Genomic DNA, 95451 nt, shown 5'->3' with positions numbered 1-95451 from the left:
TCACCGCCCGCCGAACCAGCCCTGACCACCGCCCCACCACCACCTGCCAGCACGGCAGCGCCGGGTAGCCCTGCGCCCACCACAACAGAGACCAAGGCAGGCGATGAGCAGGATTCCGGCGCGAACGAAATTTACCGGCTGGAAGCCATAGGCCACGTCCATATCTATACCCAGACCGATCAGGCCTGGGGGGACAAGGCCGTGTATGATATGGATCAGGCTGTTCTGGTCATGACCGGCAAGGCCCTGCGGCTGACCACGCCACAGGATGTGCTGACCGCGCGTGATTCCATGGAATATTATTCGCAGCAGCATATTTCCATCGGGCGGGGCAATGCGACCGTCACCACCAACGACCACCGGCAGATTCGGGCCGATGTTCTTGTGGGCTACAGCGCTCCAACAGCCCCTCCTCCGCAGGCCGGCACGCCTGCCACAGCCAAAGCGGACAACACAGCAGACGATCCCTTGACCTCGGGGGGGAACAAGCTGGAAAAGGTCAATGCTTTTGGCCATGTCTGGGTTCGCACCCAGACGGAAATTGTAACAGGCGAACGCGGGGTGTATGTGCCTGATACAGGAATCGCCCGCATTGTTGGCAATGTGCACATCACACGTGGGCCAAACCAGATTCAGGGGGCTGCGGCCATTATCAACATGCACACAGGTATTGCCACCATGACCGAGCGTCCGGGCAACAGGGTCAGTGGGCTGGTGGTACCCAGCAATGGCGATACATCGGACAGGAAGTAACAATGAACCGGGAAGTAAACTGGACGTCCGAGGAAATCGTGCAAGAAGAGGTCATTGGTCTTGGCCCCGAACCCGTTGACCTGAGCGCCCCACACCAGCCGGGCCATGGCCTGATCGCCCATAATATTGGCAAAAGCTATAAAAAGCGTCAGGTCGTCAAGGATGTCTCGATCGAGGTGCACCGGGGCGAGGCCGTGGGGCTTCTCGGACCCAATGGCGCAGGCAAGACCACCAGCTTTTACATGATTGTCGGGCTGGTCCAGCCTGATACCGGGACCATTACGCTTGATGGCGCGGACATTACACAACTCCCCATGTACCGGCGCGCACGCCTTGGCATTGGCTACCTGCCGCAGGAAGCCAGCATTTTTCGGGGCCTGAACGTGGAGCAGAACATTATGGCAGCGCTGGAGGTGGTCGAACCCGACCCCGACCAGCGTCAGGTCATGCTGGATGGGCTGCTGAACGAGTTTGGCATTACCCGCCTGCGCCACTCGCCCTCGCTCGCCCTGTCCGGCGGGGAACGCAGACGACTGGAAATTGCACGCGCACTGGCCAGCCAGCCACACTACGTCCTGCTTGATGAGCCTTTGGCCGGGATTGACCCCATTGCGGTGGGTGAAATCCGCGACCTTGTTTCCCACCTCAAGGACCGTGGGATCGGGGTGCTGATTACCGACCACAATGTGCGCGAAACGCTTGAAGTGATTGACCGCGCCTACATCATGCACAGTGGGCAGGTGCTGATGCAGGGTGTACCTGAGGAAATTGTGGCGCATGAGGACGTACGCCGCGTTTATCTGGGGGACAGCTTCTCGCTCTGACCCACGTCTGACGGACGCAAGGCACGGAGAGCATCATTGAGGTAAGCAGGCCCAGTACTTCTGTCCCCTTCCAGCAGTTGCCCTCCGGGCAACTCAGGCCAGTTTGCCCGGCACTTCCAGCAGGTTGGAAGCCCCTTCTTCCAGCACACTCACCCGGTCGCCCACGCTAATCAGCCCGGCTTTTTCCACAACCGCGTTCTGCGCAAACATCACCCCACCCTGCGCGCGCCGAAAACTGGCCAGCGTGGCCAGAGGCTCCTTGGGGAAAGGCACCTGCGCGCTCTCCTGATCAATGGATGTGACCACGCAGCGCGAACACGGCGCGAGCACACGCACAATAGCGCCACCCCCATTGGCTCCATCGCCAATAGCCAGACGCCGCCACTCGTCCTCCGCCCAAGGGATATGCCCTCCCAGCACAATATTGGCCCGGAACCGGCTCATGGGAACAGACTGCCCCGCAGGCAGGCGGGCGTTCAGATCATCCAGAGAGGCCGTGTTGGCCAGAAGCAGCGGGTATCCATCTGCAAAAGAGACGGGGCGTTCCTGTTCTCCCAGATGGCGGATACGGGCAAACTCCGGCCGGTGCATCCACACCAGACGGCACGGCTGCCCAAGCGCCTGCTCCAGCCACGCCGCCGCCAGATCACCTGCATCCCGCGCCTGTACCTGATCCTTCCAGACCGTGGTCAGGAGCACAGGGGACTCCTGATCGGGAAAGCGAACCGGACAGGGCCGCATGCCTGCACGGGTCAGGGTCAGCCCTTCCGCCGTGGGGATGGGAGTTATCAAGGCCATGGAACGGCAGGTGCGCTGGGTTATAAACCGCCCTGTGGCATCCACCACCATCCACCGGCGGTCTCCCTCCAGCCCCCACGGGCTGACCATGGCGGTTGGGGGAGAGAGAGCATGCAACCCCTTGACCGGGTAAATATGCAGGCTGGTGACACACAGTTCGCTCACGCCATACCTCTGCGTTGTGGTTTTCAGGGCCGGTGCGCGGCATTCCCTCGCAAGACAGGAGGAGCAGGCGCAACCAGCGGGGGCGCAGGTTCCATGGCAATGGGAGGGGCCGGTGGCGCAGGTGGCTTGGGGGGCGCAACAACAGTTACGGGAATATCCACCCGTTCCATGACGGGACGTATTTTCTGGTGGGTCACATGCCACATAAAGCCGCCATACACCCCTGCAAGAACGAGCAGACACCCCAGCTTGATCTGCCAGCCCCAGCCATTGGGCATTTTAGGCATATCCTTGGGGGGTGCGGAACGTAAAAGCATGGTGGCCGGGTATCCAGATTATAACACGTAAAGGTTTATCGTCCTGTGTAGGCATAGGGCGGGTCGGGCGACAAGCCTGCCATGCGCTTTATATTTCCGCCGTCCTTATTGGCCATGCAACCTCGGGGTAAAGCCCTGCATTATATCTGTAACAAAGGCATGGACATAAACACCTCACCCATGCCCAAATACACAACGCGCGTTGCAGGCTTGCCCTGCAACGTAACAAAGGCAAACCCGTTAACCCGCAATGCCGTCCGGACAGGCACGAACGCCATTCGGGTTTGACAGGCCCGCCTGCCAGTCGCAAGGAACGCTGTCCTATGCATATTCAGGTTTCCGGTAAACAGATTGATCTTTCCGACGCCTTGAAACATCGGGTCAACACCCATCTGGGCAATCTTGCAGAACGATATTTTGACACAGGGCTACAGGCACAGGTCACCTTTGGCAAAGCCCGCTCGTTTTTCACATGCGACATCAACGTCAAGGCTGCCCGTGGCCTGATCCTGCGTGGAGAAGGCGAGGCCGCAGACGCCAACGCCGCCTTTGATGACGCCGCCGAACATATTGCCAAACGCCTGCGCCGTTACCACAAGCGCGTAACCACCCACGCCCGCTCCACCACAAGGCAGGAGCAGCCAGAACGCGCCCGTTCCTATGTTTTGCAACCCGTAGACGACCACGAACCGGGTGATGCCAGCCCCACCCTCCCCAAAAAAACGGAGGAGGAAGAAACCTTTGCAACCATTATTGCCGAGCAGCCCGCTGACATTCCCGTCCTGTCCGTGGGCGAGGCGGTAATGCGGCTGGACCTTGCAGGCCAGAATTTTCTATTATTCCGCAATACGGCCAGCCGCCACATCAGCTTGTGTACCGGCGTGATGATGGCAACATCGGATGGCTGGACACCGCCCCGCTGGATGCACCAGCCCCATAAGCAGCCCGTCCGGCACAGTCCGCAATGGCATGCCCCAACAAAAAAGGACCGGCACAAACCGGTCCTTTTTCTTTGAGCCAGCGGAACTGCCCCTACTGGAGAGAGGCAGGCACCATGTCATTTTGCACAATGGCGCCCCATGCTGTTTCCATATCATCCACCACGGCCAGCAAAGACCCATCGGCGGCGTAAATGGCGCAGCCTTCCTCCCCATCATCCATGGTGGCGGGGCGGGTGTAGGCAACCTTGCTCAGCCCAAGGGAGCGGAACTGCATATCGGAAAGTTGCCGCACATCTGCCACACGTTCGGCCTGCGGCAGACCAGCTGGCATGTAACCACCCTGCATGCTGCTTTTCATTGCGTCCTCCTTCCGGGTTTTAACGACCATCCACATCCATAACCGGATGCAGCATTCGTGGCGTGGGGCGGGGCTTGACGCCCGATGCCGGGGCAACCTGCCCCTTTTGCCCACCTTGCATGATCTCGATCTGTTTGACCCGAACCTCCGGCTGCGGGCGAAAGAGGTCTATGTGCAAAAGCCCGTTATCCAGCCAGGCTCCGCCTATCTCTATCCCTTCGGCCAGCACAAACGCTTTTTGGAACTGGCGGGAGGCGATACCACGGTGCAGGTAAACCCGCTCCTCCCCCTCTTCCACCTGACGACCACGGATGACAAGCTGGTTGTCCTCCTGCGTGATCTGGAGGTCTTCCATCCTGAAACCGGCAACGGCAAGAGTAATGCGCAGGCCGTTAGGGGCTATCTGCTCAATGTTGTAGGGTGGGTAACCATCGCCCGAACCCTTGCTGGCACGTTCCAACATCTGTTCCAGATGATCAAAACCCAAAAACATGGGCGAGCCAAAAAGCCTGCCTGACATTGTTCAAGCCTCCTCCTTCCTGAGCGAGACATAAAAACCGGACCCGCCACGGCATCCGGTCTCTTCACGATATGGGATAGAGGCAGGCACACGCAACCCTGTGTCCCGCTTCATTCTGGTCTGGGGCGTGGCTCAGTGTGGTTTGCATGCCATATTGTGGCCCTCGGGAGACAGATTTTTTGTGTCACAAACACTTTTCATGCCGTTTTCTTCTGGCATCCGCCACAGCGGAACGCTAAATCGGGCTGTATGACACACCCAGCCCTGACAGACGCCGCATTTTCCGCTGCCTCGGACACTGCCGCCCCTCTTAACATCCTGACGCCACCGCACCCCGTGCTGCGCCAGAAGGCAAGACTGGTCAAACCTGAAGACATGGCCGAAATCCAAAAGATTCTGCCCGGCATGTTTGCCGCCATGTATCAGGCCCCCGGCATTGGACTTGCCGCCCCGCAGGTTGGTCTGAGCCAGCGCTTTGTCCTGATTGATCTGGGTGAAAAAGACACGCGCGACCCCATGATCCTGATTAACCCCGAGATTGTGGCCGAAACAGAGGAAATGAGCACGCGCGAGGAAGGCTGCCTGTCCCTGCCCAGCCAGTATGCCGAGGTTGTCCGCCCCGAAAAAGTACGCGTTCGTTGGCAGAACATAAGCGGACAGGTACAGGAGCGCGATGTGGACGGCCTGCTGGCCACCTGCGTGCAGCACGAGCTTGACCACCTTGATGGCGTTTTGTTCGTGGACCACCTTTCCGCCCTGCGCCGCAACATGATCCTGCGCCGTCTGGCCAAGGACCTGAAGCGCAACTAAGTGGAAAAACATCGCCCGATGCGTCTTGTGTTCATGGGTACGCCAGATTTTGCCGTACCGGCCCTTAAGGCCCTCCATGCCGCAGGGCATGAGATTGTTGCCGTATACTCCCAGCCGCCCCGTCCAGCCGGGCGGGGCAAGGCCCTGCGTGCCTCCCCCGTGCAGCAGGCGGCACAGGAACTTGGCCTGCCGGTCCACCACCCGCTGAGCCTGCGCAACAACCCCGAGGCATGGCAGGCGTTTGCCGCGCTCAAGGCCGACGCTGCCATTGTTGCGGCTTACGGGCTGATCTTGCCGCAGGTCATGCTGGATGCACCCCGGCTGGGTTGCCTGAACATCCATGCCAGCCTGCTGCCACGCTGGCGGGGCGCATCGCCCATCCAGAGTGCCATTCTGGCAGGCGACACGCAAAGCGGGGTGACCATCATGCAGATGGAGGCCGGGCTGGACACGGGCCCCATGCTGCTGCGTGAGGCTGTACCCATTACCGCACAGACAACCGCCACCACCCTGCATGATGCCCTGAGTGCGCTAGGCGGGAGCATGGTGCTGCGTGTACTTGCCGACTTCCCGCCCCAAACGCCCGACGCGGCAGACCATCAGGCCCGCCTGAATGCCGGACGCCCCGCACGCCAGACCCAGCCAGAGGACGGCGTAACCTACGCGCCACGCCTAACGCGCGAGGATGGGCGGATCGACTGGACGCATGACGCCACCGCTATAGACCGCCAGATCCGCGCGCTGACCCCGTGGCCAGGTACGTTTACCACGCTGGCAGACGGCACGGTTATCAAGATCGGGGCGGGTGTGATTGCGGCAGATACCTCCCTTTGCCCCCCCAACACTCCCCCTGGTACGGTACTGGATGAACGTCTGAGTGTCGCGTGTGGCCAAGGGGTTATTCGCCTGACAAGCCTGCAACGCCCCGGCCGTGGCATGATGGAGGCAGACGCTTCCTGCGCGGGCAGGCCCTGCCCGCAGGCACATGCCTTGGTACCCAAGCCCCCGGCAGCAATACCCCATGACCAAGCCCGCCATTCAGCGCTGGGCCGTTCAACTCGAATACGACGGACGCGGCCTTGTCGGCTGGCAGAAGCAGGCCTCAGGCCTGTCCGTGCAGGCTTTGTTGGAAGAAGCGGCGTTTCGCCTTGCCGGTGGCAGGCCTGTATCCAGCATTACAGCGGGGCGCACGGATTCGGGCGTGCATGCTCTGGCACAGGTCGCCCATCTGGACTTCCCCGCGGATGTCCGCTTTTCCAGCTACTCCGTGCGTGAGGGACTGAGCTACCACCTTAAACCCCACGCTATCGTGGTGCTGGATGCCGCACCAGTCAGTCTGGACTGGAGTGCGCGGTTTTCCGCCACATGGCGCTCGTACCGCTACCGCATTCTCAACCGGCGCACACGGCCTGCTCTGGCCGAGGGCCATGTCTGGCACGTCAAATCTCCGCTGGACGTGCTGCGCATGCAAGAGGCGGCCACATGCCTGCTTGGACAGCATGACTTTACATCGTTCCGCGCCGTAGCCTGTCAGGCCAACAGCCCCATTCGCACGCTGGACCAGCTGGACATTACACGTGTGGGGGATGAGGTGCATGTTGTTGCCAAGGCGCGGTCTTTTCTGCACCATCAGGTCCGCAATATGGTCGGCACGCTCAAAAAAGTTGGCACCGGCGCATGGGAGCCAGAACGGGTGGCCCATGCCCTTGCTGCATGTGACCGCAGTGCCGCAGGCCCCACGGCCCCGCCTGACGGATTGTACCTGACCGGGGTCGGGTATGAACCGATCCGTTTGGCACACCCACCAGCCCGTAACAGCACCTGAGTTCAAGGCCGCCCCACATGCCATGCTCTGGCATATCGGGGCTGCTGCGCTCAGTTGCTTTTAATGTTCACCATCGGCTGAAGCAGATCCGTGATAACCATGTAATGCGGGGGCAACAGTGCGGCCAGCCCATAGAGCGTAATGGACGCAAGCAGAATGGACACGTAAAGCAGAGCCGCCCGAGCGCCGGACACACCCAACCCCACCTTGGCCACAAACCACTGCAACCATAGCTCATACGCCGCAGCACACAGGGCCAGAGCACCAATAAAAGCCTGCTGGCGGGCAATATCGGGCGTAAACACCGCAGCGATAAGCGCACAGGCCAAACAGATCAGCACCACAACCCAGCCGCACCACGTTGCTGCCGTGATATAGCGCAGCCAGAGCGCACCACGCCCCCAGCGCTGGGCGTAAAAATGGGAGACTACAGCAGGCAGAAACAGCACGCACAGGGAAAGCAGTAGCTTGGTGGCAGACATGACCTTGTCCGGCAGCAGAAAAATCTGCACGCCGCCCACCAGTATGCAGGCCATCTGCGGGGCTAGTGCTGCGCCAAAAGCATCGGGCGTGCCTTCAAAATAAGCCAGCCCCTCCCGCTTGCCACCCGCAAGCAGCAGCATACCCTGTATTATGCGCCGCACTGCGCCCAACTTGCCTGTCTGTGGAATCACACCCCTACCCCTTTAAAGAAGGCCTCATAAATCCGGGTCAGTTTTTCCATGTCAGCAACCGCTGCATGTTCATCCACCTTGTGAATACTCGCCCCGACCAGACCAAACTCCGCAACCGGGCAGTAACGGGCAATAAAGCGCGCATCCGACGTACCACCCCCCGTATCCAGTTTGGGGGTGAGCCCCGTTACATCTGTAATGGCCTGTTGCAGCACCGCCATCTCCTGACCCGGAGGAGCAAAAAACGACTCACCGCTAATCCTGCTCTCAACACACGCACGCGGCGCGTGCTGGGCGCATACAGTTTCAATCCAGCCTTGAAGGGCAGCGCCTGTATGCAGGTCGTTAAAGCGAATGTTCAGCCGCGCTTCCGCACGGGCAGGAATAAGATTGGAGGCGGTATTGCCCACATCCAGACTGGTTACCTGCAGGCTGGAAGATTCAAAATATTCCGACCCATGATCCAGTGGCGTCGCCCGCAGGGCATCAAGCACGGCAAGCAGACGATGTACCGGATTGTCCGCACGGTGCGGGTAGGCCACATGCCCCTGCGTGCCTTCAACAACAATACGGGCGTTCAGGCTGCCACGGCGGCCGACCTTGACCATCTCGCCTAGTGTCTGGGGGTTTGTTGGCTCCCCTACCAGACAGTAGTCAGGTATCTGGCCCTGTACGGCCATCCACTCCAGCACCTTCTGGGTGCCATAGGTGGCCGGGCCTTCCTCATCCCCCGTAATCAGCAGGCTGATGGAACCATGGCCCAGACCGGTGTTCACCCGGCGGGCAATGGCAGCAACACAGGCGGCTATGCCGCCTTTCATATCGCACGCACCCCGACCGTAGAGCACACCATCCACGATCTCGGCAGCAAAGGGAGGGTATGTCCAGTCGGCCTCATGACCAACCGGGACCACATCCGTATGCCCAGCGTAGCAGATATGAGGCCCCCCTGTACCCAGACGGGCAAACAGGTTTGGGGTGCGCTCCGCACCCTCGCCAAAAGGCAGGTGCGTGACCGTAAACCCCATACGCTCCAGCATGGCCCCAAGCAGAAGCTGGGACGCACCGGGGTCGGGGGTGACCGAGGGCTGACGAATAAGCAACCGGGCCACGGCCACCGGGTCTGTCAGCGCCAGATCAGCGGGGAGTGCTCCGGTGGTGCCTGTTGTCATACGTCCGCCTCGTCCTTTAACAACCGCTCGGTTCAGTCACGCAGCAGTTCGTTGATGGATGTTTTGGAGCGGGTCCGCTCATCCACGCGCTTGACGATAACCGCACAGGCCAGAGCGGGGTTGGGGCGGCCATCGGGGCCAACCGGGTTGGAGGATGGCATGGTACCCGGCACAACCACGGAATAGGCGGGTACGCGGCCCATGTAGATCTCGCCAGTTGCCCGGTCCACAATCTTGGTGGATGCACCAAGGAACACGCCCATGGACAGGACCGAGCCCCGTTCCACAATCACGCCCTCAGCCACTTCCGAGCGAGCGCCGATAAAGCAGTTGTCTTCGATAATAACCGGAGCAGCCTGCAACGGCTCCAACACACCGCCAATACCTGCGCCACCGCTAATGTGACAGTTCTTGCCAATCTGTGCACAGCTCCCAATGGTGGACCATGTGTCCACCATGGTGCCGCTATCTACACGGGCACCCACATTGACAAAGCTCGGCATCAGCACCGCACCAGGGGCAATAAAGGCCGAACGGCGCACAACAGCACCCGGCACAACCCGAAACCCGGCCTGATCAAAACGTGCCTGATCCCAGCCAGCAAACTTGAGAGGCACCTTGTCATAAGCCGGAGCGCCCGCTGCACCACCAGGAATGACAAGGCTATCGTTAAGGCGGAAAGACAGCAGTACGGCTTTTTTCAGCCATTCATGAACAACCCATCCGTCTTCCTGCGGAGCAGCCACGCGCAGACGACCAGAGTCCAGCGCTTCAAGCGCGGCCTCAATGGCGTCACGGTCTTTGCCCACGGTTGCGGAAGAAATGCGGTCGCGCTCTTCCCACAGGTTTTCAATATGAGCGCGGAGGGTTTCGTCTGTCATGGCACACCAATCAGAAACAATGAAAATTACAGACCGGACGACAGGCCCGCCCGGCAACAAAAGAGGAAAAAGACCATGCGGACAGGGGCCTATCCTGTCAACGTGGGTCAGTACCCCGCACGCGCGAGGTTATTCCGCGCGGATGAGTGTCCCCGACCCGGAGGCCGTAAACAGTTCCAGCAGGCAGGCGTGGGGCATACGGCCATCAATAATAACCGCCCCTCTGGCTCCGCCCTGCACAGCCTCAATGCAGGTTTCCACCTTGGGGATCATACCGCCGGTAATCACACCGTCCTCAATGGCCTGCCGGGCCTGCGCCGCAGTCAGTTCGGGGATGAGCTGCCCCTGCTTATCCAGCACACCGGGTACATCCGTCAGCATCAGCAGGCGGGTGGCGTGCACAGCACCGGCAACCGCACCAGCCGCTGTATCAGCGTTGATGTTATAGGTCTCACCGTCCTCACCGAGGCCCACGGGCGCTATAACCGGGATCAGCCCCGAGCCGGACAGCGCATAGATCACCCGCGGGTCAACCTTGACAGGCTCACCCACAAATCCAAGGTCCAGCACCCGTTCGATCTGGCTGTCCATGTCCCGCACGGTCCGGCGCAGCTTGCGGGCGGTGATCAGCTTGCCATCCTTGCCCGAAATACCAACGGCCAACGCCCCAGCCTCGCAGATCAGTTCCGCCACCTGCTTGTTGACCGAACCAGCCAGCACCATCTCGATCACATCGACCACATTGGCGTCTGTTACGCGCAGCCCATCAATGAAGTGGGAGGGGATGTCCAGCCGCTTGAGCATCTGGTTGATCTGCGGCCCCCCGCCATGCACCACAACAGGTTGATACCGACCTGCTTGAGCAGAGCAATATCGCGCCCGAAGGTCTTGGCCAGACCCGCATCGCCCATGGCGTGTCCACCATATTTGACCACAATGGTGTCCCCCGCGTAGCGTCGCAGGTATGGCAGGGCGTTCGCCAGCACGGCGGCCTCATGCACGGCGTCATGCGGAGCGCTGGAAGGGGGGAGTCTGGGTTCAGTCATGCTCTGAAAATCCTGCCGTCTTCTGTCCATTTTCCCCGATCACGTCAGGGCAAATTCTGCCAGTTCCGCCCGCAATGCCTCAATGCCCTGCCCGGTCTGGCTACTGGTAAGAGAGAGATGCGGAAAAGCCGCAGCGTGGCGTGCGATCTCGGCCTCCACATCGGCCTGTTTGCGTACCAGTGCCGTGGGTTTGACGTCATCACACTTGGTCAGCACGACCTGAAAGCTGACTGCCGCGCGGTCAAGCAGCTTCATGACCTCTTGGTCATGCGTTTTCATTTCCACCCGTGCATCCAGCAGCAGAACAACCCGGCGCAGGCAGGGGCGCCCGCGCAGGTAGTCGAACATCATCTCCTGCCAGTCTTCCTTTACGGATTTGGCGGCGCGGGCAAATCCGTAACCGGGCATATCCACCAGCATCAGGCGCTGGGCGAGATCAAAAAAGTTGAGCTGCTTGGTGCGCCCCGGCTCGGACGAGGCACGCGCCAGCGTCTTGCGCCCCGTCAGCGCGTTAATCAGGCTGGACTTACCCACATTGGAACGTCCCGCAAAAGCAATTTCGGGCAGCGTCTGGGGGGGGAGCTGGCCCAGCTTCTGGGCACCAAACACAAATTCGCATGAACCGGCAAAAAGCCGCCGCCCTTCCTCCAGGGCGGCGGCAATGTCTGCCTTGTCCTTCAGTTCACGGAAAGAAGGCACTTGCTCCATCATTTTTTGGCAACCAGTTGGGGCTTGGCGTCAGCAGCCTTGAGACGCCCCATAATGATAATCTGCTGAATGGCGGTCAGTACGTTACTCCAGCAATAGTAAATGACCAGACCAACAGGCTGATGCGCCATGAAGAAGGTGAACAGCAGCGGAATGAACATCATCACCTTCTGCTGTGCGGGATCAATGCTGGTGGAACTCGCACTGATCTTCTGCATGATAAACATGCTGGCACCATACAGGATGGGCCATGCCCCCAGCGTAAGCACCGGCAGAATATGCGTCGGCTCAAACGGAATAAGGCCGAACAGGTTGAAGATGTTGGTCGGGTCTTGTGCCGACAGATCCTTTACCCAGCCGACAAAAGGCGCATGCCGCATTTCAATCGTGACATACAGGTCCTTGTAGAGGCACCAGAAAACCGGGGCCTGAATGAACAGGGGCAGGAAGCCGCCAAACAGGCTGACCTTCTCTTTGCGATAGAGCATCATAATCTGCTGCTGCATGGCCACCGGATCATCCTTGTGGCGCGCACGGATCAGGTCCACCTGCGGCTTCAGGCGCGATGTCTTCCATGTCATGCGCATCTGTTTGATGGTCAGCGGCAGGAACGCAACCTTGACGATAACCGTAAAGGTCAGCAGGGCCATACCAAAGCTGCCCAAATGGCTGTTCAGCCAGTCCAGCACAAAGAACACAGGACGGGTCAGGAAGGAAAGCCACCCGAAGTCCACGGCCTTCCAGAACATGGGAATATGCAGGTCGTGCTCATACTGCTCTAACAGCCGCACTTCCTTGGCACCAGCAAACACATGGGCCTGCGTGGAGGCACTCTGCCCCACACCAACCTGCACCGGAGCGGTGGCGGTAAAGCCTACCTGATACTGCCCCTGAGCGGCCTGCCACGCATAAGTGCCCACAACACTGGCGGTCTGGTCAGGCACAATGGCCATCAGCCAGTATTTATCGGTAATGCCGGCCCAGCCACCTGTACCCTGATGGCTCCATGCCACGTTTTCAGGCGGGACCCCATCATTACGGACAGATTTGTAGGACCCTTCGTTCAGGCGGTCATCAATTACCGCAATCGGGCCTTCATGCACCAGCATGCCGCCGGTTTCTTCCGGCGTGTAACCACGGTTCACACGGTAATAGGGGTAAAGGGCCACACTCTGCCCCGTAGCGTTATGCACGCGCTGGGTCACGGTGAACATGTAGTCTTTGTCCACCCAAGTGCGACTTCAAACGTCAGACCCTGGCCGTTATCCCAGCTCAGTGTTAGCGGGTGGTCCACATCCAGCAACGTGCCGGAGGCTTTCCACAATGTACGGGCATTAGGCAGGGCCAGCGGCACATCCGAGGTTGCAGCGCGCCAGCCAAAGTCCACAAAATCAGCCCGCTTGGTGTCCACGGGGCTGAGCACCCGCACATCCGGGCTGTCAGGCTTTACGGTCTCACGGTACTGCTTGAGCACCAGATCATCCAGCCGTGCGCCGCGCAGGTTGATGCTCCCCTGCACAGAAGGGGCGTTAATGGCAATGCGGGTATCTGGCCCATCAGTGGTATCTGTTGGAGCTGCTGACGCGGAATCCCGTGGGGCGACCGCCAGCCCTGCACCTGTAGCAGAAGCCGAAGCGCTCTGGCTGGCCGCAGTCTGCGTCACCTGCTGGGAGGGCTGATGTGCCGGAGCCTGGGGAAAGAAATAATCAAACCCGATAAGAACCAGAGCTGACAGCAATGTTGCCAGTATGAGACGTTTTGAATCCATGAGCTCTGGCCTGCTGGCCCCCTGCACTTAACAAAAATGGAAAACTCAACGACCGCATAAAACGGTGGTCTTGAGCGGCACAACCGTGTTCCAGCGCAGGATCGGCAGAACTACAGAAATCAGGGCATGCCCTAATCCCGCAAACAGAGTTTCAACGCTTTCCGAAAATCGGCCACCAGTGCGTCAAAGGCGCGCTCCCGCGTGGAGCCACGTCCTATCAGCACCAGATCCAGCCCATTCAGCGGTGTATCGGCTTCCACTCTGCGCACAACCTCACGCAGTCTGCGGCGCACCCGGTTACGCACCACGGCATTACCGACTTTTTTGGTCACCGTGAAGCCAACACGCGCGGGGTCCGAATCGGGCCGCCTGAAAAGCTGAAGGACAAGACCAGACACCGGAGCCTTACGCCCCTTGGCTGCCATGAAGAGAAATTCTTTTCTCTTTTTGAGCCGCATGGACGTGCCTGCCCCTGCCGCTGGCTGCTCCTGACCTTCAGACCAGTCCATCAAAACCGGACTGCCGGACAACACTTACGCGGAAAGGCGCTTGCGGCCCTTGGAGCGACGGTTTGCCAGGATACGACGGCCGCCAACAGTAGCCGAACGGGTGCGGAACCCGTGACGACGCTTGCGGACCAGCCGGGACGGTTGATAAGTGCGCTTCATGGCTGCACTCCCTTCAGTTTGAATATGCTTCGCCAGTGGCCACGTACGAGCCACTCTCTCTTGAAGTCGCGGCTTATAAAGTTCAGATAGAAGAACGTCAATGTGCAGTGCAGAGTCGCATGACTATTCGCGCACGATCACCCACCTGATGGAAAGCCGCATGCCCTCCTCATTCTCCCGGCTTCGTACCATTCTGGCCGTCACCTGCCTGCCTGTTCTGGCCTATCTTCTGGGTATGGGCATTGGGGCATCACACCCACTTACGGCCCTGCTCATCGGCCTTGGCGCGGCATCTGCGGCATGGGTCTGTACCCATAATACCCCGCAGCCCGCAACAGTAGCCCTCCCTGCCAGCCCGACAGCGCCAGCAGCAGACAGTGACCAGAAACTGCGGCATGACATACGGGGCATTGTCTCCCCCGCCATGCTGGCCGCGGAGCAACTCTCGCTCCACAACGACCCTGCCATTGAAAAAGCCGCAGCGACAATCAATGATTCGCTCGATAGGCTGACCGCCCGCCTTAAGCAGCGTAAGGCAGGCTAGCGGGCCTTATGCCTGCTCGATCAGTTCGACCCGGTAACCATCGGGGTCTTCAACAAAGGCAATAACCGTGGTGCCAAACTTGACTGGTCCGGCCTCGCGCACAACTTTGCCGCCACCAGCGCGAATACGCTCTACAGCCGCAGCCACATCAGGCACACCAATGGCAAAATGCCCGAAGCCTGACCCCAGATCGTACCCATTATCCTGCCCCCAGTTGTAGGTCAGTTCAATTTCCGCCTGCCCGGCAGCGTTGTCCGCGAACCCGATAAAAACAAGCGTGTATTCACCAGCGGGCACATCCTTGCGACGCAACTCATGCATGCCAAGCAGGGTGTAAAACGCCAGACTGCGTTCAAGATCGCGGACACGAACCATGGTGTGCAAAAAACTGGACACGGCATATTCTCCCTCAGACCCGATAGATATGGCCTGTTTTTACGGTGTAGAGCGCAGACAGGCCTCCGGGTCTATGGCGATCAGGAACAGGCCCAGCCGCTCTGCCTCAGCCTCGCAGGCCTGCCTGTCGGTCAATAGCGTATTCCCTGCCTCGAACGCGACCCCACGCAGGCCCGCCGCATGGGCATTATGGAGGGTCTGCGGGCCAATGGTTGGCATATCCGCTCTTTTTTCCTGACCGGGTTTGAGCAGCTTGACCAGCACCCCCCCCTCGCCTGGCTGCTGGCAGGTGCCTGCACGGACAAGCATGGCATCCGTGCCTTCCATGGCCTCCACAGCCAGCACGACGCCGTTTTGCACCACGCAGCCCTGCCCTATGTCCAGCCTGCCAAGCGCCTGCACAACACGGACTCCATGTCGTATATCCGCCATTGCCTGCGCATCGGGCACAAACCGCCCGAGCACCCCGGGCTGCGCAATGGAGTGGGACAGAAATTCATGCGCGCCACGCACACAAAAGCCTTCCTCGCCCAGAATGCGGACAAGGGCGGCCAGTAGCCCGTCGTCCCCTGCAAACAAAGCCTTGCCTAGGCGCGCCAGAATACGCGCTCCCTCGGCATCGGGGCACAGACTACGCAGGGATGGGCGACGGATAGGCCCGATCAGCACCAGTTCGGTGCAGCGGTGTTCACGCAGCAGCGCCAACATGCGCCCGGCGGCACCCAAACGCACATATTCATGCGGCCACGGTGCCAGCACGTCAGGCTCGGCAAAGCCTTCAAAACCGATGATAAAAACGGGCATGCCCGCAGCATGTGCTGCTTCAGCCACTCTGGCTGGCAGGGGGCCTCCCCCTGCCAGAATACCAACTGCGGCTGGCGCGGCTCTCACGCGCCTTCTGTTTCGGCCTGATCGGCAGCACCAGCGCGGGCAGGACGTACCAGCCCCCGGTGGCTGGGCGCATCAATAAAGGTCAGAATTTCCTGAATGCGATCATTCCCGGAAAAGTCCTTGCGCACCTGCTCAAGACGGGCCTGAAAAGACACATCACCACACACCTTGGGGTAGAGGGTGAGAAAGGCTTTACGCATCCGGTGAATTTCGGCCGATTGCACACCATTGCGGCGCAACCATATCCAGTGCAGGCCAATCAACCGGGCGCGATTACCCAGCACACTGCCATAGGGAATAACATCAGCCTCAACCCCGGCCACCCCGCCCACAAGGGCAGCATGACCAATTCTGACGAACTGATGAATGGCAGCCGACCCCATAACCCGTGCATCGTTGCCGATTGTCACATGGCCACCCATGACCACATTATTAACGATGATCACCCGGTCGCCCAAAACGCAGTCATGCGCAACATGAGCATTGGCCATGATCAGCACATCCTGACCAACTTTTGTCAGGCCCGAGCCCGTGGCCGTTCCCCTGTGAATGGTCACGTGCTCGCGGACAACCGTGCGGGCACCGACCTCGCACCGGGTTGGCTCGCCTTTATATTTCAGGTCCTGTGGTGCCATACCCACCGTACAGAACGGAAAATAACGCGAATACGCCCCCAGATGCGTATGCCCATCCACAACAACGTGGGAGATCAGTTCCACCCCGTCATCAAGAACTGCATTCGGCCCCACGGTGCACCATGGGCCGATCACTACGCCACGCCCCAGCACAGCCCCCGGAGCAACCAAAGCCGTTGGGTGAACACGGGCCTGTCTGGCTTCCTCTACTGCGTGCACCACTTCAGTTCCTTATATTCCGCCTGCCTGCAACGCAGAGCATGGGCTCCTGCTTCAGCGGCATCTGCCAGAAAAAGCAAAGAGAATTGAAGCATATATTGACCCGACCTGCGCACCAAGTGCCAAAAGTCAGCCCATGATCATGGCGCTGAAGGTCGCTTCCGCCACCACAACACCATCAACACGCGCCTCTCCGCGGAATTTCCACACATTGGAGCGATGCCGTTCCTTGACAACATGGATGCGCAACTGGTCGCCCGGCTCAACCGGACGGCGGAATTTTGCGCCTTCTATGGTCATGAAATAGACAAGCTTGCCTTCAAATGCCTCACCGAGCGACAGCACACAAGCGTGGCCGCAGTCTGGGCCATGGCTTCCACAATAAGAACGCCAGGCATAACGGGCCGCCCCGGGAAATGCCCCGGGAAAAACGGTTCGTTGACCGAGACATTCTTGATACCAGTCGCCTCTTCCCCCAGGACAATATTTTCCATCCTGTCGATAAGAAGGAAAGGATACCTGTGAGGAATCGCCTGCATGATACGGTTGACATCAATACTTGCGATTGTCTGTCCGTCCTGCCGGGATTCTTGTTTTGTCTCCACGTCCCCTAAACCACCCTCTGTACCGGACCATAGCCGGAGTTCATACTTTACCTGAATCGTCCTTGGTCGACCCAGACGCTTTTTTCGCCAGTTTGCGCAGCACCGCCACGTTACGGAAAAACTCCCGGAACGGCATGGCAGGACTACCTATGACATCTGCTCCACGCTCAACATCCGACATAACACCACACTGCGCACCAATGCGCGCCTTGGCACCAATACGAATATGACCGATCAACCCGGCCTGAGCCGCAACCGTCACGTAGTCTTCCAAGACGGTTGAACCCGAAATCCCGGCCTGCGACACTACAATACAGCACCGACCCAATTGGGCATTATGCCCGATCTGCACCAGATTATCGAGCCGTGAACCCGCGCCAATAACCGTATCGTTGACCGACCCGCGATCAATGGTCGAGTTGGCACCAATCTCCACGTCATGCTCGATAATCACACGACCAAGCTGCGGTACTGTCTCAAATCCGTCCGGCCCTACGGCAAAACCGAAGCCATCCTGCCCGATACGCGCTCCGGGCAGAATAGTCACCCGATCCCCCACAAGAGCGTGAGAGAGCGTAACCATGGCGCCAATACGGCAATCTGCCCCAAGGCGCACGCCATCCGCCAGAACTGCATGAGAGCCGATAATACAACCAGCCCCCACTTCCACAGCAGCGCCAATCACAACGAATGGCCCCACTTCGGCTGTAGGATCAACCACGGCAGACGGGTCAATCACAGCAGATGGGTGGATACCAGCCTTACTACGGGACTGTGGGTGAAACAGCCGCGCAATGCGCGACCATGCCAGATACGGAGTAGCAGTCACAAGGGCTGCGGAATGAGGTGGCACTTTTTCGGCAAATGCCGGAGCCACAATCACCAATCCTGCCTCTGTATGCTCCAGCAGATGCGCATACCGGCGATTATCGAGAAAACTGACATCCCGCGCACGGGCAACCTGCAAGGGGGCTATGCCTGCATAGCCCTCCTGCGGGAAACTCCCCTGCCGGGGAGGACGCAGCTCAGCACCAGCCGCTTCGGCCAGCACTGCGGCATCAAATGGCCCGACACGCGCAAAAAAACGCGGATCAGCCGGGCCGGAAGAAGCCCTGCATTCCACCATGCTTATTTTTTCCCGGCAGAAGCCGGAGTAACCACAGGAGCAGGCCCGGAAGCAACTGCAGACTGATCACCATCAGCCGTGGTGGGCATCTTGCCGGACTTGGCAAGCTCTTCAGGGTCCACATTCGCGTCAGGGATAAAGACGCTGGGCAGAACCTTGTTCAGGTTCGTGGCCACCTCGTTGGTGATGTCCTGACCATCCACATGCAAGGCAACCTGTTCGCTATGCAGCACAAGGTTCATGCCATGCGCGGAGGCCACCTTCTGGATAACCTGCACCAGTTCACGCTCGATCTGCCCCAGAGAAACCTGCGCGGCTTCCTGAATGATGCGGTTGCGATTGCGGAAATCCCGCTGCGCCTTCATCACCTTGGCCTGCAGGCTACGCTCGCGGGTCTGAATCTGATCCGACGTCAGGGATTTGGCCTGAGCCTGCAAGGTCTGCTGCTCATCACGCCAGCCAGCCTGTTCACGCTGCAGATCCTGAGCCAGAGCATCACGGCGGCCACCAAGTACACGTTCCACCTGCATGGCAGCTGAGGTCTGACGCATAACGCCCGATACGCTGATAACCCCGATAATGGTTGTCGGCGGAGGAGCTTCCTTGGCAATTTCAGGTGCGCTGGGAATGGGGGGAAGCGGCAGAACCGGAGGAGCCTGCTCGGCTGCTTCCTGGCTATCAGCCGCAGGAGCAGGAAGTGCTACCGGAGCGGGTGCTGCATTACGTGCTGCAGGATGCGGAGCCTGTGCCGCAGGCTGGCTTTTGGGCACAAACCAACCATTCCCGCCTTCTGCCTGAGCAGCAGGAACAAGAGCCACAGAAAAAGAAAGGCAAACAGCCCCAAGAAGGGCGGCTTTGGAACAGAAACGCATCATTACCTCAGAATTGCTGGCCGAAGCCGAAGCGAAGGAGCTGTGTGCGGTCATTATAGCTGCGTCTGATCGGCACACCAAGGTCAATATTCAACAACCCAAACGGACTTTTCCACGAAAAGCCTGCGCCCGCACTCACGCGTGGGCTGATCATATCACCCGAGATTGCCGTATAGTTCGCGCCATCGGTCACAGGGTTGGTGTACAAGTGCTTGACGCGTACGCCAGCCACACTCCCCATATCCACGAATGTACGACCACCCACCCCCATATCCGTCAGGAAAGGAATGGGGAAGTTCAACTGGGCGGAGGCGTTGTACATAAACCGCCCGCCGATCAGATCTTCAGACTGATGGGTCGCATTCCCAACGCTTCGTGGACCGGCACCCCCGTCAAGGAAGCCGCGCAGGTTGGTGCCCCCCAGATAGAAGTTATCGATGACGTCATGGCGGCCATGGCTACCCCAGTCGGCCAGGTACCCGGCACCACCACGGAACGCCAGCGTCCAGTTATGGCTGTTGGTCAGGTCATCAAGGGGAATGTAATATCCACCATTGATCTTGCCGCGAACGTAGTTTTCATCCCCGCCGATACCAGCGAAATCCCCACCAACGGACACGAAGTAACCACTATGCGGCTGCATACGGTTGTCGCGCCTGTCGTACATGATCGTTGTCCCGATCTGGGACAACAGGGACTTACCGATCTGGTCCTGAATATAGGGTGAGGATTCACTCCACGCGTTACTCACCCATCGGCGGATCAGGCTGTAGTTCCACGACTGAGAGAGATAGCGGTTATACGAATACCCCATACGCAGGGTAATACCGTAACGCCCTTCCGAGTAGTTCTGGTATGTCTGGTAGTTATTTTCGATGAAGAAAATATCTGCGCCAACAACCATGTTCCGCCCGAGGAAGACCGGATCGGTTACAGAAAGATCAGCCTGCTTCTGGTAATACGAAACAGTGCCCGAGAACCCGGCGTCAATCCCCGTGCCCAACAGGTTGTGCTGCTTGAGCCCGACGTTACCGATAATACCAACGTCGGTTGAATACCCGCCACCAAGTGAGAACTCACCCGTTGGTTTTTCCACAACATTGACAGACACGTTTGCGCGGTCAGGGGAAGAACCGGGCGTATCCTTGACGTCCACCGTTTTGAAGTAGCCAGATCCTGAACCCCTTCCTTGGCGTATTTTTTGTAGCTGCTCGTGTAGGGATCGCCTTCTGCAAATGGCAGCTGGCGACGGATCACATTGTCCTGCGTAATGGTATTACCGTTGATGTCGATCCGCTCAATATAACGGCGCGGACCTTCACTGACGTCAAAGAGCAGATTGACAATGCGTTTTTCGGGGTTACGCGCGATTGTCGGGCGCACCACCGCAAACGGATGACCCTGCGACTGGAGCAGTTCCTCTATATCCGTTGCGTTATCCTGCACGGCCTTGCCATCATACCACTGGTGTGGAAACAGCTCGACGTATTTACGTAGGGATTTGGCAGGCACATGCCGCAGGCTGGAGCGGATATCCACCTTACCCAGACGGTAGCGTATGCCCTCGTCCATGGTGATGGTGATGTAAAAAGATTTGCGGTCAGGAGACAGCTCACCCTTTACATCCTTGATCTGGAAATCCACATAACCATTGTGCAGGTAAAAGCGCCGCAGCAGTTCCCCGTCATATTTTACGCGTTCGGGGTTATATTCGTCTGACGAACCGAGGAAGTGATACCAAGCCGTTTCCTTGGAGGAAACAACACCGGCAAGTTCAGCTTCACTGTAAGCCTTGTTCCCGACAAACGCGATTTTACGAATTTTTGTGTTCGGGCCTTCATTGATCTGGAAGATCACGTCCACACGGTTATGGGCCAGACGGACAATCTGGGGCGTAACCACAGCCGCAAAACGCGACTTCTGGGCATAGACCTCCAGAATGTGCTGCCGGTCATCCGCCGTTGTTTCCGCCGAGAACACCGCACGGGGGCGCAGGGAGAGCACCTTGCGCAGGTCCTCATCCTTGGCGGCGTGGTTACCCTCGAACACGATCCGGTTGACGATCGGGTTTTCCTTCAGCTTCACGAGCAGCGTATTGCCCTCGCGGCGCAAGGTCACGTCCTTGAACAACCCTGTTGCGTACAGGGTCTTAAGAGACCGGTCGAGGTCATCCTGCGTGAACGGGTCGCCCGGACGGACAACCATGTAGGACAGAACCGTATTGGTCTCGATACGGGTATTGCCTGAGACACGGATCTCATCAATCACGCCAACTGGCGCTGGCTGTGCGGGTGCAGCATCGGGCTGTGGCCCGGCACCTTCGGAATCGCCCTGAGGCGATGCAACAACAGCTGCTGGTGCCTGTGTGTCCGGGTTCTGGGCGGCCATAGCCCCCCGTCCCTCGATCAGGAAAAAAGGCAACATGCAGACAGAAACGAACAGGGCCGAACGTTTACCCGCCAAGATCTGCCTCCCTCCATCCGGGTCGGTTCAGCACGGAAGCCCATCCCCCGTTTCTGTCGCGCCCGCAAGGGACGTATCCGAATTTACCCTTGTCACGCAAGCCTTACCCTTCCAGTCCAGTTCACTATCAACCCGCGAGCGATGCAACCCACCTGAACAGCCCGAAGCTGGACAGATCGTTGAACGTCGAAAACAGAAACAGACCCGCCAGCAAGGCAAACCCGGTCTGGAAACTAACCTCTTGCACCCGCTTGGAAACTGGGCGTCCTCTTATTGCCTCTATGGCATAAAAAACCAGACGTCCACCATCAAGAAGTGGAACGGGAAAGAGATTGATAAGACCCAGATTAACAGACAGCAACGCCATGAAGGACAACAGGCTGGCAAAGCCATATTGCGCGACCTGACCAGAAAGCTGGGCGATCTTGAGTGGACCGCCCAAATCCCGCGCCGTGTGCTGGCCGCTGAAGATCTGCCACACCCCATTCAGGGTTTGCGTAACCGTCTTCCATGTGGCCTGCGCACCTGCGCCAATAGCCTGCGGCAAAGGCAATGGCTTGCCCGGTTCAACCGCAAACACCACCCCCAGAAGGCCACGGGCAGGACCACCTGCATGCGAATCCTGCGTAGTGCCAATGGTAATGGGAATATCCATCTGCTGGCCATTACGCTGCACCAGCAGTGTTGTCTGCTGCCCTGGCTCCTGCGCCACTGTGGCCTGCGCGTCCTCCACACTGGCCACATCATGTGTGCCAATCCGCAGGATCACATCGCCCTTCTGCAAGGCGGCACTCTGCGCGGCACTGCCGGGCATGACGGAGGAGACCTCGTTGCGCACATGGGGCTGGCCGGTTGTAGCAAACAGCAGCACAAACAGCGCAAAAGCCAGAATAAAATTAAAAACAGGCCCCGCCAGAATGACAATGGCCCGTGACCAGACCGACTTGTCGTGGAAGGTGCGACCCGGAATCCATGCAGCCTTCTGCTCCGGCGTTGCATCCTCGGGGTCATCAAACCCGTGCGGGCGCACGTAACCGCCCAGAGGAATCGGGCATATGCGCCACTCTGTCCCGCTTCTGTCCTGCCATTTGAACAGGGCGGGGCCGAACCCGAGCGAGAACACCTCCACATGCACGCCACGCCAGCGCGCGGCAAGGTAGTGCCCAAGTTCGTGGAAAGTGACCAGAACGCCCAGCACAAAAACGAAGGAAATCAGGGTGCGCAGATAATCATGTATCATCATCATTCCTCCGATATCGGGAGTGAAGGCCGCTTTCTCAAGCGACTGCGGCGGAAATCAGGTGCAGGGCAACCCGACGGGCCTCCGCATCCCAATGCAGGACCGCGTCCAGCGTATCAGCCGGGGGGGCTCCCAGAGTGTCCATGGTTTCTTCCACCACACGTGCGATGTCCAGAAAACCGATCCGTTCCGCAAGAAATGCCTCAACAGCAATCTCATTGGCAGCAGACAGGATAGCCGGAACCGCCTTGCCCGCCCGCAAAGCCTGCCGCGCAAGACGAAGAGCGGGAAAGCGCACCTCGTCAGGAGCAATAAACTCCAGCGTTCCAAAAGCGGCAAGGTCCAGACGGGAGGATGTGGTGGGCATGCGCTGGGGCCAGGCCAGTGCATGGGCAATGGGGATACGCATATCCGCCGAGCCCATCTGGGCGATCAGGCTGCCATCGGTGTACTGCACCATGCCGTGCACAACCGACTGGGGGTGCACCAGCACGTCAATCCGGTCTTCCGTCAGGTCAAAAATACGGGCGGCCTCAATCACTTCTAGCCCCTTGTTGAACATGGTGGCGGAATCGATGCTGATTTTGGCCCCCATGCTCCATGTCGGGTGTTTGAGCGCCTGAGCAGGTGTTGCAGCCCGCATGACATCAAGCGAAGCATTGCGGAAGGGGCCACCTGAGGCCGTAAGAATAATTTTTTCAACCTGATCAGCCTGCCGATCCGCCATAGACTGGTAAACGGCGTTGTGCTCGGAATCGACCGGGAGCAGCGTGGCCCCGGCATCGCGCACCGCACGGAGCATCACGTCCCCTGCGCAGACCAGCGCCTCCTTGTTAGCCAGCGCTATGCTGTTGCCGTTCTTAACCGCAGCAAGGGTGGGTTCCAGACCGGCTGCCCCCGTAATGGCGGCCATCGTCCAGTCCGCAGGCAGGGCGGCGGCCTCAATAACCGCCTTGCGGCCACAGGCGATCTCCACACCACTCCCGGCCAGAAGGGCCTTGAGTTCGGGGTATGCGCTCTCATCCGCCAGAACTGCCAGTTCCGCCTTCAGACTCCGCGCCTGCTCGGCCAGTTTGGCGGCATTTTTGCCCCCCACAAGCGCACGCACCCGGAACTGCTCCCGCGCCTGCTCCAGCAGATCCACGGTGGAGCAGCCAATGCTGCCGGTAGTCCCCAGAACGGTTACGGTTCTCATGCTTTGTCTTCCACACCCAAAAATAACAGATGCCCTGACAGCCTAGGCCACAGAGCCATAACGCGACTAACCCGGCATGCCAGTAACAAGGACATGGGCAAGGTCATGCAGGCCAGCGCTCCAGAATGGCGCTCCCGGCACGGCAAGGGAGATAGCGGCAGCAACAGGTGCTGCAATGACCAGACCATCAAACCGGTCAAGCAGACCACCATGCCCAGGCAGCAGCGTGCCGGAGTCCTTGACCCCCAGAGCCCGCTTCATCGCACTTTCCACCAGATCACCGGTCTGGGCGGACAGGCCCAGAAGCCCCCCCCAGACCAAGGCGGAGCCAGCCCCACCAAACCCGGACAGGAGCGCAACCGCCCCCCCCATAAGAACAGCGCCCACAAGGCCGCCAAGCGCGCCAGAGCGGGTTTTGCCGGGGGAGATGCGCGGCGCAAGCTTTGGTCCACCGATCATCCGCCCGGCCATATAGGCCGAGGTATCGCTCGCAACCACCACGGCGACAACAAACAGGACAGGCCACACACTGTCCTGCCGGAGCCAGAGCAGAGCCGTACCTGCATGATGATCACACTCATGACTGCGCAAAGCGGTGCGCCAAACACGCAGGCGCTAATGCAGAACAGGATAAAATAACCCCAATGCCCCGCCGCGGCAGACAGACCGGCACAAACCGCCCACAGCACATACAGCCCGCCACGCAGGCTTTGCACCCGCAGCCTGAAAAGATCCGCAGCTTCTGCCGCCATCCCCCCCATGGCCAGCAGAACCATGAGTGTATAGGCAATGCCACCAAGGCCAATACAGCCCCCGGCGACCACCACCATGACCAGAGCAGAAAGAACACGCGGTCGCAGGTCACGCCATGCGCTGGATTGTTCCGCCCCCGTCATGCGGATGCCGATGGCCGGGCGCCAAAACGCCGCTCGCGGCGGGCATAAAGGTCAAGCACCGTTGCAAAATGCCCTTCGTTAAAATCAGGCCAGAACACGTCAAGAAAAACAAGTTCGGCATATGCGCTCTGCCAGAGCAGAAAATTGGAAAGCCGATATTCACCACTCGTGCGCACCATCACATCGGGGTCGGGCACGGCCTGCGGTCCACAGGTGGTTGGTAAAAAGGTCTTCGTTAATCTGGTCTGGCGTCAGCCAGCCGTCGCGCACTTCCTGCGCAACACGCCGCACCGCCTGCATAATATCCCCCCGTCCACCGTAGGAAAGGGCGAGCAGAAGAACCAGCCGTTTGTTATTGCGGGTCATGGCCTCAGCCCGTGACAGTTCATCACGCAAGGCAGGCTCAAAGCGACTCAGATCACCAATAAAGCGCAGGCACACACCTTCTGTATGCAGTTCCTTCACCTTATGGCGCAGGTAGTAGCGCAGGAGGCCGGTCAGGTCCGATACCTCCTTGGGGCCACGCGACCAGTTCTCGGATGAAAACGCATACAGGGTCAGGTAGGGAACACCCCGCTGAATGGCCGCCTTGATGCACCGCCCCACAGCCTCCGCTCCGGCACGGTGCCCCGCCAGACGCGGCAAACCCCGCTCGCACGCCCAGCGGCCATTGCCATCCATGATAATGGCGACATGCGAAGGTACCGACGGCTTTTTGTCGGCTAACTGGAGAGACATAACAGGAAAAAATCCACCGTTTCAGTTCAGCGGGGCAAGGGGCAGCCCAAGCCGGGCAGGCCCTTAGACCTGTTTGATTTCCTTCTCTTTTTCAGCCAGCATGTCATCCACTTTTTTCACATACTGATCCGTCGTTTTCTGTATGGCGTCAGACCATGTCTTGACGTCATCCTGACTGATATCGCCCTTTTTTTCAAAGCCCTTGGCTTTGTCCATGCCGTCACGGCGCACACCGCGCACGGCAATTTTGGCACCTTCAGCATAACGGGCTGCGGCTTTTGCCAACTCGTTACGACGTTCTTCCGTCAACTGCGGGATCGGCACGCGGATGGTCTGCCCCTCACCCGCCGGGTTCAGCCCCAGGCCGGCATCCCGAATGGCACGTTCTACCGCACCCGCCAGAACACGGTCCCAGACCTGCACGGTAATCATCCGCGCTTCCGGCACGGCAATGGAAGCAACCTGCGTTAGCGGCACTTCACCACCATAGGCTTCCACCCGCACGGGTTCGAGCAGCGCGGGGCTGGCACGCCCCGAGCGCAGGCCCGAAAAGTCCCGGCGCAGGCTTTCCAGTGCGCCATCCATGCGGCGCTTGAGGTCATCAAGCAGGTCATTCAAGTCAGACACGGTGGTTTCTCCCGTTTTTTTCTCAGAGGCTGTACGTCAGGTTGCTTCGATAATGCGCGTAAAAGCGCCCTCGCCACGCATGACACGGCCGAACGAACCTTCCTCGCCGATATTGAACACAATGATCGGCAGCCGATTTTCCCGCGCAAGGCTGATGGCTGCAGCGTCCATGACACTCAACTGGTTGGAAAGAACTGTCATATATGTCAGTTCATCATACCGTGTAGCGCTGGGATCCTGCTTGGGGTCAGCGGAATAGACACCATCAACCTGTGTGCCTTTAAGCAGAATATCGCATTCCATTTCCGCAGCACGCAGGGCGGCCGCCGTATCCGTGGTAAAGAAGGGGTTACCTGTCCCGGCAGCAAAAATAACAACCCGCCCTTTTTCCATATGCCGCACGGCCCGGCGCCGTATGTAGGGCTCAGCTACGGATGACATATGGATAGCGGACATAACCCGCGTTGTTATAAGCTCACGCTCAAGCGCGTTCTGGAGCAGCAGCGCGTTAATCACGGTTGCCAGCATGCCCGCGTAGTCACCCTGCGCGCGGTCCATGCCCTTGGCGGCAGCCGCTACCCCACGAAAAATGTTGCCACCGCCCACAACAAGACACACTTCCGTGCCGCTACGAACAACCTCGGCAACATCCTTGGCAATACGCTCGACCGTCTTCTGCTCCACTCCAAAGGCGCCATCGCCCATCAGGGCTTCGCCTGACACCTTGAGCAAAACACGTTTACGGTTTGGCGTTTCAGCGACAGAAGCAGTCATAGGCCCTCAATCATGCAAAGTCCGACAAAAAACAGACCTGCGCCACGCAGATGTCGTGGCGTCTCAGATCGCTCTCTCTTATCCTCCAAGGCGGATGGCCACAAGCGCCAAGCCGTGCTTTATGGCACGTCATCCAACCCGATCGCACGCAGGCGGGCCCGCTCCTCGTCCCACCCGGAACGCTCCTTGACGTTCAAAAACAGGTGGCAGGGCCGTTCCAGCAGACCGGCAAGCTGCTTGCGCGCGCGCTCGCCAATCTGTTTGATCTTCTGCCCGCCATTCCCGATAAGAATGGCTTTATGCCCGGTGCGCCCGACGTAAATGGTCACTTCAATCCGCACGGACCCATCGGGACGTTCCTGAAAACTCTCCGTTTCCGCCGTGGTGCCATAGGGCACTTCCTCATGCGTCTGCATAAAAATCTGCTCACGCACCAGTTCTGCCGCCAGCAGGCGGTCAGGCAGGTCGGTCAGGTCATCCTCGGGATACAGATACGGCCCTTCGGGCAGGCTGGAGGCCAGCTTATCCAGCAGATCCTCTACCCCGCCACCTGTGCGCGCGCTGACCATAAACACATGCTCAACCGGCAGTTTTTCCGTAATTGCTGCGGTCAGGGGTAGCAGTGCGGAAGCGGGCACAAGGTCTGTCTTGTTCAGCACAAGCCATGTGGTGCGGCCAGTCTGGGCCAGACGATCGATAATCTCCTGTACCGCTTCGGTCAGGCCCGAGCGGGAGTCGACCAGCAGCAGGGTAATATCTGCATCATCCGAACCATTCCATGCTGCTGCGACCATAGCCCGGTCCAGCTTGCGCCGGGGTTTGAAAATTCCCGGCGTGTCCACCAGCAGAATCTGACTGGCCCCACGCATAAGAATACCCAGCACCCGGAACCGCGTTGTCTGCGCCTTGGGAGAAACAATGGAAAGTTTTGCACCCGCCATACGATTAAGCAGTGTGGACTTGCCAGCGTTTGGTGCACCCACCAGTGCCGCAAAGCCACAGCGTGTTGTTTGTGTCATGCCTGTTGCCTCAGCCCTGATGGCTGCCTCCAAGTTTTTCCAGCAGGGTTGCTGCGGCAGAACTTTCTGCTGCCCGCTTGCTACCTGCGCATCCTTGCGCCGAATCCCCACCCGCACTGACTTGCACCACAAACTGCGGCGCATGCGAGGGACCATCGGCTCCTATTGTTTCATAATACGGTAGCCCCTGCCCGCGTCCCAGAACCCACTCCTGCAAGGCCGTTTTGGGGTCTTTGGGGGGGAGCGCCTGCGCGTCCAATATGCGCTTCCAGCATGCGCGCACAATTTTGCGCGCCGGAGCCAGCCCACCATCCAGAAAGACTGCACCCAACACAGCCTCCAGCCCATCGGCCACCACATTGGCTGCGGTCTGCACGCCTGCGCGGGCCTCATGCTCGGCAACGGACAAGGCATCGGCCAGACCAAGCTGATCGGCAATATCGGCCAGTGTTGCACGTGAAACCAGATGGGCAAGTCTGGAGCCCAAAGCCCCTTCCTGCTCCCCGGGGAACCGCTCCAGCAGCAGTTCGGCCATAAGCAGACCCAGAACACGGTCCCCGATAAACTCCAGCCGCTCGTTGGAGCCTGCGCCCTTGGCCTTGTTCCGCCTGCGCCCACCCGCCTTCTGATGTGCCGCAGAACGGTGAGTCAGCGCCTCCTGCAACAAGGAAGGGTTGGCAAAACGGTAGCCCAGACGCTCCTGCAACGCCATGGATGCCTGATACTGGGGCGTGGAGGGGTCTGCACTCATTACATCACGCCCTTGAGCAGTCGCGCCCAGCGGATTTCCGCCGGCCAGTACCAGACCTGCCAGATGGGGTGTGCCGCCTCCACGGAGAAGAAGATGCGCTGCGCCTTGCCCACAAGGTTTTCCATGGGCACAAACCCTAAATCCTTTGGTCCATCGCCCATAAAGCGGCTATCTGCGCTGTCATCACGGTTGTCACCCATGGCAAAGAAGTAGCCCGGCGGCACCACATATTCGGGCGTATCATTCTGCGGGCCATCATTGGTCAGCTTGAGAATGTCATGCCGAACCACGCCCTTGTCATCGCGCAATGGCAGCTCTTCCGTGCAGGCCTCGCCCTCCATGGGCATGCGCGTTTCATCCTGAGCCACATACGGGTGCGGCTGCACACAGGTACCCGCGCGCCATTAAGATACAACTGCCCCCCAATGACCTGAATATGATCCCCCGGCAGACCGATCACCCGTTTGATGTAATCAATGGATGCGTCCTTGGTGAAGCGGAACACGACCACATCGCCCCGATGCGGCTGCCCCGCCCAGACACGGCCATTGAACAGATCAGGCGAGAACGGCAGCGAAAACCGTGAATAGCCGTAACTGTATTTGGAAACCCATATGTAATCCCCCACCTGCAAGGTCGGAATCATGGACCCCGAGGAATAACAAAGGATTCAAACAGGAACGTACGCACAAAAACAACGACGATCACCACCGTCAGAATTGTGCGCACATACTCCACCACAGCATGTCTGAGAGTTACAGCGTGCTGCGCTCCAGTAGGAGAAGTCTCCGGTTTACTCATGCGCTGCCCATCTGCTCCCATAATCGTGCCAGAAAAATAAAATCCGCTGGATCAAGCCGTGCGCTTGGTGTGATGTCAACCCGCGCGGACCGAGATAAACACCTGTGCAAACGCATAAGGTGGCTCATCGGTCATGCTCAGCATCAGTTCAGGCTCATAGCCCGCAGGCACCAGCTCCGCCAGTCTTTGGGCCGCAGCACCGCTAAGCACCAGCACAGGCTGGCCTGATGGCAGGTTTTCCACCCCGATCTGGCTTTGCGCAACTCCGTGGGCAAAGCCCGTACCCAGCGCCTTGGCGCAGGCCTCCTTTGCGGCCCAGCGCTTGGCGTAGGTGCCTATTCTGGCAGCACCAACCCGACGCTCTGCTTGGCACGCTCATAAGGGGTAAACACACGGTCCAGAAAACGCTCACCAAAGCGGGCGATGGTCTGCTCAATCCGCCGCATGTCGCACAGGTCCACACCCGTTGCCAGCAGGGTCATGACTTGGCCCGATCCGCCTGCATAATGCCCGAGACGGCGCGCAGGCCCGCAATAACGGAGGAGAGGTGGCGCAGATCCCGCACCTCCACATCCAGCAGGATTTCCGTAAAGTCGAGCTGGCGATGCACAATCTTGAGGTTGACCATGGCCGCATCACATTTGGAGATCGTGTTGGTAATGGACGCCAGAACCGAGCCTTCATTCCCCGCCACAATGGTAATCCGGCCAACCCGCATCTGCCCGGCACCACCTGTGCGGGCCATGGCATCGTAGTCCCAGTCCACATCCAAAAAGCGCTCGGGCGTTGCGGCAAAGCTCTCCAGCGTCTGGCAATTGCGTGTATGCACGGTCACACCCTTGCCAGTTGCCACAACCCCCACAATGCGGTCCCCCGGCAGGGGGTGGCAGCAGGCTGCGTAATGCACGGCAACGCCTGCCCCAAGCCCGACCAGCGGCACAGCCCCGCCTGACGGGCGGCGTGTTGCAGGCGCACCACGGGGGCGTGGCCCCGCCGTACCCAGAACACCCGGCAGACCGGCCAACATACGGGGCACACGCTGCACACGCCGCAGTTCCGGATAGGCTGCATGCACCACGTCACGCGCATTCAGGTTGCTGGTGCCAACAGCCACATACAGGTCTGACAAGGAACTCTGCTTGAGCGCCTTGAGTGTGGTCTCCATGATTTTTTCGGAGCCATCCACACCTTCCTGACGGAAGGCCTTGGCCAAAGCCGCACGCCCGTTATCCAACGAAACCTGACGCTGCTGCTGCGCCACATAACGGCGAATACGCGCGCGCGCCTTACCCGTGACAACAAACCGCTCCCACGAGGGGGAGGGCGCGCCGCCACGGGCGGTCATGATTTCGACCTGATCGCCGTTTTCCAACTCATGCCTGAGCGGCATAAGGCGACCATTTACCTTGGCCCCTACGCAGGTATCCCCGATCTGGCTATGCACCGCATAGGCAAAATCCACCGGCGTGGCTCCACGCGGGAGCGAGATAAGCTGCCCCTTGGGCGAAAAACAGAAAACCTGATCCTGATAAAGCTCAAGCTTGGTATTCTCCAAAAACTCATCCGGCGCGGATGACGCTTCCAGAATTTCCAGCAGATCCTGTACCCAGCGCGGACGGCGCACGCCACCGTAGCCGCCCTCCTCCGGGCTGCTGCCCCCTTCCTTGTAAACCCAGTGTGCAGCCACACCGTTTTCAGCCACGTCATGCATGGCCTGCGTGCGGATCTGCACTTCTATCTTCTGATTACGCGGGGAGCGCAGTGTCACACCCGTATGCAGGCTCTGGTAACCGTTGGCTTTGGGGGTGGAAATATAGTCCTTGAAGCGCCCCGCAATCATGGGATAGGCGGCATGCACGGCCCCAAGCGCCATGTAGCAGTCCTCGCGCGTGTCCACGATCATCCTGAACGCCATGATGTCGGACAACTGCTCGAACGCCACATTCCGGCGCTGCATTTTTTCCCATATGGAATAAGGCGATTTTTCTCGCCCCGAGACCTGAGCATCCTTCAGCCCGGCCTCATGACACAGACGCAGAAGTTCGCGCCGCACGTCCTCGATCACATCCGCCCCCTGCCCGCGCAGGTAGTTCAGGCGTGTGCGGATGGTGGTATCAGCCTCGGGCTCAAGCTGAGCAAACGACAGGTTCTGGAGCTCGGTCTTGACCCGGTCCATACCAATACGCTCAGCCAGTGGCGCGTAAATATCGAGCGTCTCACGCGCAATGCGCTGCCTGCGGTCCTGCCGCTCCACAAAATGCAGCGTACGCATGTTGTGCAGGCGGTCCGCCAGCTTGACCAGAAGAACACGAATGTCCTTGGACATGGCCAGCACAAGCTTGCGAAAATTCTCAGCCTGCTTGGTACGGTCGGACTGGAGTTCCAGTCGTGTCAGCTTGGTGACCCCGTCCACCAGATCGGCCACAACGGGGCCAAAGCCAGACTTCAGCGTGTCATACGTCACGCCGGTATCTTCAATAGTATCGTGGAGCAGAGCGGTGCAGATGGACTGCACATCCAGCCTGAAGCGCGCCAGAATCATGGCGACAGCCAGAGGGTGGGTTATGTAGGGGTCGCCATTATCGCGCATCTGGGTCTGATGGGCCTTGTAGGCCACATCAAACGCCCGACGAATGGCTTGTACATCGGCCTGCGGTGCGTAGCTGAGCACTTTGGCAACCAGCCGCTCGCAGCCAATTTCCCCCACCCGGTCCATGGTGGACACGGGGGTGCAGATACCTCAACCGGGGCACCCCCCTCTCCTTGCGAGGAGGAGGTGTGAACGGGAATATCGCCGCCCGGTTGGTCCACGCGCGCTTTACCGCCGTGCGCGACCGGTCAGGGCCGCCTCGATGGCACGCACGTCGTCCGCTGCTTCTTCTTCGGCGGAGACTTCCTGCAGACCGAAAATATTCTGTTCGGTCGGCACCAGATCCTGCACTTCCTCTTCCACGGGCTCGGGCTCGGGCTCGCGGGCCTGCGAGCGGATCAGATCGCTCCGCAGCGCAGGAAGTTGCACGGTTTCATCCGCAATTTCACGCAATGCAACGACGGGGTTCTTGTCGTTGTCGCGGTCAATGGTCAGCTCCTCGCCACGGGAGATGTTGCGGGCGCGCTGCGCGGCGTACACCACCAGTTCAAAGCGGTTTGGAACCTTTTCAACGCAGTCTTCGACGGTGACGCGGGCCATTACGAAGAGCCTCCAGACAGTTCAGCACAGAAATACAATAAATAAAGACAGAAAGGTCTTATTACCGCATCCACCCACAACAGGAAAGGTTTATTCCCCGATCACCCTGATTTCCTGCCCCTGCACGGCCCTGAGCATCTGCCCCAAGGAGTGGTGTGTCAGCGGATGAACCCAGCCTGGCCATACATCGTGCAAAGGACGCAGCACAAAAGCACGCTCATGCGCACGAGGGTGCGGCAGACACAGGCGCGGCGTATCAAGGTGAACACCCTCCATGGCAATGATGTCCAGATCAAGCGTGCGCGCTGCATTGGGTACGGAACGCACACGCCCCTGATGCGTTTCTATGGCCTGAAGCTGATCCAGCAGGGCCAGAGGAGGCAGACTCGTCACACCGCGCACAACACCATTCACGTAGACCGGCTGCCCCGAAGGGGGGACTGGCGCGCTCTCATACCAGCGGGAGACGACCTCCAGCTCCAGCCCCGGCACACAACGCAGAGCCTGCACGGCCTGCTCGCAGCTTTTCAGGGCACTGCACTCCCCCAGAGGCAGATTTGCACCTATTGCTATCAGGACTGATCTGGTATGATTTTGCTCTTCCGCCATGTGTTGCCTCACGCCTGAGTGGACTATCTTGTTTTGGACACAATTGGGGCTTCTTTTATAAGAACGCTCCGCAAACAAACAGTCAGAGGGGCCTTATATTCCGAAGCGTATGAAAAAAATTTCATTCCCAGATAATCGAAACCTAAAAGAAACAACTTTGAATTTATTTAGAGGACTAAATCCATGAACCTGAAAAAAGACGAAAAAACCTGTCTTTTTATTGACGGGTCAAGCCTGTACTCAACCTCCCGCAGTCTGGGTTTTGATGTCGACTATAAAAAACTGCTCGAATTTTTTGCTGCCAAAACCCATGTGATCCGCGCCTATTACTATGCCGCCATTCTGGATACCGAGGATTACTCCCCCCTCAAACCCCTGACCGACTGGCTGTCATATAACGGTTATTTTCTGGTCACCAAACCCGCACGCGAATTTACGGATTCGACCGGAAAGCGCCGGGTCAAAGGCAATATGGACATAGAGATTGCCGTGGACATGATGGAAATGGCCCCCCACATCGACCACGCCATCCTGTTCAGTGGTGATTCAGATTTCCGCCGCGTGGTGGAAGCCGTGCAGCGGCAGGGTACGCGCGTATCCGTTGCGTCTTCCATGCGCTCCTCCCCACCGCTGATCGGGGATGACCTGCGCAGGCAGGCCGACCAGTTCCTTGAACTGGCATCCCTTGGCGCCAACTTTACCCGCCGCCAGACCGAGCCAAGCCGCCCACGCGCTAACCCGGCCCCCATCCGCCACCCGGCAGACCAGATGAGCGAACCCGAGGATGACCCGCTAAGCTGAGCAAAGTGTGACAAAACAGAATTTTGCTCTTTTCCCACGAACGTATCTGTTCCTCACGCGTTTGGCATAGCACAATCCCCTTGCAGCCATGGGTCCAGCCTTAGCTCAAACGTCAAGGTTTTCCGGAGTTAACTGATGCCAACATGTTCCGAAGCCAGAAGCAACCTGCTTTCTCTCCTGCGCGGTGTTGAACACTTCAACACCGAAGTATTCCCCGCAAAGGAAGCCCTGTTTGCCAGTCTGGCCAAAGGGCAGGCTCCCGGTGCGCTGTTCATTGCCTGCGCCGACAGCCGCATCAACCCCAACCTGATTACCCAGACCGAACCGGGTGATCTGTTCATTCTGCGTAACATTGGCAATCTGGTTCCCGCTTATGGGGAAATGCTGGGGGGTGTTTCCTCCGCCATTGAGTACGCGGTCATGGGGCTTGGGGTTTCGTCCATTATTGTCTGCGGCCATTCCGACTGTGGCGCCATGAAGGCCCTACTCGACCCGGAAAAGGCCGGACTGGACAAAATGCCCACAGTGCGTAGCTGGCTGCGCAATGCTGAAGCCGCACGCGCAGCAACGCTGAACGCATTCCGCTCCGATGATGCAGGGCCAGCTACCGTGCGCTGTCTGGCCGAGCAGAATGTGCTGCTCCAGTTGGCCCACCTGCGCACCCACCCCGCCGTTGCCGCTGGGCTGGCGCGTAATACACTGTTCCTGCAAGGGTGGTTTTACGATATTGGCACGGGTGAAGTCTCTGTGCTGGATGAGCAGACCCGGACCAGTGTTCCAATCAACAATGTTATTGAACAGATGCAAAAGCAGACCGAGCAGGAAACTGCATAAAGCACTCCGCTTCTGCTTAACGGCGCATCACCTTGGCCTTGCAGCCATGGTGGGCGCCGTTTTTTTTGTGGCCAGCAGCCCCCCATCCAATACCTCCCCACCTGCACAGACTTTTAAAATCAGCACATGGAATATGGATTGGCTGCTCAGCACCCCGGCACAGAATGCCCCCGATGTGCCACCGGACATTCCCCACAGATCAGCCGATGACCTAAGTGCCCTAGCCACCTATGCCCAGCGCCTGCGCTCGGACCTGATCGGTTTGCAGGAGGTGGGGGACAGCGCAACATTGGGCCACCTGTTTAACCCGCAGGACTACCAGATCCTCCTCTCTAACGATGCTATTGCCCAGCATACAGCCCTTGCCGTGCGCCGAGGCCTGACCATACAGCGCAACCCAGATGTCAGCACGCTCGCACCCGACCCAACCGCCGCACACCATCCGCTGCGCAGTGGGCTGGACATCAATGTGCGCATAGGGCGCATGACCCTGCGCGTTTTAGTCGTTCATCTTAAAACTGGCTGCTGGGATAACCCGGTATCGGAAACCCGGTACGCCTGCCCAATTTTGTTCCAGCAGTTCCACGCCTTGCGCGACTGGCTGGCAGAGAGAGCAAAAAATGGGGAACCTTTTGCCATTATAGGCGACTTTAACCGCCGCATGACACGAACGGACCCTTTATTCATCAGCCTCAATCAGGTTACGCCACTGCTCCTGACCACTGCCGGGCGGGCCAGCCCATGCCTGAATGGCAGTTACTTTATTGACCATATTCTGCTTGGAGGTGCCGCCCAGAAATGGGCAGACCCAAACTCTGCGGGTAATGACCATTCCACAAAATAGCACACAGGTTCTGAGCGACCACTGCCCCGTATCCATCACATTGCGTGTGCCACAGGACGCGCCACCATAAAAAAGGGCCGCTACGTAACCGTAGCAGCCCTTTTTACCATACTCTGCCCGATCAGGCGTGTGCGCCAGACCTGTGCGAGGCCCCGGAACGCCCACCACCAGAACGGCGCGGCGGGCCACCACGGCCACCACCACCATTGCGCGGCGGACCACCACGGCCCCGACCACCACCGCCACCCAGAACAGGCGGACGCTGGGTGGAAAACTCAGCTTCTTCCGAATGCCAGGGATGATCGCGCACAACCGGGATGGATTTTCCGATTGTTTTTTCAATATCTTTCAGCCACGCACGCTGTTCCGCATCGCAGAAGGACACGGCCCAGCCATCACGCCCGGCACGGGCGGTACGGCCAATGCGGTGCACATAGCTTTCTGGCACATTCGGCAGGTCGTAGTTGAACACGTGGCTGACTTCGTCCACGTCAATGCCGCGCGCGGCAATGTCAGTCGCGACCAGAACCTTGACCGACCCTGCACGGAAGCCCTTCATCGCCCGCTCGCGCGCACCCTGAGACTTGTTGCCGTGAATGGCCTCGGCTGTCACGCTGTTCTTATTAAGGAACTCGGCCACTTTATTGGCTTCATGCTTCATCAGCGTAAACACAACGGCACGGGCCACCTTGTCGGATTCCACCATGGTCAAAAGGGCGTCGCGCTTGTCGCTGGTGCCGTTCACGAACATGATGGCCTGCTGAATACGGTCAACCGTGCTGGAGGGCGGAGCCACTTCCACCCGCGCAGGGTTGCTCAGCAGGGATGCGGCAAGGTCTTCAATGCTCTTGGGCATTGTCGCCGAGAACAGCAGGGTCTGCCGCTGCGCGGGAACATAGCTCATAATCCGGCGGATATCGCGCACGAACCCCATATCCAGCATGCGATCGGCTTCATCGAGCACCAGCACTTCCAGCCCGGACAGGTCAATATAGCCCTGACCAATCAGGTCCAGCAGTCGGCCCGGCGCTGCCACAAGCACATCCACGCCACGACGCATGGCATCCACCTGCCTGCCCTGCCCGACACCGCCGAACACAACAGCCTGCGAAAATTTCATGTATTTTGCGTAGGCTTTAAAGCTGTCGCTAATCTGGGCAACCAGCTCACGCGTGGGAGCAAGCACCAGAACGCGCGGCTGCTTGGGAGCCGTAGACTTGGGGTTGTTATGCAGGTGCTGCAAAATCGGCAGAGCAAAAGACGCGGTCTTGCCTGTTCCGGTCTGTGCCAGACCCAGCAGGTCCCGCCCTTCCAGCAGATGCGGAATAGACCCCGCCTGAATGGGAGTAGGTATTTCGTACCCTTGGTCGGCCAGTGCCTGCAACAGAGGTGCAGCGAGTTTCAGATCCGAAAAGTAGTCATTTAGGGGCAACCTCTCCATGCACCTGAAAATGAGTCACATCCACCTTATTTTCAGTCACGCACTACCAAACCTATATTGAGGACAGAGCAAAACCGTCTCTAAGCCAGACCAGACGGGCAGGTCAGCATGAATTTTATTACATTACAGACAGAATAAGATGTTTTCGGAATCATGCATTCCGCGCATACTGTCTTGGAAGAATTATATAAAAGCTGTCTGATAACCCTGCAAGGGTTCCGTACCATATTGGTCCGAAAATAAGCGGCTCGCAGAACTCATCCTGCATCTGCAAATCACAATCATCAGACAGGTGATATATACAGGTTTTTTATCATATAACTAGTATTTTTAATATATTTTTTGCACAAGGCCTGTATGCAGCACGCTCTGTCCATGCCAAACTGCGGCTTTGAAATCTAACTTATTTTTTAGGCTGCCGTTAATAATTGCCCATAAATCCGGTTGTTTGCACAACCCGCATTTATGGATCTGCCTAGCGCCTACGCAACAAAAACAGGGCTTGCTCGCCAAACAGATTGGCCAGACGAATGGAGCGCCGCCACGGTGCACGCTCGCCCTCCTCATCCACCGCCATCCATTTTTCCACGATATATCCATCCTGACGACACAGTTCGAGAAAATCCCGAATCGTACAGGGGTGAATATTGGGGGTCTCATACCACGGTGTGTGCCATACGGCTGTCATGGGCATGCGCCCCCCCAGCAGCAGGCGCAACCGAAGCTGCCAGTGCCCGAAATTGGGAAACGAGACAATGGCATACCGCCCGATGCGCAACATCTGCCGCAACACTTCCCGCGGGCGCTCAACAGCCTGCAAGGTGCGCTGGAGCACCACATAATCAAACGAATGGTCGGGGTAGTAGGCCAGATCGTGGTCCGCATCCCCATGCACCACGGGCAGGCCGTGGGCTACGGAGCGGGTCACCAGTTCCATGTTCAGTTCAATACCACGGGCATCGCACCCACGCTCACGGTATAAATGCCCGATCAGCGTGCCATCACCACTGCCGATATCCAGCACGCGGGTCCGGGGTTCGATCATGTCTGCAATCAGGTGCTGGTCAAGGCGCATCAGGATAATCCCGCATGTTCGGCAACACCGCACAAAAAGCCCCGTACGGTCCGGTCAAAATCCGGCTCGTCCAGCAAAAAGGCATCATGGCCCTTGTCTGTTTCAATCTCAACAAACGAGACATTAGCTGCTGCCCGGTTAAGTGCCCGCGCAAGTGTGCGTGCAGCAGACGTGGGAAAAAGCCAGTCAGAGGAAAAAGAAACAACGCAGAACCTGACCGCAGTACCGGCAAATGGGGGTGCCAGGTCCCCATCATGGTCGGCAGCAATATCAAACCAGTCCATGGCCCGTGTAATGCTCAGGTAGGAATTGGCATCAAACCGCCGGACAAAGCTGGACCCCTGATAGCGCAGGTAGGATTCCACCTCAAAAATATCTCCAAAGGTGGAAACAGGGCCTTCCGGCCCCTGCCCGCCCGCAGGCCCACGGCGCATCCGCCGCCCGAACTTGCGGGTCAGCGCTTCCTCCGACAAGTAGGTAATGTGCGCCATCATACGGGCTACAGCCAGCCCGCGTGCGGGTATAACCCCTTCCTCCCAGTACCGCCCGCCACGCCAGTCCGGATCGGCAATAATGGCCTGACGTCCGACCTCATTAAACGCGATATTCTGGGCAGAATGGTAGGGGGCTGTGGCAATGGGCATAACAGCCAGCATCATCTGCGGGTAGGTCACAGCCCACTCCAGCACCTGCATGCCGCCCATGGAGCCGCCAACCACGGCAAAAAGCCGCTCTATGCCAAGACTACGCACCAGTTTGTGCTGCGCGCGCACCATATCGCGGATGGTAATGGGCGGGAACGCTGTGCCCCATAGTTCCTGTGGAGCCCCCTGCCCATCGGTCCGTGGTGAACGCGGACCGGTGCTCCCCATGCACCCACCCAGCACATTGGAGCAGATCACAAAAAAACGGTTCGTATCAATCGGCTTACCCGGCCCGACCATACGCCCCCACCAGCCCGGTTTGCCTGTAAGGGGGTGCGTTTCCGCCACATACTGGTCGCCCGTAAAGGCATGGCAGATGAGAATGGCATTGTCCTTTTGGGGCGAGAGCTGCCCATAGGTACAATACGCAATATCAACCGGTGCCAAGGTTACCCCGCAGTCCAGCTCCACCCCTTCGGGGAAGCTGGCATGCGGATGTTCACCAACACCAAGGGGCGCTGTGCTGTTCATAAACCCGCTGCATTCTCCAACCCGGACAAGCCGGGCAAAAAACCGTTGAGGTCCCACTTAACACAGGAACTGCCAGACCGGGGCGCTCCGGGCCATGGTCAGGACCAAGCCGGTGTTGAAGACTAGTGTTCCATTTTGAGCGCGGCAAGGAAGGCGCTTTGTGGAATTTCCACCTTACCAAACTGGCGCATGCGCTTTTTACCTTCTTTCTGCTTTTCCAGCAGCTTGCGCTTACGCGAGATATCGCCCCCATAACATTTGGCCGTCACGTCCTTGGACAGGGCACCTATGGTCTCACGCGCAATAACGCGGCTGCCAATGGCCGCCTGAATGGCGATCTTGAACAACTGGCGCGGGATCAGATCCTTGAGCCGGGCACAAATGGAGCGCCCTCGTGTTTCAGCCGCCGAGCGATGGGCAATAAAGCACAGCGCGTCAACCGGCTCCTGATTGACCAGAATGGAAATGCGCACAAGGTCGCTCTCCTCGTACCCATCCATCTGATAATCAAAGCTGGCGTACCCACGTGTGAGCGACTTGAGCCGGTCATAGAAGTCGAACACCACCTCATTGAGTGGCAGACGGTAAACGGCCATGGCTCTGCTGCCGACATAGGTCAGATCGACCTGAATACCACGCCGCTCCGTGCACAGGGTCAGAACCGCGCCCAGATATTCATCAGGCACCATGATATTGGCCTTAATCCATGGTTCCTCGATTTTTTCAATCAGGGAGCCATCAGGCATGTCGGCTGGATTATGGAGTTCTTCCATCTCTCCATTGGTGCGGTAGATTTTGTATACAACGGAAGGCGCTGTTGCGATCAGGTCCAGATCGAACTCGCGGGAGAGGCGCTCCTGAATGATTTCAAGGTGCAGCAGCCCAAGGAAGCCACAACGGAAACCAAAGCCAAGTGCTGCCGATGTTTCCGCCTCATAATGGAAAGACGCATCATTCAGGCGCAGCTTGGCAAGGCTGTCGCGCAGTTTTTCAAAATCATCGGAGACAATGGGGTAAAGTCCGCACCACACAACCGGAATGGACGGCTTAAAGCCAGGCAGGGGTGTCGCCGCTGGGCGACGGTCATCCGTTATGGTGTCCCCCACATTACAGTCCGCAACGGTTTTGATAGCGGCGTTAATGAACCCCATCTCGCCCGGTCCAAGACTTTCCACCGGCGTCATGCGCGGAGCAAACACACCGACCTGATCCACCTGATGCACCGCACCAGAGGACATCATACGGACCTTCATCCCCCGCTTCAGGCGGCCTTCCTTGATCCGCACAAGCACGATCACGCCTAGGTACGGGTCATACCAGCTATCCACCAGCATGGCCTGCAGGGGTTTTTCCGCATCCCCAACCGGTGGGGGCAGACGGGTCACTACGGCTTCAAGCACCCCTTCAATATTCAGCCCTGTCTTGGCCGAAATCTCGACCGCATCATCTGCGGGAATGCCAATGACTTCCTCGATCTGTGCCTTAACGCGCTCCGGCTCTGCTGCGGGCAGGTCCACCTTGTTGAGCACGGGCACAATTTCGTGGTTGGCATCTATGGCCTGATACACGTTGGCAAGTGTCTGGGCTTCCACCCCCTGCGAGGCATCCACCACCAGAAGCGAGCCTTCGCACGCGGCAAGGGAGCGGCTGACCTCGTACGCGAAGTCAACATGTCCGGGCGTGTCCATCAGGTTCAGGACATAGGTCTTGCCATCCTTGGCAGGATAGGTCAGCCGAACAGTCTGCGCTTTGATGGTAATGCCACGCTCGCGCTCCAGGTCCATGTTATCCAGAACCTGATTGGTCATCTCACGCGCAGTCAGGGCGCCACACGCCTGAATCAGGCGGTCTGCCAGAGTGGACTTTCCATGATCGATATGTGCGATGATGGAAAAATTGCGGATGAGCGAAAGGGGTACATCGGTCATGCTGCCCCTTTACGGTAAATCTACAGAAAAGTCAGCCTGTTCCTCTGCTTCGGACACCACTTTCGCGCAATTTTTTCATGCACGGAAGCATTGCCTCACCAGAACCCCCTTGGCAGAGGGCAAAACAGACCCGCTTACGCTGCTGATGCATGCTGATCTGCCCATCTTTAATAATCTCAGCCAGCGGAGTGGGCCGCCCCAGAAAAAAGCCCTGTGCCTCATCACATCCGGCGGCGTTGAGCATGTTCAGCTGCTCCGGTGTCTCTATCCCCTCGGCCATGACCGGAATATCAAACGCCTTGCCCAGCGCCAGCACGGCGCGCACGACTGCCTGAGTGTGCTGGCTGCTCTGCGATGCCCCGAAAAAGGAGCGGTCGATTTTTATAAGATCAAATGGAAAACGACGTAGCGTATCGAGCGACGAATAGCCGGTACCAAAATCATCCAGCGCCAGACTGACCCCCATATCCCGGATCTGGTGCAGCACCTGCAGGGTCCGGGTCTGGTCGGCAATAACGGTCGACTCTGTCAGCTCCAGCTCAAGCCGTCTGGGGGGGAGCCCCGTTTCCTCAAGAACATTGGCCACAATCCGGGCAATGTCGGTATGGACAAACTGCATGCCCGACAGGTTGACCGCCACCTTGTAAGGCTGCTGCCACTGCACGGCCTGCATGCACACGCTGCGCAGCACCCACTCACCAATCTGGAGAATAAGGTCACTCTCCTCCGCCAGAGGAATAAACTCATCGGGCATGATGGTGCCCCGCGTGGGGTGCTGCCACCGTACGAGTGCCTCATACCCCCGGATTTCTCCCGTAGCGATGACCCGTTGCACCTGATAGCAGACACTCAGTTGCCCGGCCTTGAGCGCACCTCTTAAATCCGCGGCAAGCTTACGCCGGGTGCGCACCTTTTCATCCATTGCTGGCTCATAAAAACAGGGCCTGCGGGCCGGATCGGCCTTGGCGCGGTACATGGCCAGATCTGCATTGTTAATCAGGGTCTCCTTGTCCACCGCATGGTCGGGCCAGATGGCCACACCCAGACTGGCGCCGGGCAGCACCTCGGAGTCTTCAAAACGGATCGGCTTGAATAAAACCTCCTCCAGCCTGTGCAGGAAGGTCCGTATCTGCTCCCCCGATCCGGCACGGCACAGGGCCAGAAATTCATCCCCCCCTGTCCGGGCAATAAATTCACCACTGTTGTCCTGCAGCAGTCCACGCAGCCTGCGCCCCAGAATGCGCAGGACCTCGTCCCCCGCCCGGTGCCCGCGCAGATCATTGATTTCCTTGAACCTGTTCAGGTCAATCCCGATCAGTGCCAGCCGAGCGTTGTTCTCCCGCGCCCAGTCCAGCTCAAGGTCAAGGCGCTGATGGAAGTTCAGCCGGTTGGGCAGGCCGGTCAGTGTGTCATTCAGGGCCATACGCCGCAGTTTTTCAACCGACTCCGCGCGTGAACTGTCATCGATCATGCCACTGACCAGTCCGCCACCCAGAATAAGGAAGGACATGATGACAATAGCAACCGCCAGCACAAGCGAGTCATGTGTGCTAGCAACTACCCCAACCTGCTGCATGCCCTGCACATGGTAGGCAGCCATACCAATAAAATGCACGCACAGCACCGCCACTGCGAGCACCCCCGCCATATAGGCAACTGCGTGGCGCCCGGTACGCACGCCAGCACGCACCGCCATGACGCTGAGCACAACTGCGGCCAGCACTGACAGCGCCAGACAGGGCATGTTCCATGTCGTCTGCCCCTGCACCCGGTAAGCCAGCATACCTGTATAGTGCATGGCAACAATGGCCAGACCGACGATAACGCCGCCGGTTTCTGGCAGAAAACGTGCAAAACGGCAGGTTGCAAGCATAAACCCGATGGTACTGCCGAACACCGCAATCAACAGGGACACGCTTGTCAGTAGCGGGTCAAACCGCGCAGGGGTACCCGCAGCATATCCCAGCATGGCCACAAAATGCGTGCACCAGATTGCAACGCCGCTTGAAAGAGCGGTCAGAAAGAGCCACGCATACCATTGGTTGTTTTTAGCGCGAAGAGCATGCCGGAACAGGGATGCCGTCACCCCCGCCCCGCAAAAGCACAGCAAGGCAGCGACAAAGACCAGCCAAAGATTATGCTGGCCAAGAATGCACCTTACAACCATCATTCAATACGCACCCCATTACTCAACCGCTTGAAAAACAACCCATTTTGAAAAATCTACTTCAAAATTCCCCAACCCGGCCCAGCATGTGCCGCCTTCAGCGCCGGAGTCTGCTACATTATTCAGAACATTTAATGAGAAAATCTAGTCCTCTGTTTACCTTTTAATAACGATTTTTCTAAACAGTCATCATGACAATCCGGTGTAACCAGGCTCCGTCACCCTGCGCAGGCACCACATGCATGTCCGCCCCCCGAAAAGAGCAGATGGTCTGCCCCGCCTCACCAGCTTCAATCAGCAGGCCCATCACAGGTGTGCGCGCTGGGGCATGCAGCAGAACCCTGTCACCCTCGCGCGGGGGAAGTGCGGGCGCCACCACAATAGACCCGCCGTCCCGCACCACCGGCTCCATGGCATCGGTATCCACCCTGACCACATAGGTGCCCGGCTCACTCCACCACTGGCCGGGCGAGCTTTCCCACTCCCACACAGGGCCACACGGCAAGCCGTACTGGTCAAACACCCCCTCCTGCCCCAGCATGGAATAGGACAGAGCGCGAAGCTTACCTGCCTGCTCTGCCAGAGGAGCATGGCCGACCTCCTCCCCCGCAACATGCCGGGCAAAAACAGCCAGCGGCACCTGCAAAACATCAAGAATGCCCAAAAGGGTTGGCAAGGATGGCCAGCGCATACCGCCGCCGGGCACAACCCGGCGGGACGGGTTGAGCGCCGTTGCATCCAGCCCGGCTGCACGTGCAAGGGCGGATGGCGTAAACCCACGCTCACGCCCCAATGTGTCCAGCACCTGCCAGACCCGTTGCGGCTGCGCGATCATGATCTGGAGGGAGTGGACTGTGCGGGTGTACGTTTGAGCTTCAAGACCTCAAGCGCGTGGCGGGCCTGACCGGCATCCGTCGCGACAAAGCGCCCCTGAGGGTTACGCCCCACCAGCCCCATGCGCTCCAGCCGTTCAAGGCAGGGGTCATCCTTCAGCCCGGCCGGGCGACCACCCGGCCCAGCAAGGTAGAGCCTGTGCAAGGCGGAGCGGCAGCATGTCTGGAGGTAAGGTTCGTTCCACATTCCATGCACGATCACCGATCCCGCATGGAACTGCAAGACTTACCCACCCCACCCCACCGCACCCGTTGTCAGCGCGTGCTCGGAGGAAGGGCGTAAGCGACGATATAATCCCCCTCCCGCGTACCAAAGGAACCATGCCCGCCATCAACCGTCACCACATACTGGCGTGCATTGGCCTCGTATGTCATCGGGGTGGACTGCCCCCCTGCTGGCAGGCGATCCTCCCACAGGACCTTGCCGGTCGTTACATCATACGCGCGGATATAATAATCTGACGTGGAGGTCAGAAACGCCACCCCACCTGCGGTAATGATAGGACCACCAAGGGACGGCACCCCGACCTTGAAGCCAAAGGGCAGAGGGGAACTATCCCGCGTTGTGCCGTTGCGGTGCTGCCAGGCAATGGTGTTGGTCTTCAGGTCCACCCCGGCCACAAAACCCCACCCCGGCTGTTTGCATGGAATCCCGAAGGGGGAAAGGAACGGATGCAGGTCCACCCCAAAAGGCGTGCCATACTGGGGTTGCAGGCCGTTCTCCCCACCAGAGGCCGCTGCGTCATGCATCGTGGGGGGCACCACCTGATTCTCCGTTGGCCGTGGCACAAGGCGGGACACAAAGGGAATGCCTATGGGATTGGCAAACGCGACCTGCCGCACTGGGTCCACGGCCAGCCCACCCCACTCGAACATGCCCAGATTGCCGGGGAAAACCAGCGTGCCCTGCACTGATGGCGGGGTAAACGGCCCTTCGTAACGCAATTGCTTGAACATGACCCGGCAGACCAGCTGGTCCAGCATGGTCGCCCCCCACATATCCTTATCCGTCAGTTTGTTTTTGGGGCGGAAGGTCAGTTGCGAGAACGGCTGGGTGGCCGAGACATGGTCCCCCATAGCTGCACCCTGCGGCACCGCCTGCTCGGGGGCAGGTACCAGCAGTTGTCCATTCCTGCGGTCGAGCACAAAAATATTGCCGGTCTTGGCGGGCGCATACAACGCAGGCACCACCGTGCCATCGGGCTGCGTAAAGTCGATCAGGCTGGGCTGGGCAGGCACGTCCATATCCCACAAATCGTGGTGGACGGTCTGGTAAAACCAGACCTTGTGGCCTGTATTGGCATCCAGCGCCAGAATGCCCGATGCGTAGCGCTCCTGCACATCCGTGCGCTTGCCTCCCCATATGTCAGGCGTAGCAACCCCTGTGGGAATATAGATCAGGCCCAACTTCGCATCATAGGCGGAGACAATCCATGAATTGGGAGAATTGGGGGTGTACTGGTGTGTGCTGGAAGGTAACATATTGGGGTCCGGGTTGCCCGGATCAAACGCCCACACCAGTTGCCCACTGTACAGGTCGTATGCCCGCATGACCCCTGATGGCTCATGCGTGGAATAGTTATCTGTCACAGCGCCAGAAATAATGACCAGCCTGTCCGTCACAACGGGAGGGGAGGTCGGCTCATAAAAGCCAAGAACACGCATGGGCATGCCCTCGGTCAGGTCCACGGTGCCCTTATTGCCAAATGCTGGACACAACTGACCTGTCCGGGCGTCCAGCGCCATCAGTCGTCCGTCGTTGGTGGGTAAAAAAATACGTTCCGCACAGGGCTGCGGCACAGCCGGGCCAGCCTGCCCACCAGCTTCTGCTGAGGAAGACAGCGCAGGCGTGGCTGCGTAGGATACACCACGGCAGGTCAGATGCTGAAAAGACGGATTTACCAGCAACTGGGGGTCAAACCGCCACACCTGCCTGCCTGTTGCCGCATCTAGCGCAAACACGATCTGATGGGGCGAGCATAGGTACAGCGTATTGCCAACTTTGATCGGCGTTGCCTCATCCGTAATTTCCACCGGATCATCCGGCCCACGCATGTCATGGGTTCTGAACGTCCATGCGACCTTAAGGTGGTTCACATTCCCCGCAGTAATCTGGTTTAGGGGGGAGTAACGGTCCCCCGCCTGTGTGCGGCCATATGCGGGCCAGTCCTGCGCAGGCACGGCGGCTGCATCTCCGGGGAGTTGCATGCTGCTATAGGCTGTTTGTGCACGCGGGAGCACCCCGGCCGTATCCTGCGGGTCTTGCGTAAGGGCATAACCGTACACGCCAAGCCCGGCCAGAATGACCGCCAGTAGGGGAATGCGGTTCCACGGGGAGGCCGGGTGCAGCCCCCGGGCCACAAAAGGCAGCAGCAGCCATACCCCCAGAGGCAGCACCACATCCCCCCGAGGGGCCAGCGCCCAGAAGTCAAACCCTGCCTCGGCCACGGACCAGAAGAGCGTACCCGCGGCCACAACCGCGTAAAGCCACAATGCCTCGCGCCGCTGCCGCCAGAGCAGAAGGCCGGTCCCCACGATTCCCAGACCGCAGAGCACATAAAAACCGGAACCACCCAGTATGGCCAGCCAGCCACCGCCCCCTACCAGACCAGCACCCAGTATGATGCAGATCAATGCTGTGATTTTTGACAGAATATGGGAACGGCCGCCTTGCATGACCGGCATTCTCCTTACGTTACAAAAAGCATTTCCTTGGAACGGAAATGCTCATTCAGGGTTCATCAATATTATTTTCGTACAAATGTATCACATTATACTTAAAAACCGAATAAGTTTTGCAGCGCTCACGTTTTGCACAAAAAAAACGCGGCCCCACAAGGGGCCGCGCCTTTATAATCCGCCGTAACAGCCCCGAAGGGCTGCATCATCAGACGGAGTAGTACATTTCGAACTCAACCGGGTGAGGTGTGTGTTCGAAGCGATACACATCATTCCACTTCAGGGTGATGTAGCTGTCGATCTGGTCCTTGGTAAACACACCGCCGGCAAGCAGGAACTCATGGTCAGCAGCCAGAGATTCCAGCGCTTCACGCAGGGAGCCAGCAACCGTGGGGATCTGCTTCAGTTCTTCGGGCGGCAGGTCATACAGATCCTTGTCCATGGCATCGCCCGGATGGATCTTGTTCTTGATGCCGTCCAGACCAGCCATCAGCATTGCAGCGAATGCCAGATAGGGATTTGCCGTCGGATCGGGGAAGCGAACTTCAACGCGCTTGGCTTTGGGGCTGGTCGCATACGGAATACGGCAAGACGCAGAGCGGTTGCGGGCAGAGTAAGCCAGCAGCACCGGAGCTTCAAAGCCCGGAATCAGACGCTTGTAGGAGTTGGTGGACGGGTTGGTAAAGGCGTTCAGGGCCTTGGCATGCTTGATGATACCGCCGATGTAATACAGAGCCGTATCGGACAGGTCAGCATAACCATTGCCAGCAAAGGTGGACTTGCCGTCTTTCCAGATGGACTGGTGGACATGCATACCCGAGCCGTTATCGCCAAAGATCGGCTTCGGCATGAACGTGGCGGTCTTGCCATAGGAGTGCGCCACGTTGTGCACACAGTACTTGTAAATCTGCATGAAGTCAGCGGAGCGGACCAGCGTTTCAAACTTGGTGCCAAGTTCGTGCTGGGACTGCGCAACCTCATGATGGTGCTTTTCAATAGCCAGGCCCATTTCGCCCATTGTTGCCAGCATTTCAGCGCGCAGGTCGCTTTCGCTGTCAACTGGAGCAACAGGGAAGTAGCCACCCTTCACACCCGGACGATGGCCCATGTTGCCTTCGGGGTAGTCCTTGAGGGACGCATCGGGGCCTTCAATGCTGTCAAGCTGGTAGGTGCCGTAATTCGGGCCCGTGCCAAACTGGACGTTATCGAAAATGAAGAACTCGGCTTCGGGGCCAAAAAAGACCGTGTCACCCAGACCGGAGGACTTGAGATACTGCTCGGCCAGCTTGGCGGTGGAGCGCGGGTCGCGGTTATAGGGCTGCCCGGTGGACGGCTCGATAATATCGCAGAACAGGATCAGCTGCGGACGGGCAGAGAACGGGTCCATAACAGCGGACGTGGCGTCGGGCAGCAGAACCATGTCGCTTTCGTTAATGGCTTTCCACCCTGCGATGGAAGACCCGTCGAACATAAAGCCGTCGGTAAAGCTGTCTTCCTCAATGGTGCTGACGTGCTGGCACGTGTGCTGCCATTTGCCGTGCGTATCCGTAAAACGCAGGTCAACCAGTTCGACCGAATGTTCCTGAATCAGGTCAAAAACCTTGGCAATTGCAGCAGCCTTGCTGTCGCCCGCCGAAGCTGTTTTCTTCACCATGCTCTCTTCACCTAAAAGCCTGTTGTGTTCCGCACACTGCGGAAACATGCCGTGGAATTATGGAACGCGCCTGCCAGAACCTGCCGCCACGCGGCAGGTCGTCAGATCGCGTCTTCCCCTCGTTCACCCGTGCGGATTCGCACTACATCATCCACTGGGATCACGAAAATTTTGCCATCACCGATCCGTCCGGTGCGCGCTGCCGTGGAAATGGCTTCCACAGCGCGTTCCACCATGGAAGCGGGACAGACAACCTCGATTTTCATCTTTGGGAGAAAGTCAACAATGTATTCAGCGCCGCGATAAAGCTCCGTATGACCTTTCTGGCGGCCGAAACCCTTGGCTTCGATCACGGTAATACCCTGCAACCCGAGCTCATGAAGGGCTTCCTTCACCTCATCGAGCTTGAAGGGCTTTATAATAGCCTCGATCTTTTTCATCACGCGTCGTCAACACACCGTTGCTGGACCCTCATGGGGCCTGTACTCTCTTGCCCTCCTGCCCGAGCTGTTACAAACCTCGGGCACCAGACCGGAACACACTTGCACGGCTTGCCCCGTCGGGCAATCGGTAGATGTGAATTTGTATCGGTAAAGCATTAAACAGAACTCTCATCACCGGGCGTTCAGGTGAACGTCTTCCTCATTTTTTCCTACGGATCTGCCGGGCAAGGGAATTTGCAATGACAAAAGCATTTAACAGCCAGCTTGCCGACCTGCCTGTTACTATTTTTACGGTTATGTCCGCGCTGGCCCGCCAGCATGACGCTGTAAACCTTGGGCAGGGTTTTCCCGATCAGGAAGGCCCGCAGGACATGATTCGCCTTGCAGCCGATGCTCTGCTTGACGGGCAGAACCAGTATGCGCCGCTCACAGGACTGCCCGAACTGCGGACAGCCGTGGCACAGGCCAACCTGCGTTTTCAGGGCATTTCGGTCGATGCCGATTCGGAAATTATCGTCACCTCCGGCGCAACAGAAGCGCTGGCCGCATCCCTTATGGCGCTGATTGAGCCGGGGGATGAGGTGGTGCTGATGGAACCGCTATACGACACCTACCTGCCTGTTATACGCCAGTTAGGCGGCATTGCGCGCATTGTGCGGCTACAGGCACCAGACTGGGCGCTGCCACGGCAGGCGCTGGCCGATGCGTTCTCCCCCCGCACCAAAGCAATCCTTGTCAATTCTCCCATGAACCCGACCGGCAAGGTGTTCACGGCGGAGGAACTGGCCTTTATTGCCGCCCTTGTGCAAAAGCACGACACCTTCGCCATCTGCGACGAGGTTTATGAGCACCTTGTCTTCAACACGCCCCACATCTCGCTCATGTCCCTGCCGGGCATGCGTGAGCGCTGCGTGCGGATCGGGAGTGCAGGCAAGAGCTTTTCCCTGACCGGGTGGAAAGTCGGGTACGTCACCGCCCCTGCCCCGCTGGCCGCAGTTATTGCCAAGGCCCACCAGAACCTTGTGTTTGCCACCCCGCCCAACCTGCAACGCGCCGTAGCCTTTGGCCTGAACAAAGATACGGATTACTTTGCCACTCTGGCGCAGGACATGGCCACGCAGGGTACCCTCCTTGCCTCCGGGTTGCAGCGGCTGGGCTTTGGCGTGCTACCATATCAGGGCAGCTACTTTGTCATGGCCGACATTACCCCTCTGGCCAACGGTTTGGACGATGTGGCCTTTACCCGCCTGCTCAGCGAGCAGGCTCGCGTAACAGCCATCCCCGCCTCTGCGTTCTATCACGCCGACCCGCCACGCAACCTGATCCGCTTTGCCTTTTGCAAACGCCCCGAAGTGTTGAGAGAAGCACTGAACCGGCTTGAGGCATGGAAAAACCGGTAAAACGGTTTTTTCCGCCCAACACGCAATTATCCAATTGACGGACCACACTCTTTTCTCTAAACGTCCGCTTGCTGTGCGGCGGACGTAGCTCAGCTGGTAGAGCGCCGGTTTGTGGTACCGGTGGTCGCGGGTTCAAGTCCCGTCGTTCGCCCCAGCCTCACATCTCCTTATAAAAATCATAGCGTGTGCATTTCTCTCAGCTTCGGCTGGCAGGACTATGCCTGTGTGCTTTGCTCTCGGTTCAGACTGAGAATGCACCCATACATGGCCGATTGCAGGGTAAACTGCAGATAACCACAGCGTTCAGGCCAGAATCCCTCTATGGTGTATTCTCCAACCCTGTCGTCATGGCATAAAAACATACCATGCAACGCATTCTCCCCTTCCCATGCCTGCTCGCCCTGTTAGCACTCCCCGCCTGCTCTGCCGCCACGGCACCGCCCAACACACCGCTGGCGGAATCCGCTTTGTATCGGGCCAAACAGAACTGTGTGGACACCTACCAGACACGCCCCGGTCAGGTGGCACAGGGAAATATGGAAAAGCTGATGAGCTGCCTGGCCAAAGCCACACAAAAATATGGGCGGCAGGCTTACGGACCATATGCCCCCATTTACATGGAAGGCGCATCTGAAGGAGTGGAAGCGGCACGACACTTAAAGGAGGGGCTCTACACCCCCGACCAGTTCGGCAGCGAGATCGGGCTGATTGAAGAGCAGGAAAACTCGGCCATCTTGCAAAAAAAAGCGCAGATGAACGCTCCACTTGACCCCATTTTACAGCCCGTTCCTGCTACATCACACTAACGCTCAAGCACTCCACAGGCAGAGGCCTATGGCACGCAGGGCACGGCCGCATCTGCCTGACCGGAATGTGATAACACGAACACATCGGCGCAAAACCGGCCATTTTAGCAAGAGCCTGCCTAAAAACCGACTATTTCTGTCCCGAATGTGAAGTGCCGGGTGCTTTACGGTCGGGGTAAGCTGTTCAATCCATAAGATGCATGACGCTCATACATATTGCGTAGCATTCGTGAGAACAAACAAGAAAACCATGTCGGAAATGGATTGGTAATCATGGCTAAAATCAAGGTCAAAAACCCGGTTGTGGAAATGGACGGGGATGAAATGACCCGTATTATCTGGCACTTCATCCGCGAACGGCTGATCCTGCCTTATCTGGATATTGACCTCAAATACTACGATCTGGGCATTGAACACCGCGACGCCACGAACGATCAGGTCACTGTGGATGCTGCCGAGGCCACCAAGCGTACGGGGTTGCGGTCAAATGCGCCACCATCACCCCTGACGAAGCGCGCGTGGCGGAATTCGGCCTGAAAAAAATGTACCGTTCCCCCAATGGCACCATCCGTAACATTCTGGATGGCACCATTTTTCGTGAGCCCATCATCTGCTCCAACGTCCCCCGTCTGGTACCCCACTGGACCAAGCCGATCGTTATTGGCCGCCACGCTTATGGAGACATCTATCGCGCGGCGGAAACCAGAATTCCCGGCCCCGGCAAAGTCACCCTGAATTATGTGCCAGACGATGGGGGCGAGCCAATTACGCTGGATGTGCACAACTTCACAGGCCCGGGTGTTACACTGGGCATGCACAACACACGCGCATCCATCGAAGGCTTTGCCCGTGCATCACTCTCCTACGGGCGGGACCGCAAGCTGCCAGTTTACCTGTCCACCAAGAACACCATTCTCAAAGCCTATGACGGCATGTTCAAGGATGTCTTCGCCGAAGTCTATGAAGCGGAGTTCAAGGCCGAATTTGAAAAACTGGGCCTGACCTACGAACACCGCCTGATTGATGACATGGTAGCCTGTGCGCTCAAATGGCCCGGTGGCTACGTCTGGGCATGCAAAAACTACGATGGCGACGTGGAGAGCGACATTGTCGCTCAGGGCTTTGGCAGTCTGGGCCTGATGACATCCGTCCTGCTCAGCCCCTCTGGCGATGTGGTGGAGGCCGAGGCCGCCCACGGCACGGTAACCCGCCACTACCGCGAACACCAGAAAGGCAAACCTACCAGCACCAACCCCATTGCCTCCATTTTTGCATGGACTCGGGGGCTGGCCTACCGCGGACGCTTTGATAACACCCCCGATGTGGTGCATTTTGCCAACACACTGGAAAAAGTGTGCATTGATACGGTTGAAGGCGGTCAGATGACCAAAGACCTTGCCCTGCTCGTTGGCAAGGACGCCCGCTGGCTGGATACACAACCCTTTTTGGACGTGCTGGACGAGCGCCTTAAAAAGGAACTGGCAAAAGCCTGACTTTACCGTGCAGGCCCGTATACTGCGGGCCTGCACACATCTTTATCCCCACATGCCCTACTCCTTGCCAAATATGCGCAAAACCCTGCCATTTGCCATTGCGTCCAAACCGGCGCTGACGCAAAACAGGGCCTTAAATATGAGCATAACCTTAAGAGCAGGACCCTGCGCATGTCAGACTCCCCCGCAGAAACAGACGTTGCCATTATAGGGGCAGGCCCGGCCGGGCTGTTTGCCGCTTTCCAATGCGCCATGCTGCGCCTGCGTTGTGTGCTGATAGACGTGCTGCCCGAAGTGGGCGGCCAGTGCGCGGCTCTCTACCCCGAAAAACCGATTTACGACATTCCCGCCTGCCCCGCCGTGGAAGGGGCCGAACTGATTGCCAATCTGGAACGCCAGATTGCCCCATTCAACATCCCCCGCCTGCTCAAACACCGGGTGGAAGGGCTGAGCGGACAGCGTGGTGACTTTACGCTGACCACCGATCAGGGGAGCAACCTGCACGCCAAAGCGGTAATTATTGCCGCAGGGGCTGGCGCCTTTGGCCCCAACCGCCCCCCGCTGGACGGACTTGGCGCATATGAAGATAGCGGCGCAGTGCAATACTATGTCCGCCGCAAGGCTGATTTCCAGAACAAGCGCATCGTTATTGCCGGTGGCGGAGATTCAGCGCTGGACTGGGCGCTCTCGCTCAAGGATGCAGCTGCCAAACTCTATCTGGTCCACCGCCGTGACCGCTTCCGTGGCGCGCCAGAAAGCCTGCGCCAGCTTGATGAGGCTGTCGCCGCCGGGCAGATTGAAAAAGTCGTCCCCTACCAGCTCCATGGCCTGCGCGGAGCAGACGGTGCTTTAAGCGGTGTGGATGTGATTGACATGGATGGTGCCACCCGCACTCTGGATGCTGATGTGCTGCTGCCATTTTTTGGTCTTGCAACAGACCTTGGCCCTGTTGCCCGCTGGGGCATGGATACCCAGCGTTCCACCATTCCCGTCTCCCCTTCCAATTGCGAAACAAGCCTTGCAGGCGTTTTTGCCATTGGTGACGTGGCAACCTATCCGGGCAAGCTCAAGCTGATTCTGCAAGGCTTTAGCGAGGCGGCAATGGCCGCACATGCCATTCACCCCATTATTTACCCCGAACAGGCCCTGCACTTCGAATATTCGACCAGCAAGGGCGTGCCTGCGGCGTAGTCTCTCCCTTTTGGCCTGCGGGGCCGACTGCCATAATACCACCTCCTTTAAAGGATAGGCGTGTCAGGGCAGGGAGCCTGCAGGCCCCGCTTCCATACTGCGGGAGAGAGTTCTCCCATCCCTTTACTAAGGATGAAGCCGTGAAAATCATTATCCTTGGCGCAGGTGTTGTGGGCGTTACGTCTGCTTGGTATCTGAACGCTGCGGGGCATGACGTTACGGTCATTGACCGCCAGCCCTCCCCTGCACAGGAGACATCCTTTGCCAATGCAGGGCAGGTCTCGCCCGGTTATTCCACACCGTGGGCCGCACCGGGCCTGCCTTGGCAGGCCATGAAATGGATGGCACACCCCCGCCACAGCCCGCTGGTCATACGCAAACGGCTGGACATGGCCATGCTGCGCTGGATCGGGCAACTGCTCAAAAACTGCAACGCGCAGTCCTATGCACTCAACAAGGCCCGCATGCTGCGTGTGGCCGAATACAGCCGCGACTGCCTGGATGCCCTGCGTGAGGAAACGGGCATAACCTATGATGACCGCCAGCAAGGACTGATCCAGCTTTTCCGCACCGATGGGCAGATCAACAAAATCCAGCGTGACATGCGCCTGCTGGATGAGAGCGGCATTCCCCACCAGTTATTGAATGTTGATGACATTCTGGAGCACGAACCGGGGCTGCGCCATGCGGCCCATCTGCTCAAGGGCGGGCTGTTCCTGCCCCATGACCAGTCGGGGGATGCGCATATTTTCACCCAGAGGCTGGCCCGTATGGCAGAAGCCAAGGGAGTGCGCTTTCTTTACAACACCACCATAAAAGGACTTGATGCAACGGGGGATAGCGTTATCTCCGTCCGCACCAGTGCAGGACACCTGAGTGCGGACAGCTATATTATGGCACTGGGGAGCTACAGCGCCCGCCTGCTGCGCCCGCTGGGACTGCACCTGCCCGTCTACCCCGTTAAAGGGTACTCCCTGACCATGCCTCTGACGGATGAGAGCCACGCACCCACCGCCACGGTGAACGATGCAACCTACAAGGTTTCCATCACACGGCTGGGCAACAGGATAAGGGTTGGCGGCACGGCGGAGCTGACAGGTTACAACCTTAAACTCAGCCCGGACAGGCGCGAGACACTGGAACTCTCTTTTTCCGAACTGTATGGTGGTGCGGACATGAGCGCCGCCACATACTGGACCGGCCTGCGCCCCTGCACACCCGATGGCACACCGGTTATTGGCCCGGCAGCCCCCTTTGGCAATCTCTGGCTCAATACCGGCCATGGCACCCTTGGCTGGACCATGGCGTGCGGGTCTGGCCGCCTGATTGCCGACATGATCCTTGGCCGCAAGACCGACATACCCGCCCTTGATCTGGCTTTGAGCCGATACGGCTGAACTGGTAGAGCACCGCATATAACAAAAGGGCCAGAGAGTTTACCTCCCTGGCCCTTTTGTTTAAGGCACTCATGCCTCCGTCACTCAAGGTGGTGGGTTTAAACCCACCGCCCCAACAGTGCGGAAGATTTACTGAGCGGATTCAGCAGCCGGAGCAGCTTCGCTCTTGGCAGCTTTTTTGCCGTGGTGCTTGCCACCATGTTTTGCATGCTTTGCGTGCTTTTCGGCTTTTTTGCCTTCTTCAGCAGCAGGAGCGGCAGGAGCAGCGGCTTCAGAAGCGGCGGGGGCAGCAGCAGGCGCGGCAGGAGCAGCAGCTTCCTGAGCGAAAGAAGGAACAGCAGCGCCCATCAGGCAACGGTGGAAAGAGCTGCGAGCAGACGACGAGAAATCATTTCTTAAATCTCCAATACAACCGACCAGAATTACCAAGACTCCACTTCGGTCAGACCTGCTGCGGAACCTTTAGCCGGTTTCTGATTTCAGTCATATCACGGCATAAACAGACCGTCTGCGTTTAAAATTTGCGCAATAATTACACATATTATGGCTTTAACGCACTCGCGCCGCATTTTTGCCTTATTTACCGAGGTGAAAACGAAAAAACCGCCCAAAAATGGCGGTTTTCCTTGGTGTAGAGGCTTCAGGCAAAGTTTTCAAACCTGTAATGCACGCTAAAAAAGTGCATCGTGCCACATATTGGCCCACCCCATTGACCAAAAAACAAGGGCCACGCTTAAGCGTGGCCCTGCTTTTAATCAGCCTTCGCGGCTTTTGGAGCGCTTTTTGCGTTCATTCGGGTCAAGGTAGCGCTTACGCAGACGAATGGCCGACGGGGTCACTTCCACCAGTTCATCATCTTCAATGTAAGCAATAGCCTGTTCCAAAGACATACGGCGCGGGGGGGTCAGCATCAGAGCTTCGTCCTTGCCCGATGCGCGCATGTTGGTCAGCTTCTTTTCACGAACCGGATTCACTTCCAGATCGTTTTCACGCGAATGCTCACCAATAATCATGCCGACGTAGACTTTTTCGCCCGCATCCACAAACAGCGTCCCACGATCCTGCAGGGAGAACAGGGAGTAGGTTGTGGTGTTACCGTCTTCAGCCGAGATCAGCGACCCGTTGCGACGCCCTTCAATGGTGCCAGCATAAGGCTGATACCCGAAGAACAGGCGGTTCATAATGCCCGTGCCGCGCGTGTCGGTCAGGAACTCGCCATGATAGCCGATCAGCCCGCGTGAGGGGATGATGAAGGTCAGACGCACCTTGTCGCCACCGGAGGGGCGCATATCCTGCATCTGCCCCTTACGCAGAGACATCTTCTCCACGACCACGCCGGAGTAGGGTTCGTCCACGTCAATGGTGACTTCTTCGTACGGTTCTTCACGCTCACCGGTTTCTTCGTTCGTGCGGAACAGCACGCGCGGACGACCGATGGTCAGTTCAAAACCTTCACGGCGCATGGTTTCAATCAGCACGCCAAGCTGAAGTTCACCACGGCCAGCCACTTCAAACGCTTCGCTTTCGGGGCTGTCGGTCACGCGAATAGCAATATTGCTTTCGGTTTCCTTGAACAGACGGTCACGAATCTGGCGCGATGTGACCTTCTTGCCTTCACGACCCCCCAGAGGGCCGTCATTGAGGCGGAAGGTCATGGACAGGGTCGGCGGGTCAACCGGAATGGCGTGCAGGGGCTCGCTCACTTCGGGGGCTGCGATCGTGTCGGGAATGGTCGCTTCGGACAGACCGGCAACGGCCACAATATCCCCGGCTTCGACTTCCTCAACCGCCACGCGCTCAAGGCCACGGAAGGAGAGCAGCTTGGTCAGGCGGCCCGTTTCTACCACGGAGCCATCGGCGCGCAGCACCTTGACCGGCATGTTCACACGGGCACGCCCCTGCTCAACACGCCCGGTCAGCACGCGACCAAGGAAGTTGTCGTTTTCCAGGATTGTGGCCGTCATGGCGAACGGCTTGTCCTTGTCCAGCACGGGAGCTGGGACATGCTTGAGGATCAGGTCAAACATGGGGCTGAGGTCCTTACGGGCCCCTTCCAGCTCCAGATCGGCCCAGCCCTGACGGCCAGAGGCGTACAGCATGGGAAAGTCGAGCTGTTCGTCATTCGCACCAAGAGCTGCGAACAGGTCGAACACTTCGTTATGCACTTCATCGGGCCGGGCGTCGCCACGGTCGATCTTGTTCACGACCACGATCGGCTTGAGCCCACGGGCCAGAGCCTTGCCCACCACGAATTTGGTCTGGGGCAGAGCGCCTTCAGCAGAGTCGACAAGCACAACCGCGCCGTCCACCATGCTCAGGATACGTTCCACTTCCCCGCCAAAGTCGGCGTGTCCGGGGGTGTCGATAATGTTGATGCGGGTGTCTTTCCACACAACAGACGTGCATTTCGCCAGAATGGTAATACCACGCTCACGTTCCAGATCATTGCTGTCCATGGCGCGTTCAGCAACGTGCTGATGCTCATGGAAGGAGCCAGACTGTTTCAGCAGTTCGTCAACGAGAGTGGTCTTGCCATGATCGACGTGTGCAATGATGGCGATATTGCGGATATCCATGAAGTCGGCCTGATTGCTCCTGCGCGCCTTACCGCCTCCTCCATGCTTGGAAGGGCGGTCAGCGATCGCTGTGGTGTTTGCGTGGCCGCACAAATAGCCCTCCCGGCACCAGAATGCACGTAAAATTCTTATGTCCACTGCTCATAGGGATTGACCTGAGCCGTGCGAACGTCAGAACCAGAGCACCACACAACGCGCGTAAGCCCTTTCCACCGAAGCAAAAGACCACCGCGACTCCGCATAATCCTGATGTCTGGCAGGCCCGTAACCAGCCCCTTTGTTCACGCCCACCACAAAGCGCATAACGCCAACCCGCCGGAAAGACCGTATGCCAGGCCCCGCAACGCCTCCCCCACCCCCTATTCAGATGCGCCCCACACTGAGCCTGACCTGCCTTGGCCTTGTTTTTGGTCTGGTCATGGGGTTGGGGGCTCCCCTTTTTACGCTTGATCTGACCGAAAAGGGCTACGGCACGGGCATGGTGGCAGCCAACAGCATGATGCATGCCGTAGGAGCACTGGCCATTGCCCCGTTCATGCCGCGGCTGGCCGTGCGGCTGGGGCCACAGCGCGCCATTTTTCTGGCCCTTATAGGCGGCGGGGTCACGCTCCTGCTGTTTCCGTTCAGCCCTTCCATCTGGCCCTGGTTCCCGCTGCGTACCCTGCTCGGTGCGTTTTGTGAGGTTATTCTGGTTCTGTCCGAAAGCTGGCTGAACCAGATTACGGATAACCATGCGCGTGGCCGCGTTATGGGGCTGTACAGCACTCTGCTTTCCGTTGGCATTGCAATAGGTCCGGCCCTGCTCAGCCTAACGGGCAGGCAGGGCAAGCTGCCCTTTATTGGCACGGCCGCCATTCTGCTGCTGGCAGCGATCCTTATACGCGCACCGTGGATGGTCTCCCCTCCCCCGGCACCGCCGACACAGCACCGACTCCGCCGCTACCTGTGGCTGGCCCCCATAGCCATTACCGCCACATTGCTGATTGCCATGCTGGACGGGGCCGCCACATCCTTTTTGGCCCTTTACGCCATGCACTCCGGCTGGAGCGAGCGCGCAGCCACCCTGCTGCTCAGCGTCATGCTGCTGGGCGCAACAGTCATGCAGGTGCCCATTGGCTGGGTGAGTGACCGCACAAACCGCCGCGTTGTTATGATTGTACTCTCCATGCTGACCTGTGGCGGTGCGCTGCTATGGCCTATGGCTTTACACCAACCCGCTCTTGCCTACCCGCTGCTGTTTGTGTGGGATGGTGCTTTTGCCAGCATGTATTCCGTTGCCATGGCCGCAGCAGGCAACCGCTACCGCGATGGCGACCTGATTGCCATTTACGCCCTGTGTTCACTGGCGTGGGGAATAGGCAGCTTTACTGGCCCTGCCATAAGTGCCGCCGCCATGCAGGCAAGCCCCCACGGGCTGGCTCTGTTTGCTGCAACGCTGTGCGGCCTGTTCACGCTGCTGCCCCTGTTTTTGAAAAAGAGCGTCTGAACATCCCCTCCACCTTGCCCCTTACGGGCAGGGTGAAAGACGTCATGCGGCATAGATTAAGGTCAGGCAGGGCCTGCTCCTTGCGTGTTGACCTGTAAACGGTAAAGCGATTCTCCAGCACACATGAACAACCAGTCCCGCTTGGGGCCACCAAAGGTCAGGTTGGACACGCCATGTGGCAGGCGGATACGCCCGATCAGATGTCCTTCGGGGTTGAAAACAAACACGCCGCACAGGCCCAGTGGCCCACCCACGCCACACCAGAGATTACCGTAAATATCCGCCTTGAGCCCATCCGGGATCATCTGCACGCCTTCAAAACGCATGTTTGTCAGCAGACGGGGGTTGGAGAGCGGGAGTTCCTGCTTGTGCAGATCAAACGCATGCACGGACAAATCCCCATCATGCCCGCCTGCCCCACTCTGCCGCCCGGAAGAGATAACATACAACCGCGAAAAATCGGGCGAAAAGCATAACCCGTTGGGGTTGGGCAGTTGCTCCTGCGTTAACACAACATCAATCCGCCCCGATGGATCTACACGGAACGTGTGGTCAGGCTGTTTGTGCATCCCCCCCACGGCCCCGATCAGCTCTTCGCCTACCCGCCAGCGGATGCGGCCATCGGGGTTTGCTTCCCCGCCTGCGGCATCGGCATGGCCTTCAGCAACGCTGTCTCCATATCCGGGGTCCGTAAACCAGATGCTGCCGTCGGGGTGGGCAATCACATCGTTGGGAGAACTCAGGGGTTTGTTTTCAAAATGATCGGCCACCACATGCACGGAGCCATCATGCTCCCAGCGCACCACGCGGCGTAAAAAATGCTCGCAGGATATCTGGCGGCCCAGATAGTCGAACGTACTGCCATTGGTATGATAGGATTCCGGGCGAAAGAGCGTAACCTCCCCCGTCTCCCACAAATAGCGGTACTGCCGGCTTGTCACCGTATCGCTGAACAGAAGGTAACGCCCCTCGGCCGACCACGCGGGGCCTTCTATCCATGCCCCCTGATCCCACACACGGTGGATGGTGGCATTCCCACTCACCAGATCACGGAAGGAGCGGTCAATCACCACCACATCAGGGTCGGGGGCGTAGGAGGGCGGCGCATTGGGTCCCCATTGCCGTGGCGGCTGGGTGGTCACATCGGGAGGAGGCGTCATGCTGGCCGCCTCACGCTCTGCCGCCCGTGCCTGCTCCCCCGTGCGGGCCAGCAGCAGACCGGCGGACAGGCCAGACAGCCCTTTGAGCACACTGCGCCTGACCAACCTGTTCCGTAATGAGGTTACCATTTGAGCCCCTTGCGCTTGGCAGGTCAGCAGACCGACCATACGGCCCCTGCCCGGTTGCGCCCCACGCACATACCTTGCCGGAAAAAGCCTGTCACCACCACCAGCACCCTGAACTGCGCATAGCGCTCAGGGTACTGCGGCAACCCTGAGCAGGTTGGTGGAGCCACTCACTCCAAATGGCACGCCAGCCGCAATCACCACCGAATCCCCGGTAGCACCAACCTGCGCGCGGCGCACAACGTCCAGCGCATCGCTCACCATCTGCTCAACCGTGGTAGAGGCTGTATGGGGCAGGCTGACAAATGCCCGCACACCCCACACAAGGGCCAGCCGCCGTGCAGCCTGCGCCGTGGGGGTTACACCCAGCACCGGGCATGTCGGGCGTTCACGCGCAATACGCAGGGCCGTAGCCCCCCTGTGTGTGTACGCCACAATGGCAGGGGCATGGAGTGTGGCGGCAACCTGCTGGGCGGCACTGGCTATGGCATCCGCCACATAGTCCTCGGGGGCCTGACGGGCGGCGGCCATATGGGCCTGCCAGCCTGCGTCCTGCTCCACCCGCCACAAAATACGGTTCATAATCCGCACCGCCTCACGCGGGTATTGCCCTGCCGCCGATTCTGCCGAGAGCATGACAGCATCCGCACCATCAAACACCGCTGTTGCCACGTCCGATGCCTCAGCCCGTGTGGGCGTGGGTGCGGCAATCATGCTTTCAAGCATCTGGGTCGCAACGACCACCGGCTTACCCAGCCTGCGCGCCTCGCGGATAATGCGTTTTTGAATGAGTGGCACGCTCTCTGGCGGCAGTTCCACGCCCAGGTCGCCACGGGCAACCATAACTGCGTCACTCAGTTCCAGAATGGCTGCCAGATTTTCCACCGCCTGCGGTTTTTCCAGCTTGGCCAACAGGGCCGCGCGTTCACCCACAAGAGCGCGTGCCTGCAACAGATCCTCCGGCCTTTGCACAAAGGAGAGAGCAATATACTCCACCCCCAGCTCCAGAGCATAAGCCAGATCAAGCCTGTCTTTTTCTGTCAGGGCGGGAATGGGGAGTGCCACATCGGGAACGTTGACGCCTTTATGGTCACTCAGCGGGCCACCTGTCTGTACCCGTGTTTGCAGCCAGTCAGGGCCAACCTGCTCCACCACCACAGCCAGTTTGCCATCATCCATCAACAAACGGCTGCCCGGCTTGGCCACACTTATAATCTCGGGATGGGGGAGTTGCACCCGCGTGGCATCTCCCAGCGTGTCCGACAGGTCAAACCGGAACGTCGCCCCCGCTTCGAGCACCACCTTGCCACCAGCAAACTGCCCGACACGCAGCTTTGGGCCCTGCATATCGGCCAGAATACCAATCGGGCGGTCAAGCTCACGCTCCACCTGCCTTACAAAGGCATGGCGGCTGGCATGGTCGGCATGGGTTCCGTGAGAAAAATTAAGGCGGAACACATCCGCCCCTGCCAGAGCAAGGTCGCGGATGGTTGCATAATCGGAGGAGGCTGGGCCAAGGGTTGCAACAATTTTTGTGCGACAGAGCGCCATCTCTGCTGTGTTATGATCCGGCGTTACGACAAGAGACATCTGCACCACTTCTCCCTGACTATCCGCCGGAAAAACTCAGGACGGGCTGATCGCCTCCTCCGCGTCCACACCCCAGATGGCCCGGCGGGGCACCCATCCGTTATACTGCTTGACCGAGACCTTGCACCAGGCCGAGCCTGCCGCACACTCCTTGATCGAGCCAACCGTTCCCGGCCGCAGCACAGCCACAAGGGCTGCGTCATCACTGGCGCTGGCGCGCATCAACACCACATCAGGCATTTTTGCCGCATCTTCCGCCTTGCCAACACTGCCCAGAACGCGGGCATCCATATGGCCGGAGGGCAAGGCTTTTTCCCCATCCTTACCGGACTGGGCGGGAATGGGGCTCTCATCCCCCGGTGGCTCACCGGGGACCAGAAAATCACGCCCGCCTGCAAGTGTAGCCTGCTGCATCCAGCCTTTTTGTCCGGTCTGATCTTCCACCAGACGCCAGACATCAAACTCCCGCTCAACCCGCACCGGCATACCCCGGCGGTGATACACCCACAAAATGGGGAAGCGCTGGCCGGGGCCTGCACGCATGTTCACTTCATCCGAGCGCAGGGCAGCGTAGCGGGGCAGAGGCAGCCCGGTTACGCTCCCTTTTGCAGGGTCACCCTGCACCCCGGCATCTGGAGCTGCCATATCTGGCGTGGGGGTGGGGGTAGCGGCTCCGGCAGCGGTAGCTGCTGCTCCCGCGACAGCAGCACCCGCAGCCACTGCGGCTACGTGGTGGTGTGCAGGCGCATGATGCGCGGGGCTGGTTGGTGCCGTGGCGTGGCCATGAGCATGCTTTTTATGATGCGCAGCTTTTTTAGCGCTCTGTGCTGCCGTGGAAGCGGGTTTGGCCTTGCTCTTGGTACCGCTGGCCTTGTGTGCTGCTGCCTGCGGTGCAACCAGAACATGCTTGTGGTGCTTGTGCAGTGGCGGTGCCACGTTATCGGCCGCAAACCCGGCAGACGCCGTAACGCCAGAAAAAACTGCCATGCCGCCGACCACACAGGCCAGCAGACGAAACCGGAAAGAAGAGCAAGTGCACATCATGGCTGCATCCCTGCCAAGAGAGCGGCCCCGGAGCAAGGGGTCGCACGCACTTCGCCCCTGAGTTTGCGCGCCACGTCCGAGCAGACATGCCCTTCAACCCTTCTCAAACCTGCCTCCATCCTGAACACTTGCCACTAGAACACCAGTTGCCGGGCGTTGCCTGCCCGGTCAAAAAAACTGGGCAGCCCCACGACCTGAACCTGCTCCAGCAGGTCCACCGCGCCAACACCCAGTGTTTTTACACCGGAGTCGCACACCATGAGCACTCCCCCCATCTCCACCACGGCATCGCGCAGCACATCCAGCCCGGCAACGCCTGCACGCTCACGCGTGGATGCACCGGCTCCGTCCTCCAGCCCTGCCCATTCCCGGCAGAAGGCGCAAACCCCTGCCCCCATGCCCAAAAAGCAGCACAGTGCGCCCCATGGCCGCAGCACTTGCCGCCAACATGTAGGCCGCATGAATACGCTCATACCGCGCCTCCACAATGAGCAACGCCAGATCACATTCCGGCTGTGCAGGCACGGTGGATGCAGGCTCAATCATGCGCATGTTCCCCACCACAGATCGGGCAGGCCGGGTCGGCACTCAGGGTCATGGTTGTAAACTTCATGCGCAGGGCGTCCCACATCAGCAACTGGCCAATTCCTGACTGGCCAATCCCCAGTATTTGCTTGAGCGCCTGCGTTGCCTGCAAGGTTCCCATAACGCCTGTCACCACGCCCAGTACGCCTGCATCCCCGCAGCTCAGGCCGGATGCCTGTCCATCTGTTTCGGGGTACAGGCAATTATAGCACCCCCCCCCTGTGTGGGGCTGAATGTGGCCAGTTGTCCTTCAAACCGCTGGGCCGCGGCAGAGACCAGCACCTTGCCTGCACGTACGCAGGCCGCATTAACCGCATAACGCGTGGCAAAGTTGTCGCATCCGTCACACACAAGGTCATAGCGGGACACAAGGTCATGCGCGCTCTGCGCATCCAGCCGCATATCCCATGTTTCCACCACAATTTCGGGGTTAAGGGCCGTCAGCCGTTCGCGCGCGGACTCCACCTTCTTCTGCCCCACCGCATGTGTGACGTGCAGCACCTGCCGCTGAAGGTTGGAGAGTTCAAGCACATCGTCATCCACCAGACCGATTCGGCCGACCCCTGCGGCGGCAAGGTACAGCGCCACTGGCGCACCAAGCCCACCAGCCCCGACCACAAGCACGGATGCGTTCTTCAACGCGACCTGACCAGTTCCGCCGACCTCGGGCAACAGAATGTGGCGAGAATAGCGCTGAATTTCATTTTCGCTGAGATCAAGCTTCATTGGTCTGCACTTACCCGCTCTTTGGTACCTACTGGCCCACATGGCCCGCAAACACGTTATGGGCGACCTAACACCGTGTAACAAAGGTCATATTTTTATAATATCACATGCAACCGCATACATTATTATCTGGTTAGATGATGGTATCTGTTCTATAAGAAATGCATTCAATGCATATGAGGAATGTGTAGCATGACAACCTCCACCCAGTCCGGACCCGCCGTCCGGCCAGCCAGTCTGCCCCGCCGCCAGACCGCGCGCCGGGTGTGTGTTGCCGCAGCCGCAACCTCGTTCGGCCTGTATCTGGCCTCCCCTTTTGTCACGCTGTGGTCTGCCGCATCCGACCTGCAGCAGCACAATGCTCTTGCGCTGGGGCAGATGATCAACTGGGGAGCGCTTGATGCGTCCCTCAAGCGGCAGACACTGGCTGGCCTGCACCTCAACATTCAGCCCGCAGCGGACGAACTGCCTGAGTTCGGCACGTCCTTTGCATCCACCGCCGTTTCCAACGCGGTTGATATGACGGTAACACAGGCTAACTTGGGCGCGCTGATGGACGAGGCCATGCCTGCCACAACCTCCACCGCACAGCCTGCGGCACCGTCCTTTGCGGCTCTTGCCTCCCGCGCATCTGTCCACTTCAACCGGCTGGACCAGTTTGTCATGGAACTGCCCCTACCCGGCCATGAGCGTGAAACCCCTCTGCGGGTTGAACTGCGGATTGAAGGCTGGGGCTGGAAGATTACCAACGTGGAATTTCCCATGCGGCGTGAGCCGATCATGCAGGCGTCGGCTACCCCGTCCAACGCCTGAACCACACACAGCATGCCATACAATAAAGGCCAGCCTCCGTTATGGAGGCTGGCCTTTATTCATGCCCGCATGACGCTCAGGCGCGGGGCAGGTCTTCTTCCAAAACCACCATGTTCACGGCGTAGCTGACATCTCCATCTTCATCATCACGATGGATGGTGCCGATCACTTCACCCTTTACGGCCAGTTCAACCGACATGCCCGCACGCGGAGCCGGGTTTACGGTCAGTTCGGGTGAGCCCAGCAGGCGGCGCAGCGCGCTCTGGAGGCGGGTGATCTCTGAAGCAGAAAGAGAAGCGCTCATGTCATTCATTCCTTAGTCGAGCCAAATCATGCATGCAGGAAAAACGGAGCACAGGGCATGCCCGGCCACCCAGCAGGCGGCAAGCGGCCAGAACCCGGCGCATGCGCCTTCCCATCTGTTCCGCACCCTATAGGCCATCCCGCTCAGGCGGGGCAACCTTTCGCACCCGTGCCACGCCCTTGCCATGCCCGCGCCATTTTCCACCGTGCAACTGTCCCTCTCACTACAGGAGAGACCCACACCGTGCGACCACTGCGCCCCCTTCTGTCTGCCCTGCTTGTCTGCCTGTCTGCCGGGTTGTGCATCATGGCAACGCAGAACGGGCCACTCCCCCCCACCATACAGGGCAGCAGAACAGAGCATGTGCTGCACATGACCACGCATGACAGCGCAGCCCAGACCGCCACGACCCTATCCCGCCCCCACGGGTGGGATGAGGTGATGCACGCGCTCGCACAGGGTAAGCCAGAAGCCGCTCACATTGTGGCCAGTGTTCTGCCCAAAGCAGATACCCGCACGACCAGAACACTGGTGCATACCATGCGGACCCTCCTACCCCGCCAGCCAGCAACGGTGCTGAGTGCAAGCGAGGTCAACAGGCAGGCGGCAGGGAGTGCGGCAAACATCTGCTCCCCTGTCGGCATGTCCGCCGCATGGCGCAGACAGGCCACGCAGGCGGTCACCACCGTGCATGACATTAAACTGGCAACCCGCACACAAACCTGCCTGCGCACGCTCCAGAACACGGCGCATGGGGCCTGAGTTGTATTTTTTCTAACAAATATTTGAAAAAATACCGAAAAATACACAGAATTTTCTGATTTTTTTATCGAAATAGCGCGTTGTCTTCTTTATAAGGGATGCAACACACGCAAATGCGATATGACATAATCGCATTTATAGCAATAATAGTAATATAAGACATTCATTAAATGAATGAATTGTCGGTCCTATAAAAATAACAAGAAGTGACCTCGGCCCATGACCGTAATCACCGAATATATCTCAACCAGACAAACCTTCACCCGCACACACCTGCTGCCCCACCCCACTGCCACCATGCCCATGCGTGCATGCATGCTGGCCTCCGGCTCTGCCCTGTTCTGCCTCTGGGCGGCTCCGGCTCTGGCCGAAACCGCACCCAATGCGGCTTATCTGCACCTGCCACATACCCAACCCGCCACACAGCAGAGCGTACCGGCAACAGCCTCCACCACCACGCCGGTTGCGGGCACGCGCATAACCATAACACCTGCCTCGGCCACACAGCCGCCCCAAAGCGGTTTTTGGGACAACTCGCGCCTGCTGCCCCCGCTGACCAGCCGCCCGGAAGCCTACGGCCAGCCCCAATCGCTCGAACTCAAACCCCTGCCAACATCTCTCCTGCACCAAGGTCCGTGGGGGGTGTTCAATGCCAATACGGGAGCCGCTGCGGGCTTTGGCACCGTGGGGTATTACGCCGTCTCACGCTGGGCGGAGGACTGGTCCAGCCTGCGCGACAAGCGCAACCGGCTGGATATCATGGACTCACTCAAATACATTCCTTTCAATACGAATGGGGATATTTACCTGACGTTAAGCGGCAACTTCCGCCAGCATAACTTTTATGACCAGCGGGCAGGTTTTGGCGCGACCAAAAAAGACCCCGCCTACCGCAACAACTACCGCTGGAATGTGGGGGCAGACCTCCATCTGGGCGAGCACGTCCGCCTGTATGGGGAACTGATGAGTGGGCAGGCCGCAGGCGTAAACTATTATGGTTATGCCGGGGGCCGCTGGCGCAGCAGGCTGGACGCGCAACAGGCCTTTGTGGAAGTGCGTGGCCGGGTGCTCAATGCAACGGTTGGCGGCATGGCTGGCCGCATGACGTTTCTGGACGCACCGCCGTACTTTACCGCTGGCAGCGTGTATCCCTCCATTCCCTATTCATGGAATGGTCTGCGTGGCTATGCCTTCTGGAAAAACTTCCGGATCGACGGGTTCTACCTGACCCTGACCAACAACGCCCCCTCCGCCATGTTCCATGACCAGGTCGGCTGGAACTCACGCCTGTTCGGGGCCTATACGTCCTATGCTGTGCCCAGCTTCAAATTCATGGGGCGGAACAGCCAGATTTTTGTGGATACGTTCTATCTGGGTACCATTCTTTCCAACAGCCCTCTGCCTAGTCTGGGGGGTGGGTCCATTGCAGGCTCCACACACCGCGACACACCGGGAACACGCATCTGGGGCAACGCGGGACCGCTTGAGTTTTCAGTCGGGGCCATGTGGCAGGGGGGAGAATTCCGTGCGGCCAAAAGCGGGCCAACACGCCCTGTTTCCGCCTATGCCATTGACGCAACACTCTCCTGGCGGTTTGCAAAATGGCCGGGCCACCCCGCCATTGGCATACAGGTGGATGACGTGTCTGGCGGGAATATGCACAAGGGGCAGACCAGCTCGTGGGGGAGCTTTCTCTCCCCCTTCGTGCCCAGCGCCTACTATCTGGACATGAGCACCTACATCGGCCAGTCGAACATTATTGACGTAGGCCCCATTGCTACAATTGCGCCAACTCCTAACACCACCTTACTGCTCAAGGTGCCAGCCGTATGGCGCAACAGCCGTGAGGACGCCATTTACGCCAGCGGCACCGCCTTTTATGCCTACCGCCCGCACGGCGCCTATACCGCGACCATGCCACAGGCCAGCTTTACCTGGCGGGCCACACGCCACATTACACTCAGCCTTGATGGAGAATATATTTTTGCCTCCCACAGCATGATCGAGGCCGGTGCTTCTTCTGGTGCATTTGTGCAAAGTAACCTTGAACTGACCTTCTAACCCGCTTTGGTGCAGACAAATACCGGCGCGCGTCGTATGTGCAAAAAGGAGCGGAGGGGTACGGCCAGCCTGCCCCCCTCCGCTCCCGAGCATCCACACGGTTACGCCAGAGCCCCCCCATGACTGGCGGCGTAACCTCCATGACCATCGGAGAGAACAAGACGCATGGCCAGCCCGAACCCCCAGCGGGAACTGACACTACGTGGCCTTGTGCTGGGTGCACTGATTACGGTCGTTTTTACCGCCTCCAATGTTTATCTGGGGCTACGGATCGGGCTGACTTTTGCCTCCTCCATTCCGGCTGCGGTTATTTCCATGGCCGTCCTACGCCTTATGGGCGGGGGCACACTGCTTGAAAACAACATGGTGCAAAGTCAGGCCTCCGCCGCTGGCACCCTGTCCTGTGTGTTTGCAACCTTTCCCGGTCTCATTATCGCGGGGTTCTGGACGCATTTTCCATTCTGGCAGACGGCTGGCCTGTCTTTTGCCGGGGGGGTACTGGGGGTGCTGTTCACCATTCCGCTCAGGCGGGCTCTGGTTACGCACAGTAGCCTGCCCTACCCCGAGGGCGTTGCCGCAGCCGAAATTTTGCGCGCAGGAGCAGACAAGGGCAACCAGCGGGGCCTGCAAGCCCTGATAAGTGGTAGCATCATGGCCTCCATTTTCTCCTTTTGCAGTGGCGGCCTACGCCTGCTGGCAGATGGGCTGAGCCTGACAGCCACCGCAGGCAGTGCGGTTTTTCAGCTCAGTGCTGCATTCTCCCCCGCCCTGATCGGGGCAGGTATCTGGTCGGGCTGAGTGGTGGCATGGCCATGCTTGTAGGCTGCCTGCTGGCATGGGCGCTCGGTGTACCGTGGCTGAGTGCCATACTGCCCAACCCGGCACATCTGCCCCCGGCCCAGTTTGCGCAGGACATATGGCTCCACAAAGTTCGCTTTGTGGGGGCCGGAGCCATTGCCGTTGCCTCTCTGTGGACCCTTATTGAACTCATGCCCCCTGTGCTGCGTGGCTTACGCAGCATGCTGCGCAGCACCCCGGAGCTAAGTGCCACAACCGAGCGGGATCTCTCCTCCTCCACCATGGGGTGGCTGCTTGGCGGGGCCGTGCTGTTACTGGCTGGTTTTTTTGCCGCCTTCCTTGCTCCCGTGGCCCACGGGTTCTGGCCTCTGGTCGGGGTGGCTGTGCTGTTCTGCGTTGTGTTCGGCTTTATCATGGCAGCAGCATGCGGATATATGGCGGGTATTGTTGGCTCCTCCTCCTCCCCCATTTCCGGCATTATCATTATTGGGGCCGTCCTGTGCGCCCTGATGATTCTGGGGCTGGAAGCTCTGGGGCTGACACCCGCCAGCATGATGGCAGATGGGCAGAAACTGGCCACGGCGTTTACCATCCTGCTCCTGTCCGCCATCACAGCGACCATCGCCATTTCCAACGATAACCTGCAGGACCTCAAAACCGGCCAGCTTGTAGGCGCAAGCCCATGGAAGCAGGAAGTCGCCCTGATTGCAGGGTGTCTGGTGGGTGCGGCGGTTATTCCACCCGTGCTCAACCTCCTTTATCAGGCCTATGGCTTTACTGGCGCCATGCCCCGCGCGGGCATGGACCCAAGCCATGCTCTGGCTGCCCCGCAACCTGCCCTGATTACACTGATTGCCAAGGGTATTTTTACCCATTCTCTTGACTGGAGCATGCTCCGCACTGGTATGGCGCTTGGTGTGGGGCTGGTCATATTGGACCTTGCCTTACGCCGCCATGCCCGCGCGCTGCCCCCTCTGGGCGTGGCGGTGGGGTTGTACCTACCAGCCTCTGTCAGCCTGACGCTGGCCGCAGGTGCCATACTGGGGTGGATACTCCAGCGGGCCAACCGTAGCCGCCGCCGGCAGACCAGTGCGGAAAATGGCTCCATTGGCACCATGCTGGCATCGGGGTTTATTGTGGGCGAAAGCCTGAGTGGCGTGCTGCTGGCGGTTCTGTCCGGTGCCACGGGGCGGGATAACGCTTTTTCCCTTGCCGCCTTTATGCCTCCGGGCTGGGCTACTGTGCTGGGAACGCTCATATTTGGAGCTCTTTGCTGGGCCTTTGCGCGCAAAACACTCCAGACACCTTAAAAAACTATGGGGGTAATACCCCCATCAATGCTGCAACAGCACCGGTACACGGGTATTGGCCAGAATATAGTCGGTAACACTCCCGACAAGACGGCTGTAAATCATGTTGTGCTGGTAGCCACCAATCACCAGCATGTCGGCCTGAAAATGACCGGCCATATCCAGCAGGGTCTGCCCGGCATTGCGCGTGTCCTGCACTACCGGCTGCTGCGTAAGTGCTACACCGGGCAAAATGTCCAACGGCAGCGGGTCTGCGGCAGACACGGCCACACCCACCGCTTTTGCCGCCCCCACAAGCGAGCGGGCCGCAAAAAACGCACGGCGGCAGGAGGGAGTATCCTTCCATGCCATAAAAATCCGGTCGCCGCTGGGCCTGTCCCAGAAGGGTGGCACAAACAGAACCGGTCGCCCGGATTCAAAAATGGCGGCACGGGTTGCCACGTGCTTTTGCGCACTGTCACGCGGGTCGGGTACCCCCATGACCAGCAGATCCGCATCCTTGCCGTAACCTGCAATAATCCGGTCCACCGTAATTTCGGGGTCCAGCCAGTTGACCTCTACCTTGCCAAGCCGGTCCGCGGGTGCGCCATATTCCTGCACAAGCCAGCTCTGGAAGCGTGTATGCAGGGCATCTGCCCATTCTCGCTGACTTGCCCGCAAGGCCTGCGCCTGCGTATCGGAAAAACCCATGCGGCCAAGGAGTTGCTCCGGCGGCTCCCGCGCTGCCAGCACATCAATCCGCTGCATCCCCCGAATACGGGAGAGAGCCTGCGCCGCCATGTCCAGCAGAACCTCTGCCTGATCCAACTGGCTGAGAATAACAAGGCACCGTTGCATGCACTCACGCTCCCTCTGTCCTTATGGCGTGGCAAACTGTGGCACACATGCCCTCTCTCTGGAAGGTGAAGAAAAAACACGCCCAGCCCTCTCGCATTCATACGCAAAGCTGGGCAAAACTCCCGCAGGCGCGCCCCATGCCCGCCACAGCAGAGGAAAGAGCATACAGTGTTGCTAAACGTGAGCGAGCGCGGCCCCGAACACCCAACGCCAGCAGGTGCCCTGCCCGTTGTGCTGCTGCACGGCCTGTTTGGCCGGGCGCGCAATCTGGGTTTTGTGCAGCGCAGGCTGGCAGCAACCCGGCGCACGCTGGCCATGGACCTGCGCAACCACGGCAGCAGCCCCCATGGCCCCATGAGCTACCCCGACATGGCGCAGGACGTGCTGGACACAATGGTCCACAATGCCGCATGCCCGGCCATTGTGCTCGGTCATTCCATGGGGGGCAAAACAGCCATGATGCTGGCCCTGAGCCAGCCCACCGCCGTGCGCGCACTAATTGTGGTGGACATTGCCCCCGCACAGGGCGGGTTTGACCGGCTGGACCTGCCGGACAATCTGGACAGGCTGGCCTTCCCCCCCCATCTGGACCTGCATGGCACCAACGACCTGCTCCGCCCCTATATTGCCAATGATGCCGTGCGCCAGCTTATGGCGCAGAACATACGGCAGGGCGACAACCCCGGCTGGGCCATTGGCCTGAAGGATATTCTGGCCGCCATGCCCGACCTTATGAGCTGGCCGCAACTGCCCCCCGGTTTACACTATGATGGGCCAACCCTGTTTATCCGGGGGGAGGACTCAGCCTATATCAGCCCCGCAAACTACCCTGTTATGAAGGCACTGTTCCCCAACCACCGGCTGGAAAGCATAAGTGGAGCTGGCCACTGGGTCCATGCTGACGCCCCCCGCCGCTTTACCGAACTGGTAGAGGACTTTCTGGCGCATATCCCCTGACCTGCCACCCGCCAGAGGACCGAAGGCCTTACCCCACAGCAGAGGGCAGGCCCGCCATCTCCCGCGCCACTGCCTCTGCCATGCGAATACCATCCATGGCGGCAGACAGAATACCCCCGGCATACCCGGCCCCTTCCCCCGCCGGGTACAGGCCGGGGGTGTTGAGCGACTGCCCATCCTCCCCCCGAGGGACCCGAATGGGGGAGGAGGTGCGGGTTTCCACCCCGGTCATGACGGCATCATCCATGGTAAAGCCACGCAGCTTGCGCTCAAAGCGTGGCAGGGCCTCACGCAGAGCTTCCACCACAAAATCCGGCAGGCAGGTGGACAGGTCCGCCGGGGTCACACCTGGTTTGTAGGACGGCACAACATCACCCAGCGCGGTAGATGGGCGACCCGCCAGAAAATCCCCCACCCGCTGGGCCGGAGCGCGGTATTCCCCACCACCGGCCAAAAATGCCTGCCGCTCCCAATGGCGCTGGTAGGCTATGCCGGCAAGCGGGTCATCGGGGTAGTCCTCACCGGGGCGCAGTTCAACAACAATGCCCGAATTAGCGTTACGCTCGGCGCGGGAATACTGGCTCATGCCATTGGTAACCACCTGCCCTTCCTCCGAGGTCGCGGCCACGACCGTACCGCCGGGGCACATGCAGAAGGAATAGACCCCGCGCCCGTTGGCTGCGTGGTGCACCAGCCGGTATTCGGCCGCACCCAGATGCTCGTTGCCCGCACTGGGGCCAAACTGGGCCAGATCAATAACAGACTGTGGGTGCTCGATGCGCACCCCCATGGAAAACGGTTTGGCCTGCATGCTTACGCCCTGCTTTTGCAGCATGGCAAAGGTGTCGCGCGCACTGTGGCCCACAGCCAGCACCACATGGTCCGCCTCGATCACCGCACCATCGGCAAGCCGCACCCCTTCCACCCTGCGGGTTGCGGGGTTGAGCAACAACTCATCCACACGTGCGCCAAAGCGGTATTCGCCACCCGCCTGCTCCACCTCCTTGCGGATATGCTCCACCATGGAAACGAGCCGGAACGTGCCAATATGCGGGTGCGCCAGATACAGAATATCCTCCGGCGCTCCAGCCTTTACAAACTCCTCCAGCACCTTGCGGCCCAAAAAGCGCGGGTCGCGCACCTGACTGTACAACTTGCCGTCCGAAAAAGTGCCAGCCCCGCCCTCTCCAAACTGCACATTGCTTTCCGGGGTCAGGACCGAGCGCCGCCACAGGGCAAAGGTATCCACCGTACGTTCACGCACAACCTTGCCACGTTCCAGCAGAAGCGGACGCAGGCCCATGCGTGCAAGCATAAGGGCTGCCATAAACCCGCACGGCCCCGCCCCTATAACAACCGGACGTTTGTAGCCCTCAGCCGCGGCCAGCGCTGCCCCATTGGTAATAGGCGCATGCCATGCCATATCCGGTGCGGGCTGTACGTGGGTATTGCCGGGGTGCGCGCTGCGGTAGCCGGCCAGAACGCCCTCCTCATCCTGCACGGTGCAGTCCAGCGTGTACACAAGCCATATGGCAGAGCGGCGGCGGGCATCATGCCCACGTTTGAATACCGTAAAATCTTCCAGCGCCTGAGCCGCAATACCTAACCGCTCACAGATCGCCTGCCGAAGCGCTTCGGGCGGGTGGTCAAGTGGTAGCCGCAGTTCTGTCAGACGGAGCATGGGGCGTGTTCATCCAGTGTGATTACAAAAAAACAGAGCAAAAGGGGCAAAGTAGCCCTCTGGCTCCTTCCCTATTCTGGAACGCACCGCCGGTGCAATGTCTGCCGCCTGCCGTGCATGCGAATATTCCACTTCTATTCCGCCATCACCCACCTTACATAAGGGGCAGACCCCCGGAATGGGGCACCGTGCCCATATGGTTTTTGTTTACGAAAGCAGGCCTGCTCCATGTCCACCCCCAACACGCATACCCACGACCACGCCGAGCACTCCGGCTGCGCCAACGCCCCCCCAAAGACCGCCTGCGCGCATGAGCATGAGCATGAGCATGAGCATGAGCATGACGGTGCCTCCTGCGGGCACAAGCACGGATTTGGCCACCACCATGTGCATACCCCAGCCTCCTTTGGCACGGCCTTTGCTATTGGGATTGCGGTCAACACGCTCTACTTATGTGCCGAAGCGATCTGGGGTGTTTACGCCCATTCGCTCTCGCTCATAGCCGATGCGGGGCACAACCTGTCCGACGTGCTGGCGCTGGCCGCCGCGTGGCTGGCCGAACACCTCTCACGCAAAAGCCCGACCGCGCGCTTTACCTACGGGTTGCGCCGCTCCTCCATTCTGGCAGCTCTTGCCAATGCCATCATCCTCATGCTGGTCACGGGGGGTGTTGCGTGGGAGGCTATCAACCGCCTGATGGAACCAACACCTGTTGCGGGTAAAACCATGATGGTGGTTGCAGGGATTGGTATTGTGGTCAACGGGGCCTCCGCCATGCTGTTTGCTGCGGGGCAGAAGGGTGACCTGAACATTCGTGGTGCATTCCTGCACCTCATGGCCGATGCCCTGACATCCCTTGCCGTCGTGGTGGCTGGCGGGCTGGTGCTGCTGACCCATGTTGCCTGGATAGACCCTGCAATCAGCCTTGCCATTTCCGTTGTTGTAGTGCTGAGCACATGGTCCTTGCTGCGGGATTCACTGGATATGGCGCTTGATGCCGTCCCGCGTGAGGTGGACCCCGGTGCCGTGGAAAGCTTTTTGCGCGGCACACCCGGTGTTGCCGATCTGCATGACCTGCACATCTGGCCCATCAGCACGACCGAAACAGCACTAACCGTCCATCTGGTCCGCAGTGCAGACCCCGCAGACGGGCAGAGTGACTCAAGACTGCTGGACACACTGGTCAGTACCCTGCGCAAACGCTTTGGCATTGCCCACCCCACCGTACAGATGGAAACGGCGGATTACGGCCCTACCTGCCACCTGTCCGACCCACACACCGTCTGACAAACCCGTATAAACACCCCACAGACCACAAGAGCCCATGCCCGAACTCCCGCTCCCCCAAAGCAACAGGGGCATTGCCGTTGTCAGCCTGTTCGTCAGCCTTGTTGCACTCGGGCTCAAATATGCAGCCTTTGCCGTAAGCGGCAGCGTTGCCCTGCATGCAGACGCCATAGAGACCATCATAAACGTAGTGGCTGCGGCTGGCGGGTTATGGGCGCTGAGCGTGGCCGAACGCCCTGCCGACCACAACCATACCTACGGCCATTACAAGGCAGAGTATCTGTCCGCCGTGGCAGAGGGTACGCTGGTGGTCATTACTGCCTTTTTGATTGCCCGCGAGGCGGTGGAAGGCTGGCTGCACCCCCACCCCGCACTGGCCCCGTGGAATGGCCTGCTCCTGAATGCCGCAGCAACCTGCGTAAACCTTGGCTGGGGGCTGGTCATGCTCCGTGCAGGGCAGGCCCGCCACTCCCCCGCACTGGTAGCCGGTGGGCAGCATGTGCTGTCCGATGTGTGGACAGGTGTTGCCCTTGTGGCAGGTGTGGCGCTGATTCCTCTACTTGGCTGGCCACAGCTTGATGCGGTTCTGGCAGGGCTGGTTGCCATAAACGTGCTGCGCGTAGGCTGGGAAGTCATGCGGGACTCCATTGCCGGTCTGATGGACGAGGCCCCCGATACACAGACCCGGAGCGAAATCCGCCAGATCATCAGCGCCAACGGATACGGGGCCATTCAGGCGCATGACATCCGCACCCGCATTGTGGGAGCCATGACATTCCTTGAGTTCCATCTGGTTGTGCCCGGCAGCATGAGCGTAAAGGCCGCGCATGACATATGCGACCGTATTGAACACGCCGTGCGCGCGCACATGGGCAGCACACTTGTGCACATTCACGTGGAGCCAGAAACCTGCGTCAAACAGGACGCCACAGTTGTCGCCATCCCTGCCGCACCTGCCGCACCTGCCGCACCTGCCGCACCTGCCGCACCTGCCGCACCTGCCGCACCTGCCGCACCTGCGGTTCAGGCCAGTTCTGGCTCCTGAACAAGCAAATAAGTAGAAATTATTCTATAAAAATCCGGTAATAGCTTTCTTCTGCGGCCCGAAATGTTAAACTGCGGCGCATCCTGCTGACTTTTTGATCAAGAGATGCCCCATGCCCGCGAGCGTGATCCCCAATGCGGAGTCCCTGCGCCATTTGCGTGAACACGCCAAGGCGGGAACGGTAAGCTGGCGCCGCAAGCTGATGTACTGGTCTGGCGCGGCCATGGTGGGCTGGTGGCTGTGGCCTTTGCCAGACTGGCAGACACCGCAGCCCATGCCCGTACGGCCCTTTTGCACATCAACCCATGGCTTATGCTGCTGGTCACACCTCTGGGGCTTGCCCTGTCCACCTGGCTGACCCGCACATGGTTCCGCGGGGCACAGGGGAGCGGCATTCCACAGGCGATCGCCTGCATGCACCTGCATGACATGGCCATTGTGGACAAAGTTCTGGCGCTGCGCATTGCGCTGGCAAAAATATGCCTGACCTGCCTTGGCCTGCTCTCTGGCGCATCCATCGGGCGTGAAGGCCCGACCGTACAGGTTGGCGCCTCCATCATGCACACGGTCGGCCGGCTTGCGGGCCTGACCGACGTGACCAAACAGCGCGCCCTGATAAAGGCCGGGGGTGCCGCAGGGGTTGCCGCCGCCTTTAACACCCCCCTTGCGGGTATTGTGTTTGGTATTGAGGAACTGGCCCATTCGTTTGAGCAGCGCACCAGCGGGACCATGCTGACCTGCGTTGTCATTTCCGGTGTGACCGCCATCGCCCTTGTGGGCAATTACACCTACTTTGGTCACACCTATTCTGCTGTACCGGTCGGGGCAAGCTGGCTGGCTGTTGTGGTCTGCGGAGTGCTGGGCGGGGTCAGCGGCGGCACGTTCTCCGCTCTGCTGGTGCGCATCTCACGCGGGATTCCGGGGGCGTTCGGGCGGTTTGTCAGCCTGCGGCCCATCCTGTTCGCGGCCCTATGCGGGCTGACACTGGCCATTCTGGGCCTGCTCTCGGGTGGGATGACATATGGCACGGGCTACACACAGGCGCGCGACATTATCATGGGGTCGGACCAGTACCCCGTCTCGTTCTTTCTGTTCAAGCTGCTGGCTACCCTTGTCTCCTACTGTTCGGGCATTCCGGGCGGGCTGTTTGCGCCATCACTCTCCGTTGGGGCAGGCATGGGGGGGTGGATCGCGCATTTTCTGCCCCACACCACGCCGGGGGCCGTGGTACTGCTGGGCACCGTGCCTATTTTGCCGCAGTCACCCAGTCCCCCCTGACCGCCACCGTTATTGTGATGGAAATGTGCGATAACCAGCAGATTACCCTAGCACTGCTGGCCAGTGCGTTCCTTGCCTTTGGTGTCTCCCGCGCATTATGCAGCCATGCGCTATATGGCGCGCTGGCGGTGCGGTTCCTGCGTTCGGCTGCCCCCAAACAGAAGCCCCAAAAGCTGACGACCGCCACCGACACACATAAAAACTGAGCTTTTTGCAGCATTTATCCCCCATGCAAGTGGGGGCATGGTGCGACGTCTCTCTGGTTTCTCACAATCTGGCGTCCTATATGAGAAGCACGATTGTTGAATTGGAGACCGACCTTATGTCTGACGCATCCCTCGCGCCGGAAAATGCCGCCACAGGCGCGCCCGACACCCGTGTGCCCGTTACGGTGCTGACCGGCTTTTTGGGCGCGGGCAAAACCACCCTGCTCAACCACATCCTCACAGCCGAACACGGACGCAAATACGCTGTCGTCATTAACGAATTTGGCGAACTGGGCGTGGACAACGATCTGGTTGTGGATGCGGATGAAGAAGTGTTCGAAATGAACAACGGCTGCATCTGCTGCACTGTGCGTGGCGACCTGATCCGTATTCTGAACGGGTTGATGAAGCGCCGTGGCAAGTTTGATGGGATTATTGTGGAAACCACAGGCCTTGCCGCCCCAGCCCCCGTGGCCCAGACTTTTTTTGCCGACGAGGAAGTGCGGGCAAAAGCCAAGCTGGACGCGGTGATCACGGTTGTGGACGCCTTCAACTTTCTCACCACTCTGGCGGAAAGCCCCGAAGCGCGTGAGCAGGTGGCCTTTGCCGATGTCATTATCCTCAACAAGACCGATCTGGTAGATGCAGACCAGACGCCCGGATTGAGGAGGGTATTCGCAAGATCAACGCCGCAGCCCCCATCCACCACGCCAAAAAAGGCAATGTGCGCCTGACCGACGTGCTGGACCGTGGCGGGTTTGATCTGGCCCGCGTGCTTGAGAGCACACCGGATTTTCTTGAACACCCTGAACATCACCACGAGGCGGATATTGCCAGCGTATCACTCAGTGTCAAACAGCCACTGGATGCGGGTCGTTTTCAGGCATGGATCAGCGCTCTGTTGCAGGAAAAAGGAGCAGACATGCTCCGCACAAAGGGCATTCTGGACTTTGCAGGCCAGCCCGAACGCTTTGCTTTTCAGGCCGTGCACATGATGGCCGATGGCAACGGCATTGGCCCGTGGAAAGAGGGCGAACCGCACGAGAGCAGACTGGTCTTTATTGGCCGTAACCTGAACAGGCCGCAGCTCCGCCGTGGGCTTGAAAGCTGCATTGCAGCATGAGCGCGACACAGCAGCCCCTCCTGCGCGGACTGATTGAAAAGCGCGGGGCACACAAACAGGTCGAGGGAGAAATTACCGCCTGCGTTGCATCGCGCGATTCCAGCCGCTTTGCCTTTACAACGGGCGAAGGCGATGTGGTGATTGCCCACCGGCATGACCTGAGCGTACCGGACGCATGGGCTACCTATGCCGTACATGACGGGCCGGTGCTGGCCCTGTCCCCCGATACGCTGGCCGACAGCTTTTTGACCGGCGGGGATGACGGGCGCCTGTGCCGCCTTGACCCGGCGGGGGAAATTGAGGAACTGGCAAAAACCCGGCGCTGGGTGGAGCATATTACCACCTTTGTAAGCGACAAGAATGCCCTGATCGCCGCCAGCGCGGGCAAAAACGTGGAACTGCGTGATGCCACGGGACGCAACGTCATACGCACGTTTGAGCACCCCACCACCGTTGGCGGCATTGCGTTTGACCCCAAGGGCAAACGGCTTGCCGCATCGCACTACAATGGCGTGTCCATGTGGTTCACCCAGTCCAAGGATGGCAGCCCGCGCCTGCTGGAATGGAAGGGCAGCCACCTTGGCGTTGCCATGCACCCGAAGGGAGAAGCGATTGTGACCGCCATGCAGGAGAACGACCTGCACGGCTGGCGACTGGCAGACGGGCACAACATCCGCATGAGCGGCTACCCGACCAAAGTGCACTCCATGGCTTTTTCCTCTACTGGCAAATGGCTGGCAACCAGCGGTGCGGATGTGGTGGTCATGTGGCCGTTCTTTGATGGTGGTCCCATGGGCAAACCGCCCACGGAGCTGCCCGGTGCAGGGGGGGCGCTGTGCACCCGCGTTGCCTTCCACCCCTCGCAGGAAGTTGTGGCCGCAGGCTTTGCCAATGGCACTGTTGTGATGATGGAGCCCGCGACCCAGCGCGTTCTTCCTGTATCATTGGGGCAGGCTGGCGCGGTCACGGCTCTGGCTTACAGCCCGGATGGCTGCACGCTGGGTTTTGGCACCGAAGACGGCGTGATCGGGCTGCTGGATCTGGCGAGCGCCACCTAAGCGCCCGCAAAGCCCCTACACCCCGTCATGGCCACTTTGCACCGTGGCGGGGCCTTTTACGCAGACAGTAAAACAGTGCTCCCCCTTGGGCCAAAAGGCGGGAGACAAAGGACAGGAATGATATGACGAACAGGTTCCGGCTCGTGATTATTGGTGGAGGTGTTGCCGGTCTGGCCCTGGCAACCCGTCTGGGCAACACACTCGGCCGCTCGGGCAAGCTGGAAATCACGCTTGTGGACAAAGGGTTCAGCCATGTGTGGAAACCCATGCTCCACTGCTTTGCCGCAGGAACCGCCCGGAACGAAAACGACCGGATTACGTTTGTCTCCCACGCCGCTGCCCATGGTTTTCGCTTCTGTTATGGTGAGATAGCACAACTGGACCGGGCAAACCGGCGCATTACTCTTGCCCCTCTCATGGAAGAGAACGACCAGCTCCTGCTGGAAGAACGTCATCTGGATTATGACGCAGTCGTCTTTGCCATTGGCAGCCGCGCCAACGACTTTGGCACCCCCGGCGTTGTGGAACACTGCATGTTCCTCGACAACGTGGTGGAAGCCAATAATTTTAACGAACGCTTCCGCCACGCTATTATTCAGGCCTATGGGCGCGGCACACCCGTGGATATTGCCATTGTGGGCGGGGGCGCAACTGGTGTGCAGTTGGCAGCAGAACTGCACAAGGCGCTCGATATTGGCTCGCTGTACAACTTCACCCCTGTTACCCCGGAAATGCGCGTCACCCTGCTTGAAGCAGGACCGCGCATTCTACCCGCCTTCCCTCAAGCCGTCTCTGACGCGGCGCAGAAACAGCTTGAAGCTCTGAAGATTGATGTCCGCACCAACACCATGGTCAGCGGTGCAGACCAGACGGGCTTTATTCTCAAAGATGGCAGCCGCGTGAACGCGCAGTTCCGTGTCTGGGCAGCAGGTGTTAAAGCGCCCGATGTCACGCGGGACATGGACGGACTGGAATACCAGCGCGGCGGGCAGCTTACCGTGCAGGCCAACCTGCAAAGCACGGTGGATGAACATATTTTTGCGCTGGGGGACTGCTCCTTTGTCAAGGATGCTCCCGTTGCACCCACAGCGCAGGTTGCACGCCAGCAGGCCCACCATCTGGCCCGCTACCTGCCGGGCTACATCTTTAATAACAAACCCGTGCCTGACTTCCGCTTCCGTAACCGAGGGGCCATTGTTGCCCTTGGTGATTATAACGGCTGGGGGGCATTTGCAGATGGCAAAACCTTTGGGGGTGGTTTTTTAAACGGGCTGAGCGCCCGCCTTGGCCACATGGCCCTTTACCGCCAGCACCAGTTTGAACTGTATGGCCCCTTCCGTGGCGCCATTGCCTGCTTTACCGACTGGCTGGACGGGTTTGTGCGCCCCCCCGTGCGCATGGACTGATCCACTCCCTACCCACCTTGTGCAAAACGGCCGGGTTCTTGATGACAACCGGGCAAGACTCCTGCTCAGGCGTGGTCACACGCCTGCAAAAATGCCCTGACCATGGCATTGACCTCACCCGCGCGCTCAATGTGAGGCAGATGGCCTGTGCGGGGCAAAACATGGCAGGGTAGCTGCTCAGGTAGCCCCTGTGCCTGTGTGACCGGCAGAACCCGGTCATCCGCCCCCCAGATCATCTGGATCGGGCATGGCAGGTTTTGCAATAGCGGACGCAGGTCATTGGCCTGCTCCGCGTTGGGAAAACAGGTCCCCGCAATGGCCCGCAAGGCCTCCCGCGCACCGGGGACCGCACGGGACTGCACCAGAAACTCCGCCACCTTGCGCCCGATCAGCCGTGGGTCATAGACCGCCATGCCCATGGCCGCTGCCATGTCCGCCACGGTGTGTGCTTCCACAAAGCCGGTAATGAACGCCTTATTTACATACCGCCCCAGCCCTGCTGGCGCCAGCAGGGACAGGCTGGCAACCCGTGCCGGATTTAAGCCACATAGGGACAGGGCAATACCACCGCCCAGAGAATGCCCCAGCACATGAGCCTGTTGCACCCCCATGCACGCCAGCACATGCTCTGTTACCTGCGTCAGACGCGCCAGTGTGGGAGCCTCCTCCAACGCAGAGGACTGGCCATGGCCGGGCAGATCAAAGGCTATAACCCTCCGGTTGGTGGCCTGTGCCTGCTGGGTCAGTTGCCAGTTACTCACACTGCCACCAAAACCGTGCACCAGCAGCAGGGGTAAGCCCGCCCCGCCCCCTATCTGGCGGACATGCACAGCCTGCCCTGCCGAGCGCAGCATAAAGGTCTGGGGCTGTAGGTTGTGTTCCGTCATAGGCACATCATGCCCTGTTTGCACCACAGGAGCCAGATTGGGGCTTACAAACCACGCCTGCGCTTAAAAATGGCAGGCAATACGGCCACCAATAAAGCGCGGCTCCCCGGGGATGTAAAAATAGGTTGTGGTGGCCATGCCCCCGCTCTCGGCATAACGCCGGTCCAGAATATTGCGGGCATAAGCCGTAATATCCCACAGCTGAGAGGGAGAATGCAGGGTAACATGCGCACCAAGCAGAAAATACGGTGGAAGGCGGTAAAAACCCGTGCCCCCCACAGTAATGGCCTGACTGCCCCTGTACTGCCAGTCCGGCCCCATATCCAGCCTGTAACCTGCTGGCAGGGGCTGGCGCCACGTGGCGCTGCCGTTCAGTGTCAGTTTGGGGGAGCCGTTATCAACTCCGTTAAAGTTGCGCTCTATGGCTTTCCATTGATTGGTGGCTTTATGGTACGCATTGGTTGCGGCCCGGTCCACATTGGGAAAATCCTGAAAATTCCCGCGTTGCCAGCCAATGTTCTGTAACACAAACAGATGCCCGAACGGATGGGCCTCGAGTGTCCCCTCAAACCCCCAGCTCTCGGATTTGGGGGCATTGGTAATTTCGCTCAGCGGCCCATAATTGGGAATAAGCACGGTCCCCACAACCTGCTGGTTATGAAAATCGTTGTAAAATGCTGCGGCATTGAGCCGCAACCGCCCCGGAACCGGGTCTGATTTTAGGCCGAGTTCGTAGGTCAGAACCGTTTCGGGTTTGAAGGGGTCAAGCTGTGCCTGCACCTGCGTATTATTGGCCGTGAACCCTCCGGGCTTAAAGCCCTTGCTCATTTTATAATACAGCAAAGCCTGAGGTAAGAACTGCCACGAAACCCCAACCTGGCCTGCAAACTGGTTGGCTGCCGTGCTCTCGGGCATAAAATTCTGGGTTTTTCCGCCAAATATCTGCGACGTCAGCCCGGTAATGCCGCGATCATCCAGTTCATGCAAAAGGCCAGCCCACAGTGTCACATTGTGCGGCAGCTTGTAACTGACATTCCCGAATTCGGAGACACTCTCCTGATTCATGCCAAAGCTGGTCGCCATCATGTAACCACGGGCCGTGTAATCCGTGTAGTCAAAGAAAAAACGCTGGTTCATGCGGCTGCGCTGGTAATAGGCCCCGACAACCCAGTTCAACCGCCCATGCAGGGCCGCACCGTTCAAGCGCGCTTCCTGCGTAAACACATTGGCATCTATGGTGCGGTAGGTATCAGCCTGAGAGAGCGCTGTTCCGTCCTGATCGGTATATTCGCCCTGTCGTTCAGTCTCAAACGCGCTGATGGCCGTAAAGGTGGCGGGGCCAAAATCGTGGATGATCCTGAGGTCCGCCCCCCAGTACTGGTTATGCTCGCTGGGTTTAAGCCCCGCACCACGTCCGACAAGGTTTGCAAACTCGGGGCGTGCGGACCACGTAGCCTGCCGCCCCATGCCATAATCGGGCAAGGGCTGGGTGCCAATCAGCCTGTCCACCGGCACGGCGGTAACAACCTGACTGTTATCTTGCACAAAATGACCGCCAAGCTGGATGGTGGTGCGGTCATTAGGTTGCCAGCGCAGCTTGCCGCGCAGCGCCCACAGGTCCGCATCCCCCAGATGTGCGCCATTGCTCGGGTTATACTGCCAGCCACCGCCCTGCCGTGTCTGCCCGGCCAGCCGGAAGCTCCACCCCTTGGCCAAAGGCCCGGACACATACGCCTCGCTCCGGCTGCGGGCGTAGGAGCAATGTCCTCCATCCCGCCATAATGCCATGTGGTGGTCGGGTCGTTTGAGCGCAAACGCACCTCCCCCCCTGTGGTGGACTGGCCATGTTTGGTACCAACCGGCCCCGGCTCCACCTCGGCTTCCGCCAGATCAAACATCAGACCATTGCTCATGGCCGGGTAGGCGTAGGCCACATCGTCCATATAGGTCAGCACGGGTGGCATGTTGTTCTGCGTAAAGTCGTTAAACCCGGCACCTCGCAGATAAAAATTGGTTGAAGCCGTGCCGTTGATGCTCTGCATGGTCAAATTGGGCGCAACATGCTCCAGCCCCCGCAGGGTTGTTACGTCCCGCTCACGCAGCAGGTCTGCACTCAGCCGTGTTGTGGCATCGGGATCATGCTGAGCCTGAGGGAAAGCAAAATCTGCCCTACGCGCCCCTACGTCCACCTCGGTTACACCCCGGGCCACAGTTGGTGCGGGTTTTGCCGGGGGGGGCGCACCCACTGCCACGGGGTGGGTGGGGCGGCCTGCCGGGGTGGTCTGGGCGTGTGTGGTGCTCTGTGCCTGTGCGACGTCCGTCATCAGGCCTAGCGGAGTCAGGCTGAGGCAACAGAGCATAAGTTGCCAGCGTTTAAGCCCCTCTTTGGAGGGATACGTGACCAGAGGAAGGCCATGTCCTTGCTGCCGGAAAATAATCTGTTCCTCCACCACCCGTGTGCCACCACCACGGCGCCAGCCATGCTCCCCCCACAGCTGGCTCTCTCATGACGGAAACCGCCCCCTGTATGCAAGGCTGTTCAGCCAAATCCGTCCTATTTTTAACAGTTAGCGTGGGTCTTCATGCCCACGCACGCGCCAGTGCCACACGATTGGACGTGCCATATTTTTTACGAAAACCCTCCCCAGCAAGAGGGTAGGCAGGCATGACCAAGCTGGCTAAGGTAATGGCTCACCTTGTGTTTTGCTCAAAAACACGGCCAGCAATCCGTAGTGTTGCCAACACATATAATAAAGAACCGGAGCTACCCTGTGCCACACATGTCCCTGCGCGCCATTTTCCGCCATACGCTCATGCTTTCCGCCATTGTGGGGGCGGGCAGTCTGGCCAGCCAGTCATCCTTGGCTGCACCGCAAGCCACCGTGCAAAGCGAGTTTGGCACATGGGGCGTGGACCTTGCCGGGCGCGACCTTGCCATTGTTCCGGGGAACAATTTTTTCCGCTACGCGAATGGCACCTATCTCGAGCACCTGCAAATCCCGGCAGACATGACCAGCTACGGCCCCTTCAACGCACTGGCCGAGCTCTCCCGCACACGGGTGCAGAGTATTCTGGATGACCTATCCGCTCACCCGGTCAGTGTGGCACGCACAACGGAAGAAAAGCTGGGCACCTTCTATGCATCCTACATGGACGCAGCACAGGTGGAACGCCTTGGCACACAGCCACTCCAGCAGGATATGGATGCCATCAAGGCCATAAAGGATATGGCGGGTTTTGCGGCACTCAGTGGTACGGCTGTCAGCTCGTTCCAGTTCGGCCCCTTCTCCCTTGGTATCAACCCCGATGCCAAAGACCCCACGCGCTATGCGCTCACGCTTGACCAGTCCGGGCTGGGGCTGCCTGACCGCGACTACTACCTCAAGCCCGCATTTGCCGCCAAAAAAGCTGCATATCAGACGTATGTTGAAAAAGCGCTGACACTCGCAGGTTGGCCAGAACCAGCCAAGGTCGCCGCCGCGATTGTTATTTTTGAAAGCAAGCTGGCCGAAGCGCACTGGCCCCGTGCGGAGCTGCGCGACCCGCAAAAAACTTACAACCCCATGACTCTGGCGGAACTGAGCACCAAAGCGCCGGGCTTTGACTGGGCCGCATGGCTGGGGGCATCAGGCCTGCCCGCGCAGGATCTGGACAAACGCCATCTGGTTGTAGGTGAACCCTCCGCCATTACGGGGGAAGCCCGCCTGCTGGCCGCAACCGACATGGACACGCTGCGCGCATGGCTTGCCTTCCATCTGGTGGAAAATGCCACGACCTACCTACCAGACAGCTTTGAACAGGCCCGCTTTGTGTTCACCAAAGCCCTGACCGGCCAGCCAACGCTGACCGCCCGGTGGAAGCGCGGCGTGCAGGCCACCAGCGCAGCCATGGGCATGGCTCTGGGCAAAGTGTACGTGCAGCGCTACTTCCCACCCGAGAACCGGGTGGCCATGCAAAAGCTCACTACCGACCTTAAAAACGCCTTCCGGGTCCGGTTGCAAAACAATAGCTGGATGAGCCCGGCGACCAAGGAAGCAGCCCTACGCAAACTGGAAAACTTTGAAATTCAGGTCGGCTACCCCAACAGATGGCGGGATTATGCGGGGCTGGTCGTCAAAAAAGGCGAAGTTTACGAAAACGCCCGTAACGGTGTGGCGTTTGAATGGCACTACTGGCTGGAACGGCTAGACAAGCCGGTGGACCGCAACGAATGGGACATGACCCCACAGACGGTTAACGCCTACAACAACCCCCTGTTTGATCAGGTTGTATTCCCCGCGGCCATTCTTCAGCCGCCGTTTTTCAACATCCATGCTGACCCTGCCGTGAATTACGGTGCCATTGGTGGCGTAATCGGCCATGAAATGACCCACTCCTTTGATGATGAAGGCCGCCAGTTTGATGAGCACGGTCGCCTACGCGACTGGTGGACAAAGGAAGATGCAGAACGGTTCCAGAAGCTGGCAGACCGTCTGGGTGCTCAATATGACGCGTTTGAGGTGCTGCCGGGTGTGCATGTCAACGGCAAGCTGACCATGGGCGAAAACATTGCCGATCTGGGTGGGCTGACCCTGGCACTGGATGCCTACCATGCCTCGCTCGCAGGCAAGCCCGCCCCTGTTGTGGACGGTTTGAGTGGTGAACAGCGCGTCTTTTTAGGCTGGGCTCAGGTCTGGCGCGAAAAACTGCGCGAGGAGACCATTCGCAGACTGGTGGTCACGGACCCCCACTCCCCACCAGAAGCGCGTGTAAACCTGCCGATGCACAATATTGATGCATGGTATGATGCGTGGAATGTCCAGCCGGGTAACACGTTGTACCTGCCGCCCCAGCAGCGTGTTAAAATCTGGTAGCCCTACCGGCCCGGCAGCGTGCACAGCCTTGCGCCCCGGGCCATACCAGCGATAGTCTTTTTACACCCCGCCACCGCGTGGGCCCCTGATGTAAAGTTCTCTCTGGCACCGGGGCTTGAGCAATGGCAAAATAACGGGCAAGTGGGCTATACCCACGCACACCAGATTCATGCGGGGCAAGGGAGAACTCGGGCAGTTCATGGTCGATAAGCGCAGTTCTTCCACAGGCCAGCATGCCCACCTGCCCAACAGGCAGGAACCCCGCCTGCAACCCGCACGCTCCCCCGCAACGCAGCCACCCATCACGGAAGAAGGCACGGGGCAGAGGTCCCGTCTATTCCCCTTCACCCCCGTGCCCAAAGCGCCGGGGGGGCCAGTCCGGGGGACATCCACCCCCATTATCCGCAGGGATGTGTACGCAGACCCCACTCTGGGCCCAGTTCTGACCGCATCTGCCCTTGCGCATTTTCTGTTGCTCGGAGCACTGCTGTATCAGGCCACCCACCATGGGCAGACGGGCTCCCCCCAGTCCAGCCAGTCCTCTTCGGTAGAAATGGTTTTCTCCCAGCCAACGCCGTCCACAGGTATGGTCGGCCCCCATTCGCCCGATGCAGGCGGAGGCAATGCGGCCCCTCAGGCAGCGCCGCCCCCTCCGGCGGAGCAACAGCCCGACACGCAGAAAACACCGCCAGAACCCAGCGAAGCCGCACCAGACGTGCCTCCCCTTGCCCAGTCGGATGATGGTTTGCCCAAGCCACAGCCCGCCCCCCAAAAAGCACGGCCAACGCCACACAAACCGCGGCAGCCCAGCCGGGCAACGCCACGCCCGCATGCCACGCAGCCATTACCCAAAACGCTGCAATCGCTGCTCCAGCACCCGATGGACTACTCGTTTAACGAGGCCCCGGCCCCACGCCGCACCACACGCGGGCGGCCCGGCGGCTCCTCTGCTCCGCTTGATCTTTCCATTGGTCCGATGGTGGAAAACGGGCAGTTGAATGCTCATTACGCCTCCCGCACCAGCGTGCATGGCGTCAGCAGCGACTATGGTGCGGAAATTGACGCATGGATCCAGCGCCACCCTGTACTACCCCCCCGAGGCTGCAGCCCGTGGTGAGGAGGGCAGCACATCGGTCCATGTTATTCTGGACCGCTCGGGCCACGTGTTCAAAGTATTCGAGACCGGGTCCTCGACCGAGGCGCTGGATGCCGCCACCATTGGCATGTTCCAAGGCGCGCAGCTTCCACCCGTGCCACCGGATATGAAGGACAAATACATCAACTTTGACGTGACGGTGAACTATATCCTGATCCGCAACTAACCCTGCGCCCACCAGCATCGTGCCTTTTATTCGTGCCTGATGTGTAAGGGCGGCATATGGATCACACAAAACTGAGGAGGCATCCTCAGGGCAATTCTGCTTATCTTGTCAAACAGCCCAAGCCGCATCAGGCGGCCCGAAATGACTAAGGACATACTTGCGATGCCACGTTCATCCAGCTCTGATCTGCCGCCGGGTGTGCCCACGATCCGTGTTGTGGCCATGCCAACAGACACCAACCCCGCAGGCGATGTTTTTGGCGGGTGGATTGTCTCGCAGATGGACCTTGCAGCAGGCACCACTGCGGCCTTCCGGGCCAATGGCCGCTGCGTGACTGTTGCCATCAACAGCCTTGTTTTTCTCGAACCCGTTGTGGTGGGGGACGAGGTGAGCATCTATACCAAAATCATCCGTGCAGGCCGTACCTCCCTGACCATTCATGTGGAAACATGGCGCAGGGCCCGGCACACCCACATTACCTCCAAGGTGACGGAAGGAGAGTTTATTTTTGTCGCGCTGGATGAACAGCGCCGCCCACGCCCCCTTCCCCCCCTTGAAGACACGCTGCCCTCCGCCAACTGCGAAAACGCCTGACAGGAACCATCACCCAGTCCCAGCCTTTTGTAATAAGGCTGGTGGCGCATGGACACAGCCACACTTTATTTAGCGTGCACCATTTTGCCAGCGCGCCATATGGTTTAAAAAACCCGCCAGCGTCTTCCATATGCCGCCCCTTTCCGGGGCTGAGCGTTATGTGGAAGATATGGTGAATGTGGCGTAACAGGAGGTCGGGCATATGAAGCACTGGCAGATCGATCAACTGCCATGGGACAGATTTGATCCCTCCAAGGTAGACCCCGAGCTGTTACCCGCCATCAAGGCGGCCGCTGTTGTGGAGCGCAACAGTGTGGACTACGCCCACTACCTTAAAAACGTCTTCCAAAGCGATCCAGACTTCTGCGCCGCAGCCGACCACTGGGCGGAGGAGGAAATCCAGCACGGGGATGCACTGGGCCGCTGGGCAACGCTGGCCGACCCGACATGGGATTATCAGGCCGCATTCCAGCGTTACCGCGATTTTTACAAAATTCCGCTTGATGTGGACCAGTCCGTACGAGGCTCACGGACAGGGGAACTGATCGCGCGCTGTATGGTGGAAACAGGCACCTCCTCCTTTTACTCTGCTCTGGCCGACGCCACGGATGAACCTGTGCTTAAAGCACTGTGCAAACAGATTGCTGCGGACGAGTTCCGCCACTTCAAACTGTTTTATGACCATATGCACCGCTACTTACACCGGGAGAACATCGGGCTATGGCAGCGCATCCGCATCGCTTTGGGGCGCGTGACGGAAACGGAGGATGACGAACTGGCCTCCGCCTACTACACAACCAACGAACCAGCCGACCAGCCCTACGACCACACCCGCTGCATTGCCGCGTATATGACTCGGGCCATGCGCTGTTACCAGCCCCAGCACCTGCGTCGGGTTACGACCATGGTGTTCAAGATTATTGGTCTGCCCCCCCATAGCTGGCTGCAAACCGTGGCGTTCCGCGTTTCGGAAAAACTGTTTTTCAAGCGTCAGCAGCGGTTTGCACGCATTGCGGGCATAAGCTGATCGGGGCTTGCAGCAGACAGGCAGGCGGGTCATCCTCTGCACGTTCCAACCGATGGAGAACAAAAGAGCATGTTCACGCACATCATGGTGGGCAGTAACGATATTGCCCGCTCCAAAAAATTCTACGATGCCATTTTTGCCGCTATGGACATCCCTCCATCAGAAATCGCAGCCAACGGCCGCATTTCCTATGGCAAGCACGAGCTCCGGTTTATTGTAACCCCTCCGCTGGATGGCAAGGCCGCCACCCCAGCCAATGGTGGCACCATTGGCTTTGCGGCAGAAAGCCCCGCTATGGCCGATGCATGGCACAAAGCCGGTGTAGAAAACGGTGGCGAGGCGATTGAGAACCCGCCCGGCGTGCGCCAGAGCCCCATTGGCCCACTCTACCTTGCCTATCTGCGTGACCCGGATGGCAACAAACTGTGTATTGCCTGCAAAATGCCGGTTTAATTCCGCTTATTCGCGCCAGCCCCCAAAACACCTTACCGTTTTGAGGGTTGGCGTATCCTGACTGTTCAGGCGGACATAGTCCGGTCCACCGCCAAGCCAGCGGAGGCCTGACAGGTCGGCATTATCTCAACATGATTGATGTTGACATGCGCGGGCTGCCCAAGCACCCATGCCACGGTCTCTGCTATATCTTCGGGTAGCAAGGGGGCTGTGCCCTCATAAACCGCACTGGCCTTGCTGGCGTCTCCCAGCCGAACCTGACTGAACTCGCTCCCCCCGCACAGACCCGGCGCAATGGTGGTCGCCCGGACCTGCCTGCCCAGCAGGTCACTGCGCAAATTCCGCATAAACTGGTCCACAAAGGCTTTGGTCGCCCCATACACATTGGCTCCGGGGTACGGGTAAGTGCCAGCGGTGCTCCCAAGGGAGACAACATGCCCATGGTTGCGCTCCACCATACCCGGCAACAAGGCCCGCGTGATCTCCACCAACCCGGTCACGTTGGTAGATATCATGGTCTCCCAATCCTGCGGGCTGGTCTGCCACGCTTTTTCCAGTCCCAGAGCCAGACCGGCATTATTGACGAGCACATCCACCTCCCGCCAGTCCTGCGGCAGGCTTTGTGGCAAAGCCCTTACGGCGGCCAGATCGGTCATATCCAGCCTGAACGGCAGAATACGGCCAGCCTCAACCTGCCCTGCCAGTGCATCGAGCCGTTCCTGCCTACGGCCTGTCGCCACCACACGATAACCCTCACGCACAAGGCGGAGCGCTATGGCATGTCCAAACCCGGCCGTAGCCCCTGTAACCAGTGCAACCCTGTTTTTTTGCGACATCAATCCCTCTCCATTCCGCCAGCATGACCAACAACAGCCTAGGCCAGCAGGCCAGCTACGCCAACCCATGCCCACAGACATGGTGGCCATAACATGCGCTCCCCGCCTGTTATGGGCGCATCAGGGTGAAGGAGGTGTGGCCGAGGCTGCCGCACGCATAAGCGTCTGGCGTTCATAGGGTTGCAAAAGATCCGCCAGAGTAGTCTTGTCCAACACCCCCATAAATGCATCCAGCGCGCTGCCCAGAACCCCCCGCAGGTGGCACCCACCAGCCAGCAGACATGGAACCGGCCCATCCCCACTGCAACTCATGCAGCCGACAAGGGCCATGTCCTCCTCCGTATGGCGCACAACGTCACCCACGCAAATCTCTTCAGGTGGGCGGCCCAGAGTCAGCCCGCCCCCGCGCCCTCTTTGCGTATGCACAAAACCACCGCGCCCCAGATGATGGATAATCTTGACCAGATGATTTTCGGAAATGCCATAAGTCTGGGCAACCTCACGTATGGCAACGCGGCGGTCTGTATGCACAGCCAGATAAAGCAGAGTGCGTAGCGCGTAGTCAGTGTACAAAGTCAGACGCATAACGGAAAAGTCGGCTCCGGCAAGCTAGAGTGACAGGGCATGACAAAAACCAGAACAGGCGGAGCCTACCCCAAACGCCAGCGAACCTGCATGGTTTTTATAAAATACGAACCGGCCACCCCCTGCACAAGGTTAATTGGGCGGAATAAGGAACAAATGCAGAAAGACGATGAAATATGTGCATCTGCCTGCCTTCCACAAAACTATCCACAAGGTTTTCCCGCAATCCGTCCCCCTGAACTGTGGATAAACATGTAGCAACCTGCCCCTGAATCGTACAAAAAAGGTCTGTTTCCTGCGGCTTGTAGCTTTTTTAAGCTTTTATGACACCAAACCCTCTTGACCTCTTACCCTTTCAACGAGTCGGTGTGTTGCAATTCATCCACAGCCTGCCGCACGGGCTGCCAGAGCACAAAGTACCCACTCATGGCCAAGCACCCGATTGCGCACAGAGCCGAACGGCTGGCACAGTAGGGCGCGATTATTTTAGGCCCAAGGAGCAAACAAAGCCCCATGCAGTTCATTCTTACGTTTTCCTGCCCCGATCAGGCAGGCATTGTTGCTGGCGTGACCACGGTGCTGGCACAGCAGGGGGCCGACATTACAGAGACCCACCAGTTCAGTGACCGCAGCACTGGGCAATTGTTCATGCGACTGGCGTTTGCCACCCCTGCCACCACCTGCATGGCGGACATACAGACATGCCTTGCCCCGGTGGCACAGCAGTTTGGCATGAACATGCGCCTGCATGATGCCGCCAGTCTCCCCCGCATCATTATTATGGTCTCCCGCTTTGACCATGCCCTACTCAACCTGCTGTATCAGGTACGGGTCGGCTGGTTACGGGCCGAGATTGTGGCCATTGTCTCCAACCATCAGGACAGTGAGGCCACGGCACATCAAGCCGGAGTGCCGTATTACTACTGGCCCGTAAACCCGCAGAACAAGACCGAACAGGAAGACAGGCTCCGTGCTCTTGTCGCCTCAACACAGGCTGATCTGATTGTCCTGGCCCGCTACATGCAGGTTCTCTCGGACACACTCAGTGCGCAGTTCAGTGGGCGGATCATTAACATCCACCACTCCTTCCTGCCGTCCTTCAAAGGGGCGCGGCCTTACCATCAGGCCTATGCCCGTGGCGTCAAGCTGATCGGGGCAACGGCACATACGTGACTGCTGATCTGGATGAAGGCCCGATTATTGAGCAGGAAACCGCTCGGGTCAGCCACAACCTTTCGCCCGATGACTATATTGCCACGGGCCGGGGCGTGGAATCACAGGTCCTTGCCCGTGCAGTCAAACTTCATACAGAACACAGAGTCATGCTGAACGGACACCGCACCATTATTTTTTCCTGATCCGCAGTGCGGAAAGCTGCCCTTTAGTTTTCCGCACCATCAGACTTATCCCCCAGCACGATCGTCTGATCGGAAATGGAGACATCCGTTACCGCAGGGCGTTGCAGAACCTCCGTTGTATCGCGCGCAATACCGGCAGTCCTGTCTTTAAGGTCGGCCAGTTCCTCACGCACATCGGACAGAATTTCCAGCAAAGCGGCATGGTCTTCCGATGCACGCTGGTCCGCCCCCTGACTCAGGACCGCGCTGCCCACCATCAGTGCAGGCAGCGCCACCAACTGAATGCAATTGCTGATATAAAGCAGCGTATTCTGCCATTGCGGCACGATAACAGGCACCAGAGAGAAAATAAAAAACGCGTAAACACACCAGATGCTGCCAAACAGCATGGTCATTTTTACCGCCACAGTCATGTTAAACCGGGTAATAAGGGACTTGGCTATGGCTTCAGGCTTTCTCATGGTGTCTCTGTCTTGTTGTTACACCGCGCAAACGCGCAGTAGGCGTGGCCACCTGCGCTGTAACATACTTCAGCCTTACTGTCCGCCAAGCCGGTAAGCGGCAAGGTTGCCCTGCATCAGGGAGATACGTCTCCCCTGCCAAGGTGTTTTGTGTAGTGCGTCAGGCCCGACGCCAGCCTGCTGCCCTATCCCTCAGGCAGCCCTTTACGCAAAAACCGCAGCCGGAAAAAAGCAGCATGTCCGCGTGCGGCATCAGCCTTGCGCAAAAACACACCAACCACGTAAGTGCCATCCCGCTCGGGCCTGCCAACATAAGCGGCATTCTGGACCTGACTGTTATACACTTCCGCACCACCAGGATCACGCACCCAGAAGCTGACTCGCGCACTTTTTGCATTGCCCCCAACAAGCAAAAACTGCCCCACCTTTGCTGGTACCTTGTATTGCACGACCTCTTCGCCCTCGACCGTGCCCGCAACCGTTGCCTCATCCCCCTGTGCCCGAAAATGCACCGTATGCTGGTAGGCATGGGCCTGACCTGCATGCCCACCCAGCACCACAGCCGCCATAACCACCCCTCCCATCCAGCGCATGCCATTATGCTCCCTGACTATGAAAACCCTGTTTTATTTCTGCCATACGCCAGACTAGGCAACAGGTTCCCTGTTTCCACCATACACCGCATATATTTGGGCCTGCATGTTGTTTTCATGACTTCTGAGGCTGTTGCACCTACGGGGAAAACACACGCTGACTCATAAAAAACGGGCCTGCCTTGCGGCGCGCCCGTTTTTTGCAGCGATCGGCAAAGTGCCC

The 95451-nt window shown here is 59.0% G+C and carries 75 protein-coding genes, 1 tRNA gene and 17 pseudogenes; 35 read left to right on the top strand and 58 right to left on the bottom strand.

The genetic code is table 11. The features are described from left to right. Both JCM25146_RS05025 and lptB read left to right on the top strand, forming a co-directional pair. A partial coding sequence (locus tag JCM25146_RS05025; protein ID WP_025826333.1) for an LptA/OstA family protein occupies positions 1–753 on the top strand: 753 nt, incomplete at its 5' end. Positions 754–755: 2 nt separating this feature from the next. Then, complete coding sequence (lptB, locus tag JCM25146_RS05020; RefSeq protein WP_025826331.1) at positions 756–1577, top strand: LPS export ABC transporter ATP-binding protein; 822 nt, start codon at positions 756–758, stop codon at positions 1575–1577. A gap of 93 nt (positions 1578–1670) precedes the next feature. Here the strand turns inward: lptB and JCM25146_RS05015 are convergent, their stop codons facing one another. Both JCM25146_RS05015 and JCM25146_RS05010 read right to left on the bottom strand, forming a co-directional pair. Beyond that, a complete protein-coding gene (locus tag JCM25146_RS05015; protein WP_025826329.1) occupies positions 1671–2540 on the bottom strand; it encodes an MOSC domain-containing protein in 870 nt (289 codons plus the stop codon). Between the two features lie 23 nt (positions 2541–2563). After that, the gene (locus JCM25146_RS05010) at positions 2564–2857 is read right to left on the bottom strand and encodes a hypothetical protein (protein ID WP_025826328.1); all 294 of its coding nucleotides are present in this window, start codon (positions 2855–2857) and stop codon (positions 2564–2566) included. A 323-nt stretch (positions 2858–3180) separates the two neighbouring features. Here JCM25146_RS05010 and hpf point away from each other — a divergent pair. Beyond that, positions 3181–3797: pseudogene (gene hpf / locus JCM25146_RS17340) on the top strand (ribosome hibernation-promoting factor, HPF/YfiA family). A gap of 92 nt (positions 3798–3889) precedes the next feature. Here hpf and JCM25146_RS04995 read toward each other — a convergent pair. Beyond that, complete coding sequence (locus JCM25146_RS04995; RefSeq protein ID WP_025826326.1) at positions 3890–4156, bottom strand: hypothetical protein; 267 nt, start codon at positions 4154–4156, stop codon at positions 3890–3892. A gap of 19 nt (positions 4157–4175) precedes the next feature. Next, positions 4176–4676, bottom strand: a complete 501-nt coding sequence (locus tag JCM25146_RS04990) for an Hsp20 family protein (protein ID WP_025826324.1) — start codon at positions 4674–4676, stop codon at positions 4176–4178. A 249-nt stretch (positions 4677–4925) separates the two neighbouring features. Between JCM25146_RS04990 and def the strand changes: the two genes are divergently transcribed. The 3 genes and pseudogenes from def to truA all read left to right on the top strand — a co-directional run bounded on the left by def (position 4926) and on the right by truA (position 7311). After that, the gene (gene def, locus JCM25146_RS04985; protein ID WP_025826322.1) at positions 4926–5486 is read left to right on the top strand and encodes a peptide deformylase; all 561 of its coding nucleotides are present in this window, start codon (positions 4926–4928) and stop codon (positions 5484–5486) included. Between the two features lie 18 nt (positions 5487–5504). Then, a pseudogene (gene fmt, locus JCM25146_RS17335) lies at positions 5505–6511 on the top strand (methionyl-tRNA formyltransferase). After that, positions 6508–7311 carry a tRNA pseudouridine(38-40) synthase TruA gene (truA, locus tag JCM25146_RS04975; RefSeq protein WP_025826319.1) on the top strand — a complete coding sequence of 268 codons (804 nt, stop codon included), beginning with the start codon at positions 6508–6510 and terminating at the stop codon, positions 7309–7311. The pseudogene fmt and the gene truA overlap by 4 nt, the downstream one beginning before the upstream one ends. 50 nt (positions 7312–7361) lie before the next feature. Here truA and JCM25146_RS04970 read toward each other — a convergent pair whose 3' ends face one another. From JCM25146_RS04970 to rpmH, 8 genes and pseudogenes are all read right to left on the bottom strand, one after another. Beyond that, complete coding sequence (locus tag JCM25146_RS04970) at positions 7362–7985, bottom strand: hypothetical protein (RefSeq protein ID WP_025826318.1); 624 nt, start codon at positions 7983–7985, stop codon at positions 7362–7364. Beyond that, on the bottom strand, positions 7982–9157 hold the full coding sequence (gene dapE / locus JCM25146_RS04965; RefSeq protein WP_051544021.1) for a succinyl-diaminopimelate desuccinylase: 1176 nt from the start codon (positions 9155–9157) through the stop codon (positions 7982–7984). Before dapE ends, JCM25146_RS04970 begins: the two co-directional genes overlap by 4 nt. Positions 9158–9189: 32 nt before the next feature. Next, complete coding sequence (gene dapD, locus JCM25146_RS04960) at positions 9190–10038, bottom strand: 2,3,4,5-tetrahydropyridine-2,6-dicarboxylate N-succinyltransferase (protein ID WP_025826314.1); 849 nt, start codon at positions 10036–10038, stop codon at positions 9190–9192. Positions 10039–10167: 129 nt separating this feature from the next. After that, positions 10168–11084 (bottom strand): annotated as a pseudogene (gene argB, locus JCM25146_RS17330) (acetylglutamate kinase). Positions 11085–11123: 39 nt separating this feature from the next. Next, entirely contained in the window at positions 11124–11792 is a 669-nt protein-coding gene (gene yihA / locus JCM25146_RS04950) for a ribosome biogenesis GTP-binding protein YihA/YsxC (protein ID WP_242400938.1), read from the bottom strand. Continuing rightward, positions 11792–13560 (bottom strand): annotated as a pseudogene (gene yidC / locus JCM25146_RS17325) (membrane protein insertase YidC). The gene yihA and the pseudogene yidC overlap by 1 nt, the downstream one beginning before the upstream one ends. A 131-nt stretch (positions 13561–13691) precedes the next feature. Continuing rightward, positions 13692–14069 carry a ribonuclease P protein component gene (gene rnpA / locus JCM25146_RS04940; protein WP_025826311.1) on the bottom strand — a complete coding sequence of 126 codons (378 nt, stop codon included), beginning with the start codon at positions 14067–14069 and terminating at the stop codon, positions 13692–13694. 24 nt (positions 14070–14093) lie between these two features. Continuing rightward, positions 14094–14228, bottom strand: coding sequence for a 50S ribosomal protein L34 (gene rpmH / locus JCM25146_RS21240; protein WP_081774758.1), 135 nt, complete (start codon positions 14226–14228; stop codon positions 14094–14096). Positions 14229–14328: 100 nt separating this feature from the next. Here rpmH and JCM25146_RS04935 point away from each other — a divergent pair, with 100 nt between their 5' ends. Next, on the top strand, positions 14329–14772 hold the full coding sequence (locus JCM25146_RS04935) for a hypothetical protein (RefSeq protein WP_035371998.1): 444 nt from the start codon (positions 14329–14331) through the stop codon (positions 14770–14772). A gap of 6 nt (positions 14773–14778) precedes the next feature. Here JCM25146_RS04935 and gloA read toward each other — a convergent pair whose 3' ends face one another. From gloA to folK, 20 genes and pseudogenes are all read right to left on the bottom strand, one after another. Then, a complete protein-coding gene (gene gloA / locus JCM25146_RS04930) occupies positions 14779–15168 on the bottom strand; it encodes a lactoylglutathione lyase (RefSeq protein ID WP_025826307.1) in 390 nt (129 codons plus the stop codon). A gap of 39 nt (positions 15169–15207) precedes the next feature. After that, the gene (locus tag JCM25146_RS04925) at positions 15208–16059 is read right to left on the bottom strand and encodes an LpxI family protein (protein WP_025826305.1); all 852 of its coding nucleotides are present in this window, start codon (positions 16057–16059) and stop codon (positions 15208–15210) included. Beyond that, positions 16056–16913: an acyl-ACP--UDP-N-acetylglucosamine O-acyltransferase gene (gene lpxA, locus JCM25146_RS04920; protein WP_025826303.1), complete on the bottom strand. Its 858-nt coding sequence runs from the start codon at positions 16911–16913 to the stop codon at positions 16056–16058. The genes JCM25146_RS04925 and lpxA overlap by 4 nt, the downstream gene beginning before the upstream one ends. A gap of 129 nt (positions 16914–17042) precedes the next feature. Then, positions 17043–17518 (bottom strand): annotated as a pseudogene (gene fabZ / locus JCM25146_RS17320) (3-hydroxyacyl-ACP dehydratase FabZ). Between the two features lie 40 nt (positions 17519–17558). Continuing rightward, entirely contained in the window at positions 17559–18644 is a 1086-nt protein-coding gene (gene lpxD, locus JCM25146_RS04910) for a UDP-3-O-(3-hydroxymyristoyl)glucosamine N-acyltransferase (protein WP_025826301.1), read from the bottom strand. A gap of 2 nt (positions 18645–18646) precedes the next feature. Then, complete coding sequence (locus JCM25146_RS04905) at positions 18647–19519, bottom strand: OmpH family outer membrane protein (RefSeq protein WP_025826298.1); 873 nt, start codon at positions 19517–19519, stop codon at positions 18647–18649. A 4-nt stretch (positions 19520–19523) separates the two neighbouring features. Next, a pseudogene (gene bamA / locus JCM25146_RS17315) lies at positions 19524–21940 on the bottom strand (outer membrane protein assembly factor BamA). A 166-nt stretch (positions 21941–22106) separates the two neighbouring features. After that, positions 22107–23222, bottom strand: a complete 1116-nt coding sequence (gene rseP / locus JCM25146_RS04895) for an RIP metalloprotease RseP (RefSeq protein WP_081774757.1) — start codon at positions 23220–23222, stop codon at positions 22107–22109. A gap of 34 nt (positions 23223–23256) precedes the next feature. Next, entirely contained in the window at positions 23257–24414 is a 1158-nt protein-coding gene (dxr, locus tag JCM25146_RS04890) for a 1-deoxy-D-xylulose-5-phosphate reductoisomerase (RefSeq protein ID WP_025826295.1), read from the bottom strand. Between the two features lie 66 nt (positions 24415–24480). Then, positions 24481–25310 (bottom strand): annotated as a pseudogene (locus tag JCM25146_RS24815) (phosphatidate cytidylyltransferase). Continuing rightward, positions 25307–26048 (bottom strand): annotated as a pseudogene (gene uppS / locus JCM25146_RS17305) (polyprenyl diphosphate synthase). Before uppS ends, JCM25146_RS24815 begins: the two co-directional pseudogenes overlap by 4 nt. 63 nt (positions 26049–26111) lie before the next feature. Next, the gene (frr, locus tag JCM25146_RS04875) at positions 26112–26633 is read right to left on the bottom strand and encodes a ribosome recycling factor (RefSeq protein ID WP_051544026.1); all 522 of its coding nucleotides are present in this window, start codon (positions 26631–26633) and stop codon (positions 26112–26114) included. Positions 26634–26711: 78 nt separating this feature from the next. Next, a complete protein-coding gene (gene pyrH, locus JCM25146_RS04870) occupies positions 26712–27449 on the bottom strand; it encodes a UMP kinase (protein ID WP_025826290.1) in 738 nt (245 codons plus the stop codon). Positions 27450–27568: 119 nt separating this feature from the next. After that, complete coding sequence (era, locus tag JCM25146_RS04865; protein WP_025826288.1) at positions 27569–28468, bottom strand: GTPase Era; 900 nt, start codon at positions 28466–28468, stop codon at positions 27569–27571. Between the two features lie 10 nt (positions 28469–28478). Continuing rightward, on the bottom strand, positions 28479–29219 hold the full coding sequence (gene rnc / locus JCM25146_RS04860; protein WP_025826286.1) for a ribonuclease III: 741 nt from the start codon (positions 29217–29219) through the stop codon (positions 28479–28481). Beyond that, a pseudogene (gene lepB / locus JCM25146_RS17300) lies at positions 29219–30020 on the bottom strand (signal peptidase I). The gene rnc and the pseudogene lepB overlap by 1 nt, the downstream one beginning before the upstream one ends. A gap of 75 nt (positions 30021–30095) precedes the next feature. Then, positions 30096–30502: pseudogene (gene acpS, locus JCM25146_RS17295) on the bottom strand (holo-ACP synthase). Beyond that, complete coding sequence (locus JCM25146_RS04845; protein ID WP_025826284.1) at positions 30499–32736, bottom strand: RelA/SpoT family protein; 2238 nt, start codon at positions 32734–32736, stop codon at positions 30499–30501. The pseudogene acpS and the gene JCM25146_RS04845 overlap by 4 nt, the downstream one beginning before the upstream one ends. 102 nt (positions 32737–32838) lie before the next feature. Then, entirely contained in the window at positions 32839–33210 is a 372-nt protein-coding gene (rpoZ, locus tag JCM25146_RS04840) for a DNA-directed RNA polymerase subunit omega (RefSeq protein ID WP_025826282.1), read from the bottom strand. A 90-nt stretch (positions 33211–33300) separates the two neighbouring features. Continuing rightward, entirely contained in the window at positions 33301–33819 is a 519-nt protein-coding gene (gene folK, locus JCM25146_RS04835) for a 2-amino-4-hydroxy-6-hydroxymethyldihydropteridine diphosphokinase (protein WP_025826280.1), read from the bottom strand. A gap of 183 nt (positions 33820–34002) precedes the next feature. Between folK and JCM25146_RS04830 the strand changes: the two genes are divergently transcribed. The 3 genes from JCM25146_RS04830 to JCM25146_RS17290 all read left to right on the top strand — a co-directional run bounded on the left by JCM25146_RS04830 (position 34003) and on the right by JCM25146_RS17290 (position 36298). Next, on the top strand, positions 34003–34620 hold the full coding sequence (locus tag JCM25146_RS04830) for a LabA-like NYN domain-containing protein (protein ID WP_025826278.1): 618 nt from the start codon (positions 34003–34005) through the stop codon (positions 34618–34620). Positions 34621–34755: 135 nt separating this feature from the next. Continuing rightward, entirely contained in the window at positions 34756–35454 is a 699-nt protein-coding gene (locus JCM25146_RS04825) for a carbonic anhydrase (protein ID WP_025826276.1), read from the top strand. Positions 35455–35500: 46 nt separating this feature from the next. Further along, positions 35501–36298 carry an endonuclease/exonuclease/phosphatase family protein gene (locus tag JCM25146_RS17290; protein ID WP_051544019.1) on the top strand — a complete coding sequence of 266 codons (798 nt, stop codon included), beginning with the start codon at positions 35501–35503 and terminating at the stop codon, positions 36296–36298. Between the two features lie 121 nt (positions 36299–36419). Here the strand turns inward: JCM25146_RS17290 and JCM25146_RS04815 are convergent, their stop codons facing one another. The 10 genes from JCM25146_RS04815 to JCM25146_RS04770 all read right to left on the bottom strand — a co-directional run bounded on the left by JCM25146_RS04815 (position 36420) and on the right by JCM25146_RS04770 (position 49750). Then, the gene (locus JCM25146_RS04815; protein ID WP_242400934.1) at positions 36420–37730 is read right to left on the bottom strand and encodes a DEAD/DEAH box helicase; all 1311 of its coding nucleotides are present in this window, start codon (positions 37728–37730) and stop codon (positions 36420–36422) included. Positions 37731–38214: 484 nt separating this feature from the next. Further along, positions 38215–38814 carry a methionine biosynthesis protein MetW gene (metW, locus tag JCM25146_RS17285; protein ID WP_035371992.1) on the bottom strand — a complete coding sequence of 200 codons (600 nt, stop codon included), beginning with the start codon at positions 38812–38814 and terminating at the stop codon, positions 38215–38217. Next, complete coding sequence (gene metX / locus JCM25146_RS04805) at positions 38814–39989, bottom strand: homoserine O-acetyltransferase MetX (RefSeq protein ID WP_025826272.1); 1176 nt, start codon at positions 39987–39989, stop codon at positions 38814–38816. Before metX ends, metW begins: the two co-directional genes overlap by 1 nt. 122 nt (positions 39990–40111) lie before the next feature. Continuing rightward, complete coding sequence (gene lepA, locus JCM25146_RS04800; protein WP_025826271.1) at positions 40112–41917, bottom strand: translation elongation factor 4; 1806 nt, start codon at positions 41915–41917, stop codon at positions 40112–40114. 31 nt (positions 41918–41948) lie between these two features. Next, positions 41949–44087 carry a putative bifunctional diguanylate cyclase/phosphodiesterase gene (locus JCM25146_RS04795; protein ID WP_025826269.1) on the bottom strand — a complete coding sequence of 713 codons (2139 nt, stop codon included), beginning with the start codon at positions 44085–44087 and terminating at the stop codon, positions 41949–41951. A 175-nt stretch (positions 44088–44262) separates the two neighbouring features. Next, entirely contained in the window at positions 44263–44919 is a 657-nt protein-coding gene (locus tag JCM25146_RS04790; RefSeq protein ID WP_025826267.1) for a helix-turn-helix transcriptional regulator, read from the bottom strand. Continuing rightward, on the bottom strand, positions 44916–45164 hold the full coding sequence (locus tag JCM25146_RS04785) for a hypothetical protein (RefSeq protein ID WP_025826265.1): 249 nt from the start codon (positions 45162–45164) through the stop codon (positions 44916–44918). Before JCM25146_RS04785 ends, JCM25146_RS04790 begins: the two co-directional genes overlap by 4 nt. 68 nt (positions 45165–45232) lie before the next feature. Further along, positions 45233–47662, bottom strand: coding sequence for a glucose/quinate/shikimate family membrane-bound PQQ-dependent dehydrogenase (locus JCM25146_RS04780; RefSeq protein WP_025826263.1), 2430 nt, complete (start codon positions 47660–47662; stop codon positions 45233–45235). A 202-nt stretch (positions 47663–47864) separates the two neighbouring features. Beyond that, positions 47865–49310, bottom strand: coding sequence for a type I glutamate--ammonia ligase (gene glnA / locus JCM25146_RS04775; RefSeq protein WP_025826262.1), 1446 nt, complete (start codon positions 49308–49310; stop codon positions 47865–47867). A gap of 101 nt (positions 49311–49411) precedes the next feature. Then, positions 49412–49750, bottom strand: a complete 339-nt coding sequence (locus JCM25146_RS04770) for a P-II family nitrogen regulator (RefSeq protein WP_025826259.1) — start codon at positions 49748–49750, stop codon at positions 49412–49414. Between the two features lie 242 nt (positions 49751–49992). On the opposite strand from JCM25146_RS04770, the gene JCM25146_RS04765 reads away from it, so the two are divergent. The 6 genes and pseudogenes from JCM25146_RS04765 (at position 49993) to JCM25146_RS04730 (ending at position 56040) form a co-directional block, all read left to right on the top strand. Further along, positions 49993–51153, top strand: a complete 1161-nt coding sequence (locus JCM25146_RS04765) for an aminotransferase (protein WP_025826257.1) — start codon at positions 49993–49995, stop codon at positions 51151–51153. Between the two features lie 78 nt (positions 51154–51231). Then, a tRNA-His gene (locus tag JCM25146_RS04760) sits at positions 51232–51307 on the top strand. Positions 51308–51518: 211 nt separating this feature from the next. After that, positions 51519–51959: a hypothetical protein gene (locus JCM25146_RS04750; RefSeq protein ID WP_025826255.1), complete on the top strand. Its 441-nt coding sequence runs from the start codon at positions 51519–51521 to the stop codon at positions 51957–51959. A gap of 273 nt (positions 51960–52232) precedes the next feature. Next, a pseudogene (locus tag JCM25146_RS17280) lies at positions 52233–53452 on the top strand (NADP-dependent isocitrate dehydrogenase). Between the two features lie 171 nt (positions 53453–53623). Beyond that, positions 53624–54643: an NAD(P)/FAD-dependent oxidoreductase gene (locus tag JCM25146_RS04735; protein ID WP_025826253.1), complete on the top strand. Its 1020-nt coding sequence runs from the start codon at positions 53624–53626 to the stop codon at positions 54641–54643. Between the two features lie 140 nt (positions 54644–54783). Next, positions 54784–56040: a D-amino acid dehydrogenase gene (locus JCM25146_RS04730; protein ID WP_025826251.1), complete on the top strand. Its 1257-nt coding sequence runs from the start codon at positions 54784–54786 to the stop codon at positions 56038–56040. 129 nt (positions 56041–56169) lie between these two features. On the opposite strand, the gene JCM25146_RS17275 is transcribed toward JCM25146_RS04730, so the two are convergent. Both JCM25146_RS17275 and typA read right to left on the bottom strand, forming a co-directional pair. Next, a complete protein-coding gene (locus JCM25146_RS17275; protein WP_242400933.1) occupies positions 56170–56469 on the bottom strand; it encodes a hypothetical protein in 300 nt (99 codons plus the stop codon). A 326-nt stretch (positions 56470–56795) separates the two neighbouring features. Continuing rightward, positions 56796–58616, bottom strand: a complete 1821-nt coding sequence (gene typA / locus JCM25146_RS04720) for a translational GTPase TypA (protein WP_025826249.1) — start codon at positions 58614–58616, stop codon at positions 56796–56798. 328 nt (positions 58617–58944) lie between these two features. Between typA and JCM25146_RS04715 the strand changes: the two genes are divergently transcribed. After that, a complete protein-coding gene (locus JCM25146_RS04715; protein ID WP_242400932.1) occupies positions 58945–60102 on the top strand; it encodes an MFS transporter in 1158 nt (385 codons plus the stop codon). A 62-nt stretch (positions 60103–60164) separates the two neighbouring features. Here the strand turns inward: JCM25146_RS04715 and JCM25146_RS04710 are convergent, their stop codons facing one another. The 5 genes and pseudogenes from JCM25146_RS04710 to JCM25146_RS17265 form a co-directional block, all read right to left on the bottom strand. Then, a complete protein-coding gene (locus JCM25146_RS04710) occupies positions 60165–61391 on the bottom strand; it encodes an SMP-30/gluconolactonase/LRE family protein (RefSeq protein ID WP_035372006.1) in 1227 nt (408 codons plus the stop codon). Between the two features lie 126 nt (positions 61392–61517). Continuing rightward, complete coding sequence (pyk, locus tag JCM25146_RS04705) at positions 61518–62978, bottom strand: pyruvate kinase (RefSeq protein WP_025826246.1); 1461 nt, start codon at positions 62976–62978, stop codon at positions 61518–61520. A gap of 36 nt (positions 62979–63014) precedes the next feature. After that, positions 63015–64022, bottom strand: a complete 1008-nt coding sequence (locus tag JCM25146_RS04700; protein WP_025826245.1) for an SH3 domain-containing protein — start codon at positions 64020–64022, stop codon at positions 63015–63017. Positions 64023–64156: 134 nt separating this feature from the next. After that, positions 64157–64483 (bottom strand): hypothetical protein, encoded by a 327-nt coding sequence (locus tag JCM25146_RS17270; RefSeq protein ID WP_159101957.1) that lies wholly within the window; start codon positions 64481–64483, stop codon positions 64157–64159. 77 nt (positions 64484–64560) lie between these two features. Beyond that, positions 64561–65333 (bottom strand): annotated as a pseudogene (locus tag JCM25146_RS17265) (HesA/MoeB/ThiF family protein). Positions 65334–65525: 192 nt separating this feature from the next. Between JCM25146_RS17265 and JCM25146_RS04685 the strand changes: the two are divergent. Beyond that, a complete protein-coding gene (locus tag JCM25146_RS04685) occupies positions 65526–66146 on the top strand; it encodes a DUF2939 domain-containing protein (protein ID WP_025826243.1) in 621 nt (206 codons plus the stop codon). Between the two features lie 76 nt (positions 66147–66222). Here JCM25146_RS04685 and JCM25146_RS04680 read toward each other — a convergent pair whose 3' ends face one another. Beyond that, positions 66223–66450 carry a DUF3126 family protein gene (locus tag JCM25146_RS04680; RefSeq protein ID WP_025826241.1) on the bottom strand — a complete coding sequence of 76 codons (228 nt, stop codon included), beginning with the start codon at positions 66448–66450 and terminating at the stop codon, positions 66223–66225. 57 nt (positions 66451–66507) lie between these two features. On the opposite strand from JCM25146_RS04680, the gene JCM25146_RS04675 reads away from it, so the two are divergent. The 3 genes and pseudogenes from JCM25146_RS04675 (at position 66508) to JCM25146_RS17255 (ending at position 71381) form a co-directional block, all read left to right on the top strand. Further along, positions 66508–67212 carry a hypothetical protein gene (locus tag JCM25146_RS04675; protein WP_148298970.1) on the top strand — a complete coding sequence of 235 codons (705 nt, stop codon included), beginning with the start codon at positions 66508–66510 and terminating at the stop codon, positions 67210–67212. 219 nt (positions 67213–67431) lie between these two features. After that, positions 67432–69273, top strand: a complete 1842-nt coding sequence (locus JCM25146_RS17260; RefSeq protein WP_025826236.1) for an alginate export family protein — start codon at positions 67432–67434, stop codon at positions 69271–69273. A gap of 165 nt (positions 69274–69438) precedes the next feature. Further along, positions 69439–71381 (top strand): annotated as a pseudogene (locus tag JCM25146_RS17255) (OPT family oligopeptide transporter). Positions 71382–71405: 24 nt separating this feature from the next. Here JCM25146_RS17255 and JCM25146_RS04660 read toward each other — a convergent pair. Next, entirely contained in the window at positions 71406–72218 is an 813-nt protein-coding gene (locus JCM25146_RS04660; protein ID WP_025826235.1) for a universal stress protein, read from the bottom strand. Positions 72219–72386: 168 nt separating this feature from the next. Here JCM25146_RS04660 and JCM25146_RS04655 point away from each other — a divergent pair, with 168 nt between their 5' ends. After that, a complete protein-coding gene (locus tag JCM25146_RS04655; protein ID WP_025826233.1) occupies positions 72387–73175 on the top strand; it encodes an alpha/beta fold hydrolase in 789 nt (262 codons plus the stop codon). A gap of 28 nt (positions 73176–73203) precedes the next feature. On the opposite strand, the gene JCM25146_RS04650 is transcribed toward JCM25146_RS04655, so the two are convergent. Beyond that, entirely contained in the window at positions 73204–74856 is a 1653-nt protein-coding gene (locus JCM25146_RS04650; protein WP_025826231.1) for an NAD(P)/FAD-dependent oxidoreductase, read from the bottom strand. 228 nt (positions 74857–75084) lie between these two features. Between JCM25146_RS04650 and JCM25146_RS04645 the strand changes: the two genes are divergently transcribed. From JCM25146_RS04645 to JCM25146_RS04620, 6 genes and pseudogenes are all read left to right on the top strand, one after another. Next, on the top strand, positions 75085–76143 hold the full coding sequence (locus tag JCM25146_RS04645; protein ID WP_025826229.1) for a cation diffusion facilitator family transporter: 1059 nt from the start codon (positions 75085–75087) through the stop codon (positions 76141–76143). Positions 76144–76180: 37 nt separating this feature from the next. Further along, positions 76181–77188: a cation diffusion facilitator family transporter gene (locus tag JCM25146_RS04640; protein ID WP_025826227.1), complete on the top strand. Its 1008-nt coding sequence runs from the start codon at positions 76181–76183 to the stop codon at positions 77186–77188. Positions 77189–77300: 112 nt separating this feature from the next. Beyond that, a pseudogene (locus JCM25146_RS17250) lies at positions 77301–78672 on the top strand (chloride channel protein). A 116-nt stretch (positions 78673–78788) separates the two neighbouring features. Then, a pseudogene (locus tag JCM25146_RS17245) lies at positions 78789–79795 on the top strand (CobW family GTP-binding protein). Beyond that, positions 79792–80853: a WD40 repeat domain-containing protein gene (locus JCM25146_RS04625; protein ID WP_025826225.1), complete on the top strand. Its 1062-nt coding sequence runs from the start codon at positions 79792–79794 to the stop codon at positions 80851–80853. Before JCM25146_RS17245 ends, JCM25146_RS04625 begins: the two are co-directional and overlap by 4 nt. Positions 80854–80975: 122 nt before the next feature. Next, positions 80976–82259, top strand: coding sequence for an NAD(P)/FAD-dependent oxidoreductase (locus JCM25146_RS04620; protein WP_025826223.1), 1284 nt, complete (start codon positions 80976–80978; stop codon positions 82257–82259). Positions 82260–82324: 65 nt separating this feature from the next. Here JCM25146_RS04620 and JCM25146_RS04615 read toward each other — a convergent pair whose 3' ends face one another. Beyond that, positions 82325–83146: an alpha/beta fold hydrolase gene (locus tag JCM25146_RS04615; RefSeq protein WP_148298969.1), complete on the bottom strand. Its 822-nt coding sequence runs from the start codon at positions 83144–83146 to the stop codon at positions 82325–82327. A gap of 63 nt (positions 83147–83209) precedes the next feature. Further along, a pseudogene (locus JCM25146_RS17240) lies at positions 83210–85470 on the bottom strand (TonB-dependent receptor). A gap of 456 nt (positions 85471–85926) precedes the next feature. Here JCM25146_RS17240 and JCM25146_RS04605 point away from each other — a divergent pair. From JCM25146_RS04605 to JCM25146_RS04585, 6 genes are all read left to right on the top strand, one after another. Beyond that, a complete protein-coding gene (locus tag JCM25146_RS04605) occupies positions 85927–87999 on the top strand; it encodes a M13 family metallopeptidase (protein WP_025826219.1) in 2073 nt (690 codons plus the stop codon). 169 nt (positions 88000–88168) lie between these two features. Further along, positions 88169–89116: an energy transducer TonB gene (locus JCM25146_RS17235; protein ID WP_242400929.1), complete on the top strand. Its 948-nt coding sequence runs from the start codon at positions 88169–88171 to the stop codon at positions 89114–89116. Beyond that, on the top strand, positions 89058–89321 hold the full coding sequence (locus JCM25146_RS23485) for an energy transducer TonB (protein ID WP_242400928.1): 264 nt from the start codon (positions 89058–89060) through the stop codon (positions 89319–89321). The genes JCM25146_RS17235 and JCM25146_RS23485 overlap by 59 nt, the downstream gene beginning before the upstream one ends. 162 nt (positions 89322–89483) lie before the next feature. Beyond that, entirely contained in the window at positions 89484–89915 is a 432-nt protein-coding gene (locus JCM25146_RS04595) for an acyl-CoA thioesterase (protein WP_025826217.1), read from the top strand. 202 nt (positions 89916–90117) lie between these two features. Beyond that, a complete protein-coding gene (locus tag JCM25146_RS04590) occupies positions 90118–90942 on the top strand; it encodes a ferritin-like domain-containing protein (protein ID WP_025826215.1) in 825 nt (274 codons plus the stop codon). A 69-nt stretch (positions 90943–91011) separates the two neighbouring features. After that, positions 91012–91395, top strand: a complete 384-nt coding sequence (locus tag JCM25146_RS04585) for a VOC family protein (RefSeq protein WP_025826214.1) — start codon at positions 91012–91014, stop codon at positions 91393–91395. A 65-nt stretch (positions 91396–91460) separates the two neighbouring features. On the opposite strand, the gene JCM25146_RS04580 is transcribed toward JCM25146_RS04585, so the two are convergent. Beyond that, a complete protein-coding gene (locus JCM25146_RS04580; RefSeq protein ID WP_025826212.1) occupies positions 91461–92231 on the bottom strand; it encodes an SDR family NAD(P)-dependent oxidoreductase in 771 nt (256 codons plus the stop codon). 120 nt (positions 92232–92351) lie between these two features. Then, positions 92352–92816: an RrF2 family transcriptional regulator gene (locus JCM25146_RS04575; protein ID WP_025826210.1), complete on the bottom strand. Its 465-nt coding sequence runs from the start codon at positions 92814–92816 to the stop codon at positions 92352–92354. 513 nt (positions 92817–93329) lie between these two features. On the opposite strand from JCM25146_RS04575, the pseudogene purU reads away from it, so the two are divergent. After that, positions 93330–94174 (top strand): annotated as a pseudogene (gene purU, locus JCM25146_RS17230) (formyltetrahydrofolate deformylase). 23 nt (positions 94175–94197) lie between these two features. Here purU and JCM25146_RS04560 read toward each other — a convergent pair. Together JCM25146_RS04560 and JCM25146_RS04555 are read right to left on the bottom strand one after the other, a co-directional pair. After that, a complete protein-coding gene (locus tag JCM25146_RS04560) occupies positions 94198–94635 on the bottom strand; it encodes a hypothetical protein (protein ID WP_025826208.1) in 438 nt (145 codons plus the stop codon). A gap of 185 nt (positions 94636–94820) precedes the next feature. Further along, entirely contained in the window at positions 94821–95228 is a 408-nt protein-coding gene (locus tag JCM25146_RS04555) for a hypothetical protein (protein ID WP_025826206.1), read from the bottom strand. Positions 95229–95451: the final 223 nt, after the last annotated feature.

Origin of the sequence: Acetobacter okinawensis JCM 25146, assembly GCF_000613865.1 — a bacterium.
GTDB classification, from domain to species: domain Bacteria; phylum Pseudomonadota; class Alphaproteobacteria; order Acetobacterales; family Acetobacteraceae; genus Acetobacter; species Acetobacter okinawensis.
This window is presented reverse-complemented; position numbering and strand designations above follow the sequence as displayed.

Bases quoted from the DNA above. Each gene is read 5' to 3' on its own strand.
- JCM25146_RS04555 (WP_025826206.1), bottom strand. From the start codon at position 95,228: ATGCGCTGGATGGGAGGGGTGGTTATGGCGGCTGTGGTGCTGGGTGGG.
- JCM25146_RS04710 (WP_035372006.1), bottom strand. From the start codon at position 61,391: ATGGTAACCTCATTACGGAACAGGTTGGTCAGGCGCAGTGTGCTCAAA.
- JCM25146_RS04905 (WP_025826298.1), bottom strand. From the start codon at position 19,519: ATGATGCGTTTCTGTTCCAAAGCCGCCCTTCTTGGGGCTGTTTGCCTT.
- def (WP_025826322.1), top strand. From the start codon at position 4,926: ATGACACACCCAGCCCTGACAGACGCCGCATTTTCCGCTGCCTCGGAC.
- JCM25146_RS04620 (WP_025826223.1), top strand. From the start codon at position 80,976: ATGACGAACAGGTTCCGGCTCGTGATTATTGGTGGAGGTGTTGCCGGT.
- JCM25146_RS17290 (WP_051544019.1), top strand. From the start codon at position 35,501: ATGGTGGGCGCCGTTTTTTTTGTGGCCAGCAGCCCCCCATCCAATACC.
- JCM25146_RS04650 (WP_025826231.1), bottom strand. From the start codon at position 74,856: ATGCTCCGTCTGACAGAACTGCGGCTACCACTTGACCACCCGCCCGAA.
- dxr (WP_025826295.1), bottom strand. From the start codon at position 24,414: ATGAGAACCGTAACCGTTCTGGGGACTACCGGCAGCATTGGCTGCTCC.
- JCM25146_RS04830 (WP_025826278.1), top strand. From the start codon at position 34,003: ATGAACCTGAAAAAAGACGAAAAAACCTGTCTTTTTATTGACGGGTCA.
- typA (WP_025826249.1), bottom strand. From the start codon at position 58,616: ATGGATATCCGCAATATCGCCATCATTGCACACGTCGATCATGGCAAG.
- dapD (WP_025826314.1), bottom strand. From the start codon at position 10,038: ATGACAGACGAAACCCTCCGCGCTCATATTGAAAACCTGTGGGAAGAG.
- JCM25146_RS04715 (WP_242400932.1), top strand. From the start codon at position 58,945: ATGCCAGGCCCCGCAACGCCTCCCCCACCCCCTATTCAGATGCGCCCC.
- JCM25146_RS04615 (WP_148298969.1), bottom strand. From the start codon at position 83,146: ATGACGGAACACAACCTACAGCCCCAGACCTTTATGCTGCGCTCGGCA.
- era (WP_025826288.1), bottom strand. From the start codon at position 28,468: ATGACACAAACAACACGCTGTGGCTTTGCGGCACTGGTGGGTGCACCA.
- glnA (WP_025826262.1), bottom strand. From the start codon at position 49,310: ATGGTGAAGAAAACAGCTTCGGCGGGCGACAGCAAGGCTGCTGCAATT.
- pyrH (WP_025826290.1), bottom strand. From the start codon at position 27,449: ATGACTGCTTCTGTCGCTGAAACGCCAAACCGTAAACGTGTTTTGCTC.
- JCM25146_RS17235 (WP_242400929.1), top strand. From the start codon at position 88,169: ATGCGGGGCAAGGGAGAACTCGGGCAGTTCATGGTCGATAAGCGCAGT.
- JCM25146_RS04595 (WP_025826217.1), top strand. From the start codon at position 89,484: ATGCCACGTTCATCCAGCTCTGATCTGCCGCCGGGTGTGCCCACGATC.
- JCM25146_RS04575 (WP_025826210.1), bottom strand. From the start codon at position 92,816: ATGCGTCTGACTTTGTACACTGACTACGCGCTACGCACTCTGCTTTAT.
- rseP (WP_081774757.1), bottom strand. From the start codon at position 23,222: ATGATGATACATGATTATCTGCGCACCCTGATTTCCTTCGTTTTTGTG.
- JCM25146_RS17260 (WP_025826236.1), top strand. From the start codon at position 67,432: ATGACCGTAATCACCGAATATATCTCAACCAGACAAACCTTCACCCGC.
- JCM25146_RS04785 (WP_025826265.1), bottom strand. From the start codon at position 45,164: ATGTGGAACGAACCTTACCTCCAGACATGCTGCCGCTCCGCCTTGCAC.
- metX (WP_025826272.1), bottom strand. From the start codon at position 39,989: ATGAACAGCACAGCGCCCCTTGGTGTTGGTGAACATCCGCATGCCAGC.
- lepA (WP_025826271.1), bottom strand. From the start codon at position 41,917: ATGACCGATGTACCCCTTTCGCTCATCCGCAATTTTTCCATCATCGCA.
- JCM25146_RS04790 (WP_025826267.1), bottom strand. From the start codon at position 44,919: ATGATCGCGCAGCCGCAACGGGTCTGGCAGGTGCTGGACACATTGGGG.
- JCM25146_RS04735 (WP_025826253.1), top strand. From the start codon at position 53,624: ATGTCAGACTCCCCCGCAGAAACAGACGTTGCCATTATAGGGGCAGGC.
- JCM25146_RS04780 (WP_025826263.1), bottom strand. From the start codon at position 47,662: ATGCCGGTCATGCAAGGCGGCCGTTCCCATATTCTGTCAAAAATCACA.
- metW (WP_035371992.1), bottom strand. From the start codon at position 38,814: ATGCGCCTTGACCAGCACCTGATTGCAGACATGATCGAACCCCGGACC.
- JCM25146_RS04660 (WP_025826235.1), bottom strand. From the start codon at position 72,218: ATGCAACGGTGCCTTGTTATTCTCAGCCAGTTGGATCAGGCAGAGGTT.
- rnpA (WP_025826311.1), bottom strand. From the start codon at position 14,069: ATGGACTGGTCTGAAGGTCAGGAGCAGCCAGCGGCAGGGGCAGGCACG.
- JCM25146_RS04795 (WP_025826269.1), bottom strand. From the start codon at position 44,087: ATGATGGTTGTAAGGTGCATTCTTGGCCAGCATAATCTTTGGCTGGTC.
- folK (WP_025826280.1), bottom strand. From the start codon at position 33,819: ATGGCGGAAGAGCAAAATCATACCAGATCAGTCCTGATAGCAATAGGT.
- JCM25146_RS04935 (WP_035371998.1), top strand. From the start codon at position 14,329: ATGTGCAGTGCAGAGTCGCATGACTATTCGCGCACGATCACCCACCTG.
- yihA (WP_242400938.1), bottom strand. From the start codon at position 11,792: ATGGAGCAAGTGCCTTCTTTCCGTGAACTGAAGGACAAGGCAGACATT.
- JCM25146_RS04990 (WP_025826324.1), bottom strand. From the start codon at position 4,676: ATGTCAGGCAGGCTTTTTGGCTCGCCCATGTTTTTGGGTTTTGATCAT.
- JCM25146_RS04770 (WP_025826259.1), bottom strand. From the start codon at position 49,750: ATGAAAAAGATCGAGGCTATTATAAAGCCCTTCAAGCTCGATGAGGTG.
- JCM25146_RS04995 (WP_025826326.1), bottom strand. From the start codon at position 4,156: ATGAAAAGCAGCATGCAGGGTGGTTACATGCCAGCTGGTCTGCCGCAG.
- JCM25146_RS17270 (WP_159101957.1), bottom strand. From the start codon at position 64,483: ATGCGGCCTACATGTTGGCGGCAAGTGCTGCGGCCATGGGGCGCACTG.
- JCM25146_RS04685 (WP_025826243.1), top strand. From the start codon at position 65,526: ATGACAACCTCCACCCAGTCCGGACCCGCCGTCCGGCCAGCCAGTCTG.
- JCM25146_RS04750 (WP_025826255.1), top strand. From the start codon at position 51,519: ATGCAACGCATTCTCCCCTTCCCATGCCTGCTCGCCCTGTTAGCACTC.
- JCM25146_RS04580 (WP_025826212.1), bottom strand. From the start codon at position 92,231: ATGTCGCAAAAAAACAGGGTTGCACTGGTTACAGGGGCTACGGCCGGG.
- JCM25146_RS04605 (WP_025826219.1), top strand. From the start codon at position 85,927: ATGTCCCTGCGCGCCATTTTCCGCCATACGCTCATGCTTTCCGCCATT.
- rpmH (WP_081774758.1), bottom strand. From the start codon at position 14,228: ATGAAGCGCACTTATCAACCGTCCCGGCTGGTCCGCAAGCGTCGTCAC.
- dapE (WP_051544021.1), bottom strand. From the start codon at position 9,157: ATGACAACAGGCACCACCGGAGCACTCCCCGCTGATCTGGCGCTGACA.
- JCM25146_RS04825 (WP_025826276.1), top strand. From the start codon at position 34,756: ATGCCAACATGTTCCGAAGCCAGAAGCAACCTGCTTTCTCTCCTGCGC.
- JCM25146_RS04585 (WP_025826214.1), top strand. From the start codon at position 91,012: ATGTTCACGCACATCATGGTGGGCAGTAACGATATTGCCCGCTCCAAA.
- JCM25146_RS04560 (WP_025826208.1), bottom strand. From the start codon at position 94,635: ATGAGAAAGCCTGAAGCCATAGCCAAGTCCCTTATTACCCGGTTTAAC.
- JCM25146_RS04765 (WP_025826257.1), top strand. From the start codon at position 49,993: ATGACAAAAGCATTTAACAGCCAGCTTGCCGACCTGCCTGTTACTATT.
- JCM25146_RS05010 (WP_025826328.1), bottom strand. From the start codon at position 2,857: ATGCTTTTACGTTCCGCACCCCCCAAGGATATGCCTAAAATGCCCAAT.
- JCM25146_RS04640 (WP_025826227.1), top strand. From the start codon at position 76,181: ATGCCCGAACTCCCGCTCCCCCAAAGCAACAGGGGCATTGCCGTTGTC.
- JCM25146_RS04680 (WP_025826241.1), bottom strand. From the start codon at position 66,450: ATGAGCGCTTCTCTTTCTGCTTCAGAGATCACCCGCCTCCAGAGCGCG.
- truA (WP_025826319.1), top strand. From the start codon at position 6,508: ATGACCAAGCCCGCCATTCAGCGCTGGGCCGTTCAACTCGAATACGAC.
- JCM25146_RS04645 (WP_025826229.1), top strand. From the start codon at position 75,085: ATGTCCACCCCCAACACGCATACCCACGACCACGCCGAGCACTCCGGC.
- JCM25146_RS04700 (WP_025826245.1), bottom strand. From the start codon at position 64,022: ATGATGTGCACTTGCTCTTCTTTCCGGTTTCGTCTGCTGGCCTGTGTG.
- rnc (WP_025826286.1), bottom strand. From the start codon at position 29,219: ATGAGTGCAGACCCCTCCACGCCCCAGTATCAGGCATCCATGGCGTTG.
- lpxD (WP_025826301.1), bottom strand. From the start codon at position 18,644: ATGGTGGAATGCAGGGCTTCTTCCGGCCCGGCTGATCCGCGTTTTTTT.
- lptB (WP_025826331.1), top strand. From the start codon at position 756: ATGAACCGGGAAGTAAACTGGACGTCCGAGGAAATCGTGCAAGAAGAG.
- pyk (WP_025826246.1), bottom strand. From the start codon at position 62,978: ATGTCTCTTGTCGTAACGCCGGATCATAACACAGCAGAGATGGCGCTC.
- frr (WP_051544026.1), bottom strand. From the start codon at position 26,633: ATGGATGGCGCACTGGAAAGCCTGCGCCGGGACTTTTCGGGCCTGCGC.
- JCM25146_RS04845 (WP_025826284.1), bottom strand. From the start codon at position 32,736: ATGGACCGGGTGGGGGAAATTGGCTGCGAGCGGCTGGTTGCCAAAGTG.
- JCM25146_RS04590 (WP_025826215.1), top strand. From the start codon at position 90,118: ATGAAGCACTGGCAGATCGATCAACTGCCATGGGACAGATTTGATCCC.
- JCM25146_RS04675 (WP_148298970.1), top strand. From the start codon at position 66,508: ATGCCCGGCCACCCAGCAGGCGGCAAGCGGCCAGAACCCGGCGCATGC.
- JCM25146_RS04625 (WP_025826225.1), top strand. From the start codon at position 79,792: ATGAGCGCGACACAGCAGCCCCTCCTGCGCGGACTGATTGAAAAGCGC.
- rpoZ (WP_025826282.1), bottom strand. From the start codon at position 33,210: ATGGCCCGCGTCACCGTCGAAGACTGCGTTGAAAAGGTTCCAAACCGC.